92 protein-coding genes and 1 riboswitch (2 of these 93 cut by a window edge) are annotated in these 115343 nt (G+C 68.3%); of the genes, 58 read left to right on the top strand and 34 right to left on the bottom strand.

The window, feature by feature from the left end; translation table 11 throughout:
- The 7 genes from VV867_RS08330 to VV867_RS08300 all read left to right on the top strand — a co-directional run.
- On the top strand, positions 1 to 43 hold the 3' end of the coding sequence (locus VV867_RS08330; RefSeq protein ID WP_328566081.1) for a DUF2339 domain-containing protein. 3563 nt of this gene lie to the left of the window's left edge; only the last 43 of its 3606 coding nucleotides appear in the window; its start codon lies off the left edge, out of view; the stop codon is at positions 41 to 43.
- Entirely contained in the window at positions 40 to 1404 is a 1365-nt protein-coding gene (locus VV867_RS08325; RefSeq protein ID WP_328566080.1) for a DUF3999 domain-containing protein, read from the top strand. The genes VV867_RS08330 and VV867_RS08325 overlap by 4 nt, the downstream gene beginning before the upstream one ends.
- 134 nt (positions 1405 to 1538) lie before the next feature.
- A complete protein-coding gene (gene estP, locus VV867_RS08320) occupies positions 1539 to 3452 on the top strand; it encodes an esterase EstP (protein ID WP_328566079.1) in 1914 nt (637 codons plus the stop codon).
- A gap of 380 nt (positions 3453 to 3832) precedes the next feature.
- Positions 3833 to 4843 carry a class 1 fructose-bisphosphatase gene (locus tag VV867_RS08315; protein WP_275628342.1) on the top strand — a complete coding sequence of 337 codons (1011 nt, stop codon included), beginning with the start codon at positions 3833 to 3835 and terminating at the stop codon, positions 4841 to 4843.
- Positions 4843 to 5451 (top strand): DUF924 family protein, encoded by a 609-nt coding sequence (locus tag VV867_RS08310; protein ID WP_109936062.1) that lies wholly within the window; start codon positions 4843 to 4845, stop codon positions 5449 to 5451. Before VV867_RS08315 ends, VV867_RS08310 begins: the two co-directional genes overlap by 1 nt.
- 69 nt (positions 5452 to 5520) lie before the next feature.
- Positions 5521 to 5775 (top strand): outer membrane protein assembly factor BamE domain-containing protein, encoded by a 255-nt coding sequence (gene bamE / locus VV867_RS08305; RefSeq protein ID WP_109936063.1) that lies wholly within the window; start codon positions 5521 to 5523, stop codon positions 5773 to 5775.
- 1 nt (position 5776) lies between these two features.
- Positions 5777 to 6331, top strand: a complete 555-nt coding sequence (locus VV867_RS08300) for a lipocalin family protein (RefSeq protein WP_328566078.1) — start codon at positions 5777 to 5779, stop codon at positions 6329 to 6331.
- A gap of 325 nt (positions 6332 to 6656) precedes the next feature.
- Here VV867_RS08300 and VV867_RS08295 read toward each other — a convergent pair whose 3' ends face one another.
- Positions 6657 to 8021 carry a formimidoylglutamate deiminase gene (locus VV867_RS08295; protein WP_328566077.1) on the bottom strand — a complete coding sequence of 455 codons (1365 nt, stop codon included), beginning with the start codon at positions 8019 to 8021 and terminating at the stop codon, positions 6657 to 6659.
- A gap of 257 nt (positions 8022 to 8278) precedes the next feature.
- Here VV867_RS08295 and hutC point away from each other — a divergent pair, with 257 nt between their 5' ends.
- On the top strand, positions 8279 to 8989 hold the full coding sequence (hutC, locus tag VV867_RS08290) for a histidine utilization repressor (RefSeq protein ID WP_089390049.1): 711 nt from the start codon (positions 8279 to 8281) through the stop codon (positions 8987 to 8989).
- The gene (locus VV867_RS08285; RefSeq protein ID WP_328566076.1) at positions 8986 to 9576 is read left to right on the top strand and encodes a HutD/Ves family protein; all 591 of its coding nucleotides are present in this window, start codon (positions 8986 to 8988) and stop codon (positions 9574 to 9576) included. Before hutC ends, VV867_RS08285 begins: the two co-directional genes overlap by 4 nt.
- 36 nt (positions 9577 to 9612) lie before the next feature.
- On the opposite strand, the gene hutH (VV867_RS08280) is transcribed toward VV867_RS08285, so the two are convergent.
- Positions 9613 to 11142, bottom strand: coding sequence for a histidine ammonia-lyase (hutH, locus tag VV867_RS08280; protein ID WP_089389856.1), 1530 nt, complete (start codon positions 11140 to 11142; stop codon positions 9613 to 9615).
- Positions 11143 to 11676: 534 nt separating this feature from the next.
- On the opposite strand from hutH (VV867_RS08280), the gene hutU reads away from it, so the two are divergent.
- The 8 genes from hutU to hutG all read left to right on the top strand — a co-directional run bounded on the left by hutU (position 11677) and on the right by hutG (position 21225).
- Positions 11677 to 13353 carry a urocanate hydratase gene (gene hutU, locus VV867_RS08275; RefSeq protein ID WP_328566075.1) on the top strand — a complete coding sequence of 559 codons (1677 nt, stop codon included), beginning with the start codon at positions 11677 to 11679 and terminating at the stop codon, positions 13351 to 13353.
- 137 nt (positions 13354 to 13490) lie between these two features.
- The gene (locus VV867_RS08270; protein ID WP_109936069.1) at positions 13491 to 14906 is read left to right on the top strand and encodes a purine-cytosine permease family protein; all 1416 of its coding nucleotides are present in this window, start codon (positions 13491 to 13493) and stop codon (positions 14904 to 14906) included.
- A gap of 76 nt (positions 14907 to 14982) precedes the next feature.
- The gene (locus VV867_RS08265) at positions 14983 to 15951 is read left to right on the top strand and encodes an ABC transporter substrate-binding protein (RefSeq protein ID WP_109936070.1); all 969 of its coding nucleotides are present in this window, start codon (positions 14983 to 14985) and stop codon (positions 15949 to 15951) included.
- A 60-nt stretch (positions 15952 to 16011) separates the two neighbouring features.
- A complete protein-coding gene (locus tag VV867_RS08260; RefSeq protein ID WP_043313138.1) occupies positions 16012 to 16866 on the top strand; it encodes an ABC transporter permease in 855 nt (284 codons plus the stop codon).
- Positions 16863 to 17678 carry a quaternary amine ABC transporter ATP-binding protein gene (locus tag VV867_RS08255; RefSeq protein WP_328566074.1) on the top strand — a complete coding sequence of 272 codons (816 nt, stop codon included), beginning with the start codon at positions 16863 to 16865 and terminating at the stop codon, positions 17676 to 17678. Before VV867_RS08260 ends, VV867_RS08255 begins: the two co-directional genes overlap by 4 nt.
- A gap of 13 nt (positions 17679 to 17691) precedes the next feature.
- A complete protein-coding gene (gene hutH / locus VV867_RS08250) occupies positions 17692 to 19224 on the top strand; it encodes a histidine ammonia-lyase (protein WP_275628349.1) in 1533 nt (510 codons plus the stop codon).
- The gene (gene hutI / locus VV867_RS08245) at positions 19221 to 20429 is read left to right on the top strand and encodes an imidazolonepropionase (RefSeq protein WP_328566073.1); all 1209 of its coding nucleotides are present in this window, start codon (positions 19221 to 19223) and stop codon (positions 20427 to 20429) included. The genes hutH (VV867_RS08250) and hutI overlap by 4 nt, the downstream gene beginning before the upstream one ends.
- A complete protein-coding gene (hutG, locus tag VV867_RS08240) occupies positions 20422 to 21225 on the top strand; it encodes an N-formylglutamate deformylase (RefSeq protein WP_328566072.1) in 804 nt (267 codons plus the stop codon). Before hutI ends, hutG begins: the two co-directional genes overlap by 8 nt.
- A gap of 867 nt (positions 21226 to 22092) precedes the next feature.
- Here the strand turns inward: hutG and VV867_RS08235 are convergent.
- From VV867_RS08235 to VV867_RS08220, 4 genes are all read right to left on the bottom strand, one after another.
- Entirely contained in the window at positions 22093 to 22524 is a 432-nt protein-coding gene (locus VV867_RS08235) for a hypothetical protein (protein ID WP_328566071.1), read from the bottom strand.
- 91 nt (positions 22525 to 22615) lie between these two features.
- On the bottom strand, positions 22616 to 23077 hold the full coding sequence (locus VV867_RS08230; protein WP_177412144.1) for a M23 family metallopeptidase: 462 nt from the start codon (positions 23075 to 23077) through the stop codon (positions 22616 to 22618).
- Between the two features lie 44 nt (positions 23078 to 23121).
- On the bottom strand, positions 23122 to 23595 hold the full coding sequence (locus VV867_RS08225) for an NUDIX domain-containing protein (RefSeq protein ID WP_109937223.1): 474 nt from the start codon (positions 23593 to 23595) through the stop codon (positions 23122 to 23124).
- On the bottom strand, positions 23592 to 24026 hold the full coding sequence (locus VV867_RS08220; RefSeq protein WP_109937224.1) for a hypothetical protein: 435 nt from the start codon (positions 24024 to 24026) through the stop codon (positions 23592 to 23594). The genes VV867_RS08225 and VV867_RS08220 overlap by 4 nt, the downstream gene beginning before the upstream one ends.
- 111 nt (positions 24027 to 24137) lie before the next feature.
- On the opposite strand from VV867_RS08220, the gene pip reads away from it, so the two are divergent.
- From pip to VV867_RS08185, 7 genes are all read left to right on the top strand, one after another.
- A complete protein-coding gene (gene pip, locus VV867_RS08215) occupies positions 24138 to 25109 on the top strand; it encodes a prolyl aminopeptidase (protein WP_109937225.1) in 972 nt (323 codons plus the stop codon).
- Positions 25106 to 25543, top strand: a complete 438-nt coding sequence (gene dtd, locus VV867_RS08210; protein WP_109937226.1) for a D-aminoacyl-tRNA deacylase — start codon at positions 25106 to 25108, stop codon at positions 25541 to 25543. Before pip ends, dtd begins: the two co-directional genes overlap by 4 nt.
- A 215-nt stretch (positions 25544 to 25758) precedes the next feature.
- Complete coding sequence (locus VV867_RS08205; protein WP_109937227.1) at positions 25759 to 27333, top strand: glucan biosynthesis protein G; 1575 nt, start codon at positions 25759 to 25761, stop codon at positions 27331 to 27333.
- Complete coding sequence (gene mdoH, locus VV867_RS08200) at positions 27326 to 29911, top strand: glucans biosynthesis glucosyltransferase MdoH (protein ID WP_109937228.1); 2586 nt, start codon at positions 27326 to 27328, stop codon at positions 29909 to 29911. Before VV867_RS08205 ends, mdoH begins: the two co-directional genes overlap by 8 nt.
- A 236-nt stretch (positions 29912 to 30147) precedes the next feature.
- On the top strand, positions 30148 to 30945 hold the full coding sequence (locus VV867_RS08195; RefSeq protein ID WP_109937229.1) for a transporter substrate-binding domain-containing protein: 798 nt from the start codon (positions 30148 to 30150) through the stop codon (positions 30943 to 30945).
- Positions 30946 to 31017: 72 nt separating this feature from the next.
- Positions 31018 to 31980, top strand: coding sequence for an amino acid ABC transporter permease (locus tag VV867_RS08190; protein ID WP_109937230.1), 963 nt, complete (start codon positions 31018 to 31020; stop codon positions 31978 to 31980).
- Entirely contained in the window at positions 31973 to 32707 is a 735-nt protein-coding gene (locus VV867_RS08185; protein WP_109937231.1) for an amino acid ABC transporter ATP-binding protein, read from the top strand. The genes VV867_RS08190 and VV867_RS08185 overlap by 8 nt, the downstream gene beginning before the upstream one ends.
- Positions 32708 to 33204: 497 nt before the next feature.
- On the opposite strand, the gene VV867_RS08180 is transcribed toward VV867_RS08185, so the two are convergent.
- The 6 genes from VV867_RS08180 to VV867_RS08155 form a co-directional block, all read right to left on the bottom strand.
- Positions 33205 to 35208, bottom strand: a complete 2004-nt coding sequence (locus tag VV867_RS08180) for a DEAD/DEAH box helicase (protein ID WP_275628356.1) — start codon at positions 35206 to 35208, stop codon at positions 33205 to 33207.
- Positions 35209 to 35455: 247 nt separating this feature from the next.
- Complete coding sequence (locus VV867_RS08175) at positions 35456 to 36520, bottom strand: hypothetical protein (RefSeq protein ID WP_328566070.1); 1065 nt, start codon at positions 36518 to 36520, stop codon at positions 35456 to 35458.
- 69 nt (positions 36521 to 36589) lie between these two features.
- The gene (metF, locus tag VV867_RS08170) at positions 36590 to 37438 is read right to left on the bottom strand and encodes a methylenetetrahydrofolate reductase [NAD(P)H] (RefSeq protein WP_109937234.1); all 849 of its coding nucleotides are present in this window, start codon (positions 37436 to 37438) and stop codon (positions 36590 to 36592) included.
- 98 nt (positions 37439 to 37536) lie between these two features.
- On the bottom strand, positions 37537 to 38946 hold the full coding sequence (gene ahcY, locus VV867_RS08165; RefSeq protein ID WP_328566069.1) for an adenosylhomocysteinase: 1410 nt from the start codon (positions 38944 to 38946) through the stop codon (positions 37537 to 37539).
- 22 nt (positions 38947 to 38968) lie between these two features.
- Positions 38969 to 39087: riboswitch (S-adenosyl-L-homocysteine riboswitch) on the bottom strand.
- Between the two features lie 149 nt (positions 39088 to 39236).
- Positions 39237 to 40460: a CaiB/BaiF CoA transferase family protein gene (locus tag VV867_RS08160; protein ID WP_109937236.1), complete on the bottom strand. Its 1224-nt coding sequence runs from the start codon at positions 40458 to 40460 to the stop codon at positions 39237 to 39239.
- A 93-nt stretch (positions 40461 to 40553) separates the two neighbouring features.
- Positions 40554 to 41735 (bottom strand): acyl-CoA dehydrogenase, encoded by a 1182-nt coding sequence (locus tag VV867_RS08155; protein WP_275628359.1) that lies wholly within the window; start codon positions 41733 to 41735, stop codon positions 40554 to 40556.
- Between the two features lie 214 nt (positions 41736 to 41949).
- Here VV867_RS08155 and VV867_RS08150 point away from each other — a divergent pair, with 214 nt between their 5' ends.
- The 5 genes from VV867_RS08150 (at position 41950) to VV867_RS08130 (ending at position 46188) form a co-directional block, all read left to right on the top strand.
- Positions 41950 to 42858, top strand: coding sequence for a LysR substrate-binding domain-containing protein (locus VV867_RS08150; protein WP_109937238.1), 909 nt, complete (start codon positions 41950 to 41952; stop codon positions 42856 to 42858).
- Positions 42859 to 42975: 117 nt separating this feature from the next.
- Complete coding sequence (locus VV867_RS08145) at positions 42976 to 43383, top strand: acyl-CoA thioesterase (protein WP_089389882.1); 408 nt, start codon at positions 42976 to 42978, stop codon at positions 43381 to 43383.
- Between the two features lie 154 nt (positions 43384 to 43537).
- Positions 43538 to 44545, top strand: coding sequence for an ABC transporter substrate-binding protein (locus tag VV867_RS08140; protein ID WP_328566068.1), 1008 nt, complete (start codon positions 43538 to 43540; stop codon positions 44543 to 44545).
- 60 nt (positions 44546 to 44605) lie between these two features.
- Positions 44606 to 45412 carry an ABC transporter permease gene (locus VV867_RS08135; RefSeq protein WP_089389884.1) on the top strand — a complete coding sequence of 269 codons (807 nt, stop codon included), beginning with the start codon at positions 44606 to 44608 and terminating at the stop codon, positions 45410 to 45412.
- Positions 45412 to 46188, top strand: coding sequence for an ABC transporter ATP-binding protein (locus VV867_RS08130; RefSeq protein ID WP_275628360.1), 777 nt, complete (start codon positions 45412 to 45414; stop codon positions 46186 to 46188). Before VV867_RS08135 ends, VV867_RS08130 begins: the two co-directional genes overlap by 1 nt.
- A gap of 3 nt (positions 46189 to 46191) precedes the next feature.
- On the opposite strand, the gene VV867_RS08125 is transcribed toward VV867_RS08130, so the two are convergent.
- Together VV867_RS08125 and VV867_RS08120 are read right to left on the bottom strand one after the other, a co-directional pair.
- The gene (locus tag VV867_RS08125; protein ID WP_275628361.1) at positions 46192 to 47082 is read right to left on the bottom strand and encodes a TPM domain-containing protein; all 891 of its coding nucleotides are present in this window, start codon (positions 47080 to 47082) and stop codon (positions 46192 to 46194) included.
- Positions 47083 to 47084: 2 nt separating this feature from the next.
- Positions 47085 to 47699, bottom strand: coding sequence for a LemA family protein (locus tag VV867_RS08120; RefSeq protein ID WP_089389887.1), 615 nt, complete (start codon positions 47697 to 47699; stop codon positions 47085 to 47087).
- A gap of 155 nt (positions 47700 to 47854) precedes the next feature.
- Between VV867_RS08120 and VV867_RS08115 the strand changes: the two genes are divergently transcribed.
- The 3 genes from VV867_RS08115 (at position 47855) to VV867_RS08105 (ending at position 49773) form a co-directional block, all read left to right on the top strand.
- The gene (locus VV867_RS08115) at positions 47855 to 48685 is read left to right on the top strand and encodes an EamA family transporter (protein ID WP_328566067.1); all 831 of its coding nucleotides are present in this window, start codon (positions 47855 to 47857) and stop codon (positions 48683 to 48685) included.
- A 99-nt stretch (positions 48686 to 48784) separates the two neighbouring features.
- Positions 48785 to 49171, top strand: a complete 387-nt coding sequence (locus VV867_RS08110; RefSeq protein ID WP_089389889.1) for an MAPEG family protein — start codon at positions 48785 to 48787, stop codon at positions 49169 to 49171.
- A 143-nt stretch (positions 49172 to 49314) separates the two neighbouring features.
- Positions 49315 to 49773 carry a c-type cytochrome gene (locus VV867_RS08105; RefSeq protein ID WP_275628362.1) on the top strand — a complete coding sequence of 153 codons (459 nt, stop codon included), beginning with the start codon at positions 49315 to 49317 and terminating at the stop codon, positions 49771 to 49773.
- A gap of 312 nt (positions 49774 to 50085) precedes the next feature.
- Here VV867_RS08105 and VV867_RS08100 read toward each other — a convergent pair whose 3' ends face one another.
- The gene (locus tag VV867_RS08100; RefSeq protein WP_109937243.1) at positions 50086 to 50472 is read right to left on the bottom strand and encodes a DUF1090 domain-containing protein; all 387 of its coding nucleotides are present in this window, start codon (positions 50470 to 50472) and stop codon (positions 50086 to 50088) included.
- 149 nt (positions 50473 to 50621) lie between these two features.
- Here VV867_RS08100 and VV867_RS08095 point away from each other — a divergent pair, with 149 nt between their 5' ends.
- The gene (locus tag VV867_RS08095; protein WP_275628364.1) at positions 50622 to 51611 is read left to right on the top strand and encodes an alpha/beta hydrolase family esterase; all 990 of its coding nucleotides are present in this window, start codon (positions 50622 to 50624) and stop codon (positions 51609 to 51611) included.
- On the opposite strand, the gene VV867_RS08090 is transcribed toward VV867_RS08095, so the two are convergent.
- Complete coding sequence (locus VV867_RS08090) at positions 51590 to 52333, bottom strand: metallophosphoesterase (RefSeq protein WP_275628365.1); 744 nt, start codon at positions 52331 to 52333, stop codon at positions 51590 to 51592. The two genes, VV867_RS08095 and VV867_RS08090, sit on opposite strands and share 22 nt — an antisense overlap.
- A gap of 171 nt (positions 52334 to 52504) precedes the next feature.
- On the opposite strand from VV867_RS08090, the gene VV867_RS08085 reads away from it, so the two are divergent.
- On the top strand, positions 52505 to 53806 hold the full coding sequence (locus VV867_RS08085; RefSeq protein WP_328566066.1) for a ferredoxin reductase family protein: 1302 nt from the start codon (positions 52505 to 52507) through the stop codon (positions 53804 to 53806).
- Positions 53807 to 53810: 4 nt separating this feature from the next.
- On the opposite strand, the gene ligB is transcribed toward VV867_RS08085, so the two are convergent.
- From ligB to VV867_RS08070, 3 genes are all read right to left on the bottom strand, one after another.
- A complete protein-coding gene (ligB, locus tag VV867_RS08080) occupies positions 53811 to 55460 on the bottom strand; it encodes an NAD-dependent DNA ligase LigB (RefSeq protein ID WP_328566065.1) in 1650 nt (549 codons plus the stop codon).
- Positions 55461 to 56088: 628 nt separating this feature from the next.
- Entirely contained in the window at positions 56089 to 57279 is a 1191-nt protein-coding gene (gene metK / locus VV867_RS08075; RefSeq protein ID WP_109937002.1) for a methionine adenosyltransferase, read from the bottom strand.
- 16 nt (positions 57280 to 57295) lie between these two features.
- Complete coding sequence (locus VV867_RS08070) at positions 57296 to 58297, bottom strand: ArsR/SmtB family transcription factor (RefSeq protein ID WP_328566064.1); 1002 nt, start codon at positions 58295 to 58297, stop codon at positions 57296 to 57298.
- Positions 58298 to 58665: 368 nt separating this feature from the next.
- On the opposite strand from VV867_RS08070, the gene tkt reads away from it, so the two are divergent.
- The 9 genes from tkt to VV867_RS08025 all read left to right on the top strand — a co-directional run bounded on the left by tkt (position 58666) and on the right by VV867_RS08025 (position 66664).
- Positions 58666 to 60663, top strand: coding sequence for a transketolase (gene tkt / locus VV867_RS08065; protein WP_328566063.1), 1998 nt, complete (start codon positions 58666 to 58668; stop codon positions 60661 to 60663).
- 51 nt (positions 60664 to 60714) lie between these two features.
- Complete coding sequence (gene epd / locus VV867_RS08060) at positions 60715 to 61761, top strand: erythrose-4-phosphate dehydrogenase (RefSeq protein WP_109937000.1); 1047 nt, start codon at positions 60715 to 60717, stop codon at positions 61759 to 61761.
- A 27-nt stretch (positions 61762 to 61788) separates the two neighbouring features.
- Positions 61789 to 62952 (top strand): phosphoglycerate kinase, encoded by a 1164-nt coding sequence (locus VV867_RS08055; RefSeq protein ID WP_328566062.1) that lies wholly within the window; start codon positions 61789 to 61791, stop codon positions 62950 to 62952.
- Positions 62953 to 63030: 78 nt separating this feature from the next.
- A complete protein-coding gene (locus VV867_RS08050; RefSeq protein WP_109936998.1) occupies positions 63031 to 63225 on the top strand; it encodes a hypothetical protein in 195 nt (64 codons plus the stop codon).
- 68 nt (positions 63226 to 63293) lie between these two features.
- The gene (locus VV867_RS08045; RefSeq protein WP_109936997.1) at positions 63294 to 63638 is read left to right on the top strand and encodes an MliC family protein; all 345 of its coding nucleotides are present in this window, start codon (positions 63294 to 63296) and stop codon (positions 63636 to 63638) included.
- A 104-nt stretch (positions 63639 to 63742) separates the two neighbouring features.
- Entirely contained in the window at positions 63743 to 64807 is a 1065-nt protein-coding gene (gene fba / locus VV867_RS08040; RefSeq protein ID WP_089389902.1) for a class II fructose-bisphosphate aldolase, read from the top strand.
- 68 nt (positions 64808 to 64875) lie between these two features.
- Positions 64876 to 65298 (top strand): hypothetical protein, encoded by a 423-nt coding sequence (locus VV867_RS08035; protein WP_109933137.1) that lies wholly within the window; start codon positions 64876 to 64878, stop codon positions 65296 to 65298.
- A 43-nt stretch (positions 65299 to 65341) separates the two neighbouring features.
- A complete protein-coding gene (locus tag VV867_RS08030; protein ID WP_328566061.1) occupies positions 65342 to 66112 on the top strand; it encodes a class I SAM-dependent methyltransferase in 771 nt (256 codons plus the stop codon).
- Between the two features lie 60 nt (positions 66113 to 66172).
- Complete coding sequence (locus VV867_RS08025; protein ID WP_089389905.1) at positions 66173 to 66664, top strand: M48 metallopeptidase family protein; 492 nt, start codon at positions 66173 to 66175, stop codon at positions 66662 to 66664.
- Positions 66665 to 67458: 794 nt separating this feature from the next.
- Here the strand turns inward: VV867_RS08025 and VV867_RS08020 are convergent.
- Positions 67459 to 69891, bottom strand: a complete 2433-nt coding sequence (locus tag VV867_RS08020; RefSeq protein WP_109933139.1) for a penicillin-binding protein 1A — start codon at positions 69889 to 69891, stop codon at positions 67459 to 67461.
- Positions 69892 to 70076: 185 nt separating this feature from the next.
- Between VV867_RS08020 and VV867_RS08015 the strand changes: the two genes are divergently transcribed.
- From VV867_RS08015 to hemE, 11 genes are all read left to right on the top strand, one after another.
- Positions 70077 to 71141 (top strand): pilus assembly protein PilM, encoded by a 1065-nt coding sequence (locus VV867_RS08015; protein ID WP_328566060.1) that lies wholly within the window; start codon positions 70077 to 70079, stop codon positions 71139 to 71141.
- Positions 71141 to 71740 (top strand): type 4a pilus biogenesis protein PilN, encoded by a 600-nt coding sequence (gene pilN, locus VV867_RS08010; protein WP_109933141.1) that lies wholly within the window; start codon positions 71141 to 71143, stop codon positions 71738 to 71740. Before VV867_RS08015 ends, pilN begins: the two co-directional genes overlap by 1 nt.
- Positions 71737 to 72393: a type 4a pilus biogenesis protein PilO gene (pilO, locus tag VV867_RS08005; RefSeq protein WP_109933142.1), complete on the top strand. Its 657-nt coding sequence runs from the start codon at positions 71737 to 71739 to the stop codon at positions 72391 to 72393. The genes pilN and pilO overlap by 4 nt, the downstream gene beginning before the upstream one ends.
- On the top strand, positions 72390 to 72914 hold the full coding sequence (pilP, locus tag VV867_RS08000; RefSeq protein WP_089389909.1) for a type 4a pilus biogenesis lipoprotein PilP: 525 nt from the start codon (positions 72390 to 72392) through the stop codon (positions 72912 to 72914). Before pilO ends, pilP begins: the two co-directional genes overlap by 4 nt.
- Before the next feature lie 56 nt (positions 72915 to 72970).
- Positions 72971 to 75058 (top strand): type IV pilus secretin PilQ, encoded by a 2088-nt coding sequence (gene pilQ, locus VV867_RS07995; protein ID WP_275628371.1) that lies wholly within the window; start codon positions 72971 to 72973, stop codon positions 75056 to 75058.
- A gap of 8 nt (positions 75059 to 75066) precedes the next feature.
- A complete protein-coding gene (gene aroK, locus VV867_RS07990) occupies positions 75067 to 75585 on the top strand; it encodes a shikimate kinase AroK (RefSeq protein WP_089390050.1) in 519 nt (172 codons plus the stop codon).
- 51 nt (positions 75586 to 75636) lie between these two features.
- Positions 75637 to 76743, top strand: coding sequence for a 3-dehydroquinate synthase (gene aroB / locus VV867_RS07985; protein WP_328566059.1), 1107 nt, complete (start codon positions 75637 to 75639; stop codon positions 76741 to 76743).
- Positions 76744 to 76749: 6 nt separating this feature from the next.
- On the top strand, positions 76750 to 78435 hold the full coding sequence (locus VV867_RS07980; RefSeq protein WP_328566058.1) for an AAA family ATPase: 1686 nt from the start codon (positions 76750 to 76752) through the stop codon (positions 78433 to 78435).
- A gap of 220 nt (positions 78436 to 78655) precedes the next feature.
- Complete coding sequence (gene gltB, locus VV867_RS07975) at positions 78656 to 83101, top strand: glutamate synthase large subunit (RefSeq protein WP_275628374.1); 4446 nt, start codon at positions 78656 to 78658, stop codon at positions 83099 to 83101.
- Between the two features lie 110 nt (positions 83102 to 83211).
- Complete coding sequence (locus tag VV867_RS07970; RefSeq protein ID WP_109933147.1) at positions 83212 to 84630, top strand: FAD-dependent oxidoreductase; 1419 nt, start codon at positions 83212 to 83214, stop codon at positions 84628 to 84630.
- Positions 84631 to 84830: 200 nt separating this feature from the next.
- Positions 84831 to 85895: a uroporphyrinogen decarboxylase gene (hemE, locus tag VV867_RS07965; protein WP_109933148.1), complete on the top strand. Its 1065-nt coding sequence runs from the start codon at positions 84831 to 84833 to the stop codon at positions 85893 to 85895.
- A 235-nt stretch (positions 85896 to 86130) separates the two neighbouring features.
- On the opposite strand, the gene gabP is transcribed toward hemE, so the two are convergent.
- Positions 86131 to 87525 (bottom strand): GABA permease, encoded by a 1395-nt coding sequence (gene gabP / locus VV867_RS07960; protein ID WP_275628375.1) that lies wholly within the window; start codon positions 87523 to 87525, stop codon positions 86131 to 86133.
- A gap of 261 nt (positions 87526 to 87786) precedes the next feature.
- Entirely contained in the window at positions 87787 to 89109 is a 1323-nt protein-coding gene (locus VV867_RS07955) for an MFS transporter (RefSeq protein ID WP_328566057.1), read from the bottom strand.
- Positions 89110 to 89292: 183 nt separating this feature from the next.
- On the opposite strand from VV867_RS07955, the gene VV867_RS07950 reads away from it, so the two are divergent.
- Both VV867_RS07950 and VV867_RS07945 read left to right on the top strand, forming a co-directional pair.
- Positions 89293 to 90186 carry a LysR family transcriptional regulator gene (locus VV867_RS07950; RefSeq protein WP_328566056.1) on the top strand — a complete coding sequence of 298 codons (894 nt, stop codon included), beginning with the start codon at positions 89293 to 89295 and terminating at the stop codon, positions 90184 to 90186.
- An 86-nt stretch (positions 90187 to 90272) separates the two neighbouring features.
- Entirely contained in the window at positions 90273 to 91040 is a 768-nt protein-coding gene (locus VV867_RS07945) for a ParA family protein (RefSeq protein WP_089389919.1), read from the top strand.
- 37 nt (positions 91041 to 91077) lie between these two features.
- Here the strand turns inward: VV867_RS07945 and VV867_RS07940 are convergent, their stop codons facing one another.
- The 8 genes from VV867_RS07940 to VV867_RS07905 form a co-directional block, all read right to left on the bottom strand.
- Positions 91078 to 91887, bottom strand: a complete 810-nt coding sequence (locus VV867_RS07940; RefSeq protein ID WP_275628378.1) for a universal stress protein — start codon at positions 91885 to 91887, stop codon at positions 91078 to 91080.
- A 76-nt stretch (positions 91888 to 91963) separates the two neighbouring features.
- Entirely contained in the window at positions 91964 to 92407 is a 444-nt protein-coding gene (locus VV867_RS07935) for a PaaI family thioesterase (protein WP_089389921.1), read from the bottom strand.
- A gap of 104 nt (positions 92408 to 92511) precedes the next feature.
- Positions 92512 to 92946 carry a thioredoxin TrxC gene (gene trxC / locus VV867_RS07930; RefSeq protein ID WP_089389922.1) on the bottom strand — a complete coding sequence of 145 codons (435 nt, stop codon included), beginning with the start codon at positions 92944 to 92946 and terminating at the stop codon, positions 92512 to 92514.
- Between the two features lie 52 nt (positions 92947 to 92998).
- Positions 92999 to 94276, bottom strand: a complete 1278-nt coding sequence (locus tag VV867_RS07925; RefSeq protein WP_089389923.1) for a bifunctional O-acetylhomoserine aminocarboxypropyltransferase/cysteine synthase — start codon at positions 94274 to 94276, stop codon at positions 92999 to 93001.
- 122 nt (positions 94277 to 94398) lie between these two features.
- Positions 94399 to 95859, bottom strand: coding sequence for a protein adenylyltransferase SelO (gene selO / locus VV867_RS07920; protein WP_328566084.1), 1461 nt, complete (start codon positions 95857 to 95859; stop codon positions 94399 to 94401).
- Between the two features lie 64 nt (positions 95860 to 95923).
- Complete coding sequence (gene mscK / locus VV867_RS07915) at positions 95924 to 99295, bottom strand: mechanosensitive channel MscK (protein WP_328566055.1); 3372 nt, start codon at positions 99293 to 99295, stop codon at positions 95924 to 95926.
- A 92-nt stretch (positions 99296 to 99387) separates the two neighbouring features.
- The gene (locus tag VV867_RS07910; RefSeq protein ID WP_109934124.1) at positions 99388 to 101130 is read right to left on the bottom strand and encodes a potassium/proton antiporter; all 1743 of its coding nucleotides are present in this window, start codon (positions 101128 to 101130) and stop codon (positions 99388 to 99390) included.
- 418 nt (positions 101131 to 101548) lie between these two features.
- Positions 101549 to 103366, bottom strand: a complete 1818-nt coding sequence (locus VV867_RS07905) for an acyl-CoA dehydrogenase (RefSeq protein ID WP_109934123.1) — start codon at positions 103364 to 103366, stop codon at positions 101549 to 101551.
- Between the two features lie 133 nt (positions 103367 to 103499).
- On the opposite strand from VV867_RS07905, the gene VV867_RS07900 reads away from it, so the two are divergent.
- Complete coding sequence (locus VV867_RS07900; protein WP_109934122.1) at positions 103500 to 104354, top strand: 23S rRNA (adenine(2030)-N(6))-methyltransferase RlmJ; 855 nt, start codon at positions 103500 to 103502, stop codon at positions 104352 to 104354.
- A 181-nt stretch (positions 104355 to 104535) separates the two neighbouring features.
- On the opposite strand, the gene msrA is transcribed toward VV867_RS07900, so the two are convergent.
- From msrA to aceE, 4 genes are all read right to left on the bottom strand, one after another.
- Positions 104536 to 105183 (bottom strand): peptide-methionine (S)-S-oxide reductase MsrA, encoded by a 648-nt coding sequence (gene msrA / locus VV867_RS07895; RefSeq protein ID WP_109934121.1) that lies wholly within the window; start codon positions 105181 to 105183, stop codon positions 104536 to 104538.
- An 83-nt stretch (positions 105184 to 105266) separates the two neighbouring features.
- Positions 105267 to 107954, bottom strand: coding sequence for a putative bifunctional diguanylate cyclase/phosphodiesterase (locus VV867_RS07890; RefSeq protein WP_328566054.1), 2688 nt, complete (start codon positions 107952 to 107954; stop codon positions 105267 to 105269).
- 299 nt (positions 107955 to 108253) lie between these two features.
- Positions 108254 to 109897: a dihydrolipoyllysine-residue acetyltransferase gene (gene aceF / locus VV867_RS07885; RefSeq protein ID WP_328566053.1), complete on the bottom strand. Its 1644-nt coding sequence runs from the start codon at positions 109895 to 109897 to the stop codon at positions 108254 to 108256.
- Positions 109898 to 109908: 11 nt separating this feature from the next.
- Positions 109909 to 112557, bottom strand: a complete 2649-nt coding sequence (gene aceE / locus VV867_RS07880; protein WP_109935208.1) for a pyruvate dehydrogenase (acetyl-transferring), homodimeric type — start codon at positions 112555 to 112557, stop codon at positions 109909 to 109911.
- A 244-nt stretch (positions 112558 to 112801) separates the two neighbouring features.
- Between aceE and glnE the strand changes: the two genes are divergently transcribed.
- A protein-coding gene (gene glnE, locus VV867_RS07875) for a bifunctional [glutamate--ammonia ligase]-adenylyl-L-tyrosine phosphorylase/[glutamate--ammonia-ligase] adenylyltransferase (protein ID WP_328566052.1) crosses the window boundary here: on the top strand, positions 112802 to 115343 show its 5' portion. Its footprint extends 407 nt past the window's final position; 2542 of the gene's 2949 nt are visible here — the first part of the coding sequence; it begins with the start codon at positions 112802 to 112804; its stop codon lies beyond the right edge, outside the window.

Below are 115343 nucleotides of genomic sequence, written 5' to 3'. Positions count from 1 at the left end.
GCCGCACCGCGGGCAGGGGCAACAGGAGCAACCCCCCGCATGAAGCTGGCTTCCCTCATCCTCTGCCTGGCCGCCGGGCTGGCCCAGGCCGCGGAAAACCCCGCCGACTACCCGCAGCAGGTACCCCTGCGGCTGCAGGGCGAAGGCCCCTGGTACCGCTTGCAGGTGCCGATGAGCGTGCAACTGGCCGCCGCCCATGCCGACCTGCGCGACCTGCGGGTATTCGACAAGGAAGGCGAGGCGCTGCCCTATGCCCTGAGTGCGGCAGCGGCGCAGGGCAGCAGCACCGCCCATGAGGCTGCGGCCCGGCTGTTCCCGCTGTACGGCGCCGAAGCCGACCCCGGCCAGCAGCCCGGCCTGCGTATCCAGCGCAGCACCACCGGCACCCTGGTGGAAGTGCTGCCCGACGCGGCCCCCACGCCAACGGGCGAGCGGCGAAGCGGCTGGCTGCTGGATGCCGGCAAGGCCGACTTCCCCTTCGAGCGCCTGGCCCTGGACTGGAGCAGCGAGGCCGAGGGCTTCCAGCACTTCCGCATCGAGGCCAGCGACGACCTGCTGCACTGGCGCAGCTGGGGCGACGGCCAGCTCGCCCGGCTGAGCTTCAACGGCGAGCGCATGGACGTCAGCGACGTGGCCCTGCCCGGGCAGAAGGCGCGCTACCTGCGCCTGTCCTGGCCGAGCGGCGGCACGGCGGTGACGCTCAAGGGCGCGCGCCTGCTGGGCCGCACCGACCAGGCCGCGAGCACGCCGCTGGTGTGGTCCGAGCCCATCGCCGGGCGCCGCGAGCAGGACGGCAGCTACCGCTGGGACCTACCCCTGGCCCTGCCGCTGGAACGGGTACGCTTCGAGCTGGACCCCGCGGCGCAGCGCCTGATGGCGCCGGTGGCGCTGTCCGCGCGCACTGCGACGGGGCAGGGCAGCCGGGACGACTGGTACCCGTTGGCCCGCGGGGTGCTCTACGACCTGCCGGTGGACGGCCGCCAGGTGCGCCAGGACGAACTCTTCCTCGCCGGCCAGCCGGTGCGCCAGCTGCGCCTGGTCACCGACGAGCGCGGTACTGGCCTGGGCAGCGCTGCACCGAACCTGCGCGTGGCTCTGCGCGCCCGCGAGCTGGTGTTCCTGGTGCGCGGCAGCGCGCCCTACCAACTGGCCCTGGGCAAGCGCGACGCCACCTCGGCCAGCCTGCCGCTGGGCGTGCTGATCCCCGGCTACCAGCCGGACAAGCCGGCGCGGATCGGCCAGGCCAGCCTGGATGGGGCTCTGCAGGCCGCCGCGGCGGAAGCGGCCGTGGCCGGCACCGGCGACTGGAAGCGCATCGGCCTGTGGGCCGTATTGCTGGGCGGGGTGCTGTTGCTGGGCGGGATGGCCTTCAGCCTGCTGCGCGGGCAGCGCGCTGGCCAGTGAGCAAATACCGGGAAATGGAGAAATTACGCCAGCTTATGTAGGGAAATGCGTCAAGAACGCTACTCTGCGCGATTGTTCTGATACTGTTATCGCCGTTGCACTCTACCTATAAGAACAAGCATGGAGTCAGCTGTATGATCAAACAGGTGCTTTCCCCTCTGGCCGCCGCCTGCCTGCTCGGCATCGCCGGCCAAGCCCTAGCGTCCCCCTCCCCGTATTCGACCATGGTGGTGTTCGGCGACAGCCTCAGCGACGCCGGCCAGTTCCCCGATGCCGACGGCCCCGCCGGCGCCTCCACCCGCTTCACCAACCGCGTGGGCCCGACCTACCTCGACGGCAGCGGCGAGGTCTTCGGGCCCACCGCGGCAATGATCCTCGGCGGCAAGCTGGGCGTCGCCGCCGGCGACCTCGGGCCTTCCACCTCGCTGGTGAACGCCGCCGAAGGCCTGCCGGACGGCAACAACTGGGCGGTGGGGGGCTACCGCACCGACCAGATCTACAACTCCATCACCGCCGCGGGCGGTTCGGTGGTCAGCGCCAACGGCCAGACGCGCACCCGCGACGGCTACCTGGTCGGCCGCGTCGCCGACCCCAACGCGCTCTACTACCTCACCGGCGGCGGCAACGACTTCCTGCAGTTCCGTATCACCGACGATCCTTCCGCCCGCGCCGCCGCCGGGCGCCTGGTGGACAGCGCCCAGGCCTTGAGCCAGGCCGGCGCGCGTTACATCGTGGTCTGGCTGCTGCCCGACCTGGGCCTGACCCCGGCCACCAACGGCACTGTCCTGCAGAGCTTCGGCACCCAGCTCAGCGGCATCTTCAACGAGGAACTGGTGAGCCAGCTGGCCAGCAGCGGCGCCAACGTCATCCCGCTGAACATCCCGCTGATGCTCCAGGAAGTGCTCGCCGACCCCGGCGCCTACGGCCTGGCCACCGGGCAGAACCTGGTGGGGACCTGCTTCAGCGGCAACAGCTGCCCGGAAAACCCGATCTATGGCCGCCACGGCAGCAACCCCGACCCGACCAAGCTGATCTTCAACGACGGTGTGCACCCGACCATCGCCGGCCAGACGCTGATCGCCGACTACGCCTACTCGGTGCTGTCCGCGCCCTGGGAGGCCACCCTACTGCCGGAAATGGCTCACGGCACCCTGCGCGCCTACCAGGACGAGCTGCGCAGCCAGTGGCTGGCCGACTGGGAGAACTGGCAGGGCGTCGGCCAGTGGCGCGGCTTCGTCACCGGCGGCGGCCAGCACCTGGACTACGACGACCAGGACAGCGCCGCCAGCGGCGATGGCTTCGGCTACAACCTGAGCCTGGGCGGCAGCTACCGCATCGACGACGCCTGGCGCGCCGGCATCGCCGCCGGCTTCTACCGGCAGAAGCTGGAGGCCGGCGCCGAGGATTCCGATTACAAGCTCAACAGCTACCTGGGCAGCCTCTTCGTGCAATACCAGCAGGACCGCTGGTGGGGCGACGCCGCGGTGACCGGTGGCTACCTCGACTACGACGAGGCCAACCGCAAGTTCGCCATCGGCCCGCGCACCGTCGAGGAGAAGGGCGACACCAACGGCAACCTGCTCGCCTTCAGTGGCCGGATCGGCTACGACATCGCCCAGGGCGGCGAGGCCTGGCACCTGTCGCCCTTCGTCAGCGCCGACTGGGCGCGGGTGAAGGTGGATGGCTACGACGAGGGCAACGCTTCCACCTCGCTGTCGTTCGACGAGCAGAAGCGCTATTCCCGCCGCCTCGGCGCCGGCCTGCAGGGCAAGTACGCGCTCAGCGAGCAGACCCAACTGTTCGGCGAAGTGGCGGTGGAGCGTGAATACGCCGACGACACCCAGAACATCGGGATGGCCTTCACCAGCCTGCCAGCCAACGGCTTCACCCTGCAGGGCTACACCCCGCAGAGCCACCTGCAGCGCGCGACCCTGGGCTTCGCCCAGAAGCTGACCCCGGAACTCTCGCTGCGTGGCGGCTACAGCGCGCACCGCAGCGACGACGACCTGCAGCAGGGCATCAGCCTGGCCCTGAGCCTCGATTTCTGAAGCGGCGTCCGGAGGCGCGACTGTCTTGCAGGCGAGGTGCTCTTCGTAGGATGGGTTGAGCGAAACCCATGCGGCCGTGGCGATGGGTATCGCTTCGCTCAACCCATCCTACGACGGCGTTCCTGCTCCTTGTATGGCTTGCTCGCGAACCTGCTCCGCTGCGGACCATTCGCGAGCAAGCTCGCGCCTACGAAAGCCCCCGTGGGCTGCCCTCGACCACCGGGGCGCCCATGGCAGCGACTGACGGCCGCAGCACAGAGGGAACCGACCACCGGCGGCGCGCTCCAAGCTCAGGACGGACGCGCCGCACGGGAGGCGGCGCGGTCGATTCCACGCTAGAATGCGCGCAGTTTTTTCCTACCTCTCCCCGGAGTCCTTCCATGTCCCGCGTTACCCTCAGCCGCTACCTCATCGAGCAGACCCGCAGCCACAACACTCCGGCCGACCTGCGCTTCCTCATCGAGGTGGTGGCGCGTGCATGCAAGGAGATCAGCCATGCCGTGTCCAAGGGCGCCCTGGGCGGCGTGCTGGGCAGCATGGGCACCGAGAACGTGCAGGGCGAGGTGCAGAAGAAGCTGGACGTGATGTCCAACGAAATCCTCCTGGAGGCCAACGAGTGGGGCGGCCACCTGGCCGGCATGGCCTCCGAGGAAATGGACAACGCCTACCAGATCCCCGGCAAGTACCCCAAGGGCGCGTACCTGCTGGTGTTCGACCCGCTGGACGGCTCCAGCAACATCGACGTCAACGTCTCGGTCGGCACCATCTTCTCGGTGCTGCGCTGCCCCGAGCAGCACCTGAGCCAGAACGACAGCCTCAACGAGCAGGCCTTCCTCCAGCCGGGCACCAGGCAGGTCGCCGCCGGCTACGCCATCTACGGCCCGCAGACCATGCTGATGCTGACCCTCGGCGACGGCGTCAAGGGCTTCACCCTGGACCGCGAGCTGGGCAGCTTCGTGCTCACCCACGACAACATCTGCGTGCCGGAAAGCACCGCCGAGTTCGCCATCAACATGTCCAACCAGCGCCACTGGGAAGCCCCGGTGCAGCGCTACGTCAGCGAACTGCTGGCCGGCAAGGAAGGCCCGCTGGGCAAGAACTACAACATGCGCTGGATCGCCTCCATGGTGGCCGACGTGCACCGCATCCTCACCCGCGGCGGCATCTTCATGTACCCGCGCGACGCCCGTGAGCCGGAGAAGCCCGGCAAGCTGCGGCTGATGTACGAGGCCAACCCGATGTCCTTCATCATCGAGCAGGCCGGCGGCGCCGCCACCAACGGCACCCAGCGCATCCTCGACATCCAGCCGGAGTCGCTGCACCAGCGCGTGGCCGTGTTCCTCGGTTCGAAGGAAGAGGTCGAACGCGTCACCGGCTACCACCAGGCCTGATGAGCGCGCTACCCGCCTGGCAGGCGTTGCTCGACTGGTGGTTCGGCGACGCCCTGCGCGCCAGCGACGTCGCCGCCCAGCGCAACGGCCTTTGGTTCGGCAAGAGCGCCTGCGAGGACACGGCCTCGGACAACCGTTTCGGCGGCCTGGTGCGCCAGGCCCTGGATGGCGCTCTGGCCGACTGGGCCGGCTCGGCCCAGGGCTGGCTGGCGCTGATCCTGCTGCTGGACCAGCTGCCGCGGATGATCTTCCGCGACACGCCGCGCGCCTATGCCGGCGATGCCCGCGCCCAGGCGCTGGTGCGCCGTGGCCTTGCAGCCGGGCTGGACCGCCAGCTGCAGCCGATCGAGCGGGTCTTCGTCTACCTGGTGCTGGAGCATGCCGAGGACCTGGCACAGCAGGAACAGGCCGTGGCTGCCTTCGCCGCGCTGCACGAACAGGCCGATGAGGTGGACAAGGCGCTGTTCGCCGACTTCCTGGACTACGCCGAGCGTCACCGCGAGGTGGTCGCGCGCTTCGGCCGCTTCCCCCACCGCAATGCCATCCTTGGCCGCGAGTCCAGCGCCGGGGAAGTCGCCTTCCTCAAGGAACCCGGCTCGCGTTTCTGACTCCAACGGTGCGTTTCGCGTGGCCTGTGCCACGCTTGTCCAACGGACCATCCGACAATGGAGTTGCCCATGTCCTTCCGCCGTATCGCCCTGATCGCCGTCTGCATCGCCATGGCCGCCTGCAGCAAGCTCAACCAGGAGAACTACTCCAAGCTCAAGCCCGGCATGGCCAAGGCGGAGGTGGAGGCCCTGCTCGGCAAGCCCACCGAGTGCTCCGGCGCGCTGGGCGTGTCCAGCTGCACCTGGGGCGACGACAAGACCTTCATCAGCGTGCAGTACGCCGGCGACAAGGTGCTGATGTTCTCCGGCCAGGGGCTCAAGTGAGATGAACGCCGCGCTGCGGGTGCTCGCGGCGCTGCTCGCGCTGGGCGGCGTTGCCGGGCATGCCGAGGAGCGGCCGCAGACCATGCAGGTCGACCCGCAGCGCTACGCGGGCACCTGGTACGAGCTGGCGCGCAAGCCGATGTTCTTCCAGCGCGCCTGCCTGCAGTCCGAGGCCCACTACCGCGTGCGCGCCGACGGCAGCATCGGCCTGCTCAACCGCTGCCGCACCGCCGATGGCAGCTGGAAGCAGGTGACCGGCACGGCCACCCCGCAGGTGCCGGGCAGCACCGATGCCTTCTGGGTGCACTTCGACAACTGGGCGTCGCGCCTGCTCCCCGGCGTGGTGCGCGGCGACTACCGGGTGATCTACGTCGACGCGGACTACCAGACCGCCCTGGTCGGCAACCGCGACCGCGACCACCTGTGGCTGCTGGCGCGGCAGACCAGCCTGTCCGAGGCGACGTTGCGCCGCCTGCTGGCCGAGGCCAACCGCAATGGCTACGACACCAGCGATCTGATCTGGCGGAGCAAGGATAGTGCGATAGCGGGGAATTGAGGGATGGATGTTTTGTGGGGGGTGGTGTCTGCCGGTAACGTAGGCGCGCTACTTGACCTCCGCTCCCTCTCCCCAGCCCTCTCCCTGAAGGGAGAGGGGGCTAGTCCGTGCCGAGAGAGATGAGGGTTTCAGCTGGAAACCGTTGGAGCTGCCGGCTAACGCCAGAATACCGGACCCTGCCCAACGGTCCCCTCTCCCTTCAGGGAGAGGGTTAGGGAGAGGGAAAAGGGGTTGCCCCGGAGATGAATCTGCCGGCAAACGCCATTCGCAATCAACAAAAGCCAGGCGTAGGGCGAATAACGCCCCGCGTTATCCGCCGTCTGGCCTATGCCAACAACTCCCGCAACACCCCCGCGAACTCCCCGGCACTGCGCTCTTCCAGCGCATGCCGGCGCTCCCGCACCACCCACTGCCCGTTGACCATTACGTCGCGCACCTGGCGGTCGCCGCCGGCGAACAGCCAGCGGTTGAGCAGGGTGTCGGGGGTGGCGGTGGCCAGGTAGGGGTCGTTGCCGTCGAGCACCAGCAGGTCGGCGCGGCGGCCCGCGGCCAGTTCGCCCACCGGTTGGCCCAGGGCCTGGGCGCCGCCTTTCAATGCCGCTTCGTAGAGCGTCTGGCCGACGTTGGGCTGGTCGCCGCGGTACAGGCGGTTGCGCTTCTGGTCGCGCAGGCGCTGGCCGTATTCCAGCCAGCGCAGTTCCTCCACCACGCTCAGCGACACGTGGCTGTCGGAGCCGATGCCCAGGCGCCCGCCGCGGGCCAGGTAGTCCACCGCCGGGAAGATGCCGTCGCCCAGGTTGGCCTCGGTGGTCAGGCACAGGCCGGCCACCGCGCCGCTGGCGGCCATGGCGGCGACCTCGTCGGGCTCGGCGTGGGTGGCGTGGACCAGGCACCAGCGGCCGTCTACCTCGATGTTGTCGTACAGCCACTGCAACGGCCGGCGCTTCGACCAGGCCAGGCAGTCGTCGACTTCCTTCCGCTGCTCGGCGATGTGGATGTGGATGGGGCTTTCGCTGCTGTCGGACTCCAGCACCTCGGTGATCTGCTGCGGCGTCACCGCGCGCAGCGAGTGGAAGCACAGGCCGACGCGCTGCGCCGGTTGCGCCGTCAGGCGTGGCTGCAGGCCGTGGATCAGTTCGAGGTAGGCGTCGGTGCCGTTGATGAAGCGGCGCTGGCCCTCGCTGGGCGCCTGGCCGCCGAAGCCGGAATGGCTGTAGAGCACCGGCAGCAGGGTCAGGCCGATGCCGGCCTCGCGCGCGGCCTGGCTGATGCGCAGCGCCAGCTCGGCCGGCTCGGCGTAGCGCTGGCCGCCCTGGTCATGGTGCACGTAGTGGAATTCGGCGACGCCGGTGTAGCCGGCCTTGAGCATCTCGATGTACAGCTGGCGGGCGACCACCTGCAGCTGTTCCGGGGTGATGCGGCCGACCAGGCGGTACATCAGCTCGCGCCAGGTCCAGAAGCTGTCGTTGGGGTTGCCGGCCACCTCGGCCAGCCCCGCCATGGCGCGCTGGAAGGCGTGCGAGTGCAGGTTGGGCATGCCCGGCAGCACCGGCCCGTGCAGGCGCTCGGCGCCCTCGCCGGTGGCGTTGGCCTCGACCCGGGCCAGCAGGCCGTCGGCGGAAACCTCGAAACGGACATCGCGCGCCCAGCCGCTGGGGAGCAGGGCGCGTTCGGCGAACAGGGCAGGCATGCTGGGGTCCTCGCAGGGCTCTTCGAATTTGTATATACATATACAGACGTTTAGGATGGCCGTAAACTACGAGACGCGCCCGGCGGTCGCCACGGGGCTTGTATGCACCGGTCGATTCCGGTACATGCCGGAGGACAAGAGCGCATCGCGCCGCTGCCTTCCCGCCACTGCCCACCGTCGCCACGACAAGGAGTACTCCCGTGCCCGCATCGTCCACGCCCACCCCGCCCGCGGAGGGCTCCTCGCTGGCCTCGCAGATGGGCGAGCTGCCCGCCCCGCTGTACGCGCGGGTGAAGCAGATGATCGTCCAGCAGATCCAGTCCGGCGCCTGGCCGCCGCACCACCGGGTACCCTCCGAAAGCGAACTGGTCAGCGAGCTGGGCGTCAGCCGCATGACCATCAACCGCGCGCTGCGCGAGCTGACCAACGACGGCCTGCTGGTGCGCATGCAGGGCGTGGGCACCTTCGTCGCCGAGCCCAAGGGCCAGTCGGCGCTGTTCCAGGTGCAGAACATAGCCGAGGAAATCGAAGCCCGCGGCCACCGCCACCATTGCGTGGTGGTGCGCCTGGAGGAGGAGAAGGCCAGCGCCGAGCGTGCCCTGGCGCTGGACGTGCGCGAGGGCCAGCGGGTGTTCCATTCGCTGATCGTGCACTACGAGAACGACGTGCCGGTGCAGATCGAGGACCGCTACGTCAACGCCGCGGTGGCCCCGGACTACCTCAGGCAGGATTTCTCCGGGCAGACGCCCTTCGCCTACCTCACCCAGGTGGCGCCGCTCAGCGAGGGCGAGCACGTGGTCGAGGCGGTGCTGCCCGGCCCCGAGGACTGCAGGCTGCTGAACATCGACCGCCACGAGCCCTGCCTGCTGATCCGCCGGCGCACCTGGTCGGGGCGCAACACCGTGACCAGCGCGCGCCTGCTCTACCCGGGCTCGCGCTACCGCCTGGAAGGACGCTTCTCGTCATGAACCACCGCCTGTTGCGGGCCGCCGACTACCCGGTGATGCCCTGGAAGAACGGCGCGGGCAGCACCCGCGAAATCCTCCGCGACGCCGGCGACGGCCTGGAGGGCTTCGGCTGGCGCCTGTCCATCGCCGACGTCGGCGCGCCGGGGCCATTCTCCGCCTTCGCCGGCTACCAGCGGGTGATCACCGTGCTGGAAGGCCAGGGCATGCGCCTGACCGTGGACGGCGTGCCGTCCCGCGAGCTGCGCGCCCTGGATGCCTTCGCCTTCGATGGCGCCAGCGCGGTGAACTGCGAGCTGCTCGGCGGCGCCATCCGCGACTTCAACCTGATCTACTCGCCCGCGCGCTACCGCGCGCGCCTGCAGTGGCTGCGGGTGCAGGGCGAGCTGGCGCTGTTCGGCAGTGCCGCCACGGTCCTGCTGTTCAATGCCGGTGAGGCTGCCGTGGCCCTGCGCCGCGATGGCCAGGCCCTGGGCAGCCTGGCGCGCCAGGACTGCCTGCAGGTGGAAAACGATGGCTGCCTGGCCGAGTACCGCCTGGCGTCCGCCGGCGCGGCGGACGTCTGCCTGATCGAGCTCGAGCCGCGCTGAAACCGGCGCCCGCCGTTGCGGCGGGCGCCTCCTTCTTCAGCCGTACAGGCGCGAGTAGTCCAGCCAGCGGCTGAGCGCGCCTTCCTCCACCCAGGCGCGGGCCGCGGCTATGTCCGGGGCGAAGTAGCGGTCCTGGTCGTAGGCCGGCACCTGGGCGCGGATCATCTTCAGCACTTCCTGCAACTGTGGCGAGCTCTGCAGCGGCGCGTGGAACTCCACGCCCTGGGCGGCGGCCAGCAGTTCGATGGCGACCACCGCGGAACTGTTGCCGGCCATGTCCTGCAGGCGGCGGGCGGCGAAGGTGGCCATGGACACGTGGTCTTCCTGGTTGGCCGAGGTCGGCAGGCTGTCCACCGAGGCCGGGTGGGCCAGGGTCTTGTTCTCCGAGGCCAGGGCCGCCGAGGTCACCTGGGCGATCATGAAGCCGGAGTTCAGGCCGCCTTCCTTGACCAGGAACGCCGGCAGGCCGGACAGCGCCGGGTCCACCAGCTGGGCGATGCGCCGTTCCGACAGCGCGCCGATCTCGGCGATGGCCAGGGCCAGCACGTCGGCGGCCATGGCCACCGGCTCGGCGTGGAAGTTGCCGCCGGAGAGCACGTCGCCGTCGGCGCTGAACACCAGCGGGTTGTCCGACACCGCGTTGGCCTCGCGCAGGAACACCCCGGCGGCGAAGCGCAGGTGGTCGAGGCAGGCGCCCATCACCTGGGGCTGGCAGCGCAGGGAGTAAGGGTCCTGCACGCGCTTGCAGTCGATGTGCGACTGGTTGATCGCGCTGTCGTGCAGCAGCTCGCGGTAGAAGGCCGCCACGTCGATCTGCCCGGGCTGGCCGCGGACCGCCTGGATGCGCGCGTCGAAGGGCACGTAGGAGCCCTTGAGCGCCTCCACCGTCAGGCTGCCGGCGACCACCGCCGAAACGAACAGCTTCTCCGCCGCGAACAGCCCGCGCAGGGCCAGGGCGGTGGACACCTGGGTGCCGTTGATCAGCGCCAGGCCTTCCTTGGGCCCCAGCACCAGCGGCTGGCAGCCGGCGATGGCCAGGCCCTCGCTGGCCTCCATGACGCGGCCCTGGTGGCGCACCTGGCCGACGCCGATGAGCGTCGAGGACATGTGCGCCAGCGGCGCCAGGTCGCCGGAGGCGCCCACCGAGCCCTGGGACGGGATGCACGGGTAGACGCGCGCCTGGTAGAGCTTGAGCAGGGTGTCGATCACCGCCATGCCCACGCCGGAGAAGCCGCGGGCCAGGGAGCCGATCTTCAGCGCCATGATCAGCGCCACGCTGGCGTCGTCCAGCAGCGGGCCGGTGCCGGTGCAATGCGAGAGGATCAGGTTGCGCTGCAGGGTGACCAGCGAATCCTCGGGGATGGAGGTGCGCGCCAGCAGGCCGAAGCCGGTGTTGATGCCATACACGGTGCGCTGGTTGGCGATGATCTGGCTGACCGTGCGGGCGCTGTTCTCGATGTTCGCGCGGCAGGCTTCATCCAGTTGCAGCGCGGGTTGCCGCTGGTGGATGGCGCGCAGTTGGTCGAGGGAAAACTGGCCGGGGGTGATCTGCAGGGTTTCGGACATGACGGCTCCCGTGTTCCGGAGTGTTACCGCGCTCGGCGGCGAGACTATCTATTCCTGTATATACAAGTATGAGCAATAAGCGAGCCAGCCCGCCCGGCCGACGGGCGGCGGCGCCAGCCTCTGCGAGAGGGCCGGGCGGAACGTCCTCGGCCGGGGAATAAGGAAGGGCGCCGGCAGCCCCCGGAAATGAGGCGAGCTGTAACGGCCAGGCGTTACCGAATGCTACGAAATGGAGCAGCCGATCACCGTTCTGGTGCAGTCGTTCGCCTGGCGCGGCGGCCTTGCCGGCCGTGCGCGATGCGCTGGGTTATTCGGTTAATTCTTTTTAAATCAATTGCTTGAGATTTTTTCTCGCCACGCCAAGAGCGCCCGGCGGGGGACTTGGCCTTTCCTTTGCTTATACTTGTATGTACAAGCATATACGTGATGGGAGGCGCCGCTTCCTGCACCGATGCCCACCCCGAATCCCGTTGCCGGAAGCCGAGCGCACCGGCTTTCGCATCCGAGCCCAAGACTGCCTTGAAGGAGCCTGCCGTGACCGAATCCAGTAAATTCCGCGACGTCGAAATCCGCGCCCCGCGCGGCACCCAGCTGAACGCCAAGAGCTGGCTGACCGAAGCGCCGCTGCGCATGCTGATGAACAACCTCGACCCGGAAGTCGCGGAGAACCCCAAGGAACTGGTGGTGTACGGCGGCATCGGCCGCGCCGCGCGCAACTGGGAGTGCTACGACAGGATCGTCGCCACCCTCAAGGAACTGAACGACGACGAGACCCTGCTGGTGCAGTCCGGCAAGCCGGTGGGCGTGTTCAAGACCCACGCCAACGCCCCGCGCGTGCTGATCGCCAACTCCAACCTGGTGCCGCACTGGGCCACCTGGGAACACTTCAACGAGCTGGACGCCAAGGGCCTGGCCATGTACGGCCAGATGACCGCCGGCTCGTGGATCTACATCGGCAGCCAGGGCATCGTCCAGGGCACCTACGAAACCTTCGTCGAGGCCGGCCGCCAGCACTACGCCGGCAACCTCAAGGGCCGCTGGGTGCTGACCGCGGGCCTGGGCGGCATGGGCGGCGCCCAGCCGCTGGCGGCCACCCTGGCCGGCGCCTGCTCGCTGAACATCGAGTGCCAGCAGAGCCGCATCGACTTCCGCCTGAAGACCCGCTACGTCGACGAACAGGCCAAGGACCTGGACGACGCCCTGGCGCGCATCGCCAGGTACACCGCCGAGGGCAAGGCCATCTCCATCGCCCTGCACGGCAACGCCGCCGAGATCCTTCCGGAGCTGGTGCGCCGCGGCGTGCGCCCGGACATGGTCACCGACCAGACCAGCGCCCACGACCCGCTCAACGGCTACCTGCCGATCGGCTGGACCTGGGAGCAGTACCGCGACCGCGCGCAGACCGAGCCGGCCGCGGTGGTGAAGGCCGCCAAGCAGTCCATGGCCGTGCACGTGGAGGCCATGCTGGCGTTCCAGAAGCAGGGCGTGCCGACCTTCGACTATGGCAACAACATCCGCCAGATGGCCAAGGAAGAGGGCGTGGCCAACGCCTTCGACTTCCCCGGCTTCGTCCCGGCCTACATCCGCCCGCTGTTCTGCCGCGGCATCGGCCCGTTCCGCTGGGCCGCGCTGTCGGGCGACGCCGAGGACATCTACAAGACCGACGCCAAGGTCAAGGAGCTGATCCCCGACGACGCCCACCTGCACCGCTGGCTGGACATGGCCAGGGAGCGCATCAGCTTCCAGGGCCTGCCGGCGCGCATCTGCTGGGTCGGCCTGGGCCAGCGCGCCAAGCTCGGCCTGGCGTTCAACGAGATGGTCCGCAGCGGCGAGCTGAAGGCGCCGATCGTGATCGGCCGCGACCACCTGGACTCCGGCTCGGTCTCCAGCCCCAACCGCGAGACCGAAGCCATGCAGGACGGTTCCGACGCCGTCTCCGACTGGCCGCTGCTCAACGCCCTGCTGAACACCGCCAGCGGCGCCACCTGGGTTTCGCTGCACCACGGCGGCGGCGTGGGCATGGGCTTCTCCCAGCACTCGGGGATGGTGATCGTCTGCGACGGCACCGACGAGGCCGCCGCGCGCATCGCCCGCGTGCTGACCAACGACCCGGGCACCGGCGTGATGCGCCATGCCGACGCTGGCTACCAGATCGCCATCGACTGCGCCAAGGAGCAGGGCCTGAACCTGCCGATGATCACCGGCAAGTGAGGAACGGGGGCGGCGCCGCCGCCCCGGGCCAGGGAGGAACCGCCGCGCGGGTGGGGGCGCGGCGGTCGGGCCGAGCGCAATCCGTCCTCTGACACTACAAGAACCCCGGCCCGGCGCCGGGGTGGAGAAGAAAAGCGATGTCCCAGGCCAGCGACAGTTCCAGCAAGCCGCTGATCGAGCGCCGCTCGATCAACTACATCCCCGAGGCCGAGCGCCACGGCAAGCTCTACAGCCAGTTCACCCTGTGGCTGGGCGCCAACCTGCAGATCACCGCCATCGTCACCGGGGCCCTGGCCGTGGTGCTGGGCGGCGACGTGTTCTGGTCGCTGGTCGGCCTGCTCATCGGCCAGCTGCTCGGTGGCACGGTCATGGCCCTGCACGCCGCCCAGGGGCCCAAGCTGGGCCTGCCGCAGATGATCTCCAGCCGCGTGCAGTTCGGCGTCTACGGCGCGGCCATCCCGATCGTGCTGGTGTGCCTGATGTACCTGGGCTTCACCGCCACCGGCACGGTGCTTTCCGGGCAGGCGCTGGGCCAGCTGTTCGGCGTCAGCGACAGCGTCGGCATCCTGATCTTCGCCAGCGTCATCGTCCTGGTCACCGTGCTCGGCTACCGGGTGATCCACTACATCGGCCGCATCGCCAGCGTCGTCGGGGTGATCGCCTTCTTCTACCTGTTCAGCCGCCTGATGAGCCAGACCGACGTCGGCGCGCTGCTGCAGATCCGCCACTTCAGCTGGAGCAGCTTCCTGCTCGCGGTGTCCCTGGCGGCCTCCTGGCAGATCGCCTTCGGCCCCTACGTGGCCGACTACTCGCGCTACCTGCCCGGCGCCACCTCGTCGGTGAAGACCTTCCTCGCCGTCGGCGCCGGCTCGGTGATCGGCTCGCAGGTGGCGATGACCCTCGGGGTGTTCGCCGCGGCCATGGCCGATGGCCAGTTCGCCGGCCGCGAAGTGGCCTACATCGTCGGCCTGAGCGGCAGCGGCGCCGCCGCCGCGCTGCTGTACTTCAGCATCGCCTTCGGCAAGGTGACCATCTCCACGCTGAACTCCTACGGCAGCTTCATGTGCATCGCCACCATCATCAGCGGCTTCCGTGGCCACCTGGAGGTGAGCCGCCTGCAGCGCCTGGTGTTCGTGCTGGTGATCGTCGGCACCGCCACCCTGATCGCGCTGCTGGGCCAGCATTCGTTCCTCGGCGCGTTCAAGTCCTTCATCCTGTTCCTGCTGGCCTTCTTCACCCCGTGGAGCGCGGTCAACCTGGTGGACTACTACCTGATCACCCGTGAGCGCTACGACGTGCCGGCCCTGGCCGACCCCGACGGCCGCTACGGCCGCTGGAACCTGCCGGGGATCAGCGTGTACGTGGTCGGCGTGCTGGTTCAGCTACCGTTCATCTCCACCAAGTTCTACACCGGCCCGCTGGTGGATTACCTGGGCGGCGTGGACATCTCCTGGATCATCGGCCTGGTGGTGCCCGCCGTCCTCTATTACCTGGTCGCCCGGCACAGCCGCCGGGCGGTGCCGGACCGGCTGATCCTGCCGGCCCGTACCTGAACCGGCCCGGCCGCGCCCGGCCAGCGGCGCGGCCCCTTGCACTGCCGAACCTCATTTTCCCGTTTAGGAGCATCAGATGAACAATTCCAAGAAGACGCTGCTGGGCCTGATCCTTTCCGCCGGCTTGCTGGGCTCGATGGCCCAGGCCCAGGCGGCGGGCTGGTGCGAGAGCGGCAAGCCGGTGAAGTTCGCCGGGCTGAACTGGGAGAGCGGCATGCTGCTCACCGACCTCATGCAGTTCATCCTCAAGAACGGCTACGGCTGCAGCACCGACAGCCTGCCGGGCAACTCCATCACCATGGAGCAGGCCCTGGCCAACAACGACATCCAGATCTTCAGCGAGGAATGGATCGGCCGCAGCGACGCCTGGAACAAGGCCGCCGCCGCCAACAAGGTGGTCGGCGTGGGCGCGCCCATCGTCGGCGCCACCGAGGGCTGGTACGTGCCGCGCTTCGTGATCGAGGGCGACAAGGCCCGCGGCATCGAGGCCAAGGCGCCGAACCTCAAGGCGGTCACCGACCTGGGCCAGTACGCCGAGCTGTTCCGCGACCCGGAGGAGCCGGGCAAGGGCCGCTTCTACAACTGCCCGGCCGGCTGGACCTGCGAGCTGGAGAACTCCGAGATGCTCAAGAAGTACGGCCTGGAGGACAAGTACACCAACTTCCGCCCCGGCACCGGCCCGGCGCTGGATGCCGCGGTGCTGTCCAGCTACAAGCGCAAGGAGCCGATCCTCTTCTACTACTGGTCGCCGACGCCGCTGATGGGCCAGGCCGACCTGGTCAAGCTGGACGAGCCGGGGGTGAACAAGGACGTGAAGATCCAGGTCGGCCTGTCGCGCAGCTTCCACGACGAGGCCCCGGAGCTGGTCGCGGTGCTGGAGAAGGTCAACCTGCCCATCGACCTGCTGAACCAGAACCTGGCGAAGATGGCCAAGGAGAAGCTGTCGTCCGAACAACTGGCCAAGGCTTTCCTCAAGGAGCACCCTGAGGTGTGGAGCGCCTGGGTCAGCGAGGACGCCGCGAAGAAGATCCAGGCCGCGCTCTGACGCCGCCGGGCCGGGGGAGCCCGCTCCCCCGGCGATGCCCAACCCTTGCGAGTAAGCGCCATGTTCCCTGAACGCTTCACCTTCTCCATCGCCGACGTGGTCAACGGCTGGGTCGACGCCCTGGTGACCAACTACGGCGACGTCTTCCGGCACATTTCCGACACCCTGCTGTGGGCCATCGTCAACCTCGAGAGCCTGCTGCGCGCCACGCCCTGGTGGCTGATGCTGGCGATCGTCGCCGGCATCGCCTGGCACGCCACGCGGCGCCTGGTGCCGACCCTGGTGATCACCGGCCTGCTGTTCCTGGTCGGCGCGGTGGGCCTGTGGGACAAGCTCATGCAGACCCTGGCGCTGATGATGGTGGCCACGATCATCTCGGTGCTGATCGGCATCCCCCTGGGCATCCTCGCCGCGCGCAGCGACCGCCTGCGCGCCATCCTGCTGCCGCTGCTGGACATCATGCAGACCATGCCCAGCTTCGTGTACCTGATCCCGGTGCTGATGCTGTTCGGCCTGGGCAAGGTGCCGGCGATCTTCGCCACCGTGATCTACGCCGCGCCGCCGCTGATCCGCCTCACCGACCTGGGCATCCGCCAGGTCGACCGCGAGGTCATGGAGGCGGTCACCGCCTTCGGCGCCAACCGCCGCCAGCAGCTGTTCGGCGTGCAGCTGCCGCTGGCCCTGCCGAGCATCATGGCCGGCATCAACCAGACCACCATGATGGCCCTGTCGATGGTGGTGATCGCCTCGATGATCGGCGCCCGCGGCCTGGGCGAGGACGTGCTGGTGGGCATCCAGACCCTCAACGTCGGCAAGGGCCTGGAGGCCGGCCTTGCGATCGTCATCCTCGCCGTGGTCATCGACCGCATCACCCAGGCCTACGGCCGCTCGCGTCACCACGAGGCCAGCAAATGAGCAAGATCCAGGTCAAGAACGTCTACAAGATCTTCGGTGCCCGCGCCGACGCCGCGCTGGCGATGATCCGCCAGGGCAAGAGCAAGGCCGAGGTGCTGGCCGCCACCGACTGCGTGGTCGGGGTGAACGACCTGTCGCTGTCCATCGAGGCCGGTGAAATCTTCGTCATCATGGGCCTGTCCGGCTCCGGAAAGTCGACCCTGGTGCGCCACTTCAACCGCCTGATCGACCCCACCAGCGGCGAGATACTGGTCGACGGCGAGGACATCCTGCGCTACGACGCGCGCCAGCTGGAGGACTTCCGCCGGCGCAAGATCAGCATGGTGTTCCAGAGCTTCGGCCTGCTGCCGCACAAGAGTGTGCTGGACAACGTCGCCTACGGCCTGAAGGTCCGTGGCGAGAACAAGGCGCTGTGCCAGGAGCGGGCGCTGCAATGGATCGCCACCGTGGGCCTGAAGGGCTACGAGAAGTCCTACCCGCACCAGCTCTCCGGCGGCATGCGCCAGCGCGTCGGCCTGGCCCGGGCGCTGGCCGCGGACACCGACATCATCCTCATGGACGAAGCCTTCAGCGCCCTCGACCCGCTGATCCGCGCGGACATGCAGGACCAGTTGCTGGAGCTGCAGAAGACCCTGCACAAGACCATCGTCTTCATCACCCACGACCTGGATGAAGCGGTGCGCATCGGCAACCGCATCGCCATCCTCAAGGACGGCCAGCTGATCCAGGTCGGCGCGCCGCGGGAAATCCTCCACCAGCCGGCCGACGAGTACGTCGACCGCTTCGTCCAGCGCCGCGTGGCCAACCTGTAGTCCGGGAGTTCCGATGTCCTCCGCTTCCATCATCACCTTCGGCGACGCGTCCCTGCACTGGCAGGACGTGGTCGCCGTGGCCCGCCACGGCGCCCGCCTGGAGCTGTCGGCGGCGGCCTGGGCGCGCATCGACAACGCCCGCGCCATCGTCGAGCGCATCGTCGAGCGCGGCGAACGCGCCTACGGCATCAGCACCGGCCTCGGCGCCCTGTGCAACGTGGTGCTCGAAGGCGAGCAACTGGCCCAGCTGTCGCGCAACACCCTGCTCAGCCACGCCTGCGGCGTCGGCGAGGCGCTGAAGGACGAGCAGACCCGGGCGATCATCTGCGTCGCCATCGCCAACTACAGCCTCGGCAAGTCCGGCCTGCACCGCCGCGTGGTGCAGGCGCTGCTGGAACTGCTCAACCGTGGCATCACCCCGCGCGTGCCGGCCCAAGGCTCGGTGGGCTACCTGACGCACATGGCCCACGTCGGGGTGGCCCTGCTGGGCGTCGGCGAGGTGAGCTACCAGGGGCGCATCGTCAGCGCCGCCGAAGCGCTGGACGCCGAAGGCCTGGCGCCGGTGGAGCTGGGCGCCAAGGACGGGCTCAGCCTGGTCAACGGCACGCCCTGCATGACCGGCCTGTGCTGCCTGGCCCTGGAAGACGCCACGCGCCTGGCGCACTGGGCCGACGTCATCGGCGCCATGAGCTTCGAAGCCCTGCGCGGGCAGACCGACGCCTTCGACGCGGAAATCCTCGCGCTCAAGCCGCACCCCGGCGCGCAGCTGGTGGGCGAGAACCTGCGGGCGCTGCTCGATGGCAGCGAAGTGCTCGCCAGCAGCCGCGGCATCCGCACCCAGGACGCCCTGAGCATGCGCTCCATGCCGCAGATCCACGGCGCCTGCCGCGACCAGCTGGCCCATGCCGCGCGCCAGGTGGAGATCGAACTGAATTCGGCCAACGACAACCCGCTGGTGCTGGGCACGCCCGAGCACTACCGGGTGGTGTCCCAGGCCAACCCCCACGGCGAATCCGTGGCCATGGCCGCCGACCTGCTGTGCATCGCCGTGGCCGAGCTGGGCGGCGTCGCCGAGCGCCGCCTGGACCGCCTGATCAACCCCCTGGTCAGCGGCCTGCCGGCATTCCTGGTGAGCCAGCCGGGGGTCAACTCGGGGATGATGATCGTGCAGTACGTCGCCGCTGCCCTGGCCGGCGAGAACCGCCAGCTGGCGCAGCCGGCGGTGGTGGACAACTACGTCACCTCGGGCCTGCAGGAAGACCACCTGAGCCTGGGCACCAGCGCCGCGCTCAAGCTCGGCCGCTGCATCGGCAACTGCCAGCAGATCCTCGCCATCGAGTACCTGCTGGCCGCCCAGGCTTTCGAGTTCCTCAAGGAACAACGCTTCGGCGCCGGCACCACGCGGGCCTGGGAGCTGCTGCGCGAACAGGTACCGGCCTACGACACCGACCGCTGGCTGGCCCCGGACATCGCCCGCGCCGCCGCGCTGCTGGCCGACCGCCGGGCGCTGCAGAACGTCGGCGCGAGCATCGGGAGACTGCAATGAAACAGCTCTGGCACAACTGCCATGCCGCCACCATGGCCGGCGGCAAGTACTCGATCATCGAGGACGCCGCCATCCTCACCGAGGGCGCGCGCATCCACTGGATCGGCCCCCATGCCGAATTGCCGCTGCACGAGGTGCAGCGCAGCCATGACCTGGGCGGCGCCTGGCTGACCCCGGGACTGATCGACTGCCACACCCACCTGGTGTTCGGCGGCGACCGCAGCGCCGAGTTCGAGCTGCGCCTGCAGGGCGCCAGCTACGCCGAGATCGCCGCCGCCGGCGGCGGCATCGCCAGCACCGTGCGTGCCACCCGCGAGGCCAGCGAGGAGGAGCTGCTGGCCAGCGCCATCAAGCGCGCGCGGCCATTGCTGGCCGACGGCGTGACCGTGCTGGAGGTGAAGTCCGGCTACGGCCTGGACCTGGCCAGCGAGCGCAAGATGCTGCGCGTGGCCCGGCGCCTGGGCGAGGTACTGCCGGTGACGGTGCGCGCCACCTGCCTGTCGGCCCACGCCCTGCCGCCGGAATACGCCGGCCGCGCGGACGACTACATCGAGCTGATCTGCTCGGAAATCCTCCCGGCGTTGGCGCAGGAAGGCCTGGTGGACGCGGTGGACGCCTTCTGCGAGCACCTGGCGTTCTCCCCGGCGCAGGTCGATCGGGTGTTCCAGGCCGCCAAGGCGCTGGGGCTGCCGGTGAAGCTGCATGCCGAGCAACTGTCGTCGCTGCATGGCTCCAGCCTGGCGGCGCGCTACCAGGCGCTGTCCGCCGACCACCTGGAATTCATGACCGAGGAAGACGCCATCGCCATGGCCAGGGCCGGCACCGTCGCGGTGCTGTTGCCGGGGGCCTTCTTCGTCCTGCGCGAAACCCAGTTGCCGCCGATGGAAGCCCTGCGCAAGCACGGCGTGGCCATCGCCCTGGCCAGCGACCTCAACCCCGGCACCTCGCCGGCGCTGTCGCTGCGCCTGATGCTCAACATGGGCTGCACCGCCTTCCGCCTCACCCCCGAGGAAGCCCTGGCCGGCGTCACCCTGCACGCCGCCCGCGCCCTGGGCCTGGAAGCCGACCACGGCAGCCTGGAGGCGGGCAAGCTCGCCGACTTCGTCGCCTGGGACATCCAGCGCCCGGCCGAGCTGGCCTACTGGCTCGGCGGCGACCTGCCCAAGCGCATCATCCGTCACGCAGAGGAAGTCTCCTGTGGATAACGTACTGAGCTTCAGCCGCGGCCGCGTGCCGCTGCTGGTGAGCATGCCGCACCCCGGCACCCGCCTGACCCCGGCGGTGGAGAACGGCCTGGTGGAGGAGGCGAAGGAGTTGGCCGACACCGACTGGCACATCCCGCGCCTGTACGACTTCGCCCGCGAGCTGGGCGCCAGCACCCTGGCCGCCAACTACTCGCGCTACGTCATCGACCTCAACCGCCCGGCCGACGACAAGCCGCTGTACTCCACGGCCACCACCGGCCTCTACCCGGACACCCTGTTCGACGGCCGCCCGCTGTTCCACGAAGGCCAGGCGCCCTCGGCCGAAGAGCGCGCGCGCTACCTGGCGGAGGTCTGGACGCCCTATCACCGAACGCTCGCCGAGGAGCTGGCGCGGCTGAAGGCCGAGTTCGGCTATGCCCTGCTGTGGGACGCCCACTCGATCCGCTCGCACATCCCGCACCTGTTCGACGGCCGCCTGCCGGACTTCAACATCGGCACCAACTCTGGCAACAGCTGCCCGGCCGACCTCGCCGAACGCCTGCAGGCGGTGTGCGCAGAAGCCGAAGGCTACAGCCACGTGCTCAACGGCCGCTTCAAGGGCGGCCACATCACCCGCCACTACGGCCAGCCGCAGCAGGACGTGCACGCGGTGCAGCTGGAACTCGCGCAGTGCAACTACATGGACGAGCAAGCGCCCTTCGCCTACCGCGAAGACCTGGCCGCCCCGACCGCCGCGGTGCTGCGGCGGATGCTGGAAACCTTCCTGGCCTGGGGCCGCGAGCGTTACGGCCGTTGACGCCGATGTAGGGCGAATAACCGTTTGCGATTATCCGCCGTTGCGCACTGTAGGAGCGGGCCCTGCCCGCGATTCGCGCGCAGGGCGCGCTCCTACAGGGGAATGGCGTGGGTGAGGCAGCGTAGGCGCGGATCTCATCCGCGAATCGCGCCGGAACCTCCGGCTATCGCGGACAAAGTCCGCTCCTACGACCGTGCCCAGCCGCTGGCCAATGAAAATGGCGGATAACGCCGTAGGCGTTATGCGCCCTACGGGTCAGGATGACGCCTGATTTTCCAGTCGCTCAGGACGGCCCCCTCCCCCGCTTGCGGGAGAGGGTTGGGGAGAGGGGCGGGGCCAACCTCAGGCACCGTGGCTGCCGGGAAACGCGATTCGCGCGCAGGGCGCGCTCCTACAGGGGAATGGCGTGGGTGAGGCAGCGTAGGCGCGGATCTCATCCGCGAATCGCGCCGGAACCTCCGGCTATCGCGGACAAAGTCCGCTCCTACGACCGTGCCCAGCAGCTGGCCAATGAAAACGGCGGATAACGCCGTAGGCGTTATGCGCCCTACGGGTCAGGATGACGCCTGATTTTCCAGCCGCTCGGGACGGCCCCCTCTCCCGCTTGCGGGAGAGGGTTGGGGGAGAGGGGCGAGGCCAACCCCAGGCACCGTGGCTGCCGGGAAACGCGATTCGCGCGCAGGGCGCGCTCCTACATCGGAATGGCGTGGGTGGGGTAGCGTAGGAGCGGATCTCATCCGCGAATCGCGCCGATACGTCCGGCTATCGCGGAAAAGTTCCGCTCCTACGGGTGGGAATGCCGTGCCTCAGGGCGACCTGTAGGAGCGGACTTCGTCCGCGATTCGCGCGCAGGGGACGGCGCGAGCGTCACTCCCAATCCAACCGCGCCAGCTTCCATTCGCCGTCTTCCAGCCACCATTCCAGCTTCACGTCGTACAGCCTTGCGCTGTCGGGGATCAGCCCCTCGGCGCCGGTCAGGCCGACCTTGGCCTCGGTGTAGCCGCGGCGCGACACCGCCGGGTCGATCCAGCTGTTCTTCGCCGGGGCCAGCACGCCTATGTTCTGGTGGCGGAGGAACAGGACCGCCATGGTGCGCCGGGCCCAGTCGCGGTCGTTGACCTGCTGGGCGCGGAAGTCGCCGGCCAGCTGGTCGAGCACGGCGCCGGTCTTCTTCGCTTCGATGTTCGCCTGCAATTGCTGCACGGCGGCTTCCAGAGCGGCCTGCGGGTCGTCCTTGCCGCAGCCGGCGAGCAGGGCGAGGCACAGCAGCAGGGGCAGGGCGAGGATCCTGGCCAGCATGTCGAACTCCTTTTCAGGGACGGGGAGCCCGGCACCGTAGCGCAGATGCTTGGCTTGCGGCCACGCCGGGAGTGTTTCCAAAGTTCGCCGCTCAGGGCGCCTGGAGGAACCGCCCGGGGTCGATGAAGAACATCTTCTTCCAGCCCTGGGTCTCGTCGGTCGCCGCCCAGGGCCGCGGCAGCAGCGACAGCACCGCGTAGTGCAGGTGCGGCGGCTTGCCGGCGGCATTGCCCGAGCTGCCCACCGCGCCGACCACCTGGCCGCGGCCCACCGGCTGCAGCGGCGCCACGTTCCAGGCCTGCAGGTGCGCCAGGTAATGCAGGCGCCATTTCGGCCCGAGGATCAGTACCACCTTGCCGCCCAGGCCGATCTCGCCGCGGTACAGCACCAGCCCCGGGACCGGCGACAGCGCCGGGGTGCCGGCCTCGGCGAAGATGTCGATGCCCTTGTGCACCCCGGAGATGCCCCAGGGCTCGTACCAGAAGGAGCGGCGGTTCCAGTCCCGCTGGCTGGCGCCCTGCACCGGGATGACCGGCCGCTCCGGCAGCAACATCGGCAGGGCCAGCAGCGCGGCGAGCGGCAGCAGCCAGCGGCGTTTCACACCTGCAGGCCCAGGTGGCGGATCAGCGGCGCCGGCGCGGCCAGGCGCTCCCAGACGTCGTCGAGCAGCTCGGCGGGGTAGAAGGAGGGCAGGGCGCCCAGGTCGGCACGTGGCACCCAGGCCACCTCGCGGATGTCGAATTCGTCGCCGCCCAGGCCCCGCAGGTTGTCCAGGCTCAGCTCGCCCCGCCAGGCGTCGATGCGGTAGAACAGCTCCATGTGGAAGCGCCCGGCCAGCGGCTCGGCGAATTCGCGGACGTACACCAGCGGCCCGACCTCCACTTCCAGCCCGGTTTCTTCACGGCATTCCCGCTTCACGGTGTCGCGCGTCGAGCGGTCGCACTGCGACTCGAAGCCGCCGCCCGGGGGGATCCAGTAGACGTCGCCGGCCACCTCGTGGCGCACCAGCAGGATGCTCTGCTCGCGGACCAGCAGGCCGGCGGCGCGGATGCGGTGTTGCAGTGGGTTCATCGCCAGTCGAGCCTCGCCAGCTTCCAGGTGTCGCCGTCGTGCCGCCATTCCAGGCTTACGCTGTAGGGGCGGTTGCGCCGGCGCTCGGGCAGCAGGCCGTCGCCGCCGGTCAGCGCCAGTTCCGCCCGGGAATGGCCGACGTCGGCGTAGTTGCGGTCGACGCGGCTGCTGCGGCCCAGGGTGATGAAGCGCACCCGCGGCTGCTGGACGAATACCTGCGCCAGGGTCCGGCGCACCCAGTCGCGGTCGTATTCGCCCTGGGCGCGGAAATCCTCGTGCAGCTGCGCCAGCACGGCGCTGGTGGCGCGCTCGTCGAGGTTGCGCTGCAACTGGCGCACCGCGTCGTTCAACTGGCCCTGGGGGGAGTCGCCGCTGCACCCGCCCAGCAGACAAATGACGCACAGCAGGCAAAGATACAACTTCCTCGGCATCCCGAGTGAACTCCTTTATCGGTTTTGCGCGGGCACAGGTATCATGCCCGACACGCAAGGGATGGTATCCGGTCGAGGGACGGACCGTACGTAAAGATTCAGGAGTGCGCCATGCAGCTTTTGTATCCGGAAATCAAGCCTTACGCCCGGCACCAGCTGGCCGTCGACGAACCGCACGTCCTCTACGTGGATGAGAGCGGCATACCGGACGGCTTGCCGGTGCTTTTCGTGCACGGCGGCCCGGGTGCCGGTTGCGACGCCCTGTCCAGGCGTTTCTTCGACCCCAACCTGTACCGCATCGTCACCTTCGACCAGCGCGGCTGCGGCCGTTCCACGCCCTTCGCCAGCCTGGACGAGAACACCACCTGGCACCTGGTGGCCGACATGGAACGCATCCGCCAGCACCTGGGCATCGAGAAGTGGGTGCTGTTCGGCGGCTCCTGGGGCTCGACGCTGTCGCTGGCCTATGCCCAGGCGCATCCCGAGCGCGTCCACGCGCTGATCCTGCGCGGCATCTTCCTGTGCCGCCCGCAGGACCTGCGCTGGTTCTACCAGGAGGGCGCCAGCCAGTTGTTCCCCGACTACTGGGAGGACTACCTGGCGCCGATCCCGGCGGACGAGCGCGGCGACCTCATGCAGGCCTTCCGCAAGCGCCTGGTGGGCAGCGACCAGATCGCCCAGATGCACGCCGCGCGCGCCTGGTCCACCTGGGAAGGGCGCACCGCGACGCTGCGGCCCAACCCGGCGGTGGTCGACCGCTTCAGCGACCCGCACCGCGCGCTGTCCATCGCCCGCATCGAGAACCACTACTTCGTCAACGCCGCCTTCCTCGAGCCGGACCAGTTGCTGCGCGACATGCACCGCATCGCCCACCTGCCCGGCGTCATCGTGCACGGCCGCTACGACGTGGTCTGCCCGCTGGACAACGCCTGGACGCTGCACAAGGCCTGGCCGAACAGCGAGCTGCAGATCGTCCGCGACGCCGGCCACGCGGCCAGCGAGCCGGGCATCGCCGATGCCCTGGTGCGCGCCACCAACGAGATCGGCCGGCGCCTGCTGAACCTGCCCCCGGAGGCCGAATGAAGGCGCTGATCCAGCGCGTGAGCGCCGCGCGGGTGGAAGTCGACGGGGAAATCGTCGGCGCCATCGACCAGGGCCTGCTGGCACTGGTCGGGGTCGAGCCGCAGGACGACGAGGCGAGCGCCCAGCGGTTGCTGCACAAGCTGCTTAACTATCGAGTGTTCGCCGATATTGAAGGTAAGATGAACCTTTCTCTGGGCGACACCGGCGGCGGCCTGCTGCTGGTCTCGCAGTTCACCCTGGTCGCCGATACCCGCAAGGGCCTGCGGCCGAGTTTTTCCAGCGCGGCGCCGCCGGCCCGGGGCGCCGAGCTGTTCGAACATCTCGTGGATCAGGCACGAGCCCGTCATCCGCTGGTCGCTACCGGCCGGTTCGGCGCCAACATGCAGGTCCACCTGGTCAACGACGGGCCGGTGACCTTTCTTCTGGAGGCGTGAACAGGCGGCAGTCCGTAATCGGGCCGCAGGATGATGGCAACTCGCATGCGACTAGAACAATGGCTCCCCGGAAGCCCAGGCCGCAAGGCCGGGCAAGGGTTCTTCGCGATCGCGGGGAATCATTCGGGCTCACCGGGGTCGGAATTCAATCGCCGGCACCTTGGCATTGCCAGGGCCGGCCTTGGTTTTTTCAAGTTCACGGACGAGGGGGACTCGTGATTTTTCGTTCCGTTCAACACACCGCTTCCCGTAATTTCCTGCGCGACCTGATGCTGGTCGGCTCCGCTTTCCTGGCTCTGGGCGCCAGTCACGCCTGGGCTTTCAACATCGATGACGTCGCCGGCGAGGCGAAGAAACTGGCAGGCGAGAAGTACAGCGCGCCGGCCAGCAACCTGCCGTCGGTATTCAGCGAAATGAAGTTCGCCGACTACCAGCAGATTCGCTTCCGCATGGACAAGGCCTACTGGGCCGACGAGAAGGAGCCGTTCAAGCTCAGCTTCTATCACCAGGGCATGCACTTCGACACCCCGGTGAAGATCAACGAGGTGACGGCCACCAGCGTCAAGGAGATCAAGTACGATCCTGCGCGTTTCGACTTCGGTTCGCTGCAGTTCGACGCCAATGCCACCAAGGACCTCGGCTACGCCGGGTTCCGCGTGCTCTACCCGATCAACAAGGCCGACAAGCTCGACGAGATCGCTACCTTCCTCGGCGCCAGCTACTTCCGCGTGGTCGGCAAGGGCCACGTCTACGGCCTGTCCGCCCGCGGCCTGGCGCTGGACACCGCGCTGCCGTCCGGCGAGGAGTTCCCGCGCTTCCGCGAGTTCTGGATCGAGAAGCCCAAGCCCCAGGACAAGCACCTGGTGATCTACGCCCTGCTGGATTCGCCGCGCGCCACCGGCGCCTACCGCCTGGTCCTGCGCCCCGGCAAGGACACCGTGGTCGACGTGCAGGCCAAGGTGTTCCTGCGCGACAAGGTCAACAAGCTCGGCATCGCGCCGCTGACCAGCATGTTCCTGTTCGGCTCCAACCAGCCCTCGGAGCAGCACAACTTCCGTCCGGAGCTGCATGACTCCACCGGCCTGCAGATCCATGCCGGCAACGACGAGTGGATCTGGCGCCCGCTGAACAACCCGAAACATCTCTCGGTGAGCAGCTACGCGGTGGAGAACCCGAAAGGCTTCGGCCTGCTCCAGCGCGGCCGCGAGTTCAGCCGCTACGAAGACCTGGACGATCGCTACGACCTGCGCCCGAGCCTGTGGATCGAGCCGCGCGGCGAGTGGGGCAAGGGCAGCGTCGAGCTGGTCGAGATCCCCACCCCGGACGAGACCAACGACAACATCGTCGCCTTCTTCAACCCGGAGAAGCGCCCGGAAGCCGGCCAGCCGCTGGAATACGCCTACCGCATGCACTGGACCATGGACGAGGACGCCCTGCATTCGCAGAAGGTCGCCCAGGTCAAGCAGACCCTGCGCTCGGTGGGTGACGTCAAGCAGGCCAACCTGATCCGCCAGCCCGACGGCAGCACCGCCCTGGTGGTGGACTTCGAGGGCGCCAACCTCAAGGTCCTGCCGGCCGACGCCGCGGTGACCACCCAGGTGAGCACCGACGACAATGCCGAGGTCAAGGAGAACAACCTGCGCTACAACCCGGTGACCCAGGGCTGGCGCCTGACCCTGCGGATCAAGGTGAAGGATCCGAAGAAGCCGACCGAAATGCGTGCGGCCCTGGTCAAAGATGGACAGACCCTGTCCGAAACCTGGAGCTACCAGCTGCCTGCCGATGAATAACACCACCACCCACAAGGCTTCGCTGGGCGAATACCTCGAGCACCTTCCGCTGACCGCGGAAGGGCGCGAGCGCCTGGCGCGCAGCGCTTCCTTCAGTGACCTGCACCAGCGCCTGGCGGAGGAGGCCGGCACCGCGCCGGCCGCCACCGACGACGTGGCGCTGGGCTCCATCGGCCCGCGCCTGCTGCTCGGCTACGGCCAGGAGCTGCAGGAAACCGGCATGCTCGGCCTGGACGACAACGGCCGCGCCTACCTGAGGGCGGCCCCGCCGATCCAGCGCACCAAGGTGCTGCCCGAACCCTGGCGGACCAACGTGCTGGTGCGCGGCTGGCGTCGCCTGCTCGGTCGCAGCAACCCGTCCAAACCCGCGCGCGACCTGCCCAAGGCGCGCTGGCAGCGGGTCGGCTCGCTGCGCCGGATGATCCTGCTGCTGCTGATGCTCGGCCAGACCAGCATCGCCACCTACTACATGAAGGGCATCCTGCCGTACCAGGGCTGGGCGCTGATCGACCTCGAGGAGATCAACCGCCAGACCTGGCTGCAGACCCTCCAGCAGGTGCTGCCGTACCTCATCCAGTTCGGCGTGCTGCTGCTCTTCGCCATCCTCTTCTGCTGGGTCTCGGCCGGTTTCTGGACCGCGCTGATGGGCTTCTGGGAGCTGCTCAGCGGCCGCGACCGCTACCGCATCTCCGGCAGCAGCGCCGGCAACGAGCCGATCGCGCCCGATGCGCGGACCGCCATCGTCATGCCGATCTGCAACGAGGACGTGCCGCGGGTCTTCGCCGGCCTGCGCGCCACCTTCGAGTCGGTGGCGGCCAGCGGCGAGCTGGACCACTTCGACTTCTTCGTCCTCAGCGACACCTACCAGGCCGACATCGCCGTGGCCGAGGAGCAGGCCTGGATCGAGCTGTGCCAGGAGACCAAGGGCTTCGGCAAGCTGTTCTACCGCCGGCGCCGGCGCCGGGTGAAGCGCAAGAGCGGCAACATCGACGACTTCTGCCGGCGCTGGGGCAGCCAGTACAGGTACATGGTGGTGATGGACGCCGACAGCGTGATGAGCGGCGACTGCCTGGCCAAGCTGGTGCGGCTGATGGAAGCCAACCCGGAGGCGGGGATCATCCAGACCGCGCCCAAGGCCTCGGGCATGGACACCCTCTATGCGCGCATGCAGCAGTTCGCCACCCGCGTCTACGGCCCGCTGTTCACCGCCGGCCTGCACTTCTGGCAGCTGGGCGAGTCGCACTACTGGGGGCACAACGCGATCATCCGCATGAAGCCCTTCATCGAGCACTGCGCCCTGGCGCCGCTGCCGGGCAAGGGCTCGTTCTCCGGGGCCATCCTCTCCCACGACTTCGTCGAGGCCGCGCTGATGCGCCGCGCCGGCTGGGGCGTGTGGATCGCCTACGACCTGGAGGGCAGCTACGAGGAACTGCCGCCGAACCTGCTGGACGAGCTCAAGCGCGACCGCCGCTGGTGCCACGGCAACCTGATGAACTTCCGCCTGTTCCTGGTCAAGGGCATGCACCCGGTGCACCGCGCGGTGTTCCTCACCGGGGTGATGTCCTACCTGTCGGCGCCGCTGTGGTTCTTCTTCCTGGTGCTGTCCACCGCGCTGCTGGCGGTGCACCAGCTGATGGAGCCGCAGTACTTCCTGGAGCCGCGCCAGCTGTTCCCGATCTGGCCGCAGTGGCACCCGGAGAAGGCCATCGCGCTGTTCTCCACCACCCTGACACTGCTGTTCCTGCCCAAGCTGCTCAGCGTCATGCTGATCTGGGCCAAGGGCGCCAGGGCCTACGGCGGCGTGGTCAAGGTCACCCTGAGCATGCTCCTGGAAATGCTCTTCTCGGTGCTGCTGGCGCCGGTGCGCATGCTCTTCCACACCCGCTTCGTGCTGGCCGCCTTCCTCGGCTGGGAAGCCCAGTGGAAGTCGCCGCAGCGTGACGATGACGCCACGCCGTGGAGCGAGGCGCTGCGCCGCCATGGCATGCAGACCCTGCTGGGCCTGGCCTGGGCGCTGCTGGTGGTGTGGCTGAACCCGCGCTTCCTGTGGTGGCTGTCGCCCATCGTCGGTTCGCTGATGCTGTCCATCCCGGTGTCGGTGATCACCAGTCGCGTCAACCTGGGCCTGGCCTCGCGCGACGAGAAGCTGTTCCTCATCCCCGAGGAATACGACACCCCGCGCGAGTTGCGTTCCACCGACGAGTACACCTACCAGAACCGCTGGCAGGCGCTGAAGGACGGCTTCGTCCGCAGCGTTTCCGACCCGCTGCTCAACGCCCTGGCCTGCGCCATGGGCACCGCCCGCCACGCCCGCTCCGAGGCCATCGAGGCGGCGCGCCAGCGGCGTGTGCAGCAGGCCCTGGAAGGCGGCCCGCAGGCCGTCGCCGGCGAGGCCCGCCTGGCCCTGCTGAGCGACCCGGTGGCGCTGTCGCGCCTGCACCTGCAGGTGTGGGAAGGCGGCCACGAGAACTGGCTGGAGCCCTGGCGCAAGTCGGTGCAGGCCGACGCGCACAGCCCGGCGCTGCCCCTGGCGCCGCCGGCCGGCGCCGGCGTGGGCATGCCGGCCGCGCAGTCCTGAGGGCGTGCCACTCCCCGCCGCCCGGCGGGGAGTGGCAGGTCGTCGCGACGGTTTTCCCGGCACCGGACTGCTGTTAACCTGCGCCATCGATCCAGAAAGTCTCCCGACGGACGGCGACAGAGGGTAGGATTCGCACCCTTCAGCGCCCGGCGAGGCTTTGCGCGGCAGAAAGACCGCCACTGGATGCCGTGCCGGAGTGCGCACGATTCAATTTCGACTGTCTGGGAGTGTGGGGAATGAAAAAGTATCTGGCATCGCTGCTGGCGGGCGTCTGCGCCCTGGTCGGCGTGACCGCGGCACAGGCCGGCGCCATCGACGAGGCGGTCAAGCGCGGCAGCCTGCGGGTAGGCATGGACCCGACCTACATGCCGTTCGAGATGACCAACAAGCGCGGCCAGATCGTCGGCTTCGAGGTCGACCTGCTCAAGGCCATGGCCAAGTCCATGGGCGTCAAGCTGGAGCTGGTCTCCACCGGCCTGGACGGCATCATCCCGGCGCTGCTGACCGACAAGTTCGACATGATCGGCTCGGGCCTGACCCTGACCCAGGAGCGCAACCTGCGCATCAACTTCACCGAGCCCTTCGCGGTGGTCGGCCAGACCCTGCTGATCCGCAAGGAACTGGAAGGCACCATCAAGTCCTACAAGGACCTGAACGATCCGAAGTACCGCATCACCTCCAAGGTCGGCACCACCGGCGAGTTCGTCGCCAAGAAGCAGTTGGCCAAGGCCCAGTACCACGGCTTCGACAACGAGCCCGAAGCGGTCATGGACGTGGTCAACGGCAAGGCCGACGCCTTCATCTACGACTCGCCCTACAACGTAGTCGCGGTCGGCAAGTTCGGCGCCGGCAAGCTGGTGTTCCTCGACCAGCCGTTCACCTACGAGCCGCTGGCCTTCGGCCTGAAGAAGGGCGACTACGACTCGATCAACTTCATCAACAACTTCCTCAAGCAGATCCACGAGGACGGAACCTACGATCGCCTGCACGACAAGTGGTTCAAGAGCACCGACTGGCTGAAGGACATGGAATAATCCGCGTCCCAAGCTGTTCGACCCGACGCGCAGGCCCCGGCCTGCGCGTTCGCATTTTCACGGTACAGATACGTGACTAGAAACAAACGCCCCACCTGGCCCTGGCATGGGCTGACCGCGCTGATCCTCCTGCTGATCGGCCTGGCCATCTGGTATTCCACCTCGCTGATCTCCTACGAGTGGCGCTGGAACCGCGTTCCCCAGTACTTCGCCTACCAGGCGGAGGAGCCGCAGCGCGCCGAGAGCGTGTCGCGGGTGGAGAAGATCGAGGACTCCGGCCGCGAGGCCCGCGTCACCCTGGTCGGCGACGACGGCCGGCAGCAGGTGCTGAACGTGGCCGGCGACAGCCTGCAGTTCTCCGAGAACGACGACGTCGACGAAGGCGACGTGGTCGGCGTGCAGCGCCACTGGGCCGCCGGCCCGCTGGCCTGGGGCCTGTGGACCACGCTGTGGATCTCCTTCGTGTCCGGCGCGATCGGCCTTGCCATCGGTCTGTTCACCGGCCTCTGCCGGCTGTCGAAGAACCCCACGCTGCACGACCTGTCGACGCTCTATGTCGAGCTGGTGCGCGGGACGCCGCTGCTGGTGCAGATCTTCATCTTCTACTTCTTCATCGGCACCGTGCTCAACCTGTCCCGCGAGTTCGCCGGGGTGGCGGCGCTGGCGCTGTTCACCGGCGCCTACGTGGCCGAGATCGTCCGCGCCGGCGTGCAGTCCATCGCCCGCGGGCAGAACGAGGCGGCGCGTTCCCTGGGCCTGAACGCGGCGCAGTCGATGCGCCACGTGATCCTGCCGCAGGCCTTCAAGCGCGTGCTGCCGCCGCTGGCCGGGCAGTTCATCAGCCTGGTCAAGGACACCTCGCTGGTCTCGGTGATCGCCATCACCGAGCTGACCAAGAGCGGCCGCGAGGCCATCACCACCTCGTTCTCCACCTTCGAGATCTGGTTCTGCGTGGCCGCGCTCTACCTCGTCATCAACCTGCCGCTGTCGCACCTGGCCGGGCGGCTGGAACGGAGGCTCGGGCAAAGTGATTGAAGTCCGCAACCTGACCAAGGTGTTCGACACCCGCGGCCACGTGGTGCGCGCGGTGGACGACGTGACCACCCGCGTGGACAAGGGCGAGGTGGTGGTGGTGATCGGGCCCTCGGGCTCGGGCAAGTCCACCTTCCTGCGCTGCCTCAACGGCCTGGAGGAGTTCGACTCCGGCTCGGTGAGCATCGACGGCCTCGACCTGGCCGACCCGAAGACCGACATCAACGCCTACCGCCGCGAGGTCGGCATGGTGTTCCAGCACTTCAACCTGTTCCCGCACATGACGGTGCTGGAGAACCTGTGCCTGGCGCAGAAGGTGGTGCGCAAGCGCGGCAAGGCCGAGCGCGAGGCGAAGGCCCGGGCGCTGCTGGAGAAGGTCGGCATCGGCCAGAAGGCCAACGAGTACCCCTCGCGCCTGTCCGGCGGCCAGCAGCAGCGCGTGGCCATCGCCCGCGCGCTGTGCATGGACCCCAAGGTGATGCTGTTCGACGAGCCGACCTCGGCGCTGGACCCGGAGATGGTCGGCGAGGTGCTGGACGTGATGAAGGCCCTGGCGGTGGAAGGCATGACCATGGTCTGCGTCACCCACGAGATGGGCTTCGCCCGCGAAGTGGCCGACCGCGTGCTGTTCTTCGACCACGGCAAGCTGCTGGAGGACGCGCCGCCCGCGCAGTTCTTCGAACAGCCGGCCGACCCGCGGGCGCAGAGCTTTTTGCGGCAGGTGCTTTGAGCGTTTGGTGAATGAAGAAGCCGCCTCTTGGGGCGGCTTTTTTATTGCCTGCAGGAGCGAGCTTGCTCGCGAACCGTGTTTCCCTTTGGCCACTGAGTGTCGGTTGAACGCCGCTCCCTCTCCCTAACCCTCTCCCTGAAGGGAGAGGGGACTGTTCGGCGTGAAGTGGTTCTTCAGTACTCGCCGGAAACAGCGGGCTTGCAGGATGACGCTGGACTTTTAAGCAACGCCAGACGGCTCCCTCTCCCTTCAGGGAGAGGGCTGGGGAGAGGGCGCTCTTCGCGAATGCCTGCCGCGAACCAATTCGCGAGCAAGCTCGCTCCTACAGGCCCTGCGCACGGGCAAGTTCCGTAGGATGGGTATCGCGAAGCGATACCCATCACCGCGGCCGCAGGGGGTTCGTGAACTCAACCCATCCTACGGAAGCATCCCGGCGCCACCTTTCCCGCCCACAAGAAAAAACCGCCCCAAGGGGCGGTTTCTTCAACGGCTGGCTATCAGCGGTTGCGCGTCAGCAGAGCCGGGCGTTCGCCCTTGTCGCGGCGCGGTTCCAGTTCTTCCAGCTGCTCGGCGGTAGGGAAGCGGTCGCCGCGAACCAGGTCGCGCTTGTTGATCACCACCGGCTGGCGGGTCGGCTTGGCGGCGCCGTACTCGCTCGGCTCGCGCAGCGGTGCATCGCTCATCAGCGAAGGTTGGCCCTTGCCGCCGCGCTTGCGGGCGGCGCGCTGCTTGCCCTGGGCGTTGCCACCCTGGCCGCCACGGGCCTGGCCGTTGGCGTTCTTGCCGCGGCCGGCCTGGCCACCCTGGCCGGTGCCTTTCTGGCCCTGCTTGCCCTGCTGCTTCTGGCCTTGGCCCTGACCTTGACCCTGGCCCTGGCCGCGGGCGCGCTGGCCTTGCGGGGCCTGCTGGCCCTGGCCCTGGCCGCCACGGCGGCGCTGGCCACGGACCACGTCCTTGTCCGGGAAGGGACTGACGTAGTCGGCGCGGTTGCCGAAGTTGTCGTAGTCGTCGTCGAGGAACTCCTCGGGGTCGCGGTCCGTGCCCTGGGCCTGCGGCTTGGGTTGCCTGGCTGGCTTGGGCTGGCTGTCGCCGCGCGGGGCCTGCTGGCCCTGCTGCTCGCCCTGGGCCTGGACGTCGCCCTTCTTCTTGCCGCGGCCGCCACGGCGGCGGCGCTTGCCAGCGGACTTCTCGCCCGGCTCGGCGCCGTCTTCGGCCTGGGCGGCCTCGGCGGCAGGTTGCGCCTGCTGCGGCTCCCTGTCCTTGGGCTTGCGCTCGCGCTTGGCCTTGTCCTTGCGCGGCTGGCGCTGGGGCTGTTCCCTGGGTTCGGGCAGGGCCACTTCCGGCAGCGTCGCCTCGGGGTCGAAGCCCTGGGTGTCGCCGGCGGGAATCTGCTGCCTGGTCAGGCGCTCGATGGCCTTGAGCAGCTTCTCTTCCTCGGGGGCCACCAGCGAGATGGCCTCGCCGCTGCGCCCGGCACGGCCGGTGCGGCCGATACGGTGGACGTAGTCTTCCTCGACGTTGGGCAGCTCGTAGTTGACCACGTGGGGCAGCTGGTCGATGTCCAGGCCGCGGGCGGCGATGTCGGTGGCCACCAGGATGCGCACGTCGTTGGCCTTGAAGTCGGCCAGGGCCTTGGTGCGCGCGTTCTGGCTCTTGTTGCCGTGGATCGCGGCGGCCGGCAGGCCGTGCTTGCTCAGGTATTCGGCGAGGCGGTTGGCGCCGTGCTTGGTGCGGGTGAAGACCAGCACCTGCTCCCAGGCGCCCAGTGTCACCAGGTGGGCCAGCAGGGCGCGCTTCTGCGCCGAGGGGATGCGGAACACGCGCTGCTCGATGCGCTCGACGGTGGTGTTCGGCGGGGTGACCTCGATGCGCTCGGGGTTGTGCAGCAGCTTGTTGGCGAGGTCGGTGATGTCTTTCGAGAAGGTCGCCGAGAACAGCAGGTTCTGGCGCTTGGGCGGCAGCTTGGCGAGGACCTTCTTGACGTCGTGGATGAAGCCCATGTCGAGCATGCGGTCGGCTTCGTCGAGGACCAGGATCTCCACGTGGGAGAGGTCGACGCTGCCCTGGCCGATGAGGTCGAGCAGGCGGCCGGGGCAGGCCACCAGCACGTCGACGCCCTTGGCCATGGCCTGGACCTGCGGGTTCATGCCGACGCCGCCGAAGATGCAGGCGCTCTTGAGCGGCAGGTCGCGGGCATAGACCTTGAAGCTGTCGTGCACCTGGGCGGCCAGCTCGCGGGTCGGGGTCAGCACCAGCACGCGCGCCTGGCGCGGGCCGTGGCGGTGTTCGCGGTCGGGGTGGCCTTCGGGGAACAGGCGCTCGAGCACCGGAAGGGCGAAGCCACCGGTCTTGCCGGTGCCGGTCTGGGCCGCGACCATCAGGTCGCGACCTTGCAATACGGCGGGAATCGCCCGCTCCTGGACAGGGGTGGGCTGGCTGTAGCCCGCCGCCTCTACTGCGCGGGCCAGCGCCTCGGAGAGACCGAGGGAGGAAAAGGACATGCGGGGTATTCCTATATGGGCCGGCGGCTGGCCGGCGAAAGTGAAGTCACCAAGTTCTTCGAACTCCTCTGTGCCCTCGTCCCCTGGCGGGGATGAGGGGCGGCGCGGGGCGCTGCGTATGCACCCAGGGCCGAGCTACTGGCAGGGGCCCTCGCGGGCTCCTCCGGGGGCCGGCGGCGAAGGCCGCCGGCCTGGGTTTGCGCCCGGCCCCGGAAGGCGAGAGGCGCTGCCAGCGCTGGCCTGCCGTTCAGAGCAGGTCCTGCTGGCGTAGGTGCCGGCGTATCGCCTCGAGCCTTGGGCCGAGGAGATGACGCAACACCTTGTGGTTCAGCCATTCACCGAGCTGTTCTTCCACCGGCTGGTCGGGGTGGCGCTCGATGACGTTGGTCGCGGCCTTTTCCCACCAGACGGGGCCGCAGGCCCGGTCGAACTCGTTGTCGTAATCATGGCACCCGTAGAACAGCTCCAGGCTGAACTGGCGCATCGGGGCCGGCAACGGCAGTGTTCTCAGCTTGTACAGCAGGCGCGCGGCCCGTGGTGGGCGCGGCAGGCGGTCGGTCACCAGTTGGGTGTCGTCGAGAGCCGGGCTGCTGAGAAGGGACGTTCGGTGCTTGTGCAGCCAGGCCTGGACTTTCGCCCGGAACAACTGCTTGCGGCTCCAATAATGGTGGATGAGGTCGGTACAACCGACAGGTTCCAGTTGTCTGTAGGCCGCAATCGCCAGAACGAACTCTTCAAGATTATAGGCTGCGCGGGCAATTGGGTAGAGGTCATCCATCAATTCCAACGAACGGTCGAGTACGCCGGCGTCTTCGCGGGCCAGCCCGATCACCCCGGAATTGATCATCGGCGTCCGTTCGTCGGCCAGCCCGCGGGCCTTCAGGGGCTCGGTCAGCTGCCGGTAGACGGCGGCCGGCGAGTCGCCCAGCAGGTGGCTGACGGCGTTGCACAGCAGGGCGCCGGGCCGCACGCGGGCGAACAGCCGGGCGGGCGATACGCGGAAGAAGGTGTCGGTGTCGATCAGCACGGCGGCGGGCCTTTCGTCGAGCACCTGGCGCAGGGCCACGTGCTTGGCGCGGAAGTGGTAGCGGTGCGGCCCGTACCAGCCGGCCAGGGTGCGCTCGTCGAGGCGGCGCACCCGCACCGGCAGCCCGGCATAGGGGGCGCCGTCATCGGTGATGACCTGGATGTCCAGGTGCAACTGCGGCGTTTCCCGCGCGCGGGCGATGGCGCTGGCGATGCTGAACAGGGCTTCCTGGTGGTAGGTCTGGCGACCGTACACCAGGTAGATCAGGGACGGGGCATGTGCCATGCCATGTGCAACCTCTAGCGTCCTGGCCGGTGAACCGCCGCCCGCTGCGGGCGGCGGAACGCCGTTGCGCTAGCGGGGCAGCTTCAGGTTTTTCCACAGTGCCAGGCTGGGGTCGGCCTGGTTCAGCGTATAGAAATGCAGACCAGGGGCGCCGCCGTCCAGCAGGCGTTCGCACATTTCGGTGATCACCTGCTCGCCGAAGGACTGGATGCTGGCGATGTCGTCGCCGTAGGCTTCCAGCTGCTTGCGGATCCAGCGGGGAATCTCGGCGCCACAGGCATCCGAGAAACGCGCCAGCTTGGAGTAGTTGGTGATCGGCATGATGCCCGGGACGATCGGGATGTCGACGCCCAACTTCTGTGCACGCTCGACGAAGTGGAAATAGCTGTCGGCGTTGAAGAAATACTGCGTGATTGCACTGTCGGCCCCGGCCTTGACCTTGCGTACGAAATTGGCCAGATCGTGCTCGGAATTGCGAGCCTGCGGATGAACTTCCGGGTAGGCAGCGACTTCGATGTGGAAGTGGTCGCCGCTCTCGGCGCGGATGAACTCCACCAGCTCGTTGGCGTAGCGCAGCTCGCCGCTGGCCATGCCCATGCCCGAGGGCAGGTCGCCGCGCAGGGCGACGATGCGCTGGATGCCGGCGTCCTTGTAGTGGGCCAGCAGGGCGCGCAGCTCGGCCTTGGTGTCGCCGACGCAGGACAGGTGCGGCGCGGTGGGGATGCCCACCTCGCCGTCCAGCTGCAGGACGGTGACCAGGGTACGGTCGCGGGTGGAGCCACCGGCGCCGTAGGTGCAGGAGAAGAAGTCCGGCTTGTAGCCGGCCAGCTGGCGCGCGGTGGCCAGCAGTTTTTCATGCCCGGCTTCGGTCTTGGCGGGGAAGAACTCGAAGCTGAAGCGGCGTTCTTGAGAAGACATAGGAGAAGGTTCCCTTCTCAGCGGCGAGCCTCAAGCCACAAGCTGCAAGCGGGACCGAGCCCTGCTTGCAGCCTGCAGCTTGCAGCTTGCAGCTGCTCTTAGTAGCGATAGGTATCCGGCTTGAACGGACCTTCGACGGTAACGCCGATGTACTCGGCCTGTTTCGGCGTCAGCTGGGTGACCACGCCGCCGAAGCCCTTGACCATCTCCAGGGCGACTTCCTCGTCGAGTTTCTTCGGCAGCACCTCGACGCTCAGGCGCTTGGCCTTTTCGCTGGCCGGCAGGTCGGCGAACTTGCGCTCGAACAGGTGGATCTGCGCCAGCACCTGGTTGGCGAAGGAGCCGTCCATGATCCGCGACGGGTGGCCGGTGGCGTTGCCCAGGTTCACCAGGCGGCCTTCGGCGAGCAGGATCAGGTAGTCGTCGTTGTGCGGGTCGAAGCCGTCCTTGCCGGTGCGGTGGATCTTGTGCACCTGCGGCTTGACCTCTTCCCAGGCCCAGGTCTTGCGCATGAAGGCGGTGTCGATCTCGTTGTCGAAGTGGCCGATGTTGCAGACCACGGCGCGCTTCTTCAGAGCCTTGAGCATGCCGGCGTCGCAGACGTTGACGTTGCCGGTGGTGGTGACGATCAGGTCGATCTTGCCCAGCAGGGCGGCGTCGACGCTGGCCTCGGTGCCGTCGTTCACGCCGTTCTTGTACGGGGAAACCACTTCGAAGCCGTCCATGCAGGCCTGCATGGCGCAGATCGGGTCGACTTCCGCGACCTTGACGATCATGCCTTCCTGGCGCAGCGACTGCGCCGAGCCCTTGCCCACGTCGCCGTAGCCGATCACCAGCGCCTGCTTGCCCGACAGCAGGTGGTCGGTGCCGCGCTTGATGGCGTCGTTGAGGCTGTGGCGGCAGCCGTACTTGTTGTCGTTCTTGCTCTTGGTCACCGAGTCGTTGACGTTGATCGCCGGGACTTTCAGGGTGCCGGCCTTGAGCATGTCGAGCAGGCGGTGCACGCCGGTGGTGGTCTCTTCGGTGATGCCGTGGATCTTCTCCAGCATCGCCGGGTACTTCTTGTGCAGGATCTCGGTCAGGTCACCGCCGTCGTCCAGCACCATGTTGGCGTCCCACGGCTGGCCGTCCTTGAGGATGGTCTGCTCGATGCACCATTCGTACTCCTGCTCGGTCTCGCCCTTCCAGGCGAATACCGGGATGCCGGCGGCGGCGATGGCGGCGGCGGCCTGGTCCTGGGTGGAGAAGATGTTGCAGGAGGACCAGCGCACTTCGGCGCCGAGGGCGACCAGGGTCTCGATGAGCACGCCGGTCTGGATGGTCATGTGGATGCAGCCGAGGATCTTCGCGCCTTTCAGCGGCTGGCTGGCGGCGTACTTGCGGCGCAGGCCCATCAGTGCCGGCATCTCGGACTCGGCGATGATCAGCTCGCGGCGGCCCCAGGCGGCCAGGGAAATGTCGGCGACCTTGTAGTCGGTGAAACCGGCAGGCGTCATGACAGCGCTCATGCGTAACTCTCCATTCGTTGTCTGCGAATGGGCGCCGTTGATGCGTTAACGGCCGGCGGACGCCGACCGGGACGCGCCCCGTCCGAGCCTGACAGGCTGAACCCGGTGCGGGTCCGGCCTGCTGCAGCGCCCCTCGGAACGGGTGGCGGGAACGGCCGGAGCGGAGCCGGCCGGTGAAGCCTGCGGATTATAGCGATGCCGGGCGGCAAGCCAAAGGTTTTCCGTCGTCCGCCGGGCCCGCCCGCGCCGCGCCAGGGGCCGTGAATACCCTGGCGCGGCGGCGTGCGGGTTCAGATCACGCCCTGCTCGCGCAGCTTGCCGATGGCGGCGGCGTCCAGGCCGAGCACGTCCTCGAGTATCTGCTCGGTGTGCTGGCCGAGGGTCGGCGGGGCGTTGCGGTACTCGACGGGGGTCTGCGACAGGCGGATCGGGCTGGCCACCTGCGGCACGGTCCCGGCCAGCGGGTGCGGCAGGTCCACGCGCAGGCCGCGGGCGATCACCTGCGGGTCGGCGAACACCTGGGCCAGGTCGTTGATCGGCCCGCAGGGCACGCCGGCCTGCTCCAGCGCGGCGATCCACTGCGCGGTGGTGCGCATCACCGTGGCCTGGCGGATCAGCGGGATGAGCACGTCGCGGTGGGCGACGCGGGCCTTGTTGCTGGCGAAACGTTCGTCGTCGGCCCATTCCGGGTGCCCGGCCAGTTCGCAGAACTTGCGGAACTGCCCGTCGTTGCCGACGGTGAGGATCATGTCGCCGTCGGCGGTGGGGAAGTCCTGGTAGGGCACGATGTTCGGGTGGGCGTTGCCCAGCCGGCGCGGCGGGATGCCGGTGGTCAGGTAGTTCAGCGTCTGGTTGGCCAGGCAGGCCACCTGCACGTCGAGCAGGGCCATGTCGATGTGCTGGCCGATGCCGCTGACGTCGCGGTGGGCGAGGGCGGCGAGGATCGCGGTGGAGGAGTACAGGCCGGTGAGGATGTCGGTCAGCGCCACGCCGACCTTCACCGGGCCGGCGCCTTCCTCGGCGTCGGAGCGCCCGGTGATGCTCATCAGCCCGCCCAGGCCCTGGATCATGAAGTCGTAGCCGGCGCGCTTGGCGTAGGGGCCGGTCTGGCCGAAGCCGGTGATGGAGCAGTAGATCAGCCGGGGGTTGAGCTGCTTCAGCGACGCGTAGTCCAGGCCATAGGCCTTGAGGCCGCCGACCTTGAAGTTCTCCAGCACGATGTCGGCCTTGGCCGCCAGCTCGCGCACCAGGCGCTGGCCCTCGGGCTGGGTGAAGTCGATGGTGAGGGATTTCTTGTTGCGGTTGGCCGACAGGTAGTAGGCCGCCTCGCTGGTGTCGCGGCCCTCGGCGTCCTTGAGGAACGGCGGGCCCCAGGCGCGGGTGTCGTCGCCGCTGCCGGGCCGTTCGATCTTGATCACTTCGGCGCCGAGGTCGGCGAGGATCTGCCCGGCCCAGGGGCCGGCCAGGACGCGGGAAAGGTCGAGAACGCGGATATGCGAGAGGGCGCCGGACATGAAAGCTCCTGGGGCTGCAGGCCACAGGCCGCAGGCTTCAGGCAGAGTCGCTCTTGCCTGCAGCCTGTCGCCTGAAGCCTGCCGCCGCTTCTTTTAGAAAAAGGCCTGGATTCCGGTCTGGGCGCGGCCGAGGATCAGCGCGTGGACGTCGTGGGTACCCTCGTAGGTGTTCACCACTTCCAGGTTGACCAGGTGGCGGGCCACGCCGAACTCGTCGGAGATGCCGTTGCCGCCGAGCATGTCGCGGGCCATGCGGGCGATGTCCAGGGCTTTGCCGCAGCTGTTGCGCTTCATGATCGAGGTGATTTCCACCGCGGCGGTGCCTTCGTCCTTCATCCGGCCCAGGCGCAGGCAGCCCTGCAGGGCGAGGGTGATCTCGGTCTGCATGTCGGCCAGCTTCTTCTGGATCAACTGGTTGGCGGCCAGCGGGCGGCCGAACTGCTTGCGGTCCAGGGTGTACTGGCGGGCAGTGTGCCAGCAGGCCTCGGCGGCGCCCAGGGCGCCCCAGGAGATGCCGTAGCGCGCCGAGTTCAGGCAGGTGAACGGGCCGCGCAGGCCGCGCACCTCGGGGAAGGCGTTCTCTTCGGGGACGAACACGTTGTCCATCACGATCTCGCCGGTGATGGAGGCGCGCAGGCCGACCTTGCCGTGGATGGCCGGGGCGGACAGGCCTTCCCAGCCTTTCTCCAGGACGAAGCCGCGGATCTGGCCTTCGTCGTCCTTGGCCCAGACCACGAAGACGTCGGCGATCGGGCTGTTGGTGATCCACATCTTGGCGCCGGACAGGCGGTAGCCGCCGTCGACCTTCCTGGCGCGGGTGATCATCGAGCCCGGGTCGGAGCCGTGGTTCGGCTCGGTCAGGCCGAAGCAGCCGATCCACTCGCCGCTGGCCAGCTTGGGCAGGTATTTCTGGCGGGTGGCCTCGTTGCCGAACTCGTAGATCGGCACCATGACCAGGGACGACTGCACGCTCATCATCGAGCGGTAGCCGGAGTCGACGCGCTCGACCTCGCGGGCGATCAGGCCGTAGCACACGTAGTTCAGACCGCTGCCACCGTACTCGGCGGGGATGGTCGCGCCGAGCAGGCCGGTCTCGCCCATCTCGCGGAAGATCGCCGGGTCGGTCTGCTCGTGGCGGAAGGCCTCCAGCACGCGCGGGGCCAGCTTGTCCTGGGCGAACTGCTGGGCGCTGTCGCGCACCATGCGCTCTTCTTCGGTGAGTTGCTGATCCAGCAGCAGCGGGTCTTCCCAGTTGAAGCTTGCTTTGGTGGCCATCGGGTTACCTCGGGGCAGTGACAGGGTGTCCGACCAGTTTAGGCGGACGCAGTGCGGTCGATCCTAGTCAGCCGCCGACCGGTGCGGCAACCGACTAATTCGCACGCTGTTGTGCTATTTTCTCACTCCGTGACTGCCCGGGCCCCATGAAACGAATGTTTGAATGGCCTTTTTCCCGGGCTTCGCGGATCACGAGATTCCCAAGAGGCATTCGATGCGGCGCAAGATCCCCACCACCGCGGCGCTGGTCAGCTTCGAGTCGGCGGCGCGCCATGAAAGCTTCACCAAGGCCGCCGAGGAACTGTCGCTGACGCAGAGCGCCATCTGCCGGCAGATCGCCGGGCTCGAGGCGTTCCTCGGCGTCGAGCTGTTCCGCCGTTCGCGGCGCGGCGTCAAGCTCACCGAGGCGGGGCTGGGCTACAGCCGGCGCATCGCCGCGCGGCTCGACGCGGTGGAGCGCGACACCCTGGCGGTGATGGGCCAGCAGGGCGGCGGCAGCATCGAGCTGGCCGTGGTGCCGACCTTCGCCACCCAGTGGCTGCTGCCGCGGCTGAAGGCCTTCAAGGGCCTGTACCCGGAGGTCACGGTCAATCTGACCAACCGCACCCGGCCCTTCCTTTTCGCCGACACCGATTTCGACTGCGCGCTGTACTTCGGCGACGGCGCCTGGTCCGGCACGGTGAAGCACTTCCTCATGCGCGAGAACCCGGTGCCGGTGTGCAGCCCCGAGCTGCTCGAAGGCCGCGCCAGCCTCGGCGCCGAGGAGATCGCCGCGCTGCCGCTGATGCAGCAGACCACCCGGCCCTACGCCTGGCGCCAGTGGTTCGGCTCCCTGGGCATGAGCGTCGCCCACGACATGAGCGGCACCCGCTACGAGCTGTTCTCCATGCTCGCCCAGGCGGCCATGCTGGGCATGGGCGTGGCGCTGATCCCGCCCATGCTGATCCAGCGCGAGCTGGCCGAGGGGCGGCTGATCGTGGCGATGCAACATGCCTATTTGAGCGAAAACGCCTATTACCTGATGATCCCCGAGCGCAAGGTGGAGTCCGCCATCGTCCGCGCCTTCCGCGACTGGCTGGTGGAACAGGCGCGCATCTACCGCGAAGAGGCCGGCCTGGGCTGACCCCGGGCGGGCGCGAAGCGGCGATCCGCGCGATAATCGCGCAGCCGGCGGGGCTCGACCCGTCATCTTGCCTACGAAGGCATCGCGCTCACGAGGCGCAACCAGCAAGGAGTCACCATGAATTTCCACACCCGCAAATGGGTCAAACCCGAAGACCTCAACCCCAACGGCTCGCTGTTCGGCGGCAGCCTGCTGAAGTGGATAGACGAGGAGGCGGCCATCTACGCCATCGTCCAGCTGGGCAACCAGCGCGTGGTCACCAAGTTCATCTCCGAGATCAACTTCGTCAGCTCGGCGCGCACCGGCGACATCATCGAGATGGGCATCACCGCCACCGACTTCGGCCGCACCTCGATCACCCTGACCTGCCACGTGCGCAACAAGATCACCCGCAAGAGCATCCTCACCATCGACAAGATGGTCTTCGTCAACATGGGCCCGGACGGCCTGCCGGCGCCCCACGGCAAGACCGAGATCACCTACATCAAGGACCAGTTCAAGGACGACGACATCGACGAGGCCTGAACCGGGCCCCGGCCTGGCGCCTGCCTCCGGGCCCGCAGCGACGCCGGAGGCTTTGCATCCGCGCGGTTTCGTGTGAGCCTGTGCCCGCCCACGGCGGGTGCGGGCCAACGCGCTCCCCTGCCGTACCACCACAGAAGAAGACCGGGGAGACACCATGCAAGCGCCCATCGCATCCACGCTGCGCCGCCTCGTCGCGGCCACCTGCTGCGCCGTCCTGCTGGGCGGCGCCGCCCAGGCCGCCGAGCCCAAGGCCGACCTCAAGCCCGAGGCCGGCACCTTCAAGATGGGCATGCAGCCCTGGCTGGGCTACGGCCAGTGGTACGTCGCCGAGCAGGCCGGGGCCTTCAAGGCCAACGGCCTGGACCAGGTCGAACTGGTCAACTTCACCGAAGACAAGGACATGAACGCCGCCCTGGCCAGCGGCCAGATCGATGGCGGCAACCTCGCCACCCACACCGCCATGGCCATGGTCGCCGCCGGCCTGCCGGTGAAGATCGTCCTGCTGCTGGACCAGAGCACCAGCGCCGACGCGCTCATCGTCGACCCCTCGATCAAGACGCTGAAAGACCTCAAGGGCAAGCAGGTCGCCTATGAAGAGGGCACCACCAGCGACATCCTCCTGCACAGCGCGCTGCGCAAGGCCGGCCTGAGCCTCGCCGACGTGCAGCCGGTGCCGATGCCGGCGGCCAACGCCGGTTCCGCGCTGATCGCAGGCCAGGTGCCGGCGGCGGTGACCTACGAGCCCTACCTGAGCGCGGCCAGGCAGCAGAACCCGAAAGTGAACCTGCTGTACAAGGGCTCCGACGACCCGGGCATCATCAGCGACGTGTTCGTGGTCCGCGACGAGGTGCTCAAGCAGCGCCCCGGCCAGGTGCTGGCCCTGCTCAAGAGCTGGGAAGCCGGCCTGAAGCACTACCAGGCCCACACCGCCGAAGGCCGCGCGGCCATCGCCAAGGGCGTCGGCGCCGAGCCGGCGGAGCTGCAGAGCGCCTTCGACGGCGTGCGCTTCTATTCCCTGGGCGAGAACAAGGCCGAGCTCAAGGGCGCCTTCGTCAAGGAGTCCTTCGGGCACATCCAGAAGGCCGCCACCGAGGCTGGCATCATCGAGCAGCCGGTGACCCCGGAGCAGGCCGTCGACGCGCGCTTCGCCGAGGCGCTCTGACGCACCCCGCGCGCCGGCCGCAGGGCCGGCGCGCGCTACCCCCGTTACCCTGAGCCTTGCATGAACGCCCGTAAACCTTCCCCGCTGTTCGTCATCGGCAAGCCGCTGGCGCGCCGCCACCTGCTGCTGATCGGCGGCGGCGTGTTCGTCCTGCTGGCCCTGGCCTGGTGGGCGGCCGGCGCCAGCGGCGCGGTGCCGAAGATCTTCCTGCCGGCCCCCGGCGACGTCTGGGCGCGCATGCTCAGGCTGGCCGCCGATGGCACCCTGTGGGCCGACCTGAAGGTCAGCGTCTACCGCATCCTGGTGGCCTTCGCGATTTCCTCGGCGATGTCCATCGTCATCGGCGTGTTCGCCGGCTGCTACGGCTTCTGGAAGGCCGCCACCGAGCCGCTGGTGGACTTCGTGCGCTACATGCCGGTGGTGGCCTTCGTGCCGCTGAGCATCCTCTGGGCCGGCACCAGCGACTTGCAGAAATTCCTCATCATCTGGATCGGCACCTTCTTCCAGCAGGTGCTGATGGTGATGGACGCCATCAAGCGCGTGCCGCCGGACTTCGTCGGCCTCGGCCGGACCCTGGGCATGCCGGACCGGCGCATCCTCCTGAAGATCGTCCTGCCCAGCGCCCTGCCGGGCATCTGGGACGCCCTGCGGATCAGCCTGGGCTGGGCCTGGACCTGGCTGGTGCTGGCCGAGCTGGTGGCCGCCACCTCGGGCCTGGGCTACCGCATCGTGGTGTCGCAGCGCTTCTTCCAGACCGACACCATCATCGGCTACATCCTGCTGCTCGGCCTGCTGGGGCTGGTCACCGACCAGGCCATGCGCGCCGCCGAGCGCGTCCTGTTCCGCTACAACCGGAGGCGCGGCTGATGGCGACCCTGGAGATTTCCGGCCTGAACAAGAGCTTCCAGGTTGGCAAGCAGCGCCGCGAGGTGCTGCGCAACATCGACCTGACCCTGGCGGACAACGAGTTCGTCTCCATCGTCGGCACCTCCGGCTGCGGCAAGAGCACCCTGCTGTCCATCGCCGCAGGGCTCGAGGACTTCGACAGCGGCAGCGTCAAGGTCGACGGCGTACCCATCGCCGGCCCCGGCCTGGACCGCGGCGTGGTGTTCCAGGCCTACACCCTGCTGCCCTGGCTGACCGCGCGGCAGAACGTGGAGTTCGCCCTCAAGGCCGCCGGCCGCTCGCGCGCCGAGTGCCGCGAGATCGCCGCCGAGCACCTGCAGCTGGTGAAGCTGGAGAAGTTCGCCGACGCCTACCCCACGGAGCTTTCCGGCGGCATGAAGCAGCGCGTGGCGATCGCCCGGGCGCTGTCCTACCGGCCGAAGATCCTGCTGATGGACGAGCCCTTCGGCGCGCTGGACGCCATGACCCGCCACCAGATGCAGGAGCTGCTCACGCGCATCTGGGAGACGCACCGGCTGACGGTGATGTTCGTCACCCACGACGTCGAGGAGGCGGTCTACCTGTCCGACCGCATCGTGGTCATGGGCCTGGGCCCGGGGCGGATCAAGACCACCTTCGACGTGGGCCTGCCCCGCCCGCGCCGCGAGGAGATGGCCGGCAGCGCCGAATTCATCGAGCTGCAGCGCCAGGTGCTGCGCTCGATCCGCGAGGAAGAGGCCGGCGTCGCCGTGCTCTGAGGCTCACCAGCGGCCGGAGGCCCCGCCGCCGCCGCTGGAACCGCCGCCACCGCCGAAGCCGCCACCACCCCGGCCACCGAAGCCGCCGCCGCCGAAACCGCCGCCGCGCCCGCCACGGAAGAAGCCGGCCGGCAGCAGGAAGAAGGGGTAGGCGATGAGGGCGAAGACGAAGGCGCTGACGCCGTTGTTGACCAGCGCGGCGAAGCTGAAGGTCAGTACCAGGCTGAGCAGCCCGGCCAGCATGCCGACCGCGACGCTGCACGCCACGTAGCGGCCGAAGCTGCGCTGGCGCATGAACGGCAGCGGCAGCAGGCGCCCCAGCAGCGGCACGCCGGCCAGCAGGGCGAACAGGGGCAGCAGGCTGCCGGCCGGCAGGCCCAGATCGTCGCCCTGGGTGGCCTGCTGCGGTTCGGGCAGCGCCTCGCCGTCGATCAGCTTTTCCAGGCTGTCCACCCCGGCCTGCACGCCGCCGGCGAAGTCGCCTTCGCGAAAGCGCGGCACCATCTGTTCACGGATGATGCGCCCGGCCAGGGCATCGGTGATGGCGCCCTCCAGGCCATAGCCGACCTCGATGCGCAGGGAGCGGTCGTCCTTGGCCACCACCAGCAGCACGCCGTCGTCCACGCCCTTGCGGCCCAGCTTCCACTGTTCGAAGGCGCGCACCGCGTACTGCTCGATGCTCTCCTCGCCGGTGCTGGGGATCATCAGCACCGCCAGCTGCGCGCCCTTGCGCTGCTCCAGGGCCGCCAGCCGCTGTTCCAGCCGGTCGCGCTGCTGGGCGTCGAGGGTGGCGGTGAGGTCGGTGACCCGCGCGCTCAGCGGCGGCACGGCCACCTCGGCCTGCGCCAGGCCCGCGCCGCACAGCAGGGCCAGCGCCAGCAGCCAGGCGCGCATGCTCATTGCGCCGGTTGTGGCTGCGGCGTGCCGAAGTCGACCTTGGGCGCGGTGGAGATGGCCGCCTCGTTCTCCACGCTGAAGTTGGCCTTGGGCTGGTAGCCGAAGAGCTTCGCGGTGATCACCTGCGGGAACTGGCGGATCAGCACGTTGTAGTCCTGCACCGCCTTGACGTAGCGGCCGCGGGCCACGGTGATGCGGTTCTCGGTGCCTTCCAGCTGCGTCAGCAGGTCCTTGAACAGGCCGTCGGCCTTGAGCTGTGGATAATTCTCGGTGACCACCAGCAGCCGCGAGAGCGCCGAGCTGAGTTCGCCCTGGGCCTGCTGGAAGCGCTGCATGGCCGCGGCATCGCCGAGCTGGTCGGCATTGAGGGTGGTGCTGCCGACCCTGGCCCGGGCCTCGGTGACCTGGGTGAGCACGGCGGCCTCGTGGGCGGCGTAGCCTTTCACCGTGTTGACCAGGTTGGGCACCAGGTCGGCGCGGCGCTGGTACTGGTTGAGCACCTCGGACCAGGCCGCCTTGACCTGTTCGTCGCCGGCCTGCATGGCGTTGTAGCCGCAGCCGGTGAGCAGGGAGACGAGGACGTAGCAGCACAGGAACTTGAGCATTCGGGGCATGGCAGGGGACTCTGGCGATCGCGAAACCCCCAGTCTAGACCAGCCACGCGCCCCGGTGCGGGGTCGCCTGCACGGTTCAGGGCTTTCCGAGGCTTGCCGGGCATGGGGGGCCAGGCGCTAGAATCGAAACTGGTCTATACCAGGAAGTCCCCGCCTTGTTCGCCACCGCCCTGGTGCTGCTGGCCGCCGTGCTCCACGCGGCCTGGAACACCCTCGTCAAGTTCAGCGCCGACCGCCTGCTGGTGGTGGCCTGCATGGATGTCGTCGGCCTGCTCGTGGCCCTCGCCCTGCTACCCTGGATCAGCTTGCCGCCGGCCGAGGTCTGGCCCTGGCTGGGCAGCGCCGTGGCCCTGCAGCTGGTCTACCGGGTGCTGCTGATCCAGGCCTACAAGGTCGGCGACCTCGGCCTGGTGTACCCGCTGATGCGCGGCCTGTCGCCGCTGGTGGTGCTGGCCCTGACCCTGCTGGTGGGCGGCGAGCAGCTCAGCGACCGGCAGGTCCTGGGCATCCTGCTGATCCCCGTGGGCATGCTGTTCCTGCTCAAGGGCGGCGGCGGCTCGCGGCTGCCCTGGGTGGCCTTTCCCATCGTGCTGCTGATGGGCCTGTGCATCGGCAGCTACACCTGGACCGACGGCCATGCCCTCAAGCGCTGGCCGCAGCCGCTGGACTACCTGGTGTGGCTGACGCTGCTCTCCGGCGTGCCTTTCCCGCTGATAGCCGTCGCCGCGCGCACCCGCGCCTTCGCGCGCTTCTGGCAGACGCAGTGGAAGCTCGGCCTGAGCGTCGGCCTCTGCGTGATGGCCAGCTACGGCCTGGTGCTCTGGGCCATGCAGCTGGGCTCGGTGGCCGAGGCCGCGGCGCTGCGCGAGACCAGCGTGGTGCTGGTGGTGCTGTTCGGCATGCGCTTCCTCAAGGAACCCTTCGGCCTGCCGCGTCTGCTGGCCTGCAGCCTGGTGCTGGCGGGGATGCTGGTGATGAAGTTGTGAGATTGGCCGCAATGGCGGGCATATCCGCCTGGCGGCCACTGACGCTCGCCTATGCTTGGCAGCAACCTGCCATCTTCCCAGCCGACGAGACCTCCGTTCATGCCCATCGCCTTCTGGTGCATCCTCATCGCCCTGTTCCTGCCCTACCTGGGCACCAGCATCGCCAAGTTCACCGGCGGCGGCTTCGGCCCCCGGCAGAACCACGACCCGCGCACCTTCCTGGCCAGCCTGGAGGGCTACCGCAAGCGCGCCAACGCCTTCCAGCTGAACAGCTTCGAGGTCACCCCGGCCTTCGCCATCGCCGTGCTGGTGGCCTACGTGGTGGGCAATGCGGAACCGGCGACCCTCGACACCCTGGCCATCGCCTGGCTCACCAGCCGCCTGCTCTACCTGATCTTCTACCTCGCCGACCTGGCGCTGCTGCGCTCGCTGGTGTGGTTCGTCGGCATGGCGCTGATCGCCGCCTTCTTCGTGGTCTCTGCATGAGCCGCGCCTGAACCGCGGCTGAACGGTTCGCGCATCGCTGCGGCGCATCGCCGCAGACGGGCGAGCGGGCTCTGGATCAATGCCGGGCAGCGGCGGATAATCCGCCGCTCCCGTGTCTGGCCCGTTCCTACAAGAGTCCGCTCATGAAGCTGAAGACCCTGCTCGTCCTGCTGTTGGCCGGTGCCGCCCTGGCCGGCTGCCACCGCCTCGACCCGAATTCCCCGCTGGCCAAGCGCCAGGCGATCTTCAAGCAGATGCTGCACGCCAGCGAGGACATGGGCGGCATGCTGCGCGGCCGCGTCGTCTTCGATGCCGAGAAGTTCCGCGCCAACTCGGTGAAGCTCAATGAACTGGCCAGCCAGCCCTGGCAGTACTTCCCCACCAGCAAACCGGCCGACGAGGGCGGCGACAGCCGCGCCAAGGATGACCTGTGGCAGCGCCAGCTGGAGTTCCAGGCCGACGCCAAGACCCTGCAGCAGGCCGCCGCCGCGCTGGAGACCAACACCCGCCAGGCCACCCCGACCGCCGACGGCGTGCGCAAGGATCTGGCCGCGGTGGAAGACGCCTGCGAGGCCTGCCACAAGAAATTCCGCGCGCTCTGACGGGCGCTTGGCTTTCGTGGGAGCGAGCTTGCTTGCGAATGGAGTTTTCCTGCCGCACTGTCGCTTCAGGTCGACTCCGCCCCCTCTCCCCAGCCCTCTCCCTGAAGGGAGAGGGGGCTTGTCCGTGCCGAGAGAGGTGATGGTGTCAGCCGGAAACCGCTGGCGCTGCCGGTTGACTCAGGAATACCCGAGCACTCCGAACGGTCCCCTCTCCCTTCAGGGAGAGGGTTAGGGAGAGGGGCGGACTTATCCCCGGCGCCATTGCCGCCGGGAGGCACCATTCGCGAGCAAGCTCGCTCCTACAGGTAGCCGCTACTCCTCCAGCTCCCGCTTGGCCTGCTCCAGCTCGGCGCGGGCCTCGGCCAGCTTGTCCTTGCGCTTCTCGATCTTCTCCGCGTCGCCCTTGGCCATGGCCTTGCGCAGGTCGTTCTCGCGCTGGCTGACCTCGCGCTCGGCGTCCAGCACACGCTGGGTGCGCTTCTGCGCCAGGCTGCCGTCGGTGCAGTAGGTCCTCGCCTGCTCGAGGGCCGTCTCCAGGCCGGCGATGGCGCCCTTGTCGCCGCGTGCGCGGGCTTCCTCCAGCTTGCCGGCGATGGCCGCCTGCTTGGCGGCGCAGCCGGTCAGGGGTTGCGCGGACTCTGCGGCGAAGGCGCTGGCGGCGAACAGTGCGGCGAGGGTCAGGGTAATGGTTCGGAACATTCTCGGGTCCTGCGTTACCAAAAGGGATATCGATGCTGGCGAACGTCTAGAGTTTGCCATTAAGTGCGCGCGTGGGGGTTGCCCCACGGCAGTCCGCGGCCTGGTCGATCCGTTGAGCACGCTCCGTCGGGCGGAGCGGGGGAGGCTGGATGCGTATCGCGATTCGCCTGGTTCAGGCGCTGATCCTGCTGTTGCTGGCGGCCTTGCTGGTGGGCGCCTGGTACCTGCTGCCCGGCGAGCAGCTGCGCCCGCCGATGCTCACCGGGGTGAGCGAGGACAGCTCCCTGCGCGCCGGCGGCATGCGCCGCGGCTACGTGCTCTACGTGCCGCCCAACCTGGCGCCGAACCCGGCGCTGCTGGTGGTGCTGCATGCCTCGCGCAGCAATGGCCAGCTGATGCGCCGCGACAGCGGCTTCGGCTTCGACGCCCTGGCCGACCGCGACGGCTTCCTGGTGCTCTACCCGGACGGTTTCGAGGGCCACTGGAACGACTGCCGCAAGGCCGCCAGCTACAGCGCGCGCACCCGCGACATCGACGACGTGGCCTTCCTCACCCGGCTGGTGCGCCGGGTGCAGCGCGAGCGCCAGGTGGACCCGCAGCGGGTGTTCTTCGCCGGCTACTCCAACGGCGGGCAGATGGCCCTGCGCATGGCCGCGGAATCCAAGCTGCCCCTGGCCGGCATCGCCCTGGTGGCGGCCAGCCTGCCGAGCGTGGAAAACGACGCCTGCGCGGCGCAGCAGCGGGCCGTGGCGGCACTGCTGATGAACGGCACGCGCGACCCGATCAACCCCTACGACGGCGGGCGGGTGAAGCTGTTCGGCTTCGGCGACCGCGGCGAGGTGCTCTCCAGCGAGGCCTCGGCCGGCGAGCTGGCGCGGCGCAACGGCATCGGCGCGGCGGCGCAGCGCGAGCCGCTGACGCGCCCCGGCCCGGTCTGGTCGGAGCGCTGGCTGTGGCAGGGCGAAGGGCTGCCGCCGGTGGAACTGGTGAGCGTGCACGGCGGCGGCCACCTATTGTCGCAGCCGGGCTACCGGCCGCCGCGCCTGCTCGGCATCGCCGACCCCGAGCTGGACGGGCCGGCGGAGATCTGGCGCTTCTTCAACCAGTTGCCGGTGGTTCAGACGTCCACGGTGCCGTAGGGGTCGAAGCCGCCCCTTTCGCCCGGGTAGCCGCCCGGGTTGGCCACCACCCGGGCACGGCCGATGCGGTAGTCCAGGGCATCGTGCACGTGGCCGTGCAGCCACAGGTCGCACTGCTGCACCAGCTGTTCCAGGTCCGAGGCGAAGGCCGGCGACAGGCTGTCGCCGACGTATTGCGGCGGGATGGAGCGGGCGCTGGGCGCGTGGTGGGTGACCACCACGCTCGGCCCGGCGAAGGGCTCGGCCAACTGCGCCGCCAGCCAGTCCCGCGAGGCCTGGAACAGCTGCTGGCTGAGCGCCGGGGTGAAGGGCGCGGTGAACCAGTCGATGCAGCTGAAGTCAGGCATCAGGCGCAGCGCGCGCTGCAGCGTCAGGGGCAGGGTTTCCTCGCCGTAGAGCAGGAAGTCCGTCCACAGGGTGGCGCCGAGGATGCGTACGCCATCGATGACCACGGCGTCGTTCTCCAGGAAGTGGATGTCCAGGGCGCGGGCCAGGTTGCGCATGGCCTGGGTCAGTTCGGGCAGGTCCGAGTCGTAGAACTCGTGGTTGCCGGCGACGTAGACCACCGGGGTGTCGGGAAAGGCCTCGCGGGCCCAGTGCAGGCCCTGCAGGTGCTCGTGGATGTCGCCGGCCAGCACCACCAGGTCGGCGTCCACCGCGGGCAGCTCGCGGCGGCCGCCGAAGTGTTCGTGGTGCAGGTCGGAGAGGACGCGGATACGCATGGCGGGGGCTCCTGGCTCGATCCGGCATTGTGCGGCAGGCCCGCGGACTTGCCCAGCGCTTGACCTGGGTCATGGCAAGCCCGATCGACGGATAATTCCCACACTATATTCAGGGATGATTAAGGCCTCGCCGCCAGCTTCGAGCCAGCAAGGCAATCCACGGGAGGCCCCATGAAATTCGTCTGGATCGTCCTCGCCGCCGTGCTGGCGGCGTTCGGGCTGGCGCTGGTGCTCGATCCGCCCGCCACCTTCGATGTCTGGGTACTGCGCAAGCAGGCCATCCTGCTGAGCGGCGTCGCCGCCTTCGCGCTGATGTCGGCGATCATGCTCCTGGCGGTGCGCCCGGCCTGGCTGGAACGGCCGCTGGGCGGGCTCGACCGCATGTACCGCGCGCACAGGTGGGCGGGCATCCTGGCCATCGTCCTGGGCCTGCTGCACTACCTGATGGAGCTGGGCGGGCCGCTGCTGGCGGCGTTCGTCGCCAAGCCGGCGAAGGGGCCGCGGGTGGAGACCTTCCTCGACGTCTTCCGTGGCTCGGCCAAGGAGCTGGGCGAGTGGTCGGCCTGGCTGCTCGCCGCCATGCTGGTGCTGACGCTCTGGCAGCGTTTCCCGTATCACCTGTGGCGCTACGTGCACAAGGTGCTGGCGCTGGTGTACCTGGTGCTGGCCTTCCATGGCGTGGTGCTGGCGCCGGCCGGCTACTGGACGCAGCCGCTCGGCTGGCTGGTGGCGCTGTGCGCGGCGCTGGGCTCGGTGTGCGCGCTGATCGCCCTGAGCGGGCGCATCGGCCGGCGGCGCACGCACCAGGGCGTGGTGGTGGCGGTGGAGCGGCCCGGCGAGCGCATGCTGGAGGTCACCTGCCGGCTCGGCCGCGACTGGCGGCACAAGGCCGGGCAGTTCGCCTTCCTCACCTGCGACCGCCTGGAGGGCCAGCACCCCTTCAGCATTTCCAGCGCCGACCGCGGCAACGGCGAGGTGCGCTTCAGCATCAAGGCCCTGGGCGACTACACCCGGCGCCTGCAGGACGCCCTGGCGGTGGGCGATGCGGTGAAGGTCGAGGGACCCTACGGCTGCTTCGACTTCCGCCGTGGCGGCGAGCGCCAGGTGTGGATCGCCGGCGGCATCGGCATCACGCCCTTCCTGGCCTGGCTGGAGGCGCTGCAGCAGCACCCGGCCGATGCGCCGGAGGTGGAACTGCACTACTGCGTGCGCAGCCCCGCCGACGCCATCTACGCCGGGCGCCTGCGCGAGCTGTGCGACGGCCTGCCCAGCGTCGCGCTGAAGGTCCACTACAGCGCCGAGGAGGGCTACCTGCGCGGTGACGACCTGGCCATGGCGCCGGATGCCGACGGCCGCTGGCCGAGCCTGTGGTTCTGCGGCCCCCAGGGCCTGGCCGACCTGCTGCGCCGCGACCTCGGCCGGCGCGGCATGCCGGCGCGCAATTTCCACCAGGAAGCCTTCCGCATGCGCTGAGGGCTCAGAAGCCTTCCACCCCGGCGGCGGCGAGCTGCTCGCCCAGGCGTCGCACCTCGCCGTCGGCGAAAAAAGCCTGCAGCTGCCGGGCGCGGACCGCTCCGATGCCCGGCAGCTGGCGCCAGTCGCCCGCCTGCCGGGCGGCCAGTTCGGCCCAGCGCTCGTTCGCCGGCAGCTCGTCGGCCTGGGGCGCGCCGAGGGCCCGCAGCCAGCGCGCGAAGGGCCGCTGCCTTGCGGCACGGAACTGGCCGTGGAGGGCCTCGCCGCCGGGGACCTGCCGCAGGCTCTGCGCGGAGAGCTCCAGCCAGTCCAGCAGCCCTTCCAGGTGGCCCGCCTGCAGCAAGGTTCGCCAGGTTCCGGGGCCGACGCCTTCCAGGGCCAGCCCCTGCTCGCCGCCCAGCCAGGCGAGGCGGGCGAGGAACTGTTCCTCGCAGCCGGGCGTCGCCCGCCAGCAACTGAGGGCGTGGTAGCGCCCGGGCTTCGGCGGCTCCACCGCAAGGCGCCGGGGCGAGCGCCAGACCACGCTTTCCAGACGCGGGATGGTCAGGCCGGCCAGGGCGATGGCCACCTGGTCGCCGGGGCGGATGTCCAGGGCCTGCCAGCGCCGCGTCGAGCCGAGGCTGACCTGGGCGATGCGGCGGTCGTCCAGCATCACCGGCTGCAGTTCCAGCAGCGGCGTCACCCGCCCGGTGCGGCCGATGCGGAAATGCACCCGGCGCACCTCGGCCAGGGCCTGGCGGTAAGGGTATTTCCAGGCCAGCGCCCAGCTGGCGCCCCCGGCCTGCCAGGCATTCGCGGCGGGGCGCGAGCCCTGGCGGACGACGATGCCGTCGCTGGCGAAGGGCAGGGGGCTGCGGTACCAGTGTTCGCGCTGGCGGCGGATCGTCTCGAAGTCCGGTGCCGGCAGGGTGAGGGCGGCGCTCTCGGCGAAGCCCAGTTTTCGCATCAGCGCCAGGCGGGCCGGCATGTCCGTCGGGCCGAACGGCAGTTCCCAGACGAACAGCCCGACCTGCGCGACTTCCGCGCCCGGCTCGCTGCGCGCCATCAGCCCGGCCACCTTGCCGCGGGCGCCCAGGCCGCCCCGTTGCGCCTGCACGTGGCCCGGCAGGCGCCAGTAGAGTTCGCCCTGCAGCACCCGCCGGCCCGCGCCGGGCAGGCGCTGCGGCACGGCCGGCAGGCGGCGGGCATTGGCGGTCCAGTCCTGGCCGCGCAGGCCGTCGCCGCGGCTGATGGCCTGGCGCAGTTCGCCGTCCTGGTAGACCAGTGTCACGGCCACGCCGTCGACCTTGGGCTGCACCCAGAGGTCCTCGCGCCCCGCCACCCAGCGGCGGACGCCAGTGGCGTCGGCGGCCTTGTCCAGGCCGGTATGGGCCGCGGGGTGGCGCAGCTTGCCGCGGTTGGTCGTAAGTGGTGGGGGCGGCTCGATGGCGAGTTGTGGATAACAGCCGCGCCAAAGGCTGAAGCGTTGCCGGGCCTGGTCGTAGAGTTCATCAGCGATCGGGCTTGCGCCGCGCTGGTGGTAGGCCTGGTCCCAGGCTTCCAGTTGCTGGCGCAGGCCCAGCAGTTCTTCGCGGGCGCGCTGTTCGGGCCAGTCGGGGCAGGCCATGGAGAGGGTAGGGACGAGCAGCAGGGCTGAGGCGAGCAGGGCTTTCATCGGCGGGCTTCCTTGCGCCTGGAGGGGGTTCCAGGCTAGGCGCGCCGCTGCCGCGAAGGGGCCGGGTGGGACGTGGGAGGTTTCCGGGATGCGGCGTCATCGCGACCAGCGCTTTGTGGATGGATTCAGGGAGCGTCGTGATTCCACTTCACGCCGAACGGTCCCCTCTCCCGCTTGCGGGGGAGGGTTAGGGTGGGGGAGCGGAGTACAGGATTGGCAATGGAGTGTCGGCGAAGTCCATTGCCCTCACCCCAGCCCTCTCCCAGAGGGAGAGGGGGCCGTTCGGAGTGGGTGGATAACGCAGCGTTAGCCGGCAGGTTCGTAGGGCGTATAACCGTTCGCGGTTATACGCCGTTGGCCGGTGCGCCGATGCCCTTCATGGAACTGTAGGAGCGAGCTTGCTCGCGAACGGGGTTTGCCGGGGGTGTAGGTGGGGTTGAGAGCGCCCTCTCCCCAGCCCTCTCCCTGAAGGGAGAGGGGGCTGTTCGGAGTGGCCGGAGAATTCGAAGTCATCCTGAAGCGCCTAACCCCACCCCATACGAAAAATGCCGTTTCCCCTAACCAGAGAAACGGCACTCTTCCTTACAGCGAACAGCCCGCCGGAGCAGGCTGTTCTGTCGGGCGGACCTTACAGGCCGGCCGCGTCACGCAGGGCGGCGGCCTTGTCGGTGCGCTCCCAGGTGAAGGCGGTGAAGGTGTCGTCGCCGTAGGTCAGCTCGTACGGGTTGCGGCCGAAGTGACCGTAGGCCGCGGTGGGCTGGTACATCGGGTGTAGCAGGTCGAGCATCTTGGTGATGGCGTACGGGCGCAGGTCGAAGTGCTCGCGGACCAGCTGGACGATCTTGTCGTCGCTGATCTTGCCGGTGCCGAAGGTGTTCACCGAGATGGAGGTCGGCTGAGCCACGCCGATGGCGTAGGACACCTGGATTTCGCAGCGCTCGGCCAGGCCCGCGGCGACGATGTTCTTGGCCACGTAGCGGCCGGCGTAGGCGGCGCTGCGGTCGACCTTGGACGGGTCCTTGCCGGAGAAGGCGCCGCCGCCGTGGCGGGCCATGCCGCCGTAGGAGTCGACGATGATCTTGCGCCCGGTCAGGCCGCAGTCGCCCACCGGGCCGCCGATGACGAAGTTGCCGGTCGGGTTGATGTGGAACTGGGTGTCCTTGTGCAGCAGCTCGGCCGGCAGCACGTGCTTGATGATCAGCTCCATCACGCCTTCGCGCAGGTCGGCGTAGGAGACGTCCGGGTTGTGCTGGGTGGACAGCACGATGGCGTCGATGCCGACTACCTTGCCACCTTCGTAGCGGCAGGTGACCTGGCTCTTGGCGTCCGGGCGCAGCCACGGCAGCAGGCCGGACTTGCGCGCCTCGGCCTGGCGCTCGACCAGGCGGTGGGAGAAGCAGATCGGCGCCGGCATCAGCACGTCGGTCTCGTTGCTGGCGTAGCCGAACATCAGGCCCTGGTCACCCGCGCCCTGGTCTTCCGGCTTGGCGCGGTCGACGCCCTGGTTGATGTCCACGGACTGCTTGCCGATGATGTTCAGCACGCCGCAGGTGGCGCCGTCGAAGCCGACGTCGGAGCTGTTGTAGCCGATGTCGATGATGACCTTGCGCACCAGGTCTTCGAGGTCGACCCAGGCCGAGGTGGTGACTTCGCCGGCGATGATGGCGACGCCGGTCTTCACCAGGGTCTCGCAGGCCACGCGGGCGTACTTGTCCTTGGCGATGATGGCGTCGAGCACCGCGTCGGAGATCTGGTCGGCGATCTTGTCCGGATGGCCTTCGGATACGGATTCGGAGGTGAAAATCGAGTATTCGCTCATCTAACGGTTCCTGTCTTTACCGGTGGGTGAGGACGCTTCGCGAATCCGGCTTGGCGAAATGCCGCACCTGGATCTGAAAGCCATTACGTAAACCAATGTACAAGCTCTCGCCGGGGGCGAGCCCCGCGGCATCGGCCCAAAGGGCCAGGTCTTCCTGTTCGAACCCCAGCCAGAGGTCCCCGCAGGCTTCGCGGGCCCAGCTCTGGTCGTGGCTGCACAGTTCGGTCACCAGCAGGCTGCCGCCCGGCTTCACCAGGCGCGCCAGCTGGCGCAGGGCCTCGGCGGGCGCCGCGAAATGGTGCAGCACCATGTTCAGCACCACGCAGTCGGCCGGTTCGGCGGCGTCGCGCAGGGCGTCGGCCAGGTCCAGCCGCACGTTCGTCAGCCCTGCCTCCAGGCAGCGCCGGCGGGCCAGGTCGAGCATGGCCACGCTGTTGTCCAGCGCGGTCACCCGCGCGAAACGCCGGGCCAGCTCGGGGAGGAACCCGCCGTCGCCGGGGCCGACTTCCAGCGCCGTGGCGCCGGGGGCGAAGCTCAGTGCGTCGAGCAGCGCCAGAACGCTTTCGCGGTATTGCGGCAGCCCCGCGATCAGGTCCTGCGTGGCCTGGAACTTCTCCGCGCTGCGGGCGAAGTAGTCGCGGCTGACCGCCGCACGCTGGGCATGCACCGCGGCGACGCGGGCGTCCACCTCGGCCGGCAGCGCCAGCTCGTCCACTTCCGCCAGCAGCGCCCCGTGCAGCTTGCCGCCGAGTCTGTCGGCCTGGGGCAGGGCGCGGCGGTAGAAGATCGCGTTGCCTTCGCGGCGCGTCGCCACCAGGCCGGCCTGGGCCAGCACCTTGAGGTGGTGGCTCATGCCCGACTGGCGGATGGCGAAGATCTGCGCCAGCTCCAGCACGCCGAACGAATCGTTGGCCAGCACCCGCAGCACGTTCAGCCGCAGCGGGTCGCCGCCGGCCTTGCACAGCGCGGCCAGCTCGTCGCAGGCATCGTGGCGGATCAGGGGCATGCGCAGGCTCATAGGGGGCGGAGTCTAGAGGCCCGCGGCGATGGTGGCAACGGCTGTATCAAAAAGTTTTGATATTGGAGACGGAAGGTAGCTGCAAGCGGCAAGCGGCAAGCGGCAAGCCGCAAGCCGCAAGCAAGGGCGGGGAGGGCGCGCGGGCCAAACGCAGGAGTTTGCAGTTTGCAGTTTGCAGTTTGCAGTTTGCAGTTTGCAGTTTGGAGCTTTGAGCTTTGAGCTTTGAGCTTGTGGCTTGTGGCTTGTGGCTTGCCGCTTCCGAACCGGCCGCCCGATTGTCATTGCCCCGCGATGGCCGGCTGGGCGAAAATGGCCGCCTTTTTTCATCCCTTCGATCAATCGAAGCAGCCCCCGCAGGAGATTCAGCGATGCCCAGCCGTCGTGAGCGAGCCAATGCCATCCGCGCACTGAGCATGGATGCCGTGCAGAAAGCCAACAGCGGCCACCCCGGTGCCCCCATGGGCATGGCGGACATCGCCGAAGTGCTCTGGCGCGACTACCTCAAGCACAACCCGGTGAACCCGCAGTGGGCCGACCGCGACCGCTTCGTGCTGTCCAACGGCCACGGCTCGATGCTGATCTACTCGCTGCTGCACCTGACCGGCTACGACCTGGGCATCGAGGACCTGAAGAACTTCCGCCAGCTCAACTCGCGCACCCCGGGCCACCCGGAGTACGGCTACACCGCGGGCGTGGAGACCACCACCGGCCCGCTCGGCCAGGGCATCGCCAACGCCGTGGGCATGGCCCTGGCGGAGAAGGTGCTGGCCGCGCAGTTCAACCGCGAAGGCCACGCCATCGTCGACCACTACACCTACGCCTTCCTCGGCGACGGCTGCATGATGGAAGGCATTTCCCATGAAGTCGCCTCCCTGGCCGGCACCCTGCGCCTGAACAAGCTGGTCGCCTTCTACGACGACAACGGCATCTCCATCGACGGCGAGGTCCACGGCTGGTTCACCGACGACACCCCGAAGCGCTTCGAGGCCTACGGCTGGCAGGTGATCCGCAACGTCGACGGCCACGACGCCGACGAGATCAAGACCGCCATCGAGACCGCGCGCAAGAGCGACGCGCCGACGCTGATCTGCTGCAAGACCGTGATCGGCTTCGGCTCGCCGAACAAGCAGGGCAAGGAAGAGTGCCACGGCGCGCCGCTGGGCAACGACGAGATCGCCGCCACCCGCGCCGCCCTGGGCTGGAACCATGGCCCGTTCGAAGTCCCCGCCGAGATCTACGCCGAGTGGGACGCCAAGGAAGCCGGCGCCGCCCGCGAAGCCGAGTGGAACCAGCGCTTCGCCGCCTACCAGGCCGCCCACCCGGAACTGGCCGCCGAGTTCCAGCGCCGCATCAAGGGTGAACTGCCGGCCGACTTCGCCGAGCAGGCCGCCGCCTACGTCGCCGAGGTCGCCGCCAAGGGCGAGACCATCGCCAGCCGCAAGGCCAGCCAGAACGCGCTGAACGCCTTCGGCCCGCTGCTGCCGGAACTGCTGGGCGGCTCCGCTGACCTGGCCGGCTCCAACCTGACCCTGTGGAAGGGCTGCAAGGGCGTGACCCCGGCCGACGCTTCCGGCAACTACGTGTTCTACGGCGTGCGCGAGTTCGGCATGAGCGCCATCATGAACGGCGTGGCCCTGCACGGTGGCTTCATTCCCTACGGCGCGACCTTCCTGATCTTCATGGAATACGCCCGCAACGCGGTGCGCATGTCCGCGCTGATGAAGCAGCGCGTGCTCTACGTGTTCACCCACGATTCCATCGGCCTGGGCGAGGACGGCCCGACCCACCAGCCCATCGAGCAGCTGGCCAGCCTGCGCCTGACGCCGAACCTGGACACCTGGCGCCCGGCCGACGCGGTCGAGTCCGCGGTGGCCTGGAAGTACGCCATCGAGCGCAACGACGGCCCCTCGGCGCTGATCTTCAGCCGCCAGAACCTGCCGCACCAGGCGCGCGACGCCGAGCAACTGGCCAACGTCGCCCGCGGCGGCTACGTGCTCAAGGACTGCGCCGGCGAGCCGGAACTGATCCTGATCGCCACCGGTTCGGAAATCGGCCTGGCCGTGCAGGCCTACGACAAGCTCAGCGCCGAAGGCCGCAAGGTGCGCGTGGTCTCCATGCCCTCCACCAGCGTCTTCGAGCAGCAGGATGCCGGCTACAAGCAGGCCGTGCTGCCGGTGCAGGTCGGTGCGCGCATCGCCATCGAGGCCGCCCATGCCGACTACTGGTACAAGTACGTGGGCCTGGAAGGCCGCGTGATCGGCATGACCACCTTCGGCGAGTCGGCCCCGGCCCCGGCGCTGTTCGAGCACTTCGGCTTCACCGTCGACAACGTGCTGGAAGTGGCCGCCGAGCTGCTCGACGCCTGATGCCGTGAACGCCGGGGCGCCACGCGCGCCCCGGCGAACCAAGGGATAACAATGTCCAAGCGCCCTTACCGTGTCGCCCTCAATGGCTACGGCCGCATCGGCCGTTGCGTGTTCCGCGCCCTCCACGAGCGCGGCGCGAAGGCCGGCTTCTCCGTGGTCGCGCTGAACGACCTGGCCGACCTGGCGAGCCTGGAATACCTGACCCGCTTCGACTCCACCCACGGCCGCTTCCCCGGCGAGGTGAGCGTGGCCGACGGCTGCCTGCACGTCGGCGGCGACTGCGTGAAGGTGCTGCGCCAGGCCGAGCCCGAGGCCATCGACTGGGCCGCGCTGGACGTCGACCTGGTGCTGGAGTGCTCCGGCGTCTACCACAGCCGCGCCGATGGCGAGCGCTTCCTCGCCGCCGGCGCGCCGCGGGTGCTGTTCTCCCAGCCCATGGCCAGCGAGGCCGACGTCGACGCCACCGTGGTCTTCGGCATCAACCAGCAGCAGCTGTCCGGCGCCGAGAGGCTGGTGTCCAACGCCTCCTGCACCACCAACTGCAGCGTGCCGCTGCTCAAGCTGCTGAACGAGGCGGTGGGCATCGAGTACGTGTCGATCACCACCATCCACTCGGCGATGAACGACCAGCCGGTGATCGACGCCTACCACCACGAGGACCTGCGCCGCACGCGCTCGGCGTTCCAGTCGGTGATTCCCGTTTCGACGGGGCTCGCGCGGGGCATCGAGCGCCTGCTTCCGGAACTTGCCGGGCGTATCCAGGCCAAAGCCATCCGGGTGCCGACGGTGAACGTCTCGGCGCTGGACATCACCCTGCAGGTTTCCCGCGACACCAGTGCCGCGGAAATCAACCGGGTGCTGCGCGAGGCCGCCAGCAGCGGGCCGCTCAAGGGCCTGCTGGACTACACCGAACTGCCCCACGCCAGTTGCGACTTCAACCACGACCCGCACTCGGCGATCGTCGACGGCAGCCAGACCCGCGTCTCCGGGCCGCGCCTGGTGAACCTGCTGGCCTGGTTCGACAACGAGTGGGGCTTCGCCAACCGCATGCTCGACACCGCGGGGCACTTCCTGCGGGTCGCCGCCAGTGAACGTTAAACACACAGCCCATACAGGACTGACGTCATGACCGTTTTGAAGATGACCGACCTCGACCTCCAAGGTAAGCGCGTGCTGATCCGCGAGGACCTCAACGTGCCGGTGAAGGACGGCGTGGTGAAGAGCGACGCCCGCATCCTGGCCGCGCTGCCCACCCTCAAGCTGGCCCTGGAGAAGGGCGCGGCGGTGATGGTCTGCTCGCACCTGGGCCGCCCCACCGAAGGCGAGTTCTCCGAGGAGAACAGCCTCAAGCCGGTCGCTGATTACCTGAGCAAGGCCCTGGGCCGCGACGTGCCGCTGGTGCGTGACTACCTCGACGGCGTCGAGGTCAAGCCGGGCGAGCTGGTGCTGTTCGAGAACGTGCGCTTCAACAAGGGCGAGAAGAAGAACGCCGACGAGCTGGCGCAGAAGTACGCCGCGCTGTGCGACGTCTTCGTCATGGATGCCTTCGGCACCGCCCACCGCGCCGAGGGCTCGACCCACGGCGTGGCCAAGTTCGCCAGGGTCGCCGCGGCCGGCCCGCTGCTGGCTGCCGAGCTGGACGCCCTGGGCAAGGCCCTGGGCAACCCGGCCCGGCCGATGGCCGCCATCGTCGCCGGCTCCAAGGTGTCCACCAAGCTCGACGTGCTCAACAGCCTGGCGCAGATCTGCGACCAGCTGATCGTCGGCGGCGGCATCGCCAACACCTTCCTCGCCGCGGCCGGCTACAAGGTCGGCAAGTCGCTGTACGAAGCCGACCTGGTCGACACCGCCAAGGCCATCGCGGCCAAGGTCAGCGTGCCGCTGCCGGTGGACGTGGTGGTGGCCAAGGAATTCGCCGAAAGCGCCGTTGCGACCGTCAAGGCCATCGCCGACGTCGCCGACGACGACATGATCCTCGACATCGGCCCGCAGACCGCCGCGCAATTCGCCGAGCTGCTGAAGTCGTCGAAGACCATCCTGTGGAACGGCCCGGTGGGCGTCTTCGAGTTCGACCAGTTCGGCGAGGGCACCAAGACCCTGGCCCTGGCCATCGCCGAGAGCCCGGCCTTCTCCATCGCCGGTGGCGGCGACACCCTGGCGGCCATCGACAAATATGGCGTGGCCGAGCGGATCTCCTACATTTCCACTGGCGGCGGCGCCTTCCTCGAGTTCGTCGAGGGCAAGGTCCTGCCGGCCGTGGAGGTGCTGGAGCAGCGCGCCAAGCCGTAAGCGCACGAGCGATTCGGGGCAACCTTGCGGCGTCCCCGGGGGTCACAACCTTCGAGGACGGGACAAAGGAGAGCAATCATGCCCCACGTCGCCCTTGGCTTCGCGTTTTGCCTGATACTGGCCGGCTGCAGCGGCTCTGGCGGTAAACCCGCCACCTGCGAGCTGGTCAGCCCGCCCGAGGTGATGGTCCCCAGCGACCAGAACCGCGAGCGGGTGGAGAGCCTGAGTACCGGCGATCCGACCCCGGCCGGGAAACCGGTGAACTGCCCCTGAACGGGGGCGCCGGTGCGGCGCGGGGCTGAATGGACATACGGCATCGCCGTGAGAGGGAGAATTGCCCGATGAAGCGTTACCTCGCCGCCCTGGCCCTGGGCGCCCTGCTGGCCGGTTGCTCCAGCCACCCCGCGGGGAGCGGCGCCGGCGCCGCCAAGGGGGGCGGGTGGAACCACTGGACCTGCGACAGCGGCGCCGTGGTGATCTGGCGCTACGTCGAGGGTACCCGCTCGTCGGTGGTGGACCTGCGCCTGGGTGAGGACGACGTCGTCCATCACCTGGAGGAGGAACCCGGCGGCTCCGGTGCTTTCTATAGCGACGGACTGGTCGGTTTCAGCGTTACCGGCGACCAGGGGCTGATCTACTGGGTGGAGAGCAACGACCTGATCGGCCGCGGCTGCCACGCACGCTAGCTCCGGTATGGCGCCGTGCGGCGCAACAGACTTGAATGCAGCCTGCCCCTACGGCAGGCTGTCGAACCATAGAACGAGCCCAACTTCCTGGGAGAAGTGAAAACATGGCACTCATCAGCATGCGCCAAATGCTGGACCACGCCGCCGAGTTCGGCTACGGCGTCCCGGCTTTCAACGTCAACAACCTCGAGCAGATGCGCGCCATCATGGAAGCGGCCGACAAGACCGATTCCCCGGTGATCGTGCAGGCCTCGGCCGGCGCCCGCAAATACGCCGGCGCGCCCTTCCTGCGCCACCTGATCCTGGCGGCCATCGAGGAATTCCCGCACATCCCGGTGTGCATGCACCAGGACCACGGCACCAGCCCGGACGTCTGCCAGCGTTCGATCCAGCTGGGCTTTTCCTCGGTGATGATGGACGGCTCGCTGAAGGAAGACGGCAAGACCCCGGCCGACTACGACTACAACGTCCGCGTAACCCAGCAGACCGTGGCCTTCGCCCATGCCTGCGGCGTGTCCGTGGAAGGTGAGCTGGGCTGCCTGGGCTCCCTGGAAACCGGCATGGCCGGCGAGGAAGACGGCGTCGGCGCCGAAGGCGTGCTGGACCACAGCCAACTGCTGACCGACCCGGAAGAAGCCGCCGACTTCGTCAAGAAAACCAAGGTCGACGCCCTGGCCATCGCCATCGGCACCAGCCACGGCGCCTACAAGTTCACCAAGCCGCCGACCGGCGACATCCTCGCCATCGACCGCATCAAGGCGATCCACGCGCGCATCCCCGGCACCCACCTGGTGATGCACGGCTCCTCCTCGGTGCCGCAGGACTGGCTGGCGATCATCAACGAGTTCGGCGGCGAAATCCCGGAAACCTACGGCGTTCCGGTCGAGGAAATCGTCGAAGGCATCAAGTACGGCGTCCGCAAGGTGAACATCGACACCGACCTGCGCCTGGCTTCCACCGGCGCCATCCGTCGCTTCCTGGCGAAGAACCCGAGCGAATTCGACCCGCGCAAGTACTTCGCCAAGACCATCGAAGCCATGCGCGATGTCTGCATCGCCCGCTACGAAGCCTTCGGCACCGCCGGTCACGCCTCCAAGATCAAGCCGATCTCCCTGGAAGGCATGTTCCAGCGCTACGCCAAGGGCGAGCTGGAGCCGAAGATCAACTGATCCGGCCCCGCCCCCGAAGAGCCCCGCCCCGGCGGGGCTCTTTCGTATCCACGCCCCCGGAGGCCGCCATGCGTTGGCTCGTTCCCCTGCTGATGCTCCTGCTCGCCGGTTGCGCTGCGCAGCCGCCCGGCCCGCCTGCGCCCGCCGAAGCCCCCGCGCCGCGAGCGCCCACGCTCGATTTGCCGATGGATGCGCAGAACTGCCTGAGCCATACCGAGTGCACGCTGAAGACCTCGCGCTCGCTGCTGTTCGTCTTCGACTACGCCGCGGCCGGCGCGCCGCTGGTGGTCAGCGAAGGGCGCCTGCTGAGCACTCCGGAGAAGGTGCCGAACCGGGGCTGGCCGGCGCTGCGCATCCAGCTCGCCGAGCCCGATGGCGGGCGCTTCGAGTTCCACAGCCAGTGCCGGCAGAAGCGCTGCCGGATCAGCGAGGCCAGGCTGCTCGCCTGCTACCGCGACTACCTCGAAGGCCAGGCCTGCCGGCTGCGCTGAGTGTGCTATACCGGAGGGCGATCCCCTACAGGAGAGCCGTTCCATGGACAGCGTTCACGCCAGCGCCCAGCAGGGCTTCGGCCAGGAGGCCGAGACCTACGCCCACGGGCGCCCCGAATACCCCGACGAACTGCTCGGCTGGCTCGACGGCAGCCTCGGCATCCATGCCGCCAGCAAGGTGGCCGACCTGGGGGCCGGCACCGGCAAGTTCACCCGCCTGCTGCTGCGCACCGGCGCCGAAGTGACCGCCATCGAGCCGATGGCGGCCATGCGCGAGCGCCTGCACCAGGAGCTGCCCGACGTGCGCGTGCTGGAAGGCACCGCCCAGGGCATGCCGCTGGCCGACGCCAGCCTGGACGCGGTGCTCTGCGCCCAGGCCTTCCACTGGTTCGCCAAGCCCGAGGCGCTGCGCGAGATCCATCGCGTGCTGCGCCCGCGCGGCCACCTGGGCCTGGTGTGGAACGTGCGCGACGAGCGGGTGGACTGGGTCGCCGAACTGGCCCACATAGTCGCGCCCTACGAGGGCAGCACCCCGCGCTTCCACACCGGCGAATGGCGCCGCGCCTTCGCCGGCGCGCCCTTCGGCCCGATGCAGCTGCGCGAGTTCAGCTACCGCCACGTCGGCCCGCCGGAGCAGGTGATAGTGGCGCGGACCCTGTCGATCAGCTTCATCGCCGCGCTGCCGGCGGAGCAGAAGGCGCGGGTCGAGCAGCGCCTGCGCGAGCTGATCGCCAGCCACCCGGCGCTCAAGGACCAGGCCGAGGTGGCCTTCCCCTACCGTACCGAAGCCTATTCGGCGGTGGTGCTGGACTGAGACTGCGAAGGGGCGCGCGGATCGGCTAGACTGCGCGCCCGTCACCACGACCCGACCTCCATGCAACCGCTCCGCTACCTCCAGGCCTACCCGCAACAGCTGCAGGACCAGGTCCGCCAGCTGATCGCCGAGGACCGCCTGGGCGAGTACCTGCAGCGCCGCTATCCCGCTCGCCACGAAGTGCAGAGCGACAAGGCGCTGTACGCCTACGCCATGCAGCTCAAGCAGGAGCACATGCGCAACGCGCCGGCGGTGGACAAGGTGCTCTACGACAGCAAGCTGGACGTGGTGCAGCGCGCCCTGGGGCTGAACACCGCGATCTCGCGGGTGCAGGGCGGCAAGCTGAAGGCGAAGAAGGAGATCCGCGTGGCCTCGCTGTTCAAGGACGCGGCGCCGGAGTTCCTGAAGATGATCCTGGTGCACGAGCTGGCGCACCTGCGCGAGCGCGACCACAACAAGGCCTTCTACCAGCTCTGCGAATACATGCTGCCGGGCTACCACCAGCTGGAATTCGACCTGCGCGTCTACCTGACCTGGCGCGAACTGGGCTGAGGCCCCGACGCCTGGCGCGCCGGGATGCCGCGGGAAGCTCCCGGCGATCGGATGGGGGTCGACCGCACAGGAGCCTTCCCCCGCCGCACCCGGAGAGTAATCAAAACGCTTGGCACATTGCCATCAGTCTTTTCGGAATTTTTTCCCATTCGGGGCAAAAAACGTTTCCGAGCCACCGGGGCGGCCGGCGTGGCCGGTGAGCCAATCGCGGACGGAGTCCGCTCCTACACCGGTGCTTCCTGGAACTGTAGGAGCGGACCTTGTCCGCGATAGCCGAGGGTTCCGGCGTGTTTCGCGGATGAGATCCGCTCCTACGCCGCCCCACCCGCGCCATTCCGATGTAGGAGCGCGCCCTGCGCGCGAATCGCGGGCAGGGCCCGCTCCTACAGGCTAGCGGGAGGCATGATATTCCTCCTGTAGGAGCGGACCTTGTCCGCGATAGCCGGATGTATCGGCGCGGTTCGCGGATGAGATCCGCTCCTACGCCGCCCCACCCGCGCCATTCCGATGTAGGAGCGCGCCCTGCGCGCGAATCGCGGGCAGGGCCCGCTCCTACAGGCTGCCGGGAGGCATGATATTCCTCCTGTAGGAGCGGACCTTGTCCGCGATAGCCGGATGTATCGGCGCGGTTCGCGGATAAGATCCGCTCCTACGCCGCCCCACCCACGCCATTCCGATGTAGGAGCGCGCCCTGCGCGCGAATGGCGGGCAAGGCCCGCTTCCAACGTCAGCCCACAAAAAACGCCGTTCCCCTCGTCAGGAGAACGGCGTTCCCGCAAAGCCAGCGTGCGCGATCAGAACAGGTCCATCGGCGCGCCTTCGTCGGCCGGCAGCGGCGTGCCCGGCGCACCGCTGCCCAGTTCGCTCATGGGCGGCGGGGTGTCTTCGCTCTTGAACAGCTCGAAGTAGGCGCCCGGTGTGCCCGGCGGCGCGGCGCGGCCGCTGAGCGGGTCGATGCGCAGGCTGACCAGGCCGGAGGGCTCGGGCAGCGTGTGCGAGGGCTTGTCCTTGAGCGCCGCGCCCATGTAGCGCATCCAGATCGGCAGCGCCACGTTGCCGCCGAACTCGCGGCGGCCGAGGCTTTCCGGCTGGTCGAAGCCGACCCATACGGTGGTCATGTAGTCGGCGTTGAAGCCGGAGAACCAGGCATCCTTGGAGTCGTTGGTGGTGCCGGTCTTGCCGGCCAGGTCGTCGCGCTTGAGCGCCAGGGCACGGCGGCCGGTACCGCGCTTGATCACGTCCTGCAGCATGCTGGTCATGATGTAGGCGGTGCGGGCGTCGATGATGCGCTCGGCCGGGGCCGGTTCGAGGGTGGTTTTCGCATGGGCCGGGTCATCGTCCTGCGCCGGCGCGGCGACGGGCTGCGCGGCCTCCTTGTCGGCGACCTGCGGGTTGTCCTCCACCGGCACGCTGGGCGGGTTGGCCTGGTACAGCACCTGGCCGTCGCGGCTTTCGATGCGTTCGACCACGTAGGGGCTGATCTTGTAGCCGCCGTTGGCGAAGGTGCTCCAGGCGCCGGCGATCTCCAGGGGCGTCAGGGTCGCGGTGCCCAGCGCCATGGACAGGTTCGGCGGCAGTTCCTGGGCGTCGAAGCCGAAGCGGCTGATGTACTGGCGCGCGCGCGCCACGCCCAGGGCCTGCAGGGTGCGGATCGAGACCATGTTGCGCGACTTGTACAGTGCCTCGCGCAGGGGGATGGGGCCGAGGAAGGTGTTGGTGTCGTTCTTCGGCCGCCAGACCTTGTCCAGGTACTCGTCGACGAACACGATGGGCGCATCGTTGACCAGGCTGGCGGCGGTGAAGCCATTGTCCAGCGCGCAGCTGTAGATGAACGGCTTGAAGCTGGAGCCGGGCTGGCGCTTGGCCTGGACGGCGCGGTTGTAGCTGCTCTGCTCGAAGGAGAAGCCGCCGACCAGGGCCATGATGGCGCCGTTGTCCGGGTTCAGCGATACCAGCGCGCTCTGCGCCGCCGGCACCTGGGTCAGGCGCAGGGCGCCGTCGTCCTTGCGCTGCACGCGGATCACGTCGCCGGGCTGCAGCACGTCGCCGGGCTGGCGCGGCGCCGGGCCCATGCTGTTGCTGCTGAGGAAGGGGCGGGCCCACTTCATGTTGTCCCAGCTGATGGTGTCGTCCTTGCCGTCGCGGGTGACGACCATCACGCCGCTCTTCTCCACGCGGGTGACGATGGCCGGCTCCAGGCCGCCGATCGGGCGCTGCTGGGCCACGGCCAGGCGCCAGGCGTCCAGCGACTTGCCCGGCAGGCGCGCCTCGGGGCCGCGGTAGCCGTGGCGCTGGTCGTATTCCTGCAGGCCTTCGCGCAGGGCGTCGTTGGCGTATTGCTGCAGGTCGCTGTGCACCGTGGTGTAGACCCGGTAGCCCTCGGTATAGGCGTTGCCGCCGTAGCGGCCGACCATCTCGGCGCGGGCCATCTCGGCGATGTAGGGGGCCGCCAGCTCCGGGCTCGCCACGTGGTAGGAGGCGCCCACCGGCTCGGCGACGGCCTCCTGGTAGCGGGCCTGGTCGATGAAGCCGAGCTTGTTCATCCGCTCGAGGATCCAGTTGCGCCGCTCGAGGCTGCGGCTGGCGTTGGCCAGCGGGTTGTAGCGCGAAGGCGCCTTGGGCAGGCCGGCGATCATCGCCATCTGCGCCAGGCTCAACTCCTTGATCGACTTGCCGTAGTACACCTGGGCGGCGGCCTCGATGCCGTAGGCGCGGTTGCCGAGGTAGATCTTGTTGACGTACAGCTCGAGGATCTCGTCCTTGGTCAGCTCGCGCTCGATCTGCAGGGCCAGGAGGATTTCGGTGATCTTGCGCGAGAAGCTGCGCTCGTTGGTGAGGAAGTAGTTCTTCGCCACCTGCATGGTGATGGTGCTACCGCCGGTCTGGATGTGACCGGTCGACAATAATTGCGCGGCAGCGCGCATCAGGCTCTTCACGTCCACGCCATAATGGTTGGCGAAATTGTCGTCCTCTGCCGACAGAAGGGCGTGGATGAAATCCGGGGGGATGTCAGCGAAACGGATAGGCGTGCGGCGCATCTCGCCGAACTCTGCTATCAATTTGTTATCACTGCTGTAAACCCGCAGCGGAATCTGCAGCTGCACGTTGCGCAGGGCGTCGACCGAAGGCAGGCTGGGGCTCAGGTACAGGTAGGCGCCACTTAAACCGAGCAGCACTCCACAAAAAAGGGTGACGCAAGTCCACCACAGAAACTTCAGCAGGCGCATTGGCAGGTCTTGGATTTCCAGGGAAAAGAGAGAGTTAAGCGAAAGGCGCGGCGAAAAGGGAAAAGCTGATCACATTATAAGCAGTTTTTTTGCCGGCGAGCTATTTGCGCGGGTGTCAAGTCTGGTATCTAATGTCAAAAAACATAAATCGTCCGTAAGTCTCGGATGCTGATAGGAAATCAGTCGTGCTAGGGCTCTTCACTAAGAAAGCGAACACACTGCTGGGGATCGACATCAGTTCGACTTCGGTCAAACTCCTCGAGTTGAGCCGTTCGGGCGGGCGCTACAAGGTAGAGGCCTACGCCGTCGAGCCGCTTCCGCCGAACTCGGTGGTCGAGAAAAACATCGCCGAACTGGAGGGGGTCGGCCAGGCGCTGTCGCGGGTGGTCGCCAAGGCGCGCGCCGGCGTGAAGACGGCTGCCGTGGCGGTCGCCGGCTCGGCGGTCATCACCAAGACCATCGAGATGGACGGCGGCCTTTCCGAAGACGAGCTGGAGAACCAGCTCAAGATCGAGGCCGACCAGTACATTCCCTACCCCCTGGAGGAGGTCGCCATCGACTTCGAGGTCCAGGGCGTCTCCGCGCGCAATGCCGAACGCGTCGACGTGCTGCTGGCGGCCTGCCGCAAGGAGAACGTCGAGGTGCGCGAGGCCGCGCTGGCCCTGGCCGGGCTCACCGCCAAGGTGGTGGACGTCGAGGCCTATGCGCTGGAGCGCGCCTTCGGCCTGCTCGGCGACCAGCTGGGCGGCAACGCCGACGAGCTGACCGTCGCGGTGGTCGACATCGGCGCCACCATGACCACCCTCAGCGTCCTGCACCACGGCCGCACCATCTATACCCGCGAGCAGCTGTTCGGTGGCCGCCAGCTCACCGAGGAGATCCAGCGCCGCTACGGCCTGTCGGTGGAGGAAGCCGGCCTGGCCAAGAAGCAGGGTGGTCTTCCGGATGACTACGACAGCGAAGTGCTGCAACCGTTCAAGGATGCGGTGGTGCAGCAGGTCTCGCGCTCCCTGCAGTTCTTCTTCGCCGCGGGCCAGTTCAACGACGTCGACTACATCCTGCTCGCCGGCGGCACGGCCTCGATTCCCGACCTGGACCGGCTCATCCAGCAGAAGATCGGCACCCCGACGCTGGTGGCCAACCCCTTCGCCGACATGGTGCTGAGCGGCAAGGTGAATGCCGGGGCGCTGGCCAGTGACGCGCCGGCGCTGATGATTGCCTGCGGTCTGGCGATGAGGAGTTTCGACTGATGGCGCGCATCAACCTACTGCCATGGCGGGAGCAGCTGCGCGAGGAGCGCAAGCAGCGCTTCCTGATCGCCCTGGGCGGCGTGCTGCTGGTGTCCGGCGGCCTGGTCTTCCTCGGTGACCAGTACTTCAGCTCGGCGATCGAGAACCAGAGTGCGCGCAACGACTTCCTGCGCAAGGAAATCGCCGTGCTGGACGCGCGCATCAAGGAGATCAGCGAGCTGAAGACGCGCCGCCAGCAACTGCTGGAACGGATGAAGATCATCCAGGACCTGCAGGGCAACCGGCCGATCATCGGGCGCGTCTTCGACCAGCTGGTGCGGACCCTGCCCGATGGCGTGTACTACACCGGCCTGAAGATGAACGGCCACACCATCGCCATCGCCGGCGCCGCCGAGTCCAACAATCGCGTGTCCAACCTGATGCGCAACCTGGACGCCTCCGACTGGCTGACCTCGCCCAACCTCACCGAGGTCAAGGCGATCACCCAGGGCGCCGTCGACCAGGCCAACACCTTCCAGCTCACCGTGCAGCAGACGCAGCCCGGCGAGAAGGTCAAGGAGCAGGAGAAGAAGACAGTCGCGCAAGGAGCCAAGAAATGAGTCTGGCCGATTCCCTGCAAAGCCTGCGCAAGATCGACATCAACGAGCTGGACTTCAACAACGTCGGTTCCTGGCCCGCCGCGGTCAAGGTGATCGCCGGCGCGCTGCTGATGGTGCTGGTGCTGGTGCTCGGCTACCAGTTCCACCTCAAGGACCTGCAAGGCGAGCTGGACCAGCGCCGGGCCGAGGAAGAGACGCTCAAGCAGCAGTTCGGCACCAAGGCCTTCCAGGCGGCCAACCTGGAAGCCTACAAGAACCAGATGAAGGAGATGGAAGAGTCCTTCGGCGCCCTGCTGCGCCAGCTGCCCAGCGACACCGAGGTGCCCGGGCTGCTCGAGGACATCACCCGTACCGGCCTGGGTAGCGGCCTGGAGTTCGAAGAGATCAAGCTGCTGCCGGAAGTCACCCAGCAGTTCTACATCGAGCTGCCGATACAGATCAGCGTGGTCGGCGGCTACCACGACCTGGCGACCTTCGTCAGCGGCGTGGCCAGCCTGCCGCGGATCGTCACCCTGCACGACTTCGAGATCAAACCCGTGAGTGCGGACAGTACCACCAAGCTGCGCATGACCATCGTGGCCAAGACATACCGCTACAACGACAAGGGCGTGCAGGCCAAGCCGGCGGCCAACAAGGCGGGGGCGAAGAAATGAACAAGCGCCTGATGCTCTGTGGTCTGTTGCTGCTCAGCCTGAACGGCTGCGGCGCGGGCGGCGATTTCGCCGACCTGCAGGCGTACATGGACGAGGTCCGTGCACGGCCCAAGGGCGCCATCGAGCCCCTGCCCAAGTTCCAGCCCTACGAGGCCTTCACCTACAACGCCTCGTCCCTGCGCAGCCCGTTCCAGCCGCCGGTGAAGATCGACCTGGCGATCAAGCAGAAGGGCTCCAAGGTGGTCAAGCCCGACGAAACGCGGGTCAAGCAGTTCCTCGAGGGTTTCAACATCGAGACCTTCGAGATGGTGGGTACGCTGTCCAATCAGGAGGGTACGTTCGCCCTGGTCCGCGGTGCAGGAGGGGTGCACCGGGTCAAGGTCGGCGATTACCTGGGGCGCAACGATGGAAAGATCGTTTCCATCAGCGAAGGCAAGATCGATGTAGTCGAGATCGTTCCTGACGGTGAGGGTGGCTGGCTCGAACGTCCGCGCAGCCTGACTCTCAAGGAGCGCTCCTAAGGGCGGGGATGACCATGGATAACAAACTGCTGTCTGCACGACGGATACAGACGACGATGAACAGAACTATGACCCGCCTGGGCCTCGCCCTGTTGGCCGGCCTTTTCGCGCCGAGCCTGCTCGCCGCCAACCTGCAGAGCGTCGACGTGGCGTCGCTGCCGGGGGATCGCGTGGAGCTCAAGCTGGGCTTCGACGAGCCGGTGACCGCGCCGCGTGGCTACACCATCGAGCAGCCGGCGCGCATCGCGCTGGACCTGCCGGGCGTGCAGAACAAGCTGGGCAGCAAGAACCGCGAGCTGGGCGTGGGCAACGCGCGCAGCCTGACCGTGGTCGAGGCCAAGGACCGCACCCGCCTGATCATCAACCTGACCAGCCTGGTGCCGTACTCCACCCGTACCCAGGGCAACAACCTGATCATCCTGGTCGGCCAGGGCGGCGGTGCGCCGGTCGCGGCGGCCAGCTCCGCGCCAGCCGCGGCCCCGGCCTATGCCGCGGCGCCCCGCCCGGTGCAGCCCAAGCCCTACGTGCCGGTGGGCAAGGCGATCCGCAACATCGACTTCCAGCGCGGCGAGCAGGGCGAGGGCAACGTGGTCATCGACCTGTCCGACCCGAGCGTCAGCCCCGACATCCAGGAGCAGGGCGGCAAGATCCGCCTGGACTTCCCGCGCACCCAGCTGCCCGACAGCCTGCGCGTGCGCCTGGACGTGAAGGACTTCGCCACCCCGGTGCAGTTCGTCAACGCCTCGGCGGCCGGCGACAAGGCCAGCATCGTCATCGAGCCCAGCGGCCTGTACGACTACCTGGTGTTCCAGACCGACAACCGCATGACCGTCAGCATCAAGCCGATGACCGCCGGCGATGCCGAGAAGCGCAAGAAGGACAGCTTCGCCTACACCGGCGAGAAACTGTCGCTGAACTTCCAGGACATCGACGTGCGCTCGGTGCTGCAGCTGATCGCCGACTTCACCGACCTCAACCTGGTGGCCTCGGACACCGTGCAGGGCAACATCACCCTGCGCCTGCAGAACGTGCCCTGGGACCAGGCGCTGGACCTGGTGCTCAAGACCAAGGGCCTGGACAAGCGCAAGGTCGGCAACGTGCTGCTGGTGGCGCCGGCCGACGAGATCGCCGCGCGCGAGCGCCAGGAGCTGGAAGCGCAGAAGCAGATCGCCGAACTTGCGCCCCTGCGCCGCGAGCTGATCCAGGTGAACTACGCCAAGGCCTCCGACATCGCCAAGCTGTTCCAGTCCGTCACCGGCACCAGCTCCGGTCCGGGCGCCCAGCCTGCCGCCGGTAGCGACAACCGTGGCTCCATCACCGTCGACGACCGCACCAACGCGATCATCGCCTACCAGACCCAGGACCGCCTGGACGAGCTGCGCCGCATCGTCTCGCAGCTGGACATCCCGGTACGCCAGGTGATGATCGAGGCGCGCATCGTCGAGGCCAGCGTCGACTACACCAAGGAGCTGGGGGTGCAGTGGGGCGGTTCGCTGAACAACCGCGGCAACTTCAACATCAGCGGCGGCACCAACAGCGCGACCAACACCTTCGTCGACCTGGGCGTGACCACCGCGACGCCGACCTCCGGCATCGGCATCGGCTTCGTCACCGACAACACCACCCTGGACCTGCAGCTCAACGCCATGGAGAAGACCGGCAACGGCGAAGTGGTGTCGCAGCCCAAGGTGGTCACCTCGGACAAGGAAACCGCGAAGATCCTCAAGGGCTCGGAGATTCCCTACCAGGAAGCCAGCTCCAGCGGCGCCACCTCGGTGTCGTTCAAGGAGGCCGCGCTGTCCCTGGAGGTCACCCCGCAGATCACCCCGGACAACCGCATCATCATGCAGGTCAAGGTGAACAAGGACGAGCCCGACTACCAGAACGCGCTGCTCGGCGTACCGCCGATCAAGAAGAACGAGGTCAACGCCAAGGTGCTGGTCAACGACGGTGAAACCATCGTCATCGGCGGGGTGTTCTCCAACACCCAGACCAAGACCACCTCCAAGGTACCGTTCCTCGGCGACGTACCGGTCGTCGGCCGCCTGTTCAAGAACGACTACGTGCAGGACACCAAGAACGAGCTTCTGGTTTTCCTCACTCCCCGGATCATGAATAATCAGGCCATTGCCATCGATCGTTGATCAATGCCGTGCCCAATTTGATTCTGGTAGGCCCGATGGGTGCTGGAAAGAGCACCATCGGGCGTCTTCTTGCCAAAGAGCTGCACCTCGACTTCAAGGACTCCGACAAGGAGATCGAACAGCGCTGCGGAGCCAACATCCCCTGGATCTTCGACGTCGAGGGGGAGGCCGGCTTCCGTGAGCGGGAAACCGCCATGCTCGCCGAGCTCTGCGACGGCGATGGCGTGGTGATCGCCACCGGCGGCGGCGCCGTGCTGCGCGAGGCCAACCGCGCCGCGCTCAAGGCCGGCGGCAAGGTGGTCTACCTGCACGCCTCGGTCGACCAGCAGATCGCCCGCACCGCCCGCGACAAGAACCGGCCGCTGCTGCAGAAGCCCAACCCGGGGCAGATCCTGCGCGACCTCATGGCCCTGCGCGATCCGCTCTACCGGGAAGTCGCCGACGTGGTGGTGGAAACCGACGAGCGGCCGCCGCGCCTGGTGGTGCTGGAGATACTCGATCGCCTGCGCAGGCTGGAGCGCCATTAAAGGGCGCCCGGTTCTGCGTTATCCTAGTGCCCTTTCCTGTCTGGGGGCTTCATGCGCACACTCACTGTCGATCTCGGCGACCGCAGCTACCCGATCCACATCGGCGAAGGGCTGCTGGACGACCCGCGCCATTTCGCGCCCTACATCCGTGGGCGGCAGGTCGCCATCGTCACCAACGAGACCATCGCCCCGCTGTACCTGGCGCGCCTGCAGAAGACGCTGGCCGACTACGCGCAGATCGCCGTGGTCCTGCCCGATGGCGAGGCCTACAAGCAGTGGGAAACCCTGCAGTTGATCTTCGATGCCCTGCTGCAGGCGCGGCATGACCGCAAGACCACCCTGATCGCCCTCGGCGGCGGCGTGGTCGGCGACATGACCGGCTTCGCCGCCGCCTGCTACCAGCGCGGCGTCGACTTCATCCAGGTGCCGACCACCCTGTTGTCCCAGGTGGACTCCTCGGTGGGCGGCAAGACCGGCATCAACCACCCGCTGGGCAAGAACATGATCGGCGCCTTCTACCAGCCGCAGGCGGTGGTCATCGATGCCGCCTCGCTGCGTACGCTGCCGGCCCGCGAGCTGTCCGCCGGCCTGGCGGAAGTCATCAAGTACGGCCTGATCTGCGACGAGCCCTTCCTCGCCTGGCTGGAAGACAACGTCGATGCGCTGCTGGCGCTCGACTCCGCCGCCCTGGCCGAAGCCATCGAGCGTTCCTGCGCGGCCAAGGCCCGCGTGGTGGGCGCCGACGAACGGGAGTCCGGGGTGCGCGCTACCCTGAACCTGGGCCACACCTTCGGCCACGCCATCGAGACCCACATGGGCTACGGCGTCTGGCTGCACGGCGAAGCCGTGGCTGCGGGAACCGTGATGGCACTGCAGATGTCGCATCTGTTGGGCTGGCTGACCGCCGCCGAGCGCGATCGTGGCGTGCGCCTGCTGCAGCGGGCGAAACTGCCGGTAGTGCCGCCGAAGGAAATGAGCGCCGGGGACTTCCTCGAGCACATGGCGGTGGACAAGAAGGTGCTCGACGGCCGTCTGCGCCTCGTATTGCTGAAAGGGCTGGGGGATGCGGTGGTCACTGCGGACTTCCCTCGTGAGATTCTGGAAGAAACCCTGCGTACTGATTACCAGGCCCTGGTCGATCAGTTAGGAGAACATTGAGGTCCCATGTCCAGCTTGCATGCCGATGAGGCCTTCCTGGCCCACTACCAGTTCAGCCACGACCCCTTCGCTCCGCGGGTTCCTGGCTTCAAGTTCTTCCCGGCACAGCGCAAGCCGGTGCTGGGCCAACTGCACCACCTGGCGCGCTACAGCCACCTGCTGCTGGCGGTGACCGGCCCCCTGGGCAGCGGCAAGACCCTGCTGCGCCAGGCCCTGGTGGCCAGCACCAACAAGGACGCGGTGTCCAGCGTGGTGATCTCCGGCCGCTCGGCGGCCGACGAGGCCACCCTGATGCGCCAGCTGGCCCAGGGCCTGGGCATCACCCAGGTGAGCATCGAGGCCATCCTGGCCAAGGTCGCCCAGCTGGCGATCACCGGGCAGGACGTCTACCTGCTGGTGGACGATGCCGAGCAGCTGCGCGACGGCGCCCTCGAAGTGCTGCTGTTGCTGGCCGCCGGTAACAGCGAGGCGCGCCTGCACGTGTTCCTGTTCGGCGAGCCCGAGCTGCTGTCGCGGCTGGAGGCGCTGTCCGAGGGCGAGGAACGCTTCCACGCCATCGAGCTGCAGCCCTACAGCGAGGAAGAGACCCGCGAATACCTGGCGCAACGCCTGGAAGGCGCCGGCCAGGGCGCGGAACTGATTTCCGACGACCTGCTGGCCGACATCCACGAGCAATCCGGCGGCTGGCCGGGCTCGATCAACCAGGTGGCCCGCGATGCCCTGATCGAGGCGATGCTGGCCGACCGTGGCGGTGCCCGCAAGGCCGCTCCCGGCGCCGGCCTGCGCCTGCCGAAGAAGCATCTGCTGATCCTCGGCGTGGTCGCCATCGGCGTGGTCGCCGCCTGGTTCATGCAGGGCCGCACCAGCAAGCCGGATAGCGCCGCCACCCAGGCTTCCGCGCAACTGCCGATGGGCTCCGCCGCGCAACCGGGCGCCGCCCAGGCGCCGGCCTCGGGTTCCGGCCCCTCGGTGGAATTCGCCGGCTCCAACCAGCCGGTGCCGCTGCCGCTGGTGGGCGAGGCCCAGCCGGTGATCCGCGAGCCCATGGCCCAGGCCGGTGGCCAGGAAGATGCCGACGAGGGCGCCATGCCCGCGCCAGGCGTGCCGCCGACCGTGACCACCTCCGCACCGCCGCTCGCGCCGCTGGCCGGCAAGAGCGCGGCGCAACCGCTGAACCCGGTGCCGCCGGCGCCGAGCGTGGCGAGCGCTCCGGCGCAGCCGGTGGTTTCGGCGCCGGCTCCCGTGCCGGCGCCGGCCAGCAAGCCGGTGGCCAAGGCCGAGCCGGTCAAGCCGGTCGCCAAGCCCGCGGCCAAGTCGGCCGAGCCCAAGGCCGTGGCCAAGGCGGCGCCGAGCAAGCCCGCCGCCGCCCCGGCCAAGGCCAGCGCCGCCGCCGGTGGTGCCGGCAGCCAGTGGTATCGCTCGCAGCCCGCGGGGAATTATGCTGTGCAGGTACTGGGCACCGGCTCCGAGGCCAGCGCCAAGGCCTACATCAGCAAGCAGGGTGGCGGCGAGTACCGCTACTTCCGCAAGACCCTGCAGGGCAAGCCGTTCTACGTGGTGACCTACGGCAGCTTCCCCAGCCGCGCCGCCGCCCAGGCCGCGGTGAAGAGCCTGTCGGCCAAGGCCCAGGGCGGCAAACCCTGGCCGCGCACCTTCGCCAGCATCCAGCAGGAAATCGCCGGCGCCCACTGACGGCACTGTCGCAAAAATGAAAACCCGCCAGTCACAAGCACGACTGGCGGGTTTTTTCTTTCAGGAATGCGACATTCAGTTTCAGCCCCTCGCCAAAAATTTGTGACGCGCCTTTTACCTATGTACAATGGCCTCCCTTTGCCTGTCGGAAACTTGCCGCTTGAGCGAGAAGACAGGCGAAGTCGCTGAATTAAAAAAGTTTTGCCGGTGAGAGTTCCCTATGAAAGCAGGTCTGTACCATCCTGAGACGTTCAAGGATAACTGCGGATTCGGCCTGATCGCCCATATGCAGGGCGAGCCAAGCCATGAACTTCTGCAAACCGCCATCGAAGCACTGACCTGCATGACCCACCGAGGTGGGATCAACGCGGACGGGAAGACCGGGGACGGCTGTGGGCTGCTGATCCAGAAGCCCGACGAGTTCCTGCGTGCGGTGGCCAAGGCCGAATTCGCGACCGACCTGCCCGCCCAGTATGCGGTGGGCATGGTCTTCTTCAACCAGGACCCGGTGAAGGCCGAGGCCGCTCGCGCGAACATGAACCGCGAGATCGAGGCCGAAGGCCTGCAACTGGTCGGCTGGCGCAAGGTGCCGATCGACACCAGCGTGCTCGGCCGCCTGGCCCTGGAGCGCCTGCCGCAGATCGAGCAGGTGTTCGTCGGCGGCGAAGGCCTGTCCGACCAGGACTTCGCCGTGAAGCTGTTCTGCGCCCGCCGCCGTTCCTCGGTGGCCAACGCCGCGGATGCCGACCACTACGTCTGCAGCTTCTCGCACAAGACCATCATCTATAAGGGCCTGATGATGCCGGCGGACCTCGCCGCCTTCTATCCGGACCTCTCGGACGAGCGCCTGAAGACCGCCATCTGCGTCTTCCACCAGCGCTTCTCCACCAACACCCTGCCGAAGTGGCCGCTGGCCCAGCCGTTCCGCCTGCTGGCGCACAACGGCGAGATCAACACCATCACCGGCAACCGCAACTGGGCCCAGGCCCGGCGCAGCAAGTTCACCAACGAGTTCATGCCGAACCTCGACGAGCTGGGCCCGCTGGTCAACCGCGTGGGTTCGGACTCCTCCAGCATGGACAACATGCTCGAGCTGATGGTCACCGGCGGCATGGACATGTTCCGCGGCCTGCGCATGATCATTCCGCCGGCCTGGCAGAACGTCGAGACCATGGACGCCGACCTGCGCGCGTTCTATGAATTCAACTCGCTGCACATGGAGCCGTGGGACGGCCCCGCCGGCGTGGTGCTGACCGACGGCCGCTATGCCGTGTGCCTGCTCGACCGCAACGGCCTGCGCCCGGCGCGCTGGGTCACCACCAGGAACGGCTACATCACCCTGGCCTCGGAAATCGGCGTGTGGGACTACAAGGCCGAGGACGTGCTGGCCAAGGGCCGCGTCGGCCCGGGGCAGATCCTCGCGGTGGACACCGAGACCGGCCAGCTGCTGCAGACCGAGGACATCGACAACCGCCTGAAGTCGCGCCACCCCTACAAGCAGTGGTTGCGCCAGAGCGCGCTGCGCATCCAGGCGACCCTGGAAGACGACCAGGGCGTGGCCAGCTACGACAGCGACCAGCTCAAGCAGTACATGAAGATGTTCCAGGTCACCTTCGAGGAGCGTGACCAGGTGCTGCGCCCGCTGGCCGAGCAGGGCCAGGAAGCGGTCGGCTCGATGGGCGACGACACCCCGATGGCGGTGCTGTCCAAGCGCATCCGCTCGCCCTACGACTACTTCCGCCAGGTCTTCGCCCAGGTCACCAACCCGCCGATCGACCCGCTGCGCGAGGCGATCGTGATGTCCCTGGAAACCTGCCTGGGCGTCGAGCAGAACATCTTCGAAGAGTCGCCGCACCACGCCAACCAGGCCATCCTGACCACCCCGGTGATCTCCCCGGCGAAGTGGCGCAGCCTGATGAACCTGGAGCGCCCGGGCTTCGACCGTCACCACATCGACCTGAACTACGACGAGACCGTCGGCCTGGAAGCGGCCGTGCGCAACATCGCCGACCAGGCCGAGGAAGCCGTGCGCGCCGGCAAGGTGCTGCTGGTGCTGTCCGACCGCCACATCGCCCCCGGCAAGCTGCCGGTGCATGCGGCCCTGGCCGTGGGCGCCGTGCACCATCGCCTGGTGCAGACCGGCCTGCGCTGCGACTCCAACATCCTGGTGGAGACCGCCACCGCCCGTGACCCGCACCACTTCGCGGTGCTGGTGGGCTTCGGCGCCTCCGCGGTCTACCCGTTCCTCGCCTACGAGGTGCTGGCCGACCTGATCCGCACCGGTGAAGTGCTGGGCGACCTCTACGAGGTGTTCAAGTACTACCGCAAGGGCATCTCCAAGGGCCTGATGAAGATCCTCTCGAAGATGGGCATCTCCACCGTGGCTTCGTACCGCGGCGCCCAGCTGTTCGAGGCGATCGGCCTGTCCGACGAGGTCACCGGCCTGTGCTTCCCGGGCGTGCCCAGCCGCATCCAGGGCGCGCGCTTCCTCGACATCGAGAACGAGCAGAAACTGCTGGCCGGCGAGGCCTGGAACAACCGCAAGGCGATCCAGCAGGGCGGCCTGCTGAAGTTCGTCTACGGCGGCGAGTACCACGCCTACAACCCGGACGTGGTCAACACCCTGCAGGCCGCCGTGCAACAGGGCGACTACGAGAAGTTCAAGGAATACACCGCGCTGGTGGACAAGCGCCCGGTGTCGATGCTCCGCGACCTGCTGCAGGTGAAGCCCGTCGAGCAGCCGCTGAGCCTCGACGAGATCGAGCCGCTGGAGTCGATCTTCAAGCGCTTCGACGCCGCCGGCATCTCCCTCGGCGCGCTGTCGCCGGAGGCCCACGAGGCCCTGGCCGAGGCGATGAACCGCCTTGGCGGTCGCTCCAACTCCGGTGAGGGCGGCGAGGACCCGGCGCGCTACGGCACGCTGAAGAGCTCGAAGATCAAGCAGGTGGCCACCGGCCGCTTCGGCGTGACCCCGGAATACCTGGTCAACGCCGAGGTCCTGCAGATCAAGGTGGCCCAGGGCGCCAAGCCCGGCGAGGGCGGCCAGCTGCCCGGCGGCAAGGTCAACGGCCTGATCGCCCGCCTGCGCTATGCGGTGCCCGGCGTGACCCTGATCTCTCCGCCGCCGCACCACGACATCTACTCCATCGAGGACCTGGCGCAACTGATCTTCGACCTCAAGCAGGTCAACCCGCAGGCGCTGGTGTCGGTGAAGCTGGTCTCCGAGCCGGGCGTGGGCACCATCGCCGCCGGCGTGGCCAAGGCCTATGCCGACCTGATCACCATCTCCGGCTACGACGGCGGTACCGGCGCCTCGCCCATCACCTCCATCAAGTACGCCGGCAGCCCGTGGGAACTGGGCCTGGCCGAGGCGCACCAGACCCTGCGCGGCAACGACCTGCGCGGCAAGGTCCGCGTGCAGACCGACGGTGGCCTGAAGACCGGCCTGGACGTGATCAAGGCGGCCATCCTCGGCGCCGAGAGCTTCGGCTTCGGCACCGCGCCGATGATCGCCCTGGGCTGCAAGTACCTGCGCATCTGCCACCTGAACAACTGCGCCACCGGCGTGGCCACCCAGAACGACAAGCTGCGCAAGGACCACTTCATCGGCACCGTCGAGATGGTGACGAACTTCTTCACCTTCATCGCCAGCGAGACCCGCGAGTGGCTGGCCAGGCTGGGCGTGCGCAGCCTCGCCGAGCTGATCGGGCGTACCGACCTGCTGGAAATCCTGCCCGGCGAAACCGCCAAGCAGGGCAACCTCGACCTCACGCCGCTGCTGGGCAGCGACCTGATCCCGGCCGAGAAGCCGCAGTTCTGCGAAGTGGAGAAGAACCCGCCGTTCGACCAGGGCCTGCTGGCCGAGAAGATGGTCGAGCTGGCCCGCGGTGCCATCGAAGGCGCCAAGGGCGGCGAGTACGCGCTGGACATCTGCAACTGCGACCGTTCCATCGGCGCGCGCGTGTCCGGCGAGATCGCCAAGGTCCACGGCAACCAGGGCATGGCCAAGGCGCCGATCACCTTCCGCTTCAAGGGCACCGCGGGGCAGAGCTTCGGCGTGTGGAACGCCGGCGGCCTGCACCTGTACCTGGAAGGCGACGCCAACGACTACGTGGGCAAGGGCATGACCGGCGGCAAGCTGGTGGTCACCCCGCCCAAGGGCAGCCCGTTCAAGACCCAGGAGTCGGCCATCCTCGGCAACACCTGCCTGTACGGCGCCACCGGCGGCAAGCTGTTCGCCGCCGGCACCGCGGGCGAGCGTTTCGGCGTGCGCAACTCCGGCGCCCACGCGGTGGTGGAAGGCACCGGCGACCACTGCTGCGAATACATGACCGGCGGTTTCGTCTGCGTACTGGGCAAGACCGGCTACAACTTCGGCTCCGGCATGACCGGGGGCTTCGCCTATGTCCTGGACATGGACAACACCTTCGTCGACCGCGTGAACCATGAGCTGGTGGAAATCCAGCGGATCAGCGGCGAGTCGATGGAGGCCCAGCGCAGTCACCTGCGCAAGGTCCTGGTGGAATATGTCGAGGAAACGGCGAGCGAGTGGGGTGCGAACCTGCTGGAGAATCTCGACGACTACCTGCGTCGGTTCTGGCTGGTGAAACCGAAGGCCGCCAGCCTCGGTTCCCTGCTGACCAGCACCCGTGCCAACCCGCAGTGAAGCCGCTATAGGCGCCAGGCCACAGGCTGCAGGCCGGCCTGGCCCTTACCGTGTAGTTTGCCTGCGGCCCGCAGCCTGAAGCCTGCGGCCGCTGTAAATGAGGTCTTGAAATGTCTGAACGTCTCAACAATGACTTCCAGTTCATCGAAGTCGGGCGCAAGGATCCGAAGAAGAAACTGCTGCGCCAGCGCAAGCGCGAGTTCGTGGAAATCTACGACCTGTTCAAGCCGCAGCAGGCGGCCGACCAGGCTCACCGCTGCCTCGGCTGCGGCAACCCGTACTGCGAGTGGAAGTGCCCGGTACACAACTTCATCCCCAACTGGCTGAAGCTGGTTTCCGAAGGCAACATCCTGGCCGCCGCCGAGCTGTCGCACCAGACCAACACCCTGCCGGAAGTCTGCGGCCGGGTGTGCCCGCAGGACCGCCTCTGCGAGGGTGCCTGCACCCTCAACGACGGCTTCGGCGCGGTGACCATCGGTTCGGTGGAGAAGTACATCACCGACACCGCCTTCGCCATGGGCTGGCGCCCGGACATGTCCAAGGTCAAGCCCACCGGCAAGCGTGTTGCGGTGATCGGCGCGGGCCCGGCCGGCCTGGGCTGCGCCGACGTGCTGGTGCGCAACGGCGTGACCCCGGTGGTGTTCGACAAGAACCCGGAGATCGGCGGCCTGCTGACCTTCGGCATCCCCGAGTTCAAGCTGGAAAAGACCGTGCTCAGCCGCCGCCGTGAAGTCTTCACCGGCATGGGCATCGAGTTCCGCCTGAACACCGAGATCGGCAAGGACGTGACCATGCAGCAACTGCTCGACGAGTTCGACGCGGTGTTCATGGGCATGGGTACCTACACCTACATGAAAGGCGGCTTCCCCGGCGAGGACCTGCCCGGCGTGCACGACGCGCTGGACTTCCTGATCGCCAACGTGAACCGCAACCTGGGCTTCGAGAAGTCCCCCGAGGACTTCGTCGACATGAAGGGCAAGCGCGTGGTGGTCCTGGGTGGTGGCGACACCGCGATGGACTGCAACCGCACCTCGATCCGCCAGGGCGCCAAGGCCGTGACCTGCGCCTACCGCCGCGACGAGGCGAACATGCCCGGCTCGCGCAAAGAGGTGAAGAACGCCAAGGAGGAGGGCGTGAAGTTCCTCTTCAACCGCCAGCCCATCGCCATCGTCGGCGAGGACAAGGTGGAAGGCGTGAAGGTGGTCGAGACCCGTCTGGGCGAACCGGACGCCCGCGGCCGCCGCAGCCCCGAGCCGATCCCGGGCTCCGAGGAGATCATCCCGGCCGAAGCCGTGCTGATCGCCTTCGGCTTCCGCCCGAGCCCGGCCCCCTGGTTCGACGAGCACCAGGTCGAGATCGACAACCAGGGCCGCGTCATCGCCCCGGCCGCCGCGCAGTTCAAGCACCAGACCAGCAACCCGAAGATCTTCGCCGGTGGCGACATGGTCCGCGGTTCCGACCTGGTGGTGACGGCGATCTTCGAAGGGCGCACTGCGGCGGAAGGCATCCTCGATTACCTCGGCGTCTGACACCTGCTTTTGTAGGAGCGAGCTTGCTCGCGAACAAACCCCGCAGCGGGGCCAGGGTTCGCGAGCAAGCTCGCTCCTACGAAAAGCAAAGGCACATGGCGCTGCGGCAGAATGCCGCGATGGACAAAAGGCACGGCCCCCGCCGTGCCTTTTGCTTTGGGCTTTGCGAAAATGCCCGCACTTTTTTGCCGGATGCCGCCATGACTGCCCTGAAGAACGATCGCTTCCTCCGTGCCCTGCTCAAGCAGCCCGTCGACGTCACCCCTGTGTGGATGATGCGCCAGGCCGGCCGCTATCTCCCGGAATACCGCGCCACCCGCGCCAAGGCCGGGGACTTCATGAGCCTGTGCATGAACCCGCAGCTGGCCTGCGAGGTGACCCTGCAGCCGCTGGACCGCTACCCGCAGCTGGACGCGGCGATCCTCTTCTCCGACATCCTCACCATCCCCGACGCCATGGGCCAGGGCCTGTACTTCGAGACCGGCGAAGGTCCGCGCTTCAGGAAGGTGGTCTCCAGCCTGGCGGACATCGAGGCGCTGCCTATCCCCGATCCGGAGAAGGACCTGGGCTACGTCATGGACGCAGTGCGCACCATCCGCCGCGAGCTGAACGGCCGGGTACCGCTGATCGGCTTCTCCGGCAGCCCCTGGACCCTGGCCACCTACATGGTGGAAGGCGGTTCCAGCAAGGACTTCCGCAAGTCCAAGGCGATGCTCTACGACAACCCGCAGGCCATGCACGCGCTGCTCGACAAGCTGGCGCAGTCGGTGACCAGCTACCTCAACGGGCAGATCCGCGCCGGCGCCCAGGCCGTGCAGATCTTCGACTCCTGGGGCGGCAGCCTGTCGTCGGCGGCCTACCAGGAGTTCTCCCTAGCCTACATGAAGAAGATCGTCGACGGCCTGGTCCGCGAGCACGACGGCCGCCAGGTGCCGGTGATCCTCTTCACCAAGGGTGGCGGCCTGTGGCTGGAGTCCATGGCCGAGGTCGGCGCCGAGGCCCTGGGGCTGGACTGGACCTGCGACATCGGCAGCGCCCGCGCCCGCGTCGGTGATAAGGTGGCGCTGCAGGGCAACATGGACCCGTCGGTGCTCTACGCCAACCCGGAAGCCATCCGCCGCGAAGTGGCGCGCATCCTCGGCGCCTACGGCCAGGGCAGCGGCCACGTGTTCAACCTCGGCCACGGCATTACCCCGGAAGTCGACCCGGCCCATGCCGGCGCCTTCTTCGAGGCAGTGCACGAACTGTCGGCGCAGTATCACTGACGCGTAGGGCGAATAACCGTTCGCGGTTATCCGCCGCCGGCCGGAGCATCGGTGCCCGGGGATGGCGGCGGATAACGCCGTAGGCGTTATGCGCCCTACGGGCCGGGCGGGAATTCGCTGCCAATCTGTAGGAGCGGGCCCTGCCCGCGATTCGCGCGCAGGGCGCGCTCCTACGAAACATGCACCCAACGAAAAGGCCCCGCCATCGGCGGGGCTTTTTCATGGGCGCGATGGCTCAGGCGGCGTCGGCGACGATACCGGCGGCGCGCTGGGCCTTGCGGCGGTTCGACACCAGCAGGCCGGAGCACACCACCACTATGGTCAGCAGGGCGGTGGCGACCACCTCCATGCGGTGGTCCGGGCGGATCATCATGATCACCAGGGCGGCGCCGATGAACAGGATCACCGCCCAGGTCAGCCAGGGGAACAGCCACATCTTCAGCGTCAGCTGGTGGCCCTGGGCGAGCAGCTTCTTGCGCATGTTCAGCTGCGAGATGGCGATCACCAGGTACACCAGCAGGGCGATGGCGCCGGAGCTGGCCAGCAGGAAGTTGAACACTTCGGCCGGGGCCAGGTAGTTGGCGAAGGTGCACAGGAAGGCCATGGCGGTGGACAGCAGTACCGCGTACACCGGGGTGCGGCTGGCGCTGGTCACCTGGGCGATGCGCGGGGCGTCGCCGCGCTTGCTCAGCGAGTACATCATGCGCGAGGCGGTGTAGAGCGCCGAGTTCAGGCAGCTGGTCACCGAGACCAGGACGATGATGTCGACGATCAGCTTGGCGTAGGGCACGTGCAGCTGGTCCAGTACGGTCTGGTAGGAGCCCATGCTCACCAGGCGCGGGTCGTTCCACGGCACCAGGCAGACCACGATCAGGATCGACAGCAGGTAGAACAGGGCGATACGCCAGATCACCGAGTTGGTGGCGCGGGTGATCTGCTGCGCCGGGTCCTTGGACTCGGTGGCGGCGATGGTGACGATCTCCGAGCCCATGAACGAGAACATGGTGGTCAGCAGGGCGGCCAGCACGGCGCCCCAGCCCTTGGGAATGAAGCCGCCCTCGGCGTACAGGTGGCTGATGCCGCTGACCTCGGTGTTCAGCGAGAAGCCGAAGATGGCCGCGCAGCCCAGGACCAGGAAGGCGATGATCGAGCCGACCTTGATCAGCGCCAGCCAGAACTCGAATTCGCCGTAGTTCTTCACGCTGAACAGGTTGGTCACGGTCAGTGCCGAGGTGATCACGAAGGCCAGCACCCAGACCGGCGCGCCGGGGAACCAGGCGTGGATGATGGCCGCGGCGGCGTTGGCTTCCAGCGGGATCACCAGCACCCAGAACCACCAGTACAGCCAGCCGATGGTGAAACCGGCCCAGTGGCCGATGGCGCGGTCGGCATAGGTGGAGAAGGAGCCGCTGTCCGGCTGCGCGACGGCCATTTCGGCCAGCATGCGCATGACCAGGACCACCAGCAGGCCGGCGACCAGGTAGGAGACCATGACGCCCGGGCCGGCTTCGGCGATGGCGTGGCCGGAGCCGACGAAGAGGCCGGCGCCGATGGCCCCGGCGATGGACAGCATGGTGACGTGACGGTTCTTCAGGCCCTGGGCCAGACCGGCGGATGGGGTACTGCTCATGCGTTACCTACAGCGAGAAAAGGAAGGAAATGCGTCCTGCGCAGCCGAAGCCGTTTTGATAATCCAACGAGGTGTTCCTTTTCCTGAACGCAAGATGTGCGCCATATTTTGTTACGACCTTGGTCGTAGACGCGAAATTTCTGGGTAGAAGCGCCACGACACCCCAGGCTAGGGGCATTGCGTTCATGGGCATGTCATATCTGGAGGCGACACTGGCATATCCGTCGCCGACAGACTTTCAATAAAGTGTGTAGAAACTACTCAGTTGTGCGAAGTGCTCAAGGCGGGAAGGGTGCGCGGTAACACTGCCAGGCGCGCCAGGTGCAGGGCCACCAGCACGGCGACCGCCAGCAGCGCGGCGATGAACAGGCCCACGCCGGTCCAGCCGAAGTGGTGCCAGAACACCCCGCCGGTGGTGCCGGCCACGCTGGAGCCCAGGTAGTAGCTGAACAGGTACAGCGACGAGGCCTGGCCCTTGGCCTTCAGCGCGCGGCGGCCGATCCAGCTGCTGGCCACCGAGTGCGCGGCGAAGAAGCCGAAGGTGAACAGCAGCATGCCCGCGACTATCAGCGGCAGCGCCGGCAGCAGGGTCAGCAGCAGGCCGCTGAGCATCAGCACTATCACCGCCCAGAGCACCTTGCGCCGGCCCAGGCGGTCGGCCAGCGAGCCGACCCAGGCGGAGCTGTAGATGCCCACCAGGTACACCAGCGAGAGTACGCCGACCACGGCCTGGCTCAGGTTGTAGGGGGCGGCCAGCAGGCGGTAGCCGATGTAGTTGAACAGGGTGACGAAGGCGCCCATCAGCAGGAAGCCTTCGAGGAACAGCCAGGGCAGGCCGGCATCGCGCAGGTGCGAGGCGAAGCCGTCGGCCAGTTGCCGGAGGTTCAGCGGCGTGGGGCGGAAGTTGCGCGACTCCGGGAGGATGCGCCAGAACACCACGGCGGCGAGCAGCGCCAGGCCGCCGAGGATGGCGATGGCGGCGTGCCAGGACACGAAGTCCACCAGCACCCCGGTGATCAGCCGGCCGCTCATGCCGCCAATGGCGTTGCCGCCGATGTACAGGCCCATGGACAGGCCGATGTGCTGCGGGTGGATTTCCTCGCTCAGGTAGGTCATGCCCACCGCGGCCAGGCCGCTGAGCGACAGCCCGACCAGCGCGCGCATGGCCAGCACCCCGTGCCAGGTGGGCATCACCGCGCTGGCCAGGGTGAAGAGGGCGGCGAAGGCCAGCGAGGCGACCATGATCGGCTTGCGCCCGATGGCGTCGGAAATCGGCCCGGTGACCAGCAGGCCGAGGGCCATCATGATGGTCGCGATGGACAGCACCAGGCTGCTCTGGGCGGCGGACAGGGCGAAGGTCTGCGACAGCACCGGCATCATCGGCTGCACGCAGTAGAGCAGGGCGAAGGTGGCGAAGCCGCCGGAGAACAGCGCAAGCGAGGTGCGCATGAAGGCCGGGGTGCCTTTCTCGATGTAGCTCTCGATGTCGTTCACGGCGCCGGCCAGCGCCTGGTTGGCCGCTTCGGCGGCCTGCAGCAAGGCGGGTTCGGAATCCGACGAAGCCCGCACGGCAGAGTGACTCACAACTCACCTCGATTCTGGGAAGGGGTGCGCCTCGCGGCGAGCGAATGCGGCCCGCGCAGCCAGGCTGGCAGAAAGTGGAAAGTCGTTATTGGGCTTATGTGACAAGGATAGGGAAGGGCTTTTATTATTTCCAATATATTGATCGACACATTTGATATGTAATTCGAATCATTGAGGTGCCCCATGGAGCTGCGCCACCTGCGTTACTTCATCGCCGTCGCCGAAGAACTGCATTTCGGCCGCGCCGCCGAGGCCCTGGGCATCTCCCAGCCGCCGCTGAGCCAGCAGATCCAGGCGCTGGAGGCGGAGATAGGCGCGCGCCTGCTGGAGCGCACCAACCGCCGGGTGGCGCTGACCGAGGCGGGCCGGCTGTTCCTCGACGAAGCCCGCCAGGTGCTCGCCCAGGTCGACCGCGCGGTGCTGCTGGCGCGCCGTGCGCACCAGGGCGAACTGGGCGAGCTGCGCATCGGCTTCACCGCCTCGGCGCCCTTCACCTCGGCCATCCCGCGCAGCATCCACGCCTTCCGCCAGGCCTACCCCGAGGTGCACCTGGACCTGCAGGAGATGAGCAGCCGGCAGATCGTCGAGGCGCTGCAGGAAGAGCGCCTGCAGGTCGGGGTGATCCGCTCCTTCCAGCTGCCGGCCTCGCTGGAGGCGGTGGAGCTGTTCAGCGAGCCGCTGGTGGCGGTGCTGCGCGCCGACCACCCGCTGGCCCGCGAATCGCTGGAAGGCCTGGAGCTGGCGGCGCTGGCCGACGAGCCCTTCGTGTTCTTCCCGCGCAGCTACGGCACCGGCCTCTACGACCAGTTGCAGGCGCTGGCGCGGCAGGCCGGCTTCACCCCGCGCATCAGCCAGGAGGCCGGCGAGGCCATGACCATCATCGGCCTGGTGGCGGCGGGCCTGGGCGTGTCCATGCTGCCCGGCTCGTTCCGCCGCACGCGGGTGGACGGGGTGGTCTACCGCACCCTGCTGGACCCCGGCGCGACCAGTTCGGTGTGGCTGGTGCGGCGGCGCAGCGAAAGCTCGCCGGCGGCGCTCGCCTTCATCGAGCTGGTCACCCGCGGCGCGGCGGCCTAGCCGCCCGGCGGCATGCGCAAGTGCTCGCCCTCGTCATGGGCATTGCATAGAATCCGGTGTCACTTGAACGGCTTGGAGGGGTGCTCATGCGTCGCGTGGTTTTCAATCAGAAGGGCGGGGTCGGCAAGTCGAGCATTGCCTGCAACCTGGCCGCCGTGAGCGCCGCCGAGGGCTACCGCACGCTGCTGGTGGACCTGGACGCCCAGGGCAACTCCACCCACTACCTCACCGGCCTGACCGGCGAGGACGTGCCCATGGGCATCGCCGACTTCTTCAAGCAGACGCTGGCCAGCGGCCCCTTCGCCCGCAAGGGCAAGGTGGACATCTACGAGACGCCGTTCGACAACCTCCACGTGGTCACCGCCACCGCCGAGCTGGCCGACCTGCAGCCCAAGCTCGAGGCCAAGCACAAGATCAACAAGCTGCGCAAACTGCTCGACGAGCTGGCCGAGGACTACGACCGCATCTACCTGGACACCCCGCCGGCGCTGAACTTCTACACCGTTTCCGCGCTGATCGCCGCCGACCGCTGCCTGATCCCCTTCGATTGCGACAGCTTCTCCCGCCAGGCGCTGTACGGCCTGCTGCGCGAGATCGAGGAGCTGAAGGAAGACCATAACGAGGATCTGGAGGTGGAAGGCATAGTGGTCAACCAGTTCCAGCCGCGCGCCAGCCTGCCGCAGCAACTGCTCGACGAACTGGTGGAAGAGGAAATGCCGGTGCTGCCCGTCTACCTGATGAGCTCAGTGAAAATGCGCGAATCCCACCAGGCCTGCACCCCGCTGATCTACCTGGACCCCCGCCACAAACTGACGCAACAGTTCGTCGAACTGCACGGCCTCCTCGAAGCCTGACACCCGCCGCCTGCCGCCTGCCGCCTGAAGCCGCTCTTCAAGCACTAACCAGCAAATCGCAAGGCGGCCGGCGCAGGTAGTAGCGCGCCGTGCTGCCCAGCAGGGCCTGCTGCAGCGCGCCGCGGCCGCGGCTGCCAAGCACCAGCAGCTGCGGCTGCCAGTCGGCGAGGCTGTGGTCCAGCGCCTCGCGAACCCCCATCGAACTCACCCGGCACTCCAGCTGCGGCAGCGGGCCGCCCACCTGCTGGCCCTCGTCGTGCATCAGTTGCTCCAGCAGTTCGCGCTGCTCGTCCAGGCGCTCGCGCAGCCGTGCGGGGTCGTTGCCGGCGTCGTAGGCATGCAGGGCCAGCAGTTCGCCGCCCGGTGCCAGCCAGGCGCAGGCGCTGCGCCAGGCGTGGCAGGCGCCGACGGAGAAGTCCAGGGCGCTGAGCGCCCGCCGGTAGGGGCGTAGCTGCGCGTCGGCCACCAGCAGCGCGGGCACCCGGCTGCAGCGCAGGATCTGCTCCAGGGTGGTGCCGTCGAAACGTTCCACCAGCGCCTGGCGGTGGGTGCCGGTGACCAGCAGGTCCGCCTGCAGCTCCGCCGCCGTGGCGGCTATCACGCTGGCCGGGCGGCCCTCGGCGACCAGCGGCTGGTAATCCGCCAGGCCCGCGCTGCGGGCGCTGTCCTGCAGCGCGGCGACGGCGCTCTGCCGGGCCTTGGCCAGCAGCGGTGCGCCCAGGGGTTGTTCGATGACGTGCAGCAGGCTGACGCGGGCGCCGTGTTCGGCGGCCAGTTGCGCGGCGCGGCGCACGGCGACGTCGGCTTCGACGCTGAGGTCGTGGGCGACCAGGATGTGCTTGGGCATGGTGGGATCCTCCGGCGGTCCCACCACTCTGGCCCAGCTGCGCGCGCCCATGTTGACGCAGCGCAAGGGCCGCGGATCAACGGCTGCGCAGCTGATAGACGGCGCGGCTCTCGGCCACTACCTCGCCGTGGATGTCCTTGAGTTGCAGTTCCAGCACGTACTCGGCCTTGCCGTTGAGCGTGGCTTCCTCGGCGATGCGCTGGAGCTCGGCCTCGTCCAGGCGCGCCTCCACCCGCACGTCGCTGGCCGCCGGGCGGCGGAAGCGCAGGCCGGCTTCCTTGACGATGGGGTAGAAGCGGTGGCTGTCGAAGCTGGTCAGGGTGATGACGCCGCCGGGCAGCTCGGCGAGGGTGAAGAGCGCGCCGGCGTACATGTTGCCCAGGTGGTTCTCGTTGCCGTGCAGCGGCATGCACAGGCGCACGTGGCCGCGTTCGAGGATTTCGGCCTTGAGTCCGCAGCGCTTGACGAAGGCGATGTGCTCTTCGGTCATCTGGCGGACGAATTCGACGGGAAAGGACATCGGGCGGCTCCGTTTCTTGTGTTGTTCAGGCAAGCCTAGCCGCCCTGCCGTGGCGGGCAATGACCGCTTCGCTCAGGCGCGCTGACCGAAGCGGTCGCGGTGCCTCACAGGCCCTGCCGGGCCAGCCAGTCGAGCAGTTGCGGCAGCGGCAGGGCGCCGCTCTGGCGCGCCACTTCGCGGCCGCCCTTGAACAGGATCAGGCTGGGGATGGAACGGATGCCCAGCTGACCGGCCAGGCGCTGGTTGGCCTCGCTGTCCAGCTTGGCCAGGCGGCAGCGCCCGGCCAGGCGCGCGGCGGCCTGCTCGAAGGTCGGCGCGAAGGCCTTGCACGGCCCGCACCAGTCGGCCCAGACGTCCAGCAGCAGCGGCAGATCGCCCTTGAGCTGGGCAGCGAAGCCGGCCTCGTCGACGGCGAAGGGTTTGCCCGGCAGCACATCGCCCTTGCAGCGGCCGCAGCGCGGGTGGTCGCCCAGGCGCGCGGCCGGCAGGCGGTTGAGCCCGCCGCAATGCGGGCAGGGAATCAGCAGGGGGTCGGACATGGCGCGGCTCCAGCGGGTGATTTCCCCAATCTGGAGCCGCGCCCGGCGGATATCAAGCCGCGGCGGCGGCCAGGGCCTGTTCGAGGTCGGCGATGATGTCGTCGCTGTGCTCGATGCCGATGGACAGCCGCACCATGTCCTGGCTCACTCCGGCGCGGGCCAGTTCCTCGGCGTTGAGCTGGCGGTGGGTGGTGCTGGCCGGGTGGCAGGCCAGGGACTTGGCGTCGCCGATGTTGACCAGGCGCACCACCAGCTTCAGCGCGTCGATGAAGCGCGCGCCGGCCTCGGCGCCGCCCTGGATGCCGAAGGACAGGATCGAGGCCGGCTTGCCGTCCATGTAGCGCCTGGCCAGGGCGTGCTCGGGGTGCTCCGGCAGGCCGGCGTACTTCACCCAGGCCACCTGCGGGTGCTGCTCCAGGTAGTGGGCGACCTTCAGGGCGTTCTCGCAGTGGCGCTCCATGCGCAGGGCGAGGGTCTCCAGGCCCTGGAGGATGAGGAAGGCGTTGAACGGTGACAGCGCCGCGCCGGTGTTGCGCAGCGGCACCACGCGGCAGCGGCCGATGAACGCGGCCGGGCCGAAGGCCTCGGTATAGGTCACGCCGTGGTAGGACGGGTCCGGGGTATTGAGCAGCGGGAAGCGGTCCTTGTGCTGCGCCCAGGGGAACTTGCCGGAGTCGACCACGATGCCGCCGATGCTGGTGCCGTGGCCGCCGATGTACTTGGTCAGCGAGTGCACCACGATGTCCGCGCCGTGCTCGAAGGGGCGGCAGAGGATGGGCGTGGCCACGGTGTTGTCGACGATCAGCGGCACGCCGTGGCGGTGCGCGGCGTCGGCCAGGGCCTGGAGGTCGACGATGTTGCCCGCCGGGTTGCCGATGGACTCGCAGAACACCGCCTTGGTGCGCTCGTCGATCAGCGCTTCCAGGGCGGCCACGTCGTCGTGGGGGGCGAAGCGCGTCTGGATGCCGAAGCGCGGCAGGGTGTGGGCCAGCAGGTTGTAGGTGCCGCCGTAGAGCTTGGCCACCGAGACGATGTTGTCGCCGGCCTCGGCCAGGGTCTGGATGGCGTAGGTGATGGCGGCCATGCCCGAGGCCACGGCCAGCGCGCCCACGCCGCCTTCCAGGGCGGCGACGCGCTGCTCCAGCACGTCGTTGGTGGGGTTCATGATGCGCGTGTAGATGTTGCCGGCCACCTTGAGGTCGAACAGGTCGGCGCCGTGCTGGGTGTCGTCGAAGGCGTAGGAGGTGGTCTGGTAGATCGGCACGGCCACCGCCTTGGTGGTCGGGTCGGGGCTGTAGCCGGCGTGGATGGCCAGGGTTTCCAGTTTCATCGTGCGTGCATCCTTGGTGGGCAGAAAGGCCCGAGGATGCGAGCGGCCCCGCCCGCGGTCAATGACCCGGAGCAATGCCCGGCGGGCGCCGCTAGATCGCTTTTCGCTGAGCTTATAACCGCTCAGGAGGAACAGCTGATCTCCAGGTGGCGGCCCCAGTCCGGCGGGCGGCGGGTGAAGGCCTCGCGCCCGGGCTGTTCCTCGAAGGGCCGGCTGAGGGTTTCATGCAGCTCGCGCACCACCGAGTAGTCGCCCTGTTCCGCGGCGGCGATGGCTTCCTGGGCCAGGTAGTTGCGCAGCACGTACAGCGGGTTCACCGCGTGCATGCGGGCGCGGCGTTCATCCTGGCTGCCGCCCTCGCGTTCGGCGCGGGCGCGGTAGTCGGCGGCCCAGGCGTCGAAGCCGGCGAGGTCGACGAAGTCCTCGCGGACCACCGCCAGCGACGCCTCCGGCGCCTGCTCGCCGAGCCGGCGGAAGAACAGGCTGTAGTCCACCGCGCCGCTCTGCATGGCCTGCAGCAGGCGCTGCAGCAGCTCCAGGTCGCCGTCCTCGGCCGTGGTGAAACCCAGGCGGCGCCGCATCAGGTCCAGGTAGTGGGCCTGGTACAGCGGCAGGAACAGGCCAAGGGCCTCGCGCAGCTCGTCCACCTCGACGAAAGGCGTCAGCGCCTGGGCCAGGGCCGCCAGGTTCCAGTGGGCGATGGGCACCTGGTTGTTGAAGCTGTAGCGCCCGGCGTCGTCGGAGTGGTTGCAGATGTGCCTGGCGTCGAAGTCGTCGAGGAAGGCGTAGGGGCCGTAGTCGAAGGTGATGCCGAGGATCGACATGTTGTCGGTGTTCATCACCCCGTGGCAGAAGCCGTAGGCCTGCCAGTGGGCGATGAGCTCGGCGTTGCTTTCCACCACTTCGCGGAAGAACGCGGCATAGGGCCGCTCCTGCGCCAGGCAGTCGGGGAAGTGGTTGGCCAGGACGAACTCGCCCAGTTCCTTCAGCTTGTCGTGCTGCTGGGTGTAGTAGAAGTACTCGAAGTGGCCGAAGCGCACGTGGCTGGGGGCCAGGCGCAGCAGCATGGCGGCGCTTTCCTTCTGCTCGCGCCACACCGGGGTGGCCGAGCCGGTGACGCAGAGCGCGCGGCTGGTGGGGATGCCCAGGGCGTGCAGGTATTCGCTGGCGAGGAATTCGCGGATGGAGCTGCGCAGCACCGCGCGGCCGTCGCCCATGCGCGAGTAGGGCGTCTGCCCGGCGCCTTTCAGGTGCAGGTCCCAGTGCTCGCCGGCGTCGTTGACCACCTCGCCCAGCAGCAGGCCGCGGCCGTCGCCCAGGCGCGGGTTGTAGGCGCCGAACTGGTGGCCGGAGTAGACCATGGCCCGCGGCTCGGCCTCGGACCACAGCTTGTGCCCGGCGAAGATCTCGGCGAACACCGGCTCCCCGGCCACCGCCGGGTCGAGGTCGAGCAGCGCCATCGCTGCAGGGCTGGCCACCACCAGGCGCGGCTCGGCGATGGGGTCGGGCAGGACTTCGGTGGAGAAGGCGTCGCCCAGGCGGGCGAAGCGGTTGTCGAAGGTCAGTTCGTCGAGCTTTTTCACAGTCACAAGGCGGGCTCCGGTAAGTCCGAGCATTGTGCTCGGACTTGTCCGGAGCCGTCCAGACTCAGGGCTTGCTGCCGGGCGGCAGCGGCGGCTCCTGGTCCTTCACCGGCGCCCCGGGCAGCGCCAGGGGCAGCTGGGTGACGTTCTGCGCCAGGTGGATTTCCTTGCCCTCGCCGTTCTTGACGAACACGTCCAACTGGTTGAAGGCCATGTCCACGCCGTGCTCGCGGAAGCTCAGGGCGATGGCGGTGAGCAGTTCGTCCACCGCCGGGTTGCGGTCGCCCAGCTCGCGCACGTGGAAGCGCAGCTCGTAGTCGAAGGTGCTGGCACTGATGGCCAGGAAGTACAGCGATGGCGCCGGGTCGGTGAGCACCCTCGGGTTGGCCCGCGCGGCCTCGAGCATGAGCTTGCGCGCCAGGGCCAGGTCGCTCTCGTAGGCCAGGCCGATCTTGATGGTCACGCGGGTCACGGTGTCGCTCAGCGACCAGTTGATCAGTTGCCCGGTGATGAAGGTCTGGTTGGGGACGATGATTTCCTTGCGGTCGAAGTCGGTGATGGTGGTGGCGCGGATGCGGATGCGGCTGACGGTGCCGGACAGGTTGCCGATGGTCACGGTGTCGCCGATGCGCACCGGGCGCTCGAAGAGGATGATCAGGCCGGAGACGAAGTTGGAGAAGATCGCCTGCAGGCCGAAGCCCAGGCCCACCGAGAGGGCCGCCACCAGCCACTGCAGCTTGTCCCAGCTCACCCCCAGGGTGGACAGCGCGCTGACGATGCCGACGCCGCTGATGGCGTATGACAGCAGGGTGGTGATGGCGTAGGCACTGCCCTGGGCCAGGGTCAGGCGCTGCAGCACCAGCACTTCCAGCAGGCCCGGCAGGTTGCGCGCCAGGGCCATGGTCACCGCGGCGATGACCAGCGCCATGAGCACGTCGCCGAGGCTGATCGGCAGGTTGGTGGCGCTGTCGCCGGTGCCGCCGGTGTACTGGTAGAGGGTGACGTTGTCCAGGTAGGCGGCGACGCTGATCAGGTCGGCCCACACCCAGTACAGCGCCACCACGAAGCCGATCAGCAGGCCCAGGCGGATCAGGCGCAGGGACTGCTCGTTGATCTGCTCGATGCCCAGGGTCGGTTCTTCCGCGGTCTCGCCGCCGTCGACGCCTTCCTTCGGCGGGTTCTGCCGCTTGGCCTGGGCGCGCTGGTAGGCCAGGCGCCGCGCCGCCACGCTGAGGCCGCGGACGAAGGTAGCCTCGATCACCACCCAGACCATCAGCAGGAACAGGGTGTCGATCAGCCGGTCGCTCAGGCGCAGGGCGGTGTAGTAGTAGCCAAAGCAGACGGCGACGAAGAGCAGCACCGGCAGCGCGGTGAAGAGCGCGCCGACGATCATCTTCACCGCCGACGGCCGGCTGGTGCTGGGGCTGGCGAAGAGCATGCGCGCCATCAGCCAGGTCATCACCGCGAAGCCGGTGAGCACCACGGCGATGCCGATCACGTCGTCGGCCAGGCTGCCGGGCTGGCGCTCGGCCACGGTGACCACCGCGGCCAGGGCCATCACCACCACGCCGAGGCGGCGGATCAGCTTGCTGCTGAAGCGCACCTGGGCCTGGCTCCAGTGGAAGTGCCGCTCGGCGATGCCGCCGGGGCTGAGGATGCGGTGCGCGGTGTAGAACACCAGCCAGACCTCGGCCATCTGCAGCAGCGCGGCGCCCAGGGTGGCGTTCTGCCCGCGGGCGTCGAGCATCAGGGCCAGGCCGGCGATGGCCAGGGTCAGGGTCCCGGGCAGCGCCAGCAGCACCGCCAGCAGCAGGGCCAGCGGGGTGTGCGCCTGGCTGTCGCGCTTGAAGTGGCCGATGTCGTCGTTGATCGAGGCGAGCTTGTCGTAGAGGTAGCGGCGCTTCCACAGCAGCCCGGCGATCAGCAGCAGCAGCGGCAGGAACAGCAGCGGGCGGTCCACCAGGCCCTCGCCCACCTCGACCACCGCCGAGCCCCAGGGCACCTCGGAGAGCTGGTGCTGCAGCAGCACCGGGGTCATCTTGAACCAGGACAGGTCCAGCGGGCGGTTGCTGGGGATCCAGAACATCTGCTCGTCGAGGGTGGCGCGCAGATTGTCGCTGGTGTCCTTGAGCTGCTTCTGGTTCAGCTGCAGGGTGATGGCCTCGTTGAGCACCGCGTTGAGCTCGTGGTTGAGGCGCTCCATCAGCTCGCCGCGGGTGTCCACCAGGTTCGCCAGGTCCTTGCGCAGCTGCGCGGTGACGGCTTCCTGGGGCTGCTGGGCGAGCAGGTTGTCGATGTACAGCTGCGGGTTGGCCAGTTCGTCGCGCTTCTGGTTCAGCTCGAACTGGTACAGGCGCAGGTCGGCGATCTCGTCGGCCAGCTCCTGGTCGGTCTTGATCTTCGGCAGCGACTGCTTCTGCTGGTAGAGCACCTTGGACAGCAGCAGGCTGCCGCGCAGCACGTTGATCTGCTGGTCGAGGGTCTGGTCGAGCTGGGTCAGGCTGTCCAGGTGCTGCTTGGCCTCGAGGTTGCGGCGGGTCAGCTCGTTGAGGCGGTCGGTGGTGCGCAGCAGGTAGTCGGACAGGCGCAGGTTCTCGGCGCTCTCCTGGCTCAGCAGGCTGTCGCTGCCGGCGCCCTGGCTGCCGTCGCGGGCCAGTTCGGCGACGGTCTTCTCCGACTGCTCGCGGCGCATGCCGCTGATCATGGTCTGCAGTTCGAGGGTCTCGCGCTCGGCGCGGGCCACCTGTTCGCCGAGCAGGTCCTGCTGGCTGCTGGCCAGGTCCTGCAGCAGGTTGTTGCCGGCCAGCTGCTGGCGCAGCAGCTGGATCTGCGCGTTGAGCGCGGCCTGTTCGGCGAGCAGCTCGTTGCGCCGCTCGGGGGCCAGCGTCTTGCCGGTCTCCTTGCCGGCCTTGAGGATGTTGCCGATCTCCAGCAGGCGCGACTGGGCGCTGCTGATATCGGACTGGGCGCGTTCCGGGCGGGTCTGCGCGGTGATGTACTGGCTCTTCGCGTCGGTCAGCTGCTTCTGCCAGTCGGCCAGCTGGGTGGAGCGGTCGTTGAGCAGCATTTCCAGGCGGCTGACGTTCTCCCCGGCGTAGCGCTGGGCCGCCGGCTTCTCGCTGCTGCCCTTCAGGCGCGCCAGGCTGCGCTGGTTCTCCAGGATCTGCCGGGGGGCGTCGGCCAGGCTGGCCTTGAGCTCGGCCAGTTGCTTCTCGCTGTCGTCGCGGGCGCCGAGCAGCTTGAGGGTGCGCTCCAGGCTGGCCTTGGTGACCTTGGCATCGGCGTCGGCGAGCTTGCGATCGGCCAGGCCGTCGAGGCTCTGCTGGACGGCGTCGGCGGACGGTGGCTGGTTGGTGTCCTCGGCGTGCACGGGGAGCACGGCGAGGCAGCCGCCGAGCAGGACGGCGGCGAGCAGGTTGCGCAGCGGGAATGGCATGGTCGCGGGCGGCTATCGATAAGTTGCAGTGAGGGTAGGTGTGCCCGGCGGCGCCAGCAAGAGGGCGCGGCGCCGCCAGGCGTTCGGCAGGTTCAGAGGAACAGCCCGGGGCCCGGGCGACCTTCGGGGAATTTGACCCCCACCTTGCGGATCTTGTTCCCGTCCAGGGCGGCCACGGTCCAGGTCAGGCCGTTCCACTCCACCTGGTCGCCGATGATCGCCTGGCCGCCGATCTGCTGGGCGATGAAGCGGCCGAGGTTCTGCTCGCCGTCGACGCCGTCGAGCTTGAGGCCGTAGAGCGAGGCCACCGCGGAGAGCTGGGCGTCGCCCTCCAGCACGAAGTCGCCGAAGAAGCGCGCGCCCAGGCCGCGGTCCGGGGCCTGGCTGAACAGCTTGCCGAGGGCCGACAGGTCGTGCTCGTGGCCGATCACGCAGAGGATGTCGTCGGCCTCGAGGATGGTGCTGCCGGAGGGGTGCAGCAGCTGGGTGCCGCGGAACAGCGCGGCGATGCGGGTGCCCTCGGGCATCTTCAGCTCGCGCAGGGCCGCGCCTATGCACCACTTTTCCTTGCTCAGGTGGTAGACGAACAGCTCCCATTCGCTGGTCGGGTGCACTTCCAGGCCGGCGCGGGAGATCGGCGCCGGGTCCGGCGGCACCACCACGCGCAGCAGCTTGGCCGCCCAGGGCAGGCTGGTGCCCTGCACCAGCAGCGAGATCAGCACGATGAAGAAGGCCACGTTGAAGAACAGCTGGGCATTGGGCAGGCCGGCCATCAGCGGGAACACCGCGAGGATGATCGGCACCGCGCCGCGCAGGCCGACCCAGGCGATGAAGGCCTTCTCGCGGCCATGGAAGGCGCGGAACGGCGCCAGGCCCACCAGCACCGACAGCGGCCGGGCGAAGAGGATCATCCACAGCGCCAGGCCCAGGGCTGGCAGGGCGATGGGCCAGAGGTCGTGGGGCGTGACCAGCAGGCCGAGGACCAGGAACATGCCGATCTGCGCCAGCCAGGCCATGCCGTCGAGCATGTGCAGGATGCCGTGGCGCGAGCGGATCGGCTGGTTGCCCAGCACCAGGCCGCACAGGTAGATGGCCAGGATGCCGCTGCCGTGCACGGCGTTGGCCAGGGCGAAGATCAGCAGGCCGCCGCTGATCGCCAGCAGCGGGTAGAGGCCGCTGGCCAACTGCATGCGGTTGATCACCTGCAGCAGCAGCCAGCCGCCGCCCAGGCCGAGCACGGCGCCGATGCCGAACTCGCGCAGGAAGTGGGCGAAGAAGCTCCAGCTCAGCTCGCTCTGGCCGTGGGCGAGCATGTCGATCAGGGTGACGGTGAGGAATACCGCCATGGGGTCGTTGCTGCCCGACTCGATCTCCAGGCTGGCGGTGACCCGCTCGTTCAGGCCCTTGCCGCCGAGCAGCGAGAACACCGCCGCGGCGTCGGTGGAGCCGACGATGGCGCCGATCAGCAGGCCCTCCATCCAGCTCAGCTTGAACAGCCAGGCGGCGGCTACGCCGGTGAGCCCGGCGGTGATCAGCACCCCCACCGTGGCCAGCGACAGCGCCGGCCAGAGCGCCACGCGGAAGCTCGCCACGCGGGTGCGCAGGCCGCCGTCGAGGAGGATCACCGCCAGCGCCAGGTTGCCCACCAGGTAGGCCATGGGGTAGTTGGAGAAGCCGATGCCGCCGGGCCCGTCGGTGCCGGCGACCATGCCCACGGCGAGGAAGATGACCAGGATCGGGATGCCCAGGCGCGAGGACAGCGAGCTGACCAGGATGCTCATGCCCACCAGCACCGCACCGACCAGGAAATAGGTGTTGATCGAGACGGCATCCAAGGTGTCGTGGCTCCTGGCGGGGCGAGGGGGAGTGGCGGCGCTGACGGAACGGATGCAGGCCGCATGCCAAGGGATTCTAACCTGCGGATTTGCAAGGCTGTCAAAGGCTAATTGCGGCGTCTTTCAGCGAGCTTTCAGGGGGCCTTTCACCGATGCCGGATCCCCCTGTTGGAGCGAGCTTGCTCGCGAACCGCCGAAGGTTCCAGGATGACACCTGGCTTCCCGCGCATGCCGATCGGCCCCCTCTCCCTTCAGGGAGAGGGTTGGGGAGAGGGGCGGAGCCCAACCCGGCACACCGTTGCAACCGGGATACTCCGTTCGCGAGCAAGCTCGCTCCTACGAAAGGCAGCCTGCCGCCAGGGTTTGGCCCATAAAAAAAAAGCCCCGGACGTGACCGGGGCCCGAAGGTACATGGGGACTAGAACCAGGCGTCCCGCATGCTCGAACAGGTATCGTCGCGGGCCTCCAGCAGGGCCAGCTCGTGGTGGCAGGACGGTACTTCCCAGGTCAGGAAGTAGCGCGCGGCCTGCAGCTTGCCGCGGTAGAAGTCCTCGTCGGCGGCGTTGCTCACGCCGTTATGGATCGATGCCAGGCCTTCCTCGGCGCGGATCGCCTGTTCCAGCCAGCGCCAGCCGATGATGGTGTGGCCGAACACCTTCAGGTACAGCGCCGAGTTGGCCAGGCCCTGGGCCACCTTGCCCTGCATCAGGTCGCCGAGCAGCGCCAGGGTCACCTCCGACAGGCGCGCCAGCAGTTGTTCCAGCGGCTGGCGCAGGGTGTCCAGCGACGGGTACGCCCGGGCGCGCTCGCAGGCCTGGTGGATCAGGCGGGTCAGCTGCTTGAGGCCCGCGCCGCCGTTCTGCGCCAGCTTGCGGCCCAGCAGGTCCAGCGACTGGATGCCGTGGGTGCCCTCGTGGATGGGGTTGAGGCGGTTGTCGCGGTAGTACTGCTCCACCGGGTATTCGCGAGTGTAGCCGTGGCCGCCGAGGATCTGGATGGCCAGTTCGTTGGCCTTCAGGCAGAACTCCGAGGGCCAGGACTTGACGATCGGGGTGAGCAGGTCGAGCAGCTCGTGGGCCTGCTTGCGCGCATCCTCGGTGGGCAGCGTCTCGCAGTCGTCCACCAGGCGCGCGGCGTACAGGCCGAGGTCGAAGGCGCCCTCGACGTAGGCCTTCTGCGTCAGCAGCATGCGCTTGACGTCGGCGTGCCCGATGATCGACACCTGCGCCGAGGTCGGGTCCTTGGCGTCCACCGGGCGGCCCTGGGGGCGCTCGCGGGCGTATTCCAGGGAGTACAGGTAGCCGGCGTAGCCGAGCATGATGGCGCCCATGCCGACGCCGATGCGCGCCTCGTTCATCATCTGGAACATGTAGGCCAGGCCGTGGTGCGGCTTGCCCACCAGGTAGCCGACGCAGTCGCCGTTGTCGCCGAAGTTCAGCGCGGTGGAGGTGGTGCCGCGCCAGCCCATCTTGTGGAACAGCCCGGCCAGGGCCACGTCGTTGCGCTTGCCGAGGCTGCCGTCCGGGTTCACCAGGAACTTGGGCACGATGAACAGCGAGATGCCCTTCACTCCGGGCGGCGCATCCGGCAGCTTGGCCAGCACCATGTGGACTATGTTTTCCGAAAGCGGGTGGTCGCCGCCGGAGATGAAGATCTTGTTGCCCTTGATCCGGTAGCTGCCGTCGGCATGGGGTTCGGCGCGGGTGCGGATGTCGGCCAGGGAGGAGCCGGCGTGGGGCTCGGTCAGGGCCATGGTGCCGAAGAAGCGGCCTTCGATCATCGGCTGCAGGAACAGGCGCTTCTGCTCGTCGTTGCCGAAGGACTCGATCAGGTGGCTGGAGCCCATGCTCAGCATCGGGTAGGACGAGGTGGCGATGTTGGCCGACTGGAAGTGCGCGAAGCAGGCCCGCGAGAGCAGGTGGGGCAATTGCATGCCACCCTGTTCGAAGCTGCGCGAGGCATTCTGGAAGCCGGCTTCGTTGAAGGCGTCCACCGCCGGCTTGACCTCGGGGATCAGCACCGCGGCGCCGTCCACGTACTGCGGCTCGTGCTCGTCGTTCTTGCGGTTGTGCGGGGCGAAGAGTTCCTCGGCGATGCCGCGGGCGGTGGCCAGGGCGGCGTCGAAGGTCTCGCGGTTGTGCTCGGCGAAACGTTCGCGTTGGGTCAGGGCCTCGGCGTCGAGCACTTCGTAGAGCTCGAAGGCGAGGTTGCGGGAGCTGAGCAGGGTCTCGGACATGGTCGGCCTCCAGGGGAATGGCCGCAGTCTAGTCTGGTGAATGAAGCGGGCACAGCAACATCGACGAGCGTGATAAAGGCCTAAAACAATGCCGGTGCAGCTAAACTGCACGCCCCCAAGGAGTCTGCCGTCCATGAACTACCGTCACGCCTACCACGCCGGCAACCACGCCGATGTCCTCAAGCACCTGGTCCTGTCGCGGATCTTCGCCCTGATGGTACGCAAGGACACGCCCTTCGCCTTCCTCGACAGCCATTCCGGCATCGGCCTGTACGACCTGCAGGGCGACGAGGCCAGCCGCACCGGCGAGTGGGAAGCGGGCATCGGCCGCCTGTGGCAGCTCGACGAAGTGCCGGAACTGGCGGCGGACTACATGGAAGTGGTGCGCGCGCTGAACCCCGACGGCGAACTGCAGTACTACCCCGGCTCGCCCGAGCTGGCGCGGCGCCTGACGCGTTCCCAGGACCGCGTGCACCTGAACGAGCTGCACCCGGAGGACGGCCGCCTGCTCAAGGCCAACATGGGCGGCGAGCGGCGCATCGCCGTGCACCAGAACGACGGCTGGCTGCTGCCGCGGGCGCTGCTGCCGGTGCAGGAGAAGCGCGGCGTGCTGCTGATCGACCCGCCCTTCGAGGAGGCCGACGAACTGGAACGCTGCGTCATCGCCCTGGAAGAGGCCATCGGGCGCATGCGCCAGACGGTGGTGGCGATCTGGTACCCGATCAAGGACGAACGCCAGCTCAAGCGCTTCTACCAGGGCCTGGAACGCAGCAAGGCGCCCAAGCTGCTGCGCGTGGAGCTGCTGGTGCACCCGGCGGACAGCGCCGACCGCCTCAACGGCTCCGGCCTGGCCATCGCCAACCCGCCGTGGCCGCTGGAGGACGAACTGCGCGAGCTGCTGCCCTGGCTGGCCGAGGTGCTGGCGCAGAGCGAGGGCGGCTGGCGGCTGGATTGGCTGATCGAAGAAGCTGCAAGCGGCAAGCTTTAAGCCTCAAGCAAGAGCATCCAGGGCGTAGGGCGTATAACCGTTCGCGGTTATACGCCGTTGGTCGGGTCTCTCCTGGCGCCCTGGTGCCAGGGCCAATCGGCGGATAACGCTGGCGCGTTATGCGCCCTACGATGTTGGGCTTGCAGCTTGCAGCTTGCAGCTTGCAGCTTGCAGCCTCCGGCTACGCCGGCAGGCACACCCCGGTCCCACCCAGCCCGCAATAGCCGTTGGGGTTCTTCGCCAGGTACTGCTGGTGGTAGGCCTCGGCGTAGTAGAACGGCGGCACCTCGCGGATCTCGGTGGTGATCTCGCCGTAGCCGCTGGCGCTCAGTTCCTGCTGGAAGGCCGCGCGGCTGGCTTCCACCGCGGCCTTCTGCGCCTGGTCGTACCAGTAGATGGCCGAGCGGTACTGGGTGCCGGTGTCGCCGCCCTGGCGCATGCCCTGGGTCGGGTCGTGGGATTCCCAGAACACCTTGAGCAGCTGCTCCAGGCTGGTCTGCTGCGGGTCGAACACCACCAGCACCACCTCGCTGTGCCCGGTCAGGCCGGAGCAGACCTCGTCGTAGGTGGGGTTGGGCGTCAGGCCGCCGGCATAGCCCACCGCGGTGACCCACACCCCCGTCTGCTGCCAGAAGCGCCGCTCGGCACCCCAGAAGCAGCCGAGGCCGAGGACGATCTGCTGCAGGCCGCCGGGGAACGGCGGGCACAGCGGGTGGCCGTTGACGTAGTGGGTCTCCGGCACCGGCATCGGCGCTTCGCGGCCGGGCAGGGCCTGGGCCTGGGTGGGCAGTTCCTGCTTGTGCACGAGTATCTGCGAGCGGAGGGTCATGGCGTGGGTCTCCTTTGTCCTGGGTGGCGATAGACGCGCGAAGACCTTGGAGATTACAGCCTTTGTCCGGGCGGTGGGGCTTTTCAGTCGCCGCGGCAGGGGTAGCGCTGCAGGCTGCTGGCGAGCAGGGCGCCGGGGATCGGCTTGTCGAACAGGTAGCCCTGGCCGATGTCGCAGCGGTTGCGCCGCAGGAAGGCCAGCTGCGCGGCGGTCTCGACGCCTTCGGCGACCACCTGCAGCTTGAGGTTGTGGGCCATGGCGATCACCGCCGAGGTGATTTCCATGTCGTCCTGGTTGTCGGGGATGTCCTTGATGAAGCTGCGGTCGATCTTGATGACGTCGATGGGGAACTTCTTCAGGTAGCTCAGCGACGAGTAGCCGGTGCCGAAGTCGTCCATGGCCAGGGTCAGGCCCAGCTGCTTGAGGCGTTCCAGCTGCTGCTTGGTGTCGGCGGTGGCGTCCAGCAGCAGGCTTTCGGTCAGCTCCAGTTCCAGGCGCCCGGCCGGTACCTGTTCTTCATGGAGGATGGCGGCGATGGAGCCGACCAGGTCGGGGTCGCTGAACTGCTTGGGCGACAGGTTGATGGCGATGTTCAGGTCGCCCAGGCCGGTTTCCGCCAGCTCGCGGCCCATGCGGCAGGCCTCGCGGATCACCCACTTGCCGATGGGGATGATCAGCCCGGTTTCCTCGGCCACGCTGATGAACTGGTCCGGGCGGATCATGCCCTTCTCCGGGTGCTGCCAGCGCAGCAGCGCCTCCAGGCCGAGCAGTTGGCCGCTGCGCAGGCACAGCTTGGGCTGGTAGTGCACCGCCAGCTCGTTCTGCACCAGGGCGCGGCGCAGGTTGCTCTCGACGAACAGCTTGTGGCTGGCCTCGGCGGTCATTTCCTCGGTGAAGGTCTGCAGCTGGTGCTTGCCGTTGGCTTTGGCCTTGTGCAGGGCCAGGCCGGCATTCTTCATCAGCGTCTGCGGGTCCTGGCCGTGCTGCGGCGCGTAGGCCAGGCCAATGGAGCCGGTGATGTTGATCAGCTGGTTGTCGACGAACAGCGGCTTGTCGAGCACGTCGAGGATCTGCGCCGCCACCCGCTCGCCGCGGCCGGGGCTGGATTCCTCCAGCAGCACGGCGAATTCGTTGCTGGCGAAGCGCGCCAGGGTGGTGCCGTCCACCAGGCTGCTGCGCAGGCGCCGGGCGAGGCTGGCGAGGAGTTTGTCGCCGGTCTGGTGGCCGAGGCTGTCGTTGATCCGCTTGAAGTTGTCGATGTCCACCAGCAGCAGGCCCAGGGGCGGGCCGGAGCCGGCGCGCAGGCGTTCTTCCAGCACGTTGATGAAGTAGTGCCGGTTGGCCAGGCCGGTGAGGTTGTCGCGGTAGGCGAGCTTCTCGATGTGCTGCTGGGCCAGCTTGCTCTGGGTGATGTCCTCGTAGATGCCGATGTAGTGGGTCAGCTCGCCGTCGTCGGCGTAGACCTTGGACAGCGACAGCTGCCCCCAGTAGGGCTCGAGGTTCTTGCGCCGGCTGCGGAACTCGCCCTGCCAGCTGTTCTGGTTGACCAGGGTGGAGCGCGCGTCGAACAGCAGCTCGCTGAGGTTGGCCAGGGCCGGCACTTCGGCCAGGCGGCGGCCGCGCACCTCGTCGGCGCCGTACTGGGTTATGGCGGTGAAGCTGGGGTTGACGTACTCGATGACGCCGTCGCGGTCGATCAGCAGGAAGGCGTTGGCGCTCTGCTCGACGGCGCGCTGGAACAGGTGCAGGGCGCTGGAGGCGCTGCGCCGCTCGTGGTTCATCAGGACCTGGGCGTACTGGTCGGCCAGCTCGCCGGCGAAGGCGATCTCGTCGCTCTGCCACAGGCGCACTTCGCCGATGTGCTCCAGGCAGAGCACGCCGACCACCTCGCCGCCGACGCGGATGGTGGCGTCGAGCATGGCGCTGATGCCCTGCGGGCGCAGGTAGGCCTCGGCCAGCTCGCGGGTGCGCGGGTCCTGCAGGACGTTGTGCGCGTCGATGGCGCGGCCGCTGTTGATGGCGTCCAGGTAGTTGGGGTAGCGGCTGGCGTCGAAGCCGCGCGGCAGCTCGAACTGGTCGATGTCGCGGCGGTACACCGCCAGCGGCTCCATGTGGTCGTCGTCGGTCAGCCGCCAGATGCCGGCGCGGGCCACGTCGTAGGCCTCGCTGGCGGCCTGGGCGATCAGCTGCGCGGCCTCCAGCAGCGGGTCGCTGGACTGGTAGCGGTGCCGCGCCAGGCGCACGATCAGGTTCTGCTGGGCGCGCGAGCGCACCAGGTGCTGCAGGTGCTCGTCCTGGGAGCGCTGGTACATCTCCAGGGACATCTGCAGTCGCAGGTTCTGTTCCGCCAACTCGCCCTGGGTTTCCTGGCGGGCGCCTTCCTCGTCCTGCAGCAGGTAGCCGTGGAGCAGCTGGCGGCCGCGCTGCTGGAAGGCCTCGCCGACTTCCAGCAGGTTCAGCACGCCGCGGGGCGTGTGCAGGGAGTAGCGCACCTGGTAGTGGGCATGTTCCACCAGTTGCTGCTGGATCTGTTCGTGCAGGCGGTGCCGCGCCTCGGGTTCCATCAGGCTGGCGTAGGGGGCGTCGAGCAGGCCGCAGAGCTCGGCGGCGGGCACGCCGAAGGCGCGCTCGCAGGCCGGGTCGAGGAACAGCAGGGTCCAGCTCGGTTCATTCAACCGCTCGAAGCGCAGCAACCCCAGCCGCGAAGGGACGGGGAGCTGGGTGACAGCCTCGACCGCCGGGCGATTGGCGGTATCGGGATGACTCTTCATGCTCGGCGGTTTTCCAATACTGGGCGAGGTACTTTGCCTCGGCCGACTTCTGCTGGGCGAAGGCAAGGGTGCATGATGCGGTTTTGTCTGACAAGCAATGCCTGTATCGGCGGGACCGGGAGGATTTTGAGCCGCGTGCGGGGTGCCGTTGATCGGAGAATGCCACGCGTCATGGCGTTTTGCCATTATCGCGGCTGGCGGAAATAAAAAAAGCCCCGTCATCCGGCGGGGCTGGAGAGAACGAGCGTGGCGTGCCCGTTGGTGGAAAGCGATCGGCCCCCGGGCGGGGGCCGATGCGGTTACAGCAGCAGGGTGCGGATGTCGCCGAGCAGCTCGCCCAGGCGCTTGGTGAAGCGCGCGGCGGCGGCGCCGTTGATCACCCGGTGGTCGTAGGACAGCGACAGCGGCAGCATCAGGCGCGGCTGGAAGGCCTTGCCGTCCCAGACCGGCTGCATGGAAGCCTTGCTCACTCCCAGGATCGCCACTTCCGGCGCGTTGACGATCGGCGTGAAGCCGGTGCCGCCGATGTGCCCGAGGCTGGAGATGGTGAAGCAGGCACCCTGCATGGCGTCGGCCGAGAGCTTCTTGGTGCGCGCCTTTTCCGCCAGTTCGGCGGCTTCGGCGGCCAGCTGCAGCAGGCTCTTGCGGTCGACGTCGCGGATCACCGGCACCAGCAGGCCGTCCGGGGTGTCCACGGCGAAGCCGATGTGCACGTACTTCTTGCGGATCAGCGCCTTGCCGCTGGGGGCCAGGGAGCTGTTGAAGTCCGGCAGCTCCCTGAGCAGGTGGGCGCAGGCCTTGAGCAGGATCGGCAGCACGGTCAGCTTGACGCCGGCCTTCTCGGCGGCGGCCTTCTGCGCGATGCGGAAGGCTTCCACCTCGGTGATGTCGGCCGACTCGAACTGGGTGACGTGGGGCACGTTCAGCCAGCTGCGGTGCAGGTTGGCGGCGCCGACCTGCATCAGGCGGGTCATGGCTACTTCTTCCACTTCGCCGAACTTGCTGAAGTCCACTTCCGGGATCGGCGGGATGCCCGCGCCACCGCTGGCGCCGCCGGCCGGGGCCGACTTAGCGCGCTGCAGCTGTTCCTTGACGAACAGTTGCACGTCTTCCTTGAGGATGCGGCCTTTCGGGCCGGTCGCCTTCACTTCGGCCAGCTCGACGCCGAACTCGCGGGCCAGCATGCGCACGGCGGGGCCGGCGTGGACCTTGGCGCCGTCGCGGCTGGGCGCGCCCACCGGGGCCGGGGCTTCTGCCTTGGCGGCGGCAGGGGCCGGCGCTGCGGCAGCCGGAGCGGCCGGTGCAGCAGCCGGGGCCGGCGCGGCAGCCGGTTGCTCGGCGGCGGCCGGGGCGGCGGCGCCCGCGACCTTGAGCTTGAGGATCAGGTCGCCGGTGCCGACTTCGTCACCGACCTTGATCGACACGCTTTCCACCACGCCGGCGGCCGGCGAGGGGATTTCCATGCTGGCCTTGTCCGATTCCAGAGTGATCAGCGACTGGTCGGCCTCGACCGTGTCGCCGGCTTTCACCATGACTTCGATGACGTTGGCCTTGCCCGCCGAGCCGATGTCCGGGACGGCGATGTCCTGGACGCTGGCCGCTGCCGCCGGGGCGGCGGCAGGGGCGGGTGCGGCGGCCGGGGCCGGGGCCTCGGCCTTGGGGGCTTCGGCGGCCGGGGCGGGCGCCGCGGCCGGAGCCTCGGCTGCACCACCCTCGACTTCCAGCTCGAGGATCTCGTCGCCTTCCTTCAGGGTGTCGCCCACCTTGACCTTCAGGCTCTTCACCACGCCGGCCTTGGGCGAGGGGATTTCCATGCTGGCCTTGTCGGATTCCAGGGTCAGCAGGCTCTGGTCGGCCTCGACCTTGTCGCCGACCTTGACCAGCAGTTCGATGACTTCACCCTGACCGTTGCCGATGTCGGGTACGCGGATCAGCTCACTCACAATGCGTCTCCTCAGCAGTCCAGCGGGTTGCGTTTGTCGGGGTTGATGCCGAACTTGGCGATGGCCTCGGCCACCACCTTGGGTTCGATATCACCACGGTCGGCCAGGGCTTCCAGCGCGGCCAGCACGACCCAGCGGCGGTCCACCTCGAAGAAGTCACGCAGCTTGCGACGGCTGTCGCTGCGGCCGAAGCCGTCGGTGCCCAGGACCTTGTACTCCTTGCTCGGGACCCACTGGCGGATCTGCTCGGCGTACAGCTTCATGTAGTCGGTGGAGGCGATGACCGGGCCCTTGCGGCCGCCCAGGCATTCCTCGACGTAGCTCTGCTTGGGCTTCTGGCCCGGGTGCAGGCGGTTCCAGCGCTCCACGGCCAGGCCGTCGCGGCGCAGCTCGTTGAAGCTGGGCACCGACCAGACGTCGGCGCCGATGCCGAAGTCCTCGCGGAGGATCTTCGCCGCGGCTTCCACTTCGCGCAGGATGGTGCCGGAGCCCAGCAGCTGCACGTGGTGGGCCGCGCCCTTGGTGTCCTCGTCGAGCAGGTACATGCCCTTGATGATGCCTTCCTCCGCGCCCTTGGGCATGGCCGGCTGGACGTAGTTCTCGTTCATCACGGTGATGTAGTAGAAGATGTCCTGCTGCTCTTCGATCATCTGCCGCGAGCCTTCGCGGATGATCACCGCCAGCTCGTAGGCGTAGGTCGGATCGTAGGTGCGGCAGTTCGGGATGGTCCCGGCGAGGATGTGGCTGTGGCCGTCCTCGTGCTGCAGGCCTTCACCGTTGAGGGTGGTGCGGCCGGCGGTGCCGCCGATCAGGAAGCCGTGGGCGCGGCTGTCGCCGGCGGCCCAGGCCAGGTCGCCGATGCGCTGGAAGCCGAACATCGAATAGAAGATGTAGAACGGCAGCATCGGCTGGTTGTGGGTGGAGTACGAGGTACCCGCGGCGATCCAGCTGGACATGGCGCCGGCCTCGTTGATGCCTTCCTCGAGGATCTGGCCCTTCTTGTCCTCGCGGTAGAACATCACCTGGTCCTTATCCACCGGCTCGTACAGCTGGCCGACGGAGGAGTAGATGCCCAACTGGCGGAACATGCCTTCCATGCCGAAGGTACGCGCCTCGTCGGGCACGATCGGCACGATGCGCGGGCCGAGTTCCTTGTCCTTGACCAGCTGCGAGATGATCCGCACGAAGGCCATGGTGGTGGAGATTTCGCGGTCGCCCGAGCCGTCGAGCATGGCCTTGAGGGTTTCCAGCGGCGGAACCGGGACCTGGAAGCTCTTCTCGCGGCGCACCGGCATCACGCCACCCAGGGCGGCGCGGCGCTCGGCCAGGTACTTGGCCTCGGCGCTGCCTTCCTCGGGGCGGTAGAACGGCAGGTTCTCGAGGTCGGCATCCTTGATCGGGATGTCGAACTTGTCGCGGAACGACTTCAGGCTCTCGACGTCGACCTTCTTGACGTTGTGCGCGATGTTCTTCGCCTCGCCGGAGCCTGTGCCATAGCCCTTGATGGTCTTGGCCAGGATGACGGTCGGCTGGCCCTTGTGGTTGACCGCCTGGTGGTAGGCCGCATAGACCTTGTAGGGGTCGTGGCCGCCACGGTTGAGCTTCCAGATCTCGTCGTCGGAGAGGTCCTTGACCATCTCCAGCAGCTCCGGGCGGGCGCCGAAGAAGTGCTCGCGCACGTAGGCGCCGTCCTTGGCCTTGTAGTTCTGGTATTCGCCGTCGATGACCTCGTCCATGCGCGCCTGCAGCAGGCCGGCGGTGTCCTTGGCGAACAGCGGGTCCCAGAAGCGGCCCCAGATCACCTTGTTGACGTTCCACTCGGCGCCGCGGAACACGCCTTCCAGCTCCTGGATGATCTTGCCGTTGCCGCGTACCGGGCCGTCGAGGCGCTGCAGGTTGCAGTTGATGACGAAGATCAGGTTGTCCAGCTTCTCGCGGCCGGCCAGGGAGATGGCGCCGAGGGATTCGGGCTCGTCGCACTCGCCGTCGCCCATGAAGCACCAGACCTTCTGCTTGCCGGCGGGGATGAAGCCGCGGCTTTCCAGGTACTTCATGAAGCGCGCCTGGTAGATCGCCTGGATCGGGCCCAGGCCCATGGACACGGTGGGGAACTGCCAGAAGTCCGGCATCAGCCACGGGTGCGGGTAGGAGGACAGGCCGTTGCCGTCCACTTCCTGGCGGAAGTTGTTCAGCTGGTCTTCGCTGATGCGCCCTTCGAGGAAGGCGCGGGCATAGACGCCGGGGGAGGCGTGGCCCTGGAAGAACACCAGGTCGCCGCCGTGCTCGTCGGTCGGGGCCTGGAAGAAGTAGTTGAAGCCGATGTCGTAGAGCGTCGCCGAGGAAGCGAAGGAGGAAATGTGGCCGCCCAGATCCGGGTCGTGCTTGTTCGCCTTCATCACCATGGCCAGCGCGTTCCAGCGGACCAGCGAGCGAATGCGGCGTTCCATGAACAGGTCGCCGGGCATGCGTGCTTCGTGGGTTACCGGAATGCTGTTGCGGTAGGGGGTGGTGATGGCGTAGGGCAGTTGGGTGCCGGACCGGCTGGCCAGCTCGCCCATGCGGGTCATCAGGTAGTGGGCGCGGTCTTCACCTTCACGGTCCAGGACCGATTCCAGGGCGTCCAGCCATTCCTGGGTTTCGACGGGATCGAGGTCTTGCATGGCTTGCTCCAGGGCGGAAAGGCTTCCAGAATCGAAAGCCAGTAGATCGTTGCCGATAGCAGCGCCGGCCTCGTGGGCGACGCCGCGAATTCTTGGAAGTGCACCGGGGGGTGGTTCCGGCGGGTTGTAGTTTTACTACAAAACGCGAGTGGATACAGCCCTTCGCCGAAAAAAGTTAGTAGTAAAACTACAGGCGCCCGAATGGCGGGGCTTCCGCGGGGTTGCCGTTCATCAGGATCGATGCATGACTCTGCCGTCCCGGGCCGCCCTGCCGGCCACCCTCAAGCCCCTCGCCGAGCGCGCGGGGCAGGCCTTCAGCAACGCCGTTGCCAGTCTTCCCGCCGAACATGCCGTCCTTTATGGGCAGTGGTCCGCCGAGCGCCACCACGATTTCGCGCTGGTCTGCGCGGCCAGCGACTTCGTCGCCGAACAGGCGGCGCGTGACGCCGTGGGGTTCCTCGAACTGGTGGCCAGCGGTCAGCTGGACCGCCCGCTGGAGCGCGGCGAGATGCGCGCGCAGCTGGAGGCGCTGCTGGCCGACTGCGCCGACGAGGACGAGCTGGGCCGCCGCCTGCGCCGCTTCCGCCGGCGCCAGCAGCTGCGCATCGTCTGGCGCGACCTGACCCGCGGCAGCGACCTGGCCGGCACTTGCCGCGACCTTTCCGACCTCGCCGACAACGGCATCGACCTGGCCTACCGCTGGCTCTATGAAAGGCACTGCCAGCAGTTCGGCACGCCCATCGGCCACCGCTCCGGCCTGCCGCAGCAGCTGGTGGTGCTGGGCATGGGCAAGCTGGGCGCCGGCGAGCTGAACCTGTCCTCGGACATCGACCTGATCTTCGGCTACCCCGAGGGTGGCGAGACCCAGGGCGCACGCCGCGCGCTGGACAACCAGGAGTTCTTCACCCGCCTGGGGCAGAAGCTGATCAAGGCGCTGGACGCCATCACCGTCGAAGGCTTCGTCTTCCGCGTCGACATGCGCCTGCGCCCCTACGGCTCCAGCGGCCCGCTGGTGCACAGCTTCGCCGCCCTGGAGCAGTACTACCAGGACCAGGGCCGCGACTGGGAGCGCTACGCGATGATCAAGGCGCGGGTGGTCGGCGGTGACCAGGACGCCGGCCAGCGCCTGCTGGAGCTGCTGCGGCCGTTCGTGTACCGGCGTTACCTGGACTTCTCGGCCATCGAGGCGCTGCGCAACATGAAGCAGCTGATCCAGCAGGAAGTGCGGCGCAAGGGCATGAGCGAGAACATCAAGCTCGGCGCCGGCGGCATCCGCGAGGTGGAGTTCATCGCCCAGGCCTTCCAGCTGATCCACGGCGGCCGCGACCTGAGCCTGCAGCAGCGGCCGCTGCTGCGGGTGCTGGCGACCCTGGAGGGGCAGGGCTACCTGCCGCCGGCGGTGGTCGCCGAGCTGCGCGAGGGCTACCAGTTCCTGCGCTACGCCGAGCACGCCCTGCAGGCCATCGACGACCGCCAGACGCAGATGCTGCCGGAGGACGAGCTGTCGCGCATCCGCGTGGCCTTCATCATGGGCTTCGCCAACTGGTCGGCCTTCCACGAGGCGATCAACCACTGGCGCGAGCGCGTCGACTGGCACTTCCGCCAGGTGATCGCCGACCCCGACGAGGACGAGGGCGGCGAGAACGAAGGCGCCACGCCCGGCGCCGAGTGGCTGCCGCTGTGGGAAGAGCAGATGGACGAGGAGTCCGCCTGCCGGCAGCTGGCCGAGGCCGGCTTCGCCGAGCCGGCGGCGGCCTTCAAGCGGCTCATCGACCTGCGCCACGGCAACCAGGTGCGCGCCATGCAGCGCCTGGGCCGCGAGCGCCTGGACGCCTTCGTACCGCGCCTTTTGAACATGCTCGCCGAGCACGAGAAGCCGGACCTGACCCTGGAGCGCGTGCTGCCCCTGGTGGAAGCGGTGGCGCGGCGCTCGGCCTACCTGGTGCTGCTCACCGAGAACCCCGGCGCCCTGGAGCGCCTGCTGACGCTGTGCGCGGCCAGCCCGATGGTGGCCGAGCAGATCGCCAGGTTCCCCATCCTGCTCGACGAGCTGCTCAACGAAGGGCGCCTGTTCCGCCCGCCGCTGGCGCCGGAGCTGGCCGCCGAGCTGCGCGAGCGGCTGATGCGCATCCCCGAGGACGACCTCGAACAGCAGATGGAGACCCTGCGCCACTTCAAGCTGGCCCACGGCCTGCGCGTGGTGGCCTCGGAAATCGCCGGCACCCTGCCGCTGATGAAGGTCAGCGACTACCTGACCTGGCTCGCCGAGGCCATCCTCGAACAGGTTCTGGCCCTGGCCTGGCACCAACTGGTGCAGCGCCACGGCCGGCCGCTGCGGGCCGACGGCACGCCCTGCGACACCGACTTCATCATCGTCGGCTACGGCAAGGTCGGCGGCCTGGAGCTGGGCCACGGCTCGGACCTGGACCTGGTGTTCATCCACGACGGCGACCCGCAGCGCGAGACCGACGGCGCCAAGCCCATCGACGGCTCGCAGTTCTTCACCCGCCTGGGGCAGAAGATCATCCACTTCCTCACCACCCAGACCACCTCCGGCGCGCTCTACGAGGTGGACATGCGCCTGCGCCCCAGCGGCGCCGCCGGCCTGCTGGTGAGTTCGCTGGCGGCTTTCCAGGCCTACCAGCAGAACGAGGCCTGGACCTGGGAGCACCAGGCCCTGGTGCGCGCCCGCGTGCTGGCCGGCAGCCCGCGCGTGGCCGACGCCTTCGAGGGCATCCGCGCCGCGGTGGTGGGGCGCCATCGCGACCTGGCCGAGCTGCGCCGCG

This window comes from Pseudomonas sp. JH-2, assembly GCF_036231725.1.
In the GTDB taxonomy this organism is placed as follows: domain Bacteria; phylum Pseudomonadota; class Gammaproteobacteria; order Pseudomonadales; family Pseudomonadaceae; genus Pseudomonas; species Pseudomonas delhiensis.
This window is presented reverse-complemented; position numbering and strand designations above follow the sequence as displayed.

Excerpts from the sequence above, each read along its gene's own strand:
- VV867_RS08325 (WP_328566080.1), top strand. The coding sequence starts at position 40 with ATGAAGCTGGCTTCCCTCATCCTCTGCCTGGCCGCCGGGCTGGCCCAG.
- estP (WP_328566079.1), top strand. The coding sequence starts at position 1,539 with ATGATCAAACAGGTGCTTTCCCCTCTGGCCGCCGCCTGCCTGCTCGGC.
- VV867_RS08315 (WP_275628342.1), top strand. The coding sequence starts at position 3,833 with ATGTCCCGCGTTACCCTCAGCCGCTACCTCATCGAGCAGACCCGCAGC.
- VV867_RS08310 (WP_109936062.1), top strand. The coding sequence starts at position 4,843 with ATGAGCGCGCTACCCGCCTGGCAGGCGTTGCTCGACTGGTGGTTCGGC.
- bamE (WP_109936063.1), top strand. The coding sequence starts at position 5,521 with ATGTCCTTCCGCCGTATCGCCCTGATCGCCGTCTGCATCGCCATGGCC.
- VV867_RS08300 (WP_328566078.1), top strand. The coding sequence starts at position 5,777 with ATGAACGCCGCGCTGCGGGTGCTCGCGGCGCTGCTCGCGCTGGGCGGC.
- VV867_RS08295 (WP_328566077.1), bottom strand. The coding sequence starts at position 8,021 with ATGCCTGCCCTGTTCGCCGAACGCGCCCTGCTCCCCAGCGGCTGGGCG.
- hutC (WP_089390049.1), top strand. The coding sequence starts at position 8,279 with ATGGGCGAGCTGCCCGCCCCGCTGTACGCGCGGGTGAAGCAGATGATC.
- VV867_RS08285 (WP_328566076.1), top strand. The coding sequence starts at position 8,986 with ATGAACCACCGCCTGTTGCGGGCCGCCGACTACCCGGTGATGCCCTGG.
- hutH (WP_089389856.1), bottom strand. The coding sequence starts at position 11,142 with ATGTCCGAAACCCTGCAGATCACCCCCGGCCAGTTTTCCCTCGACCAA.
- VV867_RS08270 (WP_109936069.1), top strand. The coding sequence starts at position 13,491 with ATGTCCCAGGCCAGCGACAGTTCCAGCAAGCCGCTGATCGAGCGCCGC.
- VV867_RS08265 (WP_109936070.1), top strand. The coding sequence starts at position 14,983 with ATGAACAATTCCAAGAAGACGCTGCTGGGCCTGATCCTTTCCGCCGGC.
- VV867_RS08260 (WP_043313138.1), top strand. The coding sequence starts at position 16,012 with ATGTTCCCTGAACGCTTCACCTTCTCCATCGCCGACGTGGTCAACGGC.
- VV867_RS08255 (WP_328566074.1), top strand. The coding sequence starts at position 16,863 with ATGAGCAAGATCCAGGTCAAGAACGTCTACAAGATCTTCGGTGCCCGC.
- hutH (WP_275628349.1), top strand. The coding sequence starts at position 17,692 with ATGTCCTCCGCTTCCATCATCACCTTCGGCGACGCGTCCCTGCACTGG.
- hutI (WP_328566073.1), top strand. The coding sequence starts at position 19,221 with ATGAAACAGCTCTGGCACAACTGCCATGCCGCCACCATGGCCGGCGGC.
- VV867_RS08235 (WP_328566071.1), bottom strand. The coding sequence starts at position 22,524 with ATGCTGGCCAGGATCCTCGCCCTGCCCCTGCTGCTGTGCCTCGCCCTG.
- VV867_RS08230 (WP_177412144.1), bottom strand. The coding sequence starts at position 23,077 with ATGTTGCTGCCGGAGCGGCCGGTCATCCCGGTGCAGGGCGCCAGCCAG.
- VV867_RS08225 (WP_109937223.1), bottom strand. The coding sequence starts at position 23,595 with ATGAACCCACTGCAACACCGCATCCGCGCCGCCGGCCTGCTGGTCCGC.
- VV867_RS08220 (WP_109937224.1), bottom strand. The coding sequence starts at position 24,026 with ATGCCGAGGAAGTTGTATCTTTGCCTGCTGTGCGTCATTTGTCTGCTG.
- pip (WP_109937225.1), top strand. The coding sequence starts at position 24,138 with ATGCAGCTTTTGTATCCGGAAATCAAGCCTTACGCCCGGCACCAGCTG.
- dtd (WP_109937226.1), top strand. The coding sequence starts at position 25,106 with ATGAAGGCGCTGATCCAGCGCGTGAGCGCCGCGCGGGTGGAAGTCGAC.
- mdoH (WP_109937228.1), top strand. The coding sequence starts at position 27,326 with ATGAATAACACCACCACCCACAAGGCTTCGCTGGGCGAATACCTCGAG.
- VV867_RS08195 (WP_109937229.1), top strand. The coding sequence starts at position 30,148 with ATGAAAAAGTATCTGGCATCGCTGCTGGCGGGCGTCTGCGCCCTGGTC.
- VV867_RS08180 (WP_275628356.1), bottom strand. The coding sequence starts at position 35,208 with ATGTCCTTTTCCTCCCTCGGTCTCTCCGAGGCGCTGGCCCGCGCAGTA.
- VV867_RS08175 (WP_328566070.1), bottom strand. The coding sequence starts at position 36,520 with ATGGCACATGCCCCGTCCCTGATCTACCTGGTGTACGGTCGCCAGACC.
- metF (WP_109937234.1), bottom strand. The coding sequence starts at position 37,438 with ATGTCTTCTCAAGAACGCCGCTTCAGCTTCGAGTTCTTCCCCGCCAAG.
- ahcY (WP_328566069.1), bottom strand. The coding sequence starts at position 38,946 with ATGAGCGCTGTCATGACGCCTGCCGGTTTCACCGACTACAAGGTCGCC.
- VV867_RS08160 (WP_109937236.1), bottom strand. The coding sequence starts at position 40,460 with ATGTCCGGCGCCCTCTCGCATATCCGCGTTCTCGACCTTTCCCGCGTC.
- VV867_RS08155 (WP_275628359.1), bottom strand. The coding sequence starts at position 41,735 with ATGGCCACCAAAGCAAGCTTCAACTGGGAAGACCCGCTGCTGCTGGAT.
- VV867_RS08150 (WP_109937238.1), top strand. The coding sequence starts at position 41,950 with ATGCGGCGCAAGATCCCCACCACCGCGGCGCTGGTCAGCTTCGAGTCG.
- VV867_RS08145 (WP_089389882.1), top strand. The coding sequence starts at position 42,976 with ATGAATTTCCACACCCGCAAATGGGTCAAACCCGAAGACCTCAACCCC.
- VV867_RS08140 (WP_328566068.1), top strand. The coding sequence starts at position 43,538 with ATGCAAGCGCCCATCGCATCCACGCTGCGCCGCCTCGTCGCGGCCACC.
- VV867_RS08135 (WP_089389884.1), top strand. The coding sequence starts at position 44,606 with ATGAACGCCCGTAAACCTTCCCCGCTGTTCGTCATCGGCAAGCCGCTG.
- VV867_RS08130 (WP_275628360.1), top strand. The coding sequence starts at position 45,412 with ATGGCGACCCTGGAGATTTCCGGCCTGAACAAGAGCTTCCAGGTTGGC.
- VV867_RS08125 (WP_275628361.1), bottom strand. The coding sequence starts at position 47,082 with ATGCGCGCCTGGCTGCTGGCGCTGGCCCTGCTGTGCGGCGCGGGCCTG.
- VV867_RS08120 (WP_089389887.1), bottom strand. The coding sequence starts at position 47,699 with ATGCCCCGAATGCTCAAGTTCCTGTGCTGCTACGTCCTCGTCTCCCTG.
- VV867_RS08110 (WP_089389889.1), top strand. The coding sequence starts at position 48,785 with ATGCCCATCGCCTTCTGGTGCATCCTCATCGCCCTGTTCCTGCCCTAC.
- VV867_RS08105 (WP_275628362.1), top strand. The coding sequence starts at position 49,315 with ATGAAGCTGAAGACCCTGCTCGTCCTGCTGTTGGCCGGTGCCGCCCTG.
- VV867_RS08100 (WP_109937243.1), bottom strand. The coding sequence starts at position 50,472 with ATGTTCCGAACCATTACCCTGACCCTCGCCGCACTGTTCGCCGCCAGC.
- VV867_RS08095 (WP_275628364.1), top strand. The coding sequence starts at position 50,622 with ATGCGTATCGCGATTCGCCTGGTTCAGGCGCTGATCCTGCTGTTGCTG.
- VV867_RS08090 (WP_275628365.1), bottom strand. The coding sequence starts at position 52,333 with ATGCGTATCCGCGTCCTCTCCGACCTGCACCACGAACACTTCGGCGGC.
- VV867_RS08085 (WP_328566066.1), top strand. The coding sequence starts at position 52,505 with ATGAAATTCGTCTGGATCGTCCTCGCCGCCGTGCTGGCGGCGTTCGGG.
- ligB (WP_328566065.1), bottom strand. The coding sequence starts at position 55,460 with ATGAAAGCCCTGCTCGCCTCAGCCCTGCTGCTCGTCCCTACCCTCTCC.
- metK (WP_109937002.1), bottom strand. The coding sequence starts at position 57,279 with ATGAGCGAATACTCGATTTTCACCTCCGAATCCGTATCCGAAGGCCAT.
- VV867_RS08070 (WP_328566064.1), bottom strand. The coding sequence starts at position 58,297 with ATGAGCCTGCGCATGCCCCTGATCCGCCACGATGCCTGCGACGAGCTG.
- tkt (WP_328566063.1), top strand. The coding sequence starts at position 58,666 with ATGCCCAGCCGTCGTGAGCGAGCCAATGCCATCCGCGCACTGAGCATG.
- epd (WP_109937000.1), top strand. The coding sequence starts at position 60,715 with ATGTCCAAGCGCCCTTACCGTGTCGCCCTCAATGGCTACGGCCGCATC.
- VV867_RS08055 (WP_328566062.1), top strand. The coding sequence starts at position 61,789 with ATGACCGTTTTGAAGATGACCGACCTCGACCTCCAAGGTAAGCGCGTG.
- VV867_RS08050 (WP_109936998.1), top strand. The coding sequence starts at position 63,031 with ATGCCCCACGTCGCCCTTGGCTTCGCGTTTTGCCTGATACTGGCCGGC.
- VV867_RS08045 (WP_109936997.1), top strand. The coding sequence starts at position 63,294 with ATGAAGCGTTACCTCGCCGCCCTGGCCCTGGGCGCCCTGCTGGCCGGT.
- fba (WP_089389902.1), top strand. The coding sequence starts at position 63,743 with ATGGCACTCATCAGCATGCGCCAAATGCTGGACCACGCCGCCGAGTTC.
- VV867_RS08035 (WP_109933137.1), top strand. The coding sequence starts at position 64,876 with ATGCGTTGGCTCGTTCCCCTGCTGATGCTCCTGCTCGCCGGTTGCGCT.
- VV867_RS08030 (WP_328566061.1), top strand. The coding sequence starts at position 65,342 with ATGGACAGCGTTCACGCCAGCGCCCAGCAGGGCTTCGGCCAGGAGGCC.
- VV867_RS08025 (WP_089389905.1), top strand. The coding sequence starts at position 66,173 with ATGCAACCGCTCCGCTACCTCCAGGCCTACCCGCAACAGCTGCAGGAC.
- VV867_RS08020 (WP_109933139.1), bottom strand. The coding sequence starts at position 69,891 with ATGCGCCTGCTGAAGTTTCTGTGGTGGACTTGCGTCACCCTTTTTTGT.
- pilN (WP_109933141.1), top strand. The coding sequence starts at position 71,141 with ATGGCGCGCATCAACCTACTGCCATGGCGGGAGCAGCTGCGCGAGGAG.
- pilO (WP_109933142.1), top strand. The coding sequence starts at position 71,737 with ATGAGTCTGGCCGATTCCCTGCAAAGCCTGCGCAAGATCGACATCAAC.
- pilP (WP_089389909.1), top strand. The coding sequence starts at position 72,390 with ATGAACAAGCGCCTGATGCTCTGTGGTCTGTTGCTGCTCAGCCTGAAC.
- pilQ (WP_275628371.1), top strand. The coding sequence starts at position 72,971 with ATGAACAGAACTATGACCCGCCTGGGCCTCGCCCTGTTGGCCGGCCTT.
- aroB (WP_328566059.1), top strand. The coding sequence starts at position 75,637 with ATGCGCACACTCACTGTCGATCTCGGCGACCGCAGCTACCCGATCCAC.
- VV867_RS07980 (WP_328566058.1), top strand. The coding sequence starts at position 76,750 with ATGTCCAGCTTGCATGCCGATGAGGCCTTCCTGGCCCACTACCAGTTC.
- gltB (WP_275628374.1), top strand. The coding sequence starts at position 78,656 with ATGAAAGCAGGTCTGTACCATCCTGAGACGTTCAAGGATAACTGCGGA.
- VV867_RS07970 (WP_109933147.1), top strand. The coding sequence starts at position 83,212 with ATGTCTGAACGTCTCAACAATGACTTCCAGTTCATCGAAGTCGGGCGC.
- hemE (WP_109933148.1), top strand. The coding sequence starts at position 84,831 with ATGACTGCCCTGAAGAACGATCGCTTCCTCCGTGCCCTGCTCAAGCAG.
- gabP (WP_275628375.1), bottom strand. The coding sequence starts at position 87,525 with ATGAGCAGTACCCCATCCGCCGGTCTGGCCCAGGGCCTGAAGAACCGT.
- VV867_RS07950 (WP_328566056.1), top strand. The coding sequence starts at position 89,293 with ATGGAGCTGCGCCACCTGCGTTACTTCATCGCCGTCGCCGAAGAACTG.
- VV867_RS07945 (WP_089389919.1), top strand. The coding sequence starts at position 90,273 with ATGCGTCGCGTGGTTTTCAATCAGAAGGGCGGGGTCGGCAAGTCGAGC.
- VV867_RS07940 (WP_275628378.1), bottom strand. The coding sequence starts at position 91,887 with ATGCCCAAGCACATCCTGGTCGCCCACGACCTCAGCGTCGAAGCCGAC.
- VV867_RS07935 (WP_089389921.1), bottom strand. The coding sequence starts at position 92,407 with ATGTCCTTTCCCGTCGAATTCGTCCGCCAGATGACCGAAGAGCACATC.
- trxC (WP_089389922.1), bottom strand. The coding sequence starts at position 92,946 with ATGTCCGACCCCCTGCTGATTCCCTGCCCGCATTGCGGCGGGCTCAAC.
- VV867_RS07925 (WP_089389923.1), bottom strand. The coding sequence starts at position 94,276 with ATGAAACTGGAAACCCTGGCCATCCACGCCGGCTACAGCCCCGACCCG.
- mscK (WP_328566055.1), bottom strand. The coding sequence starts at position 99,295 with ATGCCATTCCCGCTGCGCAACCTGCTCGCCGCCGTCCTGCTCGGCGGC.
- VV867_RS07905 (WP_109934123.1), bottom strand. The coding sequence starts at position 103,366 with ATGTCCGAGACCCTGCTCAGCTCCCGCAACCTCGCCTTCGAGCTCTAC.
- VV867_RS07900 (WP_109934122.1), top strand. The coding sequence starts at position 103,500 with ATGAACTACCGTCACGCCTACCACGCCGGCAACCACGCCGATGTCCTC.
- msrA (WP_109934121.1), bottom strand. The coding sequence starts at position 105,183 with ATGACCCTCCGCTCGCAGATACTCGTGCACAAGCAGGAACTGCCCACC.
- VV867_RS07890 (WP_328566054.1), bottom strand. The coding sequence starts at position 107,954 with ATGAAGAGTCATCCCGATACCGCCAATCGCCCGGCGGTCGAGGCTGTC.
- aceE (WP_109935208.1), bottom strand. The coding sequence starts at position 112,557 with ATGCAAGACCTCGATCCCGTCGAAACCCAGGAATGGCTGGACGCCCTG.